This window comes from Streptomyces sp. NPDC007896 (assembly GCF_042959425.1).
Taxonomy (GTDB): Bacteria; Actinomycetota; Actinomycetes; order Streptomycetales; family Streptomycetaceae; genus Streptomyces.
This window is the reverse complement of the sequence record NZ_JBIBKX010000023.1, coordinates 57672-163393: the sequence shown is the minus strand read 5'-3', so window position 1 is coordinate 163393 and position 105722 is coordinate 57672. Positions and strand designations below refer to the sequence as shown.

94 protein-coding genes and 4 pseudogenes (1 of these 98 only partly in view) are annotated in these 105722 nt (G+C 71.5%); 57 read left to right on the top strand and 41 right to left on the bottom strand.

Features of this window, described 5'->3' with window-relative positions; all coding sequences use genetic code 11:
- The 6 genes and pseudogenes from ACFZDJ_RS47370 to ACFZDJ_RS47345 form a co-directional block, all read left to right on the top strand.
- A pseudogene (locus tag ACFZDJ_RS47370) lies at positions 1-324 on the top strand (sulfate adenylyltransferase small subunit); the annotation flags it as partial.
- 2 nt (positions 325-326) lie between these two features.
- Positions 327-1682 carry a GTP-binding protein gene (locus tag ACFZDJ_RS47365; RefSeq protein WP_391068744.1) on the top strand — a complete coding sequence of 452 codons (1356 nt, stop codon included), beginning with the start codon at positions 327-329 and terminating at the stop codon, positions 1680-1682.
- Positions 1683-1914: 232 nt separating this feature from the next.
- Positions 1915-3030 (top strand): aliphatic sulfonate ABC transporter substrate-binding protein, encoded by a 1116-nt coding sequence (locus ACFZDJ_RS47360; RefSeq protein ID WP_390938206.1) that lies wholly within the window; start codon positions 1915-1917, stop codon positions 3028-3030.
- Between the two features lie 36 nt (positions 3031-3066).
- Positions 3067-3855 carry an ABC transporter ATP-binding protein gene (locus ACFZDJ_RS47355; protein WP_099925332.1) on the top strand — a complete coding sequence of 263 codons (789 nt, stop codon included), beginning with the start codon at positions 3067-3069 and terminating at the stop codon, positions 3853-3855.
- A complete protein-coding gene (locus ACFZDJ_RS47350; RefSeq protein WP_391068741.1) occupies positions 3842-4762 on the top strand; it encodes an ABC transporter permease subunit in 921 nt (306 codons plus the stop codon). The genes ACFZDJ_RS47355 and ACFZDJ_RS47350 overlap by 14 nt, the downstream gene beginning before the upstream one ends.
- An 8-nt stretch (positions 4763-4770) precedes the next feature.
- Positions 4771-5511, top strand: a complete 741-nt coding sequence (locus ACFZDJ_RS47345; protein ID WP_390938210.1) for a CbiX/SirB N-terminal domain-containing protein — start codon at positions 4771-4773, stop codon at positions 5509-5511.
- A gap of 4 nt (positions 5512-5515) precedes the next feature.
- Here ACFZDJ_RS47345 and ACFZDJ_RS47340 read toward each other — a convergent pair whose 3' ends face one another.
- The 4 genes and pseudogenes from ACFZDJ_RS47340 to ACFZDJ_RS47325 all read right to left on the bottom strand — a co-directional run bounded on the left by ACFZDJ_RS47340 (position 5516) and on the right by ACFZDJ_RS47325 (position 10433).
- Entirely contained in the window at positions 5516-8116 is a 2601-nt protein-coding gene (locus ACFZDJ_RS47340) for a fibronectin type III domain-containing protein (RefSeq protein ID WP_391068738.1), read from the bottom strand.
- Positions 8117-8293: 177 nt separating this feature from the next.
- Entirely contained in the window at positions 8294-8923 is a 630-nt protein-coding gene (locus ACFZDJ_RS47335) for a DsbA family protein (RefSeq protein ID WP_391068735.1), read from the bottom strand.
- Between the two features lie 55 nt (positions 8924-8978).
- Positions 8979-9590 carry a TIGR03086 family metal-binding protein gene (locus ACFZDJ_RS47330; RefSeq protein WP_391068732.1) on the bottom strand — a complete coding sequence of 204 codons (612 nt, stop codon included), beginning with the start codon at positions 9588-9590 and terminating at the stop codon, positions 8979-8981.
- A 10-nt stretch (positions 9591-9600) separates the two neighbouring features.
- Positions 9601-10433 (bottom strand): annotated as a pseudogene (locus ACFZDJ_RS47325) (ketopantoate reductase family protein).
- Between ACFZDJ_RS47325 and ACFZDJ_RS47320 the strand changes: the two are divergent.
- A complete protein-coding gene (locus tag ACFZDJ_RS47320; protein ID WP_391068729.1) occupies positions 10377-11123 on the top strand; it encodes an aldo/keto reductase in 747 nt (248 codons plus the stop codon). The pseudogene ACFZDJ_RS47325 and the gene ACFZDJ_RS47320 overlap by 57 nt on opposite strands.
- A gap of 34 nt (positions 11124-11157) precedes the next feature.
- Positions 11158-12024 carry a transglutaminase domain-containing protein gene (locus ACFZDJ_RS47315; protein WP_391068726.1) on the top strand — a complete coding sequence of 289 codons (867 nt, stop codon included), beginning with the start codon at positions 11158-11160 and terminating at the stop codon, positions 12022-12024.
- Here ACFZDJ_RS47315 and ACFZDJ_RS47310 read toward each other — a convergent pair.
- Positions 12005-12382 (bottom strand): DUF4440 domain-containing protein, encoded by a 378-nt coding sequence (locus ACFZDJ_RS47310; RefSeq protein WP_168512232.1) that lies wholly within the window; start codon positions 12380-12382, stop codon positions 12005-12007. The genes ACFZDJ_RS47315 and ACFZDJ_RS47310 overlap by 20 nt on opposite strands.
- Positions 12375-12923: a DUF1697 domain-containing protein gene (locus ACFZDJ_RS47305; RefSeq protein WP_391068724.1), complete on the bottom strand. Its 549-nt coding sequence runs from the start codon at positions 12921-12923 to the stop codon at positions 12375-12377. Before ACFZDJ_RS47305 ends, ACFZDJ_RS47310 begins: the two co-directional genes overlap by 8 nt.
- Positions 12924-13199: 276 nt before the next feature.
- Between ACFZDJ_RS47305 and ACFZDJ_RS47300 the strand changes: the two genes are divergently transcribed.
- On the top strand, positions 13200-15467 hold the full coding sequence (locus tag ACFZDJ_RS47300) for an MMPL family transporter (protein WP_384909935.1): 2268 nt from the start codon (positions 13200-13202) through the stop codon (positions 15465-15467).
- A gap of 67 nt (positions 15468-15534) precedes the next feature.
- Here the strand turns inward: ACFZDJ_RS47300 and mgt are convergent.
- From mgt to ACFZDJ_RS47280, 4 genes and pseudogenes are all read right to left on the bottom strand, one after another.
- Positions 15535-16801: pseudogene (gene mgt, locus ACFZDJ_RS47295) on the bottom strand (macrolide-inactivating glycosyltransferase).
- 67 nt (positions 16802-16868) lie between these two features.
- Positions 16869-18188 carry an extracellular solute-binding protein gene (locus ACFZDJ_RS47290; protein ID WP_391068720.1) on the bottom strand — a complete coding sequence of 440 codons (1320 nt, stop codon included), beginning with the start codon at positions 18186-18188 and terminating at the stop codon, positions 16869-16871.
- A 29-nt stretch (positions 18189-18217) separates the two neighbouring features.
- The gene (locus ACFZDJ_RS47285) at positions 18218-19051 is read right to left on the bottom strand and encodes an ABC transporter permease subunit (protein WP_391068717.1); all 834 of its coding nucleotides are present in this window, start codon (positions 19049-19051) and stop codon (positions 18218-18220) included.
- Positions 19048-19983 carry an ABC transporter permease subunit gene (locus ACFZDJ_RS47280; RefSeq protein WP_391068714.1) on the bottom strand — a complete coding sequence of 312 codons (936 nt, stop codon included), beginning with the start codon at positions 19981-19983 and terminating at the stop codon, positions 19048-19050. The genes ACFZDJ_RS47285 and ACFZDJ_RS47280 overlap by 4 nt, the downstream gene beginning before the upstream one ends.
- A 215-nt stretch (positions 19984-20198) precedes the next feature.
- Here ACFZDJ_RS47280 and ACFZDJ_RS47275 point away from each other — a divergent pair, with 215 nt between their 5' ends.
- Positions 20199-21062: a phosphotransferase gene (locus ACFZDJ_RS47275; RefSeq protein WP_391068711.1), complete on the top strand. Its 864-nt coding sequence runs from the start codon at positions 20199-20201 to the stop codon at positions 21060-21062.
- A 27-nt stretch (positions 21063-21089) separates the two neighbouring features.
- On the opposite strand, the gene ACFZDJ_RS47270 is transcribed toward ACFZDJ_RS47275, so the two are convergent.
- The 4 genes from ACFZDJ_RS47270 to ACFZDJ_RS47255 form a co-directional block, all read right to left on the bottom strand.
- Positions 21090-21812 carry a 3'-5' exonuclease gene (locus tag ACFZDJ_RS47270; RefSeq protein ID WP_168512218.1) on the bottom strand — a complete coding sequence of 241 codons (723 nt, stop codon included), beginning with the start codon at positions 21810-21812 and terminating at the stop codon, positions 21090-21092.
- A gap of 130 nt (positions 21813-21942) precedes the next feature.
- Positions 21943-23181, bottom strand: coding sequence for an SAV2148 family HEPN domain-containing protein (locus ACFZDJ_RS47265; RefSeq protein ID WP_391068706.1), 1239 nt, complete (start codon positions 23179-23181; stop codon positions 21943-21945).
- A 114-nt stretch (positions 23182-23295) separates the two neighbouring features.
- Entirely contained in the window at positions 23296-24615 is a 1320-nt protein-coding gene (locus ACFZDJ_RS47260) for a copper amine oxidase (RefSeq protein WP_391068704.1), read from the bottom strand.
- A gap of 95 nt (positions 24616-24710) precedes the next feature.
- Positions 24711-25526, bottom strand: coding sequence for a Tat pathway signal sequence domain protein (locus tag ACFZDJ_RS47255; RefSeq protein ID WP_391068701.1), 816 nt, complete (start codon positions 25524-25526; stop codon positions 24711-24713).
- 178 nt (positions 25527-25704) lie between these two features.
- Between ACFZDJ_RS47255 and glgX the strand changes: the two genes are divergently transcribed.
- Positions 25705-27813 carry a glycogen debranching protein GlgX gene (glgX, locus tag ACFZDJ_RS47250; RefSeq protein WP_390938240.1) on the top strand — a complete coding sequence of 703 codons (2109 nt, stop codon included), beginning with the start codon at positions 25705-25707 and terminating at the stop codon, positions 27811-27813.
- A gap of 60 nt (positions 27814-27873) precedes the next feature.
- Complete coding sequence (gene treY / locus ACFZDJ_RS47245) at positions 27874-30279, top strand: malto-oligosyltrehalose synthase (RefSeq protein WP_391068698.1); 2406 nt, start codon at positions 27874-27876, stop codon at positions 30277-30279.
- Here treY and ACFZDJ_RS47240 read toward each other — a convergent pair.
- Positions 30239-31513, bottom strand: a complete 1275-nt coding sequence (locus tag ACFZDJ_RS47240; RefSeq protein WP_391068695.1) for a cytochrome P450 — start codon at positions 31511-31513, stop codon at positions 30239-30241. The genes treY and ACFZDJ_RS47240 overlap by 41 nt on opposite strands.
- A gap of 447 nt (positions 31514-31960) precedes the next feature.
- On the opposite strand from ACFZDJ_RS47240, the gene ACFZDJ_RS47235 reads away from it, so the two are divergent.
- On the top strand, positions 31961-33211 hold the full coding sequence (locus ACFZDJ_RS47235) for a M14 family zinc carboxypeptidase (protein ID WP_391068692.1): 1251 nt from the start codon (positions 31961-31963) through the stop codon (positions 33209-33211).
- A 164-nt stretch (positions 33212-33375) separates the two neighbouring features.
- Here ACFZDJ_RS47235 and ACFZDJ_RS47230 read toward each other — a convergent pair whose 3' ends face one another.
- The 3 genes from ACFZDJ_RS47230 to ACFZDJ_RS47220 form a co-directional block, all read right to left on the bottom strand.
- Entirely contained in the window at positions 33376-33792 is a 417-nt protein-coding gene (locus ACFZDJ_RS47230; protein ID WP_391068689.1) for an SSI family serine proteinase inhibitor, read from the bottom strand.
- A complete protein-coding gene (locus tag ACFZDJ_RS47225) occupies positions 33789-35156 on the bottom strand; it encodes a M14 family zinc carboxypeptidase (protein WP_391068686.1) in 1368 nt (455 codons plus the stop codon). Before ACFZDJ_RS47225 ends, ACFZDJ_RS47230 begins: the two co-directional genes overlap by 4 nt.
- A gap of 150 nt (positions 35157-35306) precedes the next feature.
- Positions 35307-35858, bottom strand: a complete 552-nt coding sequence (locus tag ACFZDJ_RS47220) for a DUF1707 and FHA domain-containing protein (RefSeq protein WP_168512202.1) — start codon at positions 35856-35858, stop codon at positions 35307-35309.
- A gap of 276 nt (positions 35859-36134) precedes the next feature.
- Between ACFZDJ_RS47220 and treZ the strand changes: the two genes are divergently transcribed.
- The gene (treZ, locus tag ACFZDJ_RS47215) at positions 36135-37880 is read left to right on the top strand and encodes a malto-oligosyltrehalose trehalohydrolase (protein ID WP_391068682.1); all 1746 of its coding nucleotides are present in this window, start codon (positions 36135-36137) and stop codon (positions 37878-37880) included.
- 27 nt (positions 37881-37907) lie between these two features.
- Here treZ and ACFZDJ_RS47210 read toward each other — a convergent pair whose 3' ends face one another.
- Both ACFZDJ_RS47210 and ACFZDJ_RS47205 read right to left on the bottom strand, forming a co-directional pair.
- A complete protein-coding gene (locus ACFZDJ_RS47210; RefSeq protein ID WP_385369383.1) occupies positions 37908-38837 on the bottom strand; it encodes an aminoglycoside phosphotransferase family protein in 930 nt (309 codons plus the stop codon).
- Positions 38838-38904: 67 nt separating this feature from the next.
- The gene (locus tag ACFZDJ_RS47205) at positions 38905-40020 is read right to left on the bottom strand and encodes a M24 family metallopeptidase (protein ID WP_385369381.1); all 1116 of its coding nucleotides are present in this window, start codon (positions 40018-40020) and stop codon (positions 38905-38907) included.
- Positions 40021-40222: 202 nt separating this feature from the next.
- Here ACFZDJ_RS47205 and ACFZDJ_RS47200 point away from each other — a divergent pair.
- A pseudogene (locus ACFZDJ_RS47200) lies at positions 40223-40770 on the top strand (metallophosphoesterase).
- Positions 40771-40784: 14 nt separating this feature from the next.
- On the opposite strand, the gene ACFZDJ_RS47195 reads toward ACFZDJ_RS47200, so the two are convergent.
- On the bottom strand, positions 40785-41423 hold the full coding sequence (locus ACFZDJ_RS47195; protein WP_390938255.1) for a PDZ domain-containing protein: 639 nt from the start codon (positions 41421-41423) through the stop codon (positions 40785-40787).
- 93 nt (positions 41424-41516) lie between these two features.
- Complete coding sequence (locus tag ACFZDJ_RS47190; RefSeq protein ID WP_391068679.1) at positions 41517-42383, bottom strand: LysR family transcriptional regulator; 867 nt, start codon at positions 42381-42383, stop codon at positions 41517-41519.
- A 117-nt stretch (positions 42384-42500) separates the two neighbouring features.
- Here ACFZDJ_RS47190 and ACFZDJ_RS47185 point away from each other — a divergent pair, with 117 nt between their 5' ends.
- Both ACFZDJ_RS47185 and ACFZDJ_RS47180 read left to right on the top strand, forming a co-directional pair.
- Positions 42501-43274: a gamma-glutamyl-gamma-aminobutyrate hydrolase family protein gene (locus tag ACFZDJ_RS47185; protein WP_391068676.1), complete on the top strand. Its 774-nt coding sequence runs from the start codon at positions 42501-42503 to the stop codon at positions 43272-43274.
- Between the two features lie 38 nt (positions 43275-43312).
- Entirely contained in the window at positions 43313-44965 is a 1653-nt protein-coding gene (locus tag ACFZDJ_RS47180; protein ID WP_391068674.1) for a hypothetical protein, read from the top strand.
- Here ACFZDJ_RS47180 and cyc2 read toward each other — a convergent pair.
- Positions 44925-47270, bottom strand: coding sequence for a germacradienol/geosmin synthase Cyc2 (gene cyc2 / locus ACFZDJ_RS47175; RefSeq protein WP_391068672.1), 2346 nt, complete (start codon positions 47268-47270; stop codon positions 44925-44927). The genes ACFZDJ_RS47180 and cyc2 overlap by 41 nt on opposite strands.
- Positions 47271-47428: 158 nt before the next feature.
- Between cyc2 and ACFZDJ_RS47170 the strand changes: the two genes are divergently transcribed.
- Together ACFZDJ_RS47170 and ACFZDJ_RS47165 are read left to right on the top strand one after the other, a co-directional pair.
- The gene (locus ACFZDJ_RS47170) at positions 47429-48331 is read left to right on the top strand and encodes an alpha/beta fold hydrolase (protein WP_391068669.1); all 903 of its coding nucleotides are present in this window, start codon (positions 47429-47431) and stop codon (positions 48329-48331) included.
- A complete protein-coding gene (locus ACFZDJ_RS47165; protein WP_391068666.1) occupies positions 48328-49593 on the top strand; it encodes a cytochrome P450 in 1266 nt (421 codons plus the stop codon). The genes ACFZDJ_RS47170 and ACFZDJ_RS47165 overlap by 4 nt, the downstream gene beginning before the upstream one ends.
- Positions 49594-49596: 3 nt before the next feature.
- On the opposite strand, the gene ACFZDJ_RS47160 is transcribed toward ACFZDJ_RS47165, so the two are convergent.
- Together ACFZDJ_RS47160 and ACFZDJ_RS47155 are read right to left on the bottom strand one after the other, a co-directional pair.
- Positions 49597-50763, bottom strand: a complete 1167-nt coding sequence (locus ACFZDJ_RS47160) for an ARMT1-like domain-containing protein (protein ID WP_391068663.1) — start codon at positions 50761-50763, stop codon at positions 49597-49599.
- 77 nt (positions 50764-50840) lie between these two features.
- Positions 50841-52658 (bottom strand): S8 family serine peptidase, encoded by a 1818-nt coding sequence (locus tag ACFZDJ_RS47155; protein WP_391068660.1) that lies wholly within the window; start codon positions 52656-52658, stop codon positions 50841-50843.
- Between the two features lie 389 nt (positions 52659-53047).
- On the opposite strand from ACFZDJ_RS47155, the gene ACFZDJ_RS47150 reads away from it, so the two are divergent.
- A complete protein-coding gene (locus ACFZDJ_RS47150) occupies positions 53048-53989 on the top strand; it encodes a lytic polysaccharide monooxygenase (protein ID WP_391068658.1) in 942 nt (313 codons plus the stop codon).
- Positions 53990-54007: 18 nt separating this feature from the next.
- Here the strand turns inward: ACFZDJ_RS47150 and ACFZDJ_RS47145 are convergent, their stop codons facing one another.
- Complete coding sequence (locus ACFZDJ_RS47145) at positions 54008-54658, bottom strand: Tat pathway signal sequence domain protein (RefSeq protein WP_390938277.1); 651 nt, start codon at positions 54656-54658, stop codon at positions 54008-54010.
- A 663-nt stretch (positions 54659-55321) separates the two neighbouring features.
- On the opposite strand from ACFZDJ_RS47145, the gene ACFZDJ_RS47140 reads away from it, so the two are divergent.
- The 3 genes from ACFZDJ_RS47140 (at position 55322) to ACFZDJ_RS47130 (ending at position 57887) form a co-directional block, all read left to right on the top strand.
- Complete coding sequence (locus tag ACFZDJ_RS47140; RefSeq protein WP_054236784.1) at positions 55322-55978, top strand: DUF6230 family protein; 657 nt, start codon at positions 55322-55324, stop codon at positions 55976-55978.
- Entirely contained in the window at positions 55978-56397 is a 420-nt protein-coding gene (locus tag ACFZDJ_RS47135; RefSeq protein WP_075030989.1) for a DUF6114 domain-containing protein, read from the top strand. Before ACFZDJ_RS47140 ends, ACFZDJ_RS47135 begins: the two co-directional genes overlap by 1 nt.
- Before the next feature lie 227 nt (positions 56398-56624).
- The gene (locus ACFZDJ_RS47130; protein WP_391068655.1) at positions 56625-57887 is read left to right on the top strand and encodes a cytochrome P450; all 1263 of its coding nucleotides are present in this window, start codon (positions 56625-56627) and stop codon (positions 57885-57887) included.
- Positions 57888-57897: 10 nt separating this feature from the next.
- Here the strand turns inward: ACFZDJ_RS47130 and ACFZDJ_RS47125 are convergent, their stop codons facing one another.
- Genes ACFZDJ_RS47125 through ACFZDJ_RS47105 form a run of 5 tightly spaced genes read right to left on the bottom strand, consistent with a single transcriptional unit; the run spans position 57898 to position 62311 of the window.
- Complete coding sequence (locus ACFZDJ_RS47125) at positions 57898-59244, bottom strand: cytochrome P450 (RefSeq protein WP_384910168.1); 1347 nt, start codon at positions 59242-59244, stop codon at positions 57898-57900.
- Positions 59245-59294: 50 nt separating this feature from the next.
- Positions 59295-59900 carry an ATP/GTP-binding protein gene (locus ACFZDJ_RS47120; protein ID WP_391068652.1) on the bottom strand — a complete coding sequence of 202 codons (606 nt, stop codon included), beginning with the start codon at positions 59898-59900 and terminating at the stop codon, positions 59295-59297.
- Positions 59878-60237 (bottom strand): DUF742 domain-containing protein, encoded by a 360-nt coding sequence (locus tag ACFZDJ_RS47115; RefSeq protein WP_101401548.1) that lies wholly within the window; start codon positions 60235-60237, stop codon positions 59878-59880. Before ACFZDJ_RS47115 ends, ACFZDJ_RS47120 begins: the two co-directional genes overlap by 23 nt.
- Complete coding sequence (locus ACFZDJ_RS47110; protein WP_389598939.1) at positions 60234-60647, bottom strand: roadblock/LC7 domain-containing protein; 414 nt, start codon at positions 60645-60647, stop codon at positions 60234-60236. The genes ACFZDJ_RS47115 and ACFZDJ_RS47110 overlap by 4 nt, the downstream gene beginning before the upstream one ends.
- On the bottom strand, positions 60644-62311 hold the full coding sequence (locus tag ACFZDJ_RS47105; protein ID WP_391068649.1) for an ATP-binding protein: 1668 nt from the start codon (positions 62309-62311) through the stop codon (positions 60644-60646). The genes ACFZDJ_RS47110 and ACFZDJ_RS47105 overlap by 4 nt, the downstream gene beginning before the upstream one ends.
- A gap of 188 nt (positions 62312-62499) precedes the next feature.
- Between ACFZDJ_RS47105 and ACFZDJ_RS47100 the strand changes: the two genes are divergently transcribed.
- The 3 genes from ACFZDJ_RS47100 (at position 62500) to ACFZDJ_RS47090 (ending at position 66514) form a co-directional block, all read left to right on the top strand.
- Positions 62500-63441 carry a helix-turn-helix domain-containing protein gene (locus ACFZDJ_RS47100; RefSeq protein ID WP_391068646.1) on the top strand — a complete coding sequence of 314 codons (942 nt, stop codon included), beginning with the start codon at positions 62500-62502 and terminating at the stop codon, positions 63439-63441.
- A gap of 40 nt (positions 63442-63481) precedes the next feature.
- Positions 63482-63883 (top strand): hypothetical protein, encoded by a 402-nt coding sequence (locus ACFZDJ_RS47095; protein ID WP_391068643.1) that lies wholly within the window; start codon positions 63482-63484, stop codon positions 63881-63883.
- A gap of 240 nt (positions 63884-64123) precedes the next feature.
- On the top strand, positions 64124-66514 hold the full coding sequence (locus ACFZDJ_RS47090; protein WP_390938289.1) for a SpoIIE family protein phosphatase: 2391 nt from the start codon (positions 64124-64126) through the stop codon (positions 66512-66514).
- 15 nt (positions 66515-66529) lie between these two features.
- Here ACFZDJ_RS47090 and ACFZDJ_RS47085 read toward each other — a convergent pair whose 3' ends face one another.
- Positions 66530-66994, bottom strand: a complete 465-nt coding sequence (locus tag ACFZDJ_RS47085) for a cupin domain-containing protein (protein ID WP_384910038.1) — start codon at positions 66992-66994, stop codon at positions 66530-66532.
- A gap of 312 nt (positions 66995-67306) precedes the next feature.
- Here ACFZDJ_RS47085 and ACFZDJ_RS47080 point away from each other — a divergent pair, with 312 nt between their 5' ends.
- The 8 genes from ACFZDJ_RS47080 (at position 67307) to ACFZDJ_RS47045 (ending at position 75655) form a co-directional block, all read left to right on the top strand.
- Positions 67307-68326 carry a substrate-binding domain-containing protein gene (locus ACFZDJ_RS47080; protein WP_384910041.1) on the top strand — a complete coding sequence of 340 codons (1020 nt, stop codon included), beginning with the start codon at positions 67307-67309 and terminating at the stop codon, positions 68324-68326.
- A 116-nt stretch (positions 68327-68442) separates the two neighbouring features.
- Positions 68443-70863 (top strand): nitrate- and nitrite sensing domain-containing protein, encoded by a 2421-nt coding sequence (locus ACFZDJ_RS47075; RefSeq protein ID WP_391068640.1) that lies wholly within the window; start codon positions 68443-68445, stop codon positions 70861-70863.
- An 11-nt stretch (positions 70864-70874) separates the two neighbouring features.
- A complete protein-coding gene (locus ACFZDJ_RS47070) occupies positions 70875-71306 on the top strand; it encodes a roadblock/LC7 domain-containing protein (protein WP_168512165.1) in 432 nt (143 codons plus the stop codon).
- A gap of 1 nt (position 71307) precedes the next feature.
- Positions 71308-71664 carry a DUF742 domain-containing protein gene (locus ACFZDJ_RS47065; RefSeq protein WP_391068636.1) on the top strand — a complete coding sequence of 119 codons (357 nt, stop codon included), beginning with the start codon at positions 71308-71310 and terminating at the stop codon, positions 71662-71664.
- Positions 71651-72253 carry an ATP/GTP-binding protein gene (locus ACFZDJ_RS47060; RefSeq protein WP_390938299.1) on the top strand — a complete coding sequence of 201 codons (603 nt, stop codon included), beginning with the start codon at positions 71651-71653 and terminating at the stop codon, positions 72251-72253. Before ACFZDJ_RS47065 ends, ACFZDJ_RS47060 begins: the two co-directional genes overlap by 14 nt.
- 140 nt (positions 72254-72393) lie before the next feature.
- The gene (locus ACFZDJ_RS47055; protein WP_391068633.1) at positions 72394-73284 is read left to right on the top strand and encodes a glycosyltransferase; all 891 of its coding nucleotides are present in this window, start codon (positions 72394-72396) and stop codon (positions 73282-73284) included.
- Positions 73281-73490, top strand: coding sequence for a hypothetical protein (locus ACFZDJ_RS47050; protein ID WP_391068630.1), 210 nt, complete (start codon positions 73281-73283; stop codon positions 73488-73490). Before ACFZDJ_RS47055 ends, ACFZDJ_RS47050 begins: the two co-directional genes overlap by 4 nt.
- Positions 73487-75655, top strand: coding sequence for a glycosyltransferase family 39 protein (locus ACFZDJ_RS47045; RefSeq protein ID WP_391068628.1), 2169 nt, complete (start codon positions 73487-73489; stop codon positions 75653-75655). Before ACFZDJ_RS47050 ends, ACFZDJ_RS47045 begins: the two co-directional genes overlap by 4 nt.
- A gap of 73 nt (positions 75656-75728) precedes the next feature.
- Here ACFZDJ_RS47045 and ACFZDJ_RS47040 read toward each other — a convergent pair whose 3' ends face one another.
- Positions 75729-75992 (bottom strand): hypothetical protein, encoded by a 264-nt coding sequence (locus tag ACFZDJ_RS47040; protein WP_391068625.1) that lies wholly within the window; start codon positions 75990-75992, stop codon positions 75729-75731.
- 30 nt (positions 75993-76022) lie between these two features.
- Between ACFZDJ_RS47040 and ACFZDJ_RS47035 the strand changes: the two genes are divergently transcribed.
- Positions 76023-76976 carry an amidase family protein gene (locus tag ACFZDJ_RS47035; RefSeq protein ID WP_391068622.1) on the top strand — a complete coding sequence of 318 codons (954 nt, stop codon included), beginning with the start codon at positions 76023-76025 and terminating at the stop codon, positions 76974-76976.
- Here the strand turns inward: ACFZDJ_RS47035 and ACFZDJ_RS47030 are convergent.
- Positions 76889-77455, bottom strand: a complete 567-nt coding sequence (locus ACFZDJ_RS47030; protein WP_391068619.1) for an isochorismatase family protein — start codon at positions 77453-77455, stop codon at positions 76889-76891. The two genes, ACFZDJ_RS47035 and ACFZDJ_RS47030, sit on opposite strands and share 88 nt — an antisense overlap.
- 287 nt (positions 77456-77742) lie before the next feature.
- Here ACFZDJ_RS47030 and ACFZDJ_RS47025 point away from each other — a divergent pair, with 287 nt between their 5' ends.
- Positions 77743-78756, top strand: coding sequence for a lysylphosphatidylglycerol synthase domain-containing protein (locus ACFZDJ_RS47025; protein WP_391068616.1), 1014 nt, complete (start codon positions 77743-77745; stop codon positions 78754-78756).
- 3 nt (positions 78757-78759) lie between these two features.
- Here the strand turns inward: ACFZDJ_RS47025 and msrB are convergent, their stop codons facing one another.
- The 4 genes from msrB to ACFZDJ_RS47005 form a co-directional block, all read right to left on the bottom strand.
- A complete protein-coding gene (gene msrB / locus ACFZDJ_RS47020; RefSeq protein WP_390938315.1) occupies positions 78760-79167 on the bottom strand; it encodes a peptide-methionine (R)-S-oxide reductase MsrB in 408 nt (135 codons plus the stop codon).
- 28 nt (positions 79168-79195) lie between these two features.
- Positions 79196-80581 carry a UDP-N-acetylmuramate--L-alanine ligase gene (murC, locus tag ACFZDJ_RS47015; RefSeq protein WP_168517937.1) on the bottom strand — a complete coding sequence of 462 codons (1386 nt, stop codon included), beginning with the start codon at positions 80579-80581 and terminating at the stop codon, positions 79196-79198.
- 212 nt (positions 80582-80793) lie between these two features.
- Positions 80794-81267, bottom strand: coding sequence for an indole-3-glycerol phosphate synthase (locus ACFZDJ_RS47010; RefSeq protein ID WP_101401533.1), 474 nt, complete (start codon positions 81265-81267; stop codon positions 80794-80796).
- A 195-nt stretch (positions 81268-81462) separates the two neighbouring features.
- The gene (locus tag ACFZDJ_RS47005) at positions 81463-82299 is read right to left on the bottom strand and encodes a pyrimidine reductase family protein (RefSeq protein WP_389605706.1); all 837 of its coding nucleotides are present in this window, start codon (positions 82297-82299) and stop codon (positions 81463-81465) included.
- Between ACFZDJ_RS47005 and zapE the strand changes: the two genes are divergently transcribed.
- The 18 genes from zapE to ACFZDJ_RS46915 all read left to right on the top strand — a co-directional run bounded on the left by zapE (position 82298) and on the right by ACFZDJ_RS46915 (position 99958).
- On the top strand, positions 82298-83440 hold the full coding sequence (gene zapE, locus ACFZDJ_RS47000) for a cell division protein ZapE (protein WP_384910098.1): 1143 nt from the start codon (positions 82298-82300) through the stop codon (positions 83438-83440). The genes ACFZDJ_RS47005 and zapE overlap by 2 nt on opposite strands.
- Positions 83441-83562: 122 nt before the next feature.
- A complete protein-coding gene (locus ACFZDJ_RS46995; RefSeq protein WP_168512139.1) occupies positions 83563-83901 on the top strand; it encodes a hypothetical protein in 339 nt (112 codons plus the stop codon).
- A 70-nt stretch (positions 83902-83971) separates the two neighbouring features.
- Positions 83972-84550 carry a carbonic anhydrase gene (locus ACFZDJ_RS46990; protein ID WP_390938321.1) on the top strand — a complete coding sequence of 193 codons (579 nt, stop codon included), beginning with the start codon at positions 83972-83974 and terminating at the stop codon, positions 84548-84550.
- A 26-nt stretch (positions 84551-84576) separates the two neighbouring features.
- Complete coding sequence (locus ACFZDJ_RS46985) at positions 84577-86031, top strand: SulP family inorganic anion transporter (RefSeq protein ID WP_391068612.1); 1455 nt, start codon at positions 84577-84579, stop codon at positions 86029-86031.
- Between the two features lie 110 nt (positions 86032-86141).
- Positions 86142-87095, top strand: coding sequence for an SPFH domain-containing protein (locus tag ACFZDJ_RS46980; RefSeq protein WP_390938325.1), 954 nt, complete (start codon positions 86142-86144; stop codon positions 87093-87095).
- A gap of 193 nt (positions 87096-87288) precedes the next feature.
- Positions 87289-88518 carry a threonine--tRNA ligase gene (thrS, locus tag ACFZDJ_RS46975; RefSeq protein ID WP_391068610.1) on the top strand — a complete coding sequence of 410 codons (1230 nt, stop codon included), beginning with the start codon at positions 87289-87291 and terminating at the stop codon, positions 88516-88518.
- A 207-nt stretch (positions 88519-88725) separates the two neighbouring features.
- Positions 88726-88992 (top strand): hypothetical protein, encoded by a 267-nt coding sequence (locus ACFZDJ_RS46970; protein ID WP_391068607.1) that lies wholly within the window; start codon positions 88726-88728, stop codon positions 88990-88992.
- 70 nt (positions 88993-89062) lie between these two features.
- Complete coding sequence (locus tag ACFZDJ_RS46965; protein ID WP_390938414.1) at positions 89063-89956, top strand: PPK2 family polyphosphate kinase; 894 nt, start codon at positions 89063-89065, stop codon at positions 89954-89956.
- Between the two features lie 473 nt (positions 89957-90429).
- Complete coding sequence (locus tag ACFZDJ_RS46960) at positions 90430-91311, top strand: polysaccharide deacetylase family protein (protein WP_384910117.1); 882 nt, start codon at positions 90430-90432, stop codon at positions 91309-91311.
- Positions 91312-91342: 31 nt separating this feature from the next.
- Positions 91343-91531, top strand: a complete 189-nt coding sequence (locus tag ACFZDJ_RS46955) for a hypothetical protein (RefSeq protein ID WP_391068605.1) — start codon at positions 91343-91345, stop codon at positions 91529-91531.
- A 50-nt stretch (positions 91532-91581) separates the two neighbouring features.
- Positions 91582-92337 (top strand): aminoacyl-tRNA hydrolase, encoded by a 756-nt coding sequence (locus tag ACFZDJ_RS46950; RefSeq protein WP_384910123.1) that lies wholly within the window; start codon positions 91582-91584, stop codon positions 92335-92337.
- 46 nt (positions 92338-92383) lie between these two features.
- A complete protein-coding gene (locus ACFZDJ_RS46945) occupies positions 92384-93028 on the top strand; it encodes a TetR family transcriptional regulator C-terminal domain-containing protein (protein ID WP_391068602.1) in 645 nt (214 codons plus the stop codon).
- Between the two features lie 98 nt (positions 93029-93126).
- Positions 93127-93765: a TIGR03086 family metal-binding protein gene (locus ACFZDJ_RS46940; protein ID WP_391068599.1), complete on the top strand. Its 639-nt coding sequence runs from the start codon at positions 93127-93129 to the stop codon at positions 93763-93765.
- A 119-nt stretch (positions 93766-93884) separates the two neighbouring features.
- Positions 93885-94673: a DUF4142 domain-containing protein gene (locus ACFZDJ_RS46935; protein WP_248297039.1), complete on the top strand. Its 789-nt coding sequence runs from the start codon at positions 93885-93887 to the stop codon at positions 94671-94673.
- 184 nt (positions 94674-94857) lie between these two features.
- A complete protein-coding gene (locus ACFZDJ_RS46930; RefSeq protein WP_391068596.1) occupies positions 94858-96219 on the top strand; it encodes a DUF692 family multinuclear iron-containing protein in 1362 nt (453 codons plus the stop codon).
- Positions 96220-96501: 282 nt separating this feature from the next.
- Complete coding sequence (locus ACFZDJ_RS46925) at positions 96502-97257, top strand: DUF4142 domain-containing protein (protein WP_168512122.1); 756 nt, start codon at positions 96502-96504, stop codon at positions 97255-97257.
- A 133-nt stretch (positions 97258-97390) separates the two neighbouring features.
- Entirely contained in the window at positions 97391-98179 is a 789-nt protein-coding gene (locus tag ACFZDJ_RS46920) for a TIGR04222 domain-containing membrane protein (RefSeq protein WP_384910137.1), read from the top strand.
- Positions 98180-98299: 120 nt separating this feature from the next.
- Positions 98300-99958 carry an alpha/beta fold hydrolase gene (locus tag ACFZDJ_RS46915; protein ID WP_390938342.1) on the top strand — a complete coding sequence of 553 codons (1659 nt, stop codon included), beginning with the start codon at positions 98300-98302 and terminating at the stop codon, positions 99956-99958.
- On the opposite strand, the gene hemQ is transcribed toward ACFZDJ_RS46915, so the two are convergent.
- Both hemQ and hemG read right to left on the bottom strand, forming a co-directional pair.
- A complete protein-coding gene (hemQ, locus tag ACFZDJ_RS46910) occupies positions 99959-100690 on the bottom strand; it encodes a hydrogen peroxide-dependent heme synthase (RefSeq protein ID WP_067375486.1) in 732 nt (243 codons plus the stop codon).
- A gap of 4 nt (positions 100691-100694) precedes the next feature.
- Positions 100695-102155 carry a protoporphyrinogen oxidase gene (gene hemG / locus ACFZDJ_RS46905; protein ID WP_391068593.1) on the bottom strand — a complete coding sequence of 487 codons (1461 nt, stop codon included), beginning with the start codon at positions 102153-102155 and terminating at the stop codon, positions 100695-100697.
- Between the two features lie 180 nt (positions 102156-102335).
- On the opposite strand from hemG, the gene ACFZDJ_RS46900 reads away from it, so the two are divergent.
- Both ACFZDJ_RS46900 and ACFZDJ_RS46895 read left to right on the top strand, forming a co-directional pair.
- Positions 102336-103334, top strand: a complete 999-nt coding sequence (locus ACFZDJ_RS46900) for a DUF4349 domain-containing protein (RefSeq protein ID WP_391068590.1) — start codon at positions 102336-102338, stop codon at positions 103332-103334.
- Between the two features lie 27 nt (positions 103335-103361).
- Positions 103362-104750, top strand: a complete 1389-nt coding sequence (locus tag ACFZDJ_RS46895) for an FAD-dependent oxidoreductase (RefSeq protein ID WP_168512110.1) — start codon at positions 103362-103364, stop codon at positions 104748-104750.
- A gap of 63 nt (positions 104751-104813) precedes the next feature.
- On the opposite strand, the gene ACFZDJ_RS46890 is transcribed toward ACFZDJ_RS46895, so the two are convergent.
- Positions 104814-105149 (bottom strand): hypothetical protein, encoded by a 336-nt coding sequence (locus tag ACFZDJ_RS46890; RefSeq protein WP_388116261.1) that lies wholly within the window; start codon positions 105147-105149, stop codon positions 104814-104816.
- A 124-nt stretch (positions 105150-105273) separates the two neighbouring features.
- Here ACFZDJ_RS46890 and ACFZDJ_RS46885 point away from each other — a divergent pair, with 124 nt between their 5' ends.
- A protein-coding gene (locus ACFZDJ_RS46885; protein ID WP_101401514.1) for a rhomboid family intramembrane serine protease crosses the window boundary here: on the top strand, positions 105274-105722 show its 5' portion. Its footprint extends 370 nt past the window's final position; 449 of the gene's 819 nt are visible here — the first part of the coding sequence; it begins with the start codon at positions 105274-105276; its stop codon lies beyond the right edge, outside the window.

Sequence of the window (105722 nt, the reverse complement as noted above, 5' to 3'; positions counted from 1 at the left end):
CAGTACATCGCCCGCGAAGACATCGAACTGCCCGACATCTACTTCGCGCACGAGCGTGAGGTCTTCCAGCGGTCGAACATGTGGCTGACCGCCGGTGAGTGGGGCGGCCCGAAGGACGGCGAGACGGTCGAGAAGCGGCTCGTCCGCTACCGGACCGTCGGCGACATGTCCTGCACCGGCGCCGTCGACTCCGACGCGACCACCCTGGACGCCGTGATCACCGAGATCGCCGCCTCCCGCCTCACCGAGCGAGGCGCCACCCGCGCCGACGACAAGATGTCCGAGGCCGCGATGGAAGACCGCAAGCGCGAGGGGTACTTCTAGACATGACCAGCACCACCGAACCCACCGAGCCGCTGTCGGTCGAGCAGTTGTCGGCCACCACGCTCCTGCGCTTCGCGACCGCCGGCTCCGTCGACGACGGCAAGTCCACGCTGGTCGGACGCCTGCTGCACGACTCCAAGTCGGTCCTGACGGACCAGCTGGAAGCCGTGGAGCGCGCCTCGGCGAGCCGTGGCCAGGACACCCCCGACCTCGCCCTCCTCACCGACGGCCTGCGCGCCGAGCGCGAACAGGGCATCACCATCGACGTCGCCTACCGCTACTTCGCCACAGCGCGCCGCCGGTTCATCCTCGCCGACACCCCCGGGCACGTGCAGTACACCCGGAACATGGTCACCGGCGCCTCGACCGCCGACCTGGCCGTCGTCCTCGTCGACGCCCGCAACGGCGTCATCGAACAGACCCGCCGGCACGCGGCCGTCGCCGCACTGCTGCGCGTCCCGCACGTGGTCCTCGCCGTCAACAAGATGGACCTCGTCGAGTACAAGGAGTCCGTCTTCGCGGCGATCGCCGAGGAGTTCACGGCGTACGCCTCCGAGCTGGGCGTTCCCGAGATCACCGCGATCCCGATCTCGGCGCTCGCCGGTGACAACGTGGTGGACGCCTCCGCGAACATGGACTGGTACGGCGGCCCGACGGTCCTGGAACACCTGGAGACGGTCCCGGTCAGCCACGACCTGGGGCACTGCCACGCCCGTCTGCCCGTGCAGTACGTGATCCGCCCGCAGACCGCCGAGCACCCCGACTTCCGGGGATACGCCGGTCAGATCGCCGCCGGTACCTTCCGGGTCGGCGAGAGCGTGACCGTGCTGCCCTCCGGGCGCACCACGAAGGTCGCCGGGATCGATCTGCTGGGCAAGCCGGTCGACGTGGCATGGACCCCGCAGTCGGTGACCCTCCTGCTGGAGGACGACATCGACGTCTCGCGCGGCGACCTGATCGTGCCGAGCAAGGACGCTCCCCCGACCACACAGGACGTCGAGGCGACCGTCTGCCACGTGGCCGACCAGCCGCTCACCGTTGGCCACCGGGTGCTGCTCAAGCACGGCACCCGCACGGTGAAGGCGATCGTCAAGGACATCCCGTCCCGGCTGACACTGGACGACCTGTCGCTGCACCCGCACCCGGGTCAGCTGGTCGCCAACGACATCGGCCGCGTCAAGATCCGTGCCGCCGAACCGCTTCCGCTCGACTCGTACGCCGACTCCCGGCGCACCGGCGCGTTCATCCTCATCGACCCGGCGGACGGCACCACGCTGACCGCGGGCATGGTCGGCGAGTCGTTCGCCGCACCGCAGCCGGTCAAGGACGAGGGCGACGACGACGGGTGGGACTTCTGACATGACACCCACCGACTTCTACTCCACGTTCGCCAAGGAGGGCGGCCGCGTCGGCAGCGGCGCCCTCGGCAGCGGGCAGGGCGGAGTGGCGCGATGTGCGCAATGACGTACGCGCACTGCCTGCGCGCCCCGTCCCCCCACCCGACGTCCCGGATGCGACGACGAAGACCTGCCGACCTCCCGGCCACGACCTGAAATCGTGACCGCCGGGCCAACGAGAGGAACCCCTCCCGTGCCTGCCATCCGCTCGAACCTCGTACGCCGCGGCATAGTCGCCGCCGTCGCACTCCCCCTGCTCGCGCTCGCCGCGTGCAGCTACGGCTCCGACTCCAAGGACTCCACCTCCTCGAAGGAGAAGGTCGCCGCCGGATCCTCGAAGATCGACGGTGTCGACACCGTGAAGATCGGCTACTTCGGCAACCTCACCCACGCGACCGCGCTGGTCGGCCGCCAGGAAGGCCTCTTCCAGAAGGCGCTGGGCGGCACGAAGGCGGAGTACTCCACCTTCAACGCGGGCCCCTCCGAGATCGAGGCCCTGAACTCGGGCTCGATCGACATCGGCTGGATCGGCCCCTCGCCGGCGATCAACGGCTTCACCAAGTCCCAGGGCAAGAGCCTGCGCATCATCGGTGGTTCGGCGTCCGGCGGCGTGAAGCTCGTGGTCAACCCGAAGAAGATCACGTCCTTGAAGGACGTCAAGGGCAAGAAGATCGCGACCCCGCAGCTCGGCAACACGCAGGACGTGGCGTTCCTCAACTGGATCGCGGACCAGGGCTGGAAGGTCGACGCGCAGAGCGGCAAGGGTGACGTCTCGGTCGTCCGTACGGACAACAAGATCACCCCGGACGCCTACAAGTCCGGCTCCATCGACGGCGCCTGGGTGCCGGAGCCGACCGCGTCCAAGCTGGTCGCCGAGGGCGGCAAGGTCCTGCTCGACGAGGCCTCGCTGTGGCCCGACAAGAAGTTCGTGATCACGAACATCATCGTGTCGCAGAAGTTCCTCAAGGAGCACCCGAAGGTCGTCGAGGCCGTGCTGAAGGGCTCGGTCGACACCAACAAGTGGATCAACGCCAACCCCGACCAGGCGAAGGCCGCGGCCAACGCCCAGCTGAAGGTCGACTCCGGCAAGGAGCTCCCGGCGAAGGTCCTCGACCCGGCCTGGAAGTCCATCCAGATCACCAATGACCCGCTGGCCTCCACCCTCAACACCGAGGCGGAGCACGCGGTCAAGGCGGGCCTGCTGGAGAAGCCGGACCTGAGCGGGATCTACGACCTCACGCTCCTGAACAAGGTCCTGGGGGCCGCGGGCGAGAGCACGGTCGCCGACGCCGGTCTCGGCGTCAAGTAAGGACCCACACCGATGAGTTCCCAGGAGGTGACGACCATGGCCACGACCCTCGCCAAGGCCGCCGACGGCGCCGAAGTGGTGGAGCACGCCGCCCGGATCGAGCATGTCTCGAAGTCCTTCGCCGGACCGGCAGGGCAGCAGCTCGTCCTCGACGACATCACCCTCGATGTCGCGCCGGGCGAGTTCGTCACCCTCCTGGGGGCCTCGGGGTGTGGGAAGTCGACGCTGCTCAACCTGGTCGCGGGCCTCGACGCCCCGACCGCGGGCAGCATCACGACCAACGGGCGCCCGGCCCTGATGTTCCAGGAGCACGCCCTCTTCCCGTGGCTGACCGCGGGCAAGAACATCGAACTCGCCCTGCGGCTGCGCGGTGTCGCGAAGTCCGAGCGCCGCGACCGGGCGGAGGAGCTGCTCGAACTCGTCCGTCTGAAGGGCGCGTACGGGAAGCGGGTGCACGAGCTGTCCGGCGGTATGCGCCAGCGCGTCGCGATGGCCCGCGCGCTCGCCCAGGACAGCCAGATCCTGCTGATGGACGAGCCCTTCGCGGCGCTGGACGCCATCACGCGGGACGTCCTGCACGACGAACTGACCCGGATCTGGCGCGAGACCCAGCTGTCCGTCCTCTTCGTCACCCACAACGTGCGTGAGGCGGTGCGGCTGGCCGAGCGGGTCGTCCTGCTGTCCTCCCGCCCCGGCCGGGTGGCCCACGAGTGGCGGGTCGACATCCCGCAGCCGCGTCGTATCGAGGACGCGGCCGTGGCGGAGCTGTCCGTCGAGATCACCGAACAACTGCGTGGGGAGATCCGCCGCCATGGCCAGCACTGAGACGAAGGCCGACGCGGCCGACCAGCCCGTCAAGGACAGCCCCGGCAGCGACATGGCGGGCCTGGAAGCGGGCCTCGACGCCCTGGAGACGACCGCGCATGCGGGCCGGCCGTCCTTCCGCCAGACCTTCGTCGAGAAGATACTGCCGCCGCTCGTCGCCGTCGCCCTGGTGCTGGTGGTGTGGCAGGCGCTGATCTCGTTCAAGGTCGTCACCGACCCGAGCAAGCTGCCCTCACCGTCCGACGTCTGGGGCGAGGTCAAGGACGCCTGGCTGCAGGGCACGCTGCTCGGCTACATCTGGACGAGTGTCTCGCGCGGTCTGCTCGGGTTCCTCTTCGCCCTGGTGATCGGCACCCCGCTGGGTCTGCTGGTGGCCCGCGTGAAGTTCGTCCGCGCCGCGATCGGCCCGATCCTCTCCGGCCTCCAGTCGCTGCCCTCCGTGGCCTGGGTGCCGCCGGCCGTCATCTGGCTGGGCCTGAACAACTCGATGATGTTCGCGGTGATCCTGCTCGGCGCCGTCCCGTCCATCGCCAACGGCCTGGTGTCGGGCGTGGACCAGGTGCCGCCGCTGTTCCTGCGGGCGGGCCGCACGATGGGCGCGACGGGACTGCGCGGGACCTGGCACATCGTCATGCCGGCCGCGCTGCCCGGCTATCTCGCCGGCCTGAAGCAGGGCTGGGCGTTCTCCTGGCGCTCCCTGATGGCGGCGGAGATCATCGCCTCCTCCCCCGACCTGGGCATCGGCCTCGGTCAGCTGCTGGAGAACGGCCGCACCGCCAGTTCCATGTCGATGGTCTTCCTCGCCATCTTCCTCATCCTGTTCGTCGGTATCGCCATCGACCTGCTGATCTTCAGCCCGCTGGAGCGGTGGGTGCTGCGCAGCCGCGGTCTTCTGGTGAAGAACTGAGCCAAGCCATGACGAGTCAGCCGGTCCTCCTGGTCATCGCCCACGGCAGCCGCGATCCGCGTCATGCCGCGACGGTGCACGCCCTCGTGCGGCGTGTGCGGGCCCGGCGTCCGGGCCTGCGCGTGGAGACCGGCTTCCTCGACTTCAACATCCCCTCGGTGCCGGGGGTGCTGGAGTCCCTGGCGGCGGAGGGCGTACGCGATGTGGTCGCCCTTCCCCTCCTGCTCACCCGTGCCTTCCATGCGAAGGCGGACATCCCGGCAGTCCTGCGGGAGGCCCCGGCGCGCCTGCGCATCCACCAGGCGGAGGTGCTCGGCCCCTCCCCCCTGCTGACGGCGGCGCTCGAACGCCGGCTGTACGAGGCGGGCCTGACCCCCGCCGACAAGTCCTCGACGGGGGTCGTGCTGGCCTCCGCGGGGTCCACCGACCCGGAGGCGATCGCGGTGATCGCAGAAATCGCGCGGGAGTGGCGGCACACCGGTTGGTGCGCCGTGCGGCCCGCGTTCGCCTCCGCATCCCTTCCACGCACCGAGGACGCGGTGCGCGAACTGCGCGCCCTCGGCTGCGAACGTGTCGCCGTCGCCCCCTACGTCCTCGCCCCCGGCTTCCTCCCGGACCGCATCGCCCGAGGCGCCGCCGAGGCGGACGTACTGGCCGACGTACTGGGCCCGGCACCGGAGGTGGCGCGGGTCCTGCTGGAGCGCTACGACGAGGCACGCGTCCCGGTGCCGGCGGCGCTCGGCGCCTGAACTCTCACGCCTTGGTGGTGGCCGTCACGGTGACCGCCGGTCCGGTGCCCGCCGCCGTCACCGTCGCGATCGTGACGGTGTACGACGTGCCCGGCCTGAGGCCTCCGATCACCCGGAACATGCCCTTCGCGGAGGGCTGGCCGACCAGGACGTCCCGGCCCGTGACGTCGATCGGGGCGCGGCCGTCGGAGACGGTGACCCGGTAGCCGACGACCTTGGCGTCGCCGGTGGCCGTCGGCGGGGTCCAGGCGACGGTGGCCGCGGTGGACGCCGTACGCAGCTTGGGGCCGGTCGGCGCGCCCGGCAGCGCGGTCACGGCCGTCGGGGTCAGCGGGAGCGAGGCGAGCGACGGGGCACTGGTGCCGTGGGCGTTGCTCGCGCTGACGGTGACCGTGAGCGGGCCGGCCGGCGCGGGCAGTCCGCCGATCCGTACGACCGCCGTGCGCTTGAACTCGGCCGCGCCGATGGCCTGTTCGCCCACCTGGCGACCGGACGCGTCGTACGCCCGCGCCGTGTAGCCCGTCACCGGTGAACCGCCGTCCACGAAGCTCGGGTTGAAGGTGACGTACAGGGCGTCGGCCCCCGCCGTGCTCGTACCGACGCGGGAGGGCGCCTCCGGGGTGGAGACGGCGCCGACGCTGCGGTTCAGCAGTCCTCGGTAGGCGGGTTCGAGTCCCGCGTTGCCGAGGATCTCCGGCGGTACGTCGGACGGGGCCGCCATGATCTTGTTGCCGGTCGTCACCAGTCCCTTGTTGTCGCCGTCGGCGGTTCCCTCCTCCCACCAGTTGTCCTTGACGAGGGTCGGGTCGTTGTTGCCGAGGGTGTCGCGGTAGTCGGTGTGACGGGAGGCGACGTTGGCGTACGAGGCGTTGTAGAGGACGTTGCCCTCGACCGTCTCGTAGGTGCAGCCGTTGTCGGTGTAGACGTTCTTTCCCAGGCCCCACTGGTCGTGGATGACGTTGCCGGTGACCTTCTCGCCGTCGGCCAGGGAGGTGCCCGTCAGTCCCTGGGTGTAGATGCCGCCGCCGTCGTCGAGCATCTGCATGTAGTCGAAGATCAGGTTGTCGCGGACGGCGTTGTCGTGGCTGGGGTTGGGGGTCGCCGGGTCGCCGATCTTGTCGGGCCAGCCGCCCCAGCCGAGGGAGACGGCGCTGTAGCCGACGTGGTCGATCTGGTTGTGGGCGATCGTGGTGCGCTGGGTCCAGCCGTTGAGGATCGCCACGCCGCCGTGGTACTCGCGGGGCAGTCCGTAGAGGTGATTGTTCGTCACCTGGATTCCGGAGGCCGGGGTCTGTCCGTCCACTGAGCCGATCTCCAGTCCGTTGCCGGAGATGTCGGTGAAGACGCTGGCGCCGACCGTGGAGTCCTTCGAGCCGGTGCCCAGGTCGAGGCCTGACGCGCCGAGATGGGCGAAGACGTCGTCGCTGAACGCGATGCGCTGCCCGTACGCGAAGGAGACGTTGCCCGGCATCCTGGTCCAGGACGCGAAGGGGCAGGTGCCGCCCTCGACGTACTGGCACAGGCCCTGCGTCGCCCAGCCCTTCTCTCCGGTGATGGTGTAGCCCGCCTGGATCTCGGAGAAGCCCTCGGGCCCCGAGGGGGTGAGCCAGGTGGCGTAGCTGAACTGCAGGCCGCGGAAGGCGAGGTCGTGGACGGGCGCGTCGGCGGTGCCCCGTCCGTCGATCAGCTTCTCGGCCTGTGCCGCCTCGACGTCGGCGCGCGCGAGGTTCTCGCCCTTGCGGGGCAGGTAGTAGACCCGGTGCGCGGTGCGGTCGAGATACCACTCGCCGGGCTGGTCAAGGAGCTCGTAGGCGTTCTCGACGTAGGTCGCCCTGCCGCCGTTGGTGAGGTGGCCGGGCCCGACCATGCTGACCGTGCGGCCGGGGATGTCCGGGAACTCGACCCGCTTGTTGGAGTTGTCCCAGCACGGCTGGACCATCGTGATCGTGGTGCCCTCGGCGGCGGCGATGCGGCAGCGCGGCTCGGTCCACTGGCCCAGGCCGTTGCGCTCGACGTTCCACAGGGACTCGCCGCTGGTGTAGACGAACTCGGCGTCGGAGGGGTGCTTCCAGTGCGCGAGGGTGTCGGAGGACGCCGTGTACCCGGTGGCGGTCTGGGTGAGGGTCACCGGCACGGCCCCGCGGGCCCGCTGGGCGCGCACCCCGTCGACGTACAACTGCCTTGTGTCGGTGAGGCCTTGGGGGGCGGGCGCGGACCACAGGCCCGGCCTCCCGGCGACCTGGCTCCAGCCCTGGACCTGTCGGCCACCGCTGATGACGGTGTTCCCGGTGCCCTGCCAGATCACCTGGTGGCCGCCGGTGCCCGAGTCCCGGCCGTCGAGGGTGAGGGGTGCGGTCTGCCGGTACGTACCCGACGCGAGGTGGACCGTCAGGTCGCCCTTCATCCCCGTGACGCGCTTGCGGACGAGGTCACGGGCGCGTTCCAGGGTGCGTACGGGCTGGCGGGCGCTGCCGTTCGCGTGGTCGTTCCCGCTCGGTGAGACGTAGAGGTCGGATGACGCGGGCTGGGCGGAGGACACGGCGCCCGGAATTCCGAGGGCCAGGACCGTGGAGATCAGGGTGACTAAGGCGGCTCTTCGGCGCATGGGGGCGGCTCTTCGGCGCATGGGCATGTTCCCCTCCCGTGGGATCAGCCTGTATCCAACGCCAAGAAAGGTAGGATCTATAAAGTGCCATCGTCAATGAATGCGACAGAGAACGGCCCAACTCCCTTCTAGTGGACACCCATTCATCCGAGCATCGTTCATATTCCAGACCGCTGTTCAGTCGAAGGACAGTCCTCCCGTCCTCGTCCGCTTGAGCTCGAAGAAGTCCGGGTGGGCGGCGAGGACACGGAAGCTGTCGAAGAGCTCCGCCGCGCGCTCGCCCCGCGGAACGGCCCGCAGGACGGGGCCGAACCACACCGTTCCGTCGACGTGGAGGGTGGGGGTCCCCACATAGCCGTCCGAGCCGGGCTCCCGGCCCGCCTCATGACTGCGGCGTACCGCCTCGTCGTACGCGCAGTCGTGGGCCGCGGCGGCCAACTCGGCCGGAAGCCCCAGTTCGGCGAGGGAGTCGGCGACCACGGCGTCGAAGTCCTCGACCCCCCGGTCGTGGATGCGGGTGCCGAAGGCGGTGTAGAGGTCGCGCAGCACCTTGTCGCCGTGTTGTTCGGCGGCGGCCACCGCGACCCGTACGGGACCGACGGACTTGTCGACCAACTCCTGGTACCAGTCGTGGAGTTCATTGCCCAGGTTGTGCAGGTGGAGGCTCATCACACGGAAGCGGAGGTCGAGCGGGCGGGCACGCTCGACCTCCAGCATCCAGCGTGAGGTGATCCAGGCGAAGGGGCAGGCCGGGTCGAAGTAGAAGTCGACGCGGGTGGGTGAGTCGTCCGTCCTCGGGTTCGTCATACCGTCGAGGCTAGCCAGTCAATGGCACAGCGACACGATCCAATTCTGCTCTGAATCACTGGTCCAATGCGGGGTGGGCCAGGTGCGGATTCCGGCCGCTGTGGGCGAGGGCGCGCTCGAAGACGGATGCGTCGTCGGACACCGGTACCGGGTCGGCGAAGCCGTCGTACTGACGGTAGAGCTCGGCGTGCGTGTCGACGACGTCCAGGACGAACCGGGCCGCGCCGTCCGAGATCCGGAACTCCTGGCCGGTGGCCGTCGCGACGTCCCAGCCGTGCACCGCCATCTCCTTGACGATCATCGAGGCGATGTCGGCGGCGGGCATCTTCGCCGTCCCGAGCTCGACCTCGCCCTCCCACACCTCGGGGTCGTCCCAGGCGGCCACGGCACGGTCGAGCTGCTCGGCGTACGCCCGCGCCCAGCCGGGATCCGCCGTGAAGTCACGGCCGGTCAGCTCCTCGGAGAGCTGCTTGCGCAGCGCACGGTGCTCCAGGCCGTGCGAGGTGTAGAGGACCCAGTGGTTCACCAAGGTGCGCAGGTCCCAGTCCGGGCAGTGCGTGGGACCGGGCGCAGCCAGCTGCGCCGGCGTGACACCGCCGGCCACGCGGGCGGCCTCGGCGGCGCATTCCACCATGTACGGGTGCACGTTCTTGTACGGATTGCTCATGCCCTCCACGCTAGGGACGCGGTGCGCGCTCCTCTTGAACAAACGCGACAGCCTCGTCGGCCAGGCGTACGAGCTCCGCGACCGACAAAGACCTCGCCGCCCTGCGCTCGCGCGCGAAGGTGTTCGCGAGCCGCTGGAGCAGTTCGTTGAGCGGGGTCGGTACGCCGTGCAGCCTGCCGAGAAGGGCGATCTCGCCGTTGAGGTAGTCGGCCTCGATGATGCCGGTGCCGCGGTCGAGGGACTGCCAGGAGGAGCCGCCGCCGCGTTCGGAGCCGTCGAAGGGGTCGAACCGGGTCTTGTTGTCGCGGGCCTTCTTCTGCTCCTCCTCGCCGGTGTACGCGATGCCGGCGGCGGTCAGCACCGCCTCGCCCTCCGCGCGCACCCGCGCGTAGAGCGCCAGGCCCTCCTCGCCGGTCAGCCAGACGCAGACGCCGTACACCCGCCGGAAGCGGCGCAGCGCGATCCGGGGGCTCTCCACCCCGTTCTGCGCGCAGACCAGCGGCAGCCTCCCCCAAGCTCTCGACTCCGCTCGACCAGGGGGTACCCCCATGGCGGCCGTGCCGCCGCCCTCCACGGGGGGGGCGGACCCCATGCCTCCAGGGCCGCCTCGCTGTCCCGCGTCTTCACCGCCAGAACCAGTACGTCGTCGGCGCGCAGCTCTCCGAGCGCCGCGGGCCCGTCGAACGTGGGCAGCCGGTGCGTACGCATGCCCTCCGAGGTCATGAGCCGCAGCCCGTGCGCGCGCAGCGCCTCGTAGTGCGCTCCCCGCGCGACCAGTGCCACCTCGTGGCCGGCCTCGGCCAGCCGGCCGCCGATGGCCCCGCCGACCGCTCCCGCTCCGATGACCGCGGGGTCACCCTCGTCGACACCGCCGACAACTACGGTCCCGCGATCGCCGAGGAGCTGGTCGCCGAGGCCCTGCACCCGTACACCGAGGGCCTGTTGATCGCGACCAAGGGCGGCGTCGTGCGCACCGGCGACCGTGCCTGGCACGTCGACGGGCGGCCCGAGCGGTTGCGGGCGATGTGCGAGGCGAGCCTGCGGCGGCTGCGGCTCGACACGATCGGCCTGTACCAGCTGCACCGGCTCGACCCGGCCGTACCGATGGCCGAACAGCTCGGCACGCTCGACGAGTTGCGCGCGGAGGGCAAGATCCGGCACATCGGGCTCGACACGGTCACCGCCGAACAGCTGGAAGAGGCACTGGAGTTGACCGACATCGCCTCGGTCCAGAACCGATTCAACCTGCTCGACCGCGACTCGCAGCCGCTGCTGAAACTGTGCGAGGCGCGCGGCATCGCCTTCCTGCCCTGGTTCCCGCTGGGCAACGGCTCCCTCACCGCCGACCCCGAGTGCGCCCGGATCGCCGCCGCGCACGGGGCGACACCGGGGCAGATCGCCCTGGCCTGGCTGCTGCACCGCTCCCCGGTGCTCTGCCCGACCCCGGGCACGGGATCCCTCGCCCATCTGGAGGAGAACCTCGACGCGAGCGCGGTGCGGCTCACCGCCGAGGACATGGCAGCGCTGGGTTGACCCTGCCCCTGGGGCAAGGACGAGGCTCCCGGGCATGGACCAGTACCTGAAGCAGACGCCGTACAGCGATCCGGGCGACGCCCTGGACATCGACGGACTGCCCCGTGATCCGGGTCAACTCGCCCGTGTCGTCAGAGATCTGATCATTCATCGGGGCGAGGGGTGGCGCTTCGACCACGCCATCCCCGAGAAGCGGCTGCACGAGGACGCGGAGTCGCGGTACGCGGCGCGGCTCCTGCGGATCCTGACAGAGCGCGGAGCCGCGCCGCTCACCGAACGGAGGGCGCCCGCGGAGCGGTTCGTGGGCACGTGCCGGGACTTCGCGCTGCTGCACTGCTCCCTCCTGCGGGCCACGGGGACGGCCGCCCGGCTCCGTTGCGGCTTCGCCCGGTACTTCGACGCGTACTACGCCGACCACTGGGTCACCGAGTACCGTCTGCCGGACGGCAGTTGGCGGCTGGCCGACCCCCAGGTCCACCACGAGTACGACATCGACTTCGACCCGATGGATGTGCCCCGCGACCAGTTCCTGGTGGCCGGGGACGCCTGGCGGGCGTGCCGTGAGGGAGGAGCCGACCCCGGGAGGTTCGGCGTGTTCGACCTCAACGGGATCGAGGGCCTGTCGTATCACGGCCTGTGGTTCGTCCGCGCCGACGTCCTGCGCGACCTGGCCGCCCTCAACGGTGTCGAGCTCCTGCCCTGGGACGCCTGGGGCCCTGAGATCCTCGACGACGCCGCGCTCGACGCGGACGAGCTCGCCCTGATCGACTCCGTCGCCGCGGCCGGCAGCGAGGACGAGGTGCGGCGCGTGTACCGGGACCCGAGGCTGACGGTCCCGGACGAGATCGTCTCGTACACCACCTACAAGGGCGTACGAAAGGTCACTCTGGGTCGGACCTGAACGGTGTGCCCTGGTGGAAGTACAGGCGCCAGCCGTCCTCCGTCCGCCGCCACAGCGAACTCCGGTGCACCCGGAGGCCATTGTCGTCCTCCGTGTCGAAGGTGAGGTGGACCAGGTCCGGGGCGAGCTGGACACCCTTCATCCGCGACGTGGTGATGGGCCGCGACCCCTGCTGCGCCAGCAAGGTCAGTTCGGTGAGGACCGAAGCGCGGTCCCACAGCCGCCCGGAGGAGCCGAACTCGTAGAAGTCGGGGTGGAGCAGCGCTCCCATCCGCTCCGGCGAGCGGCGGACCTCCGCGTCGAGCAGGCTCAGTTCGCCCACGATGGCGGCCTCCACGGCGGGGTTGTGCTCAGGCACCGGTCAGCTCCTCGAGTTTGACGACCGTGTTCCAGTTGCGGGTGGTGGCGGTGACGCCCTTGAGGAGCCGCGGCTTCGACAGGGCCTCGGCGAGCTTGGAGCGTCCCAGGCCGTCGGGGGCGTACAGATAGAGCGCCCGGTCGCCGAGGCGGAACTCCTCCGGCAGGAACACCGCCGGGTCGACCGAGGCGAAGCGCTCGGGGTCGACGGGGCCCGAGAAGTAGGTGACGTGCAACTGCTTGGCCTCCAGTTCGGCGGCCCGGAACGGGCACGCCTCCCGTACGGCCTTCAGATAGGCGTGGTCGCGGACCAGTACACCGACGCCGAAGCCGAAGTGCTTCTCCATGGCCTCGGCCAACTCGGCCGCCAGGGCGACCTCGTCCCCCCGGTCGGTGGAGAAGACGGCGTTGCCGCTCTGGAGATACGTCTGCACGTCGCCGTGGCCGAGTTCCTCGATCAGTGTGCGGAGCTCGGCCATCGGCACCTTCTTGTTGCCGCCCACGTTGATCCCGCGCAGCAGTGCCGCGTACGTCGTCGTCATCCGCACACCATAGGACGGCCGTCGGGCCCAGGCGGATCAACACCCGCACCCCGGTCCCGATCGGCGGCCGCACCCTGATCCGGATCCCCGAGAGGCCCGGATAGGTGTAAGGGGCCCCTGTCCTCCCCAGTGCGGAGGCGACGGGGTCCGCGGGGAGGAGCCGGGGGTCCCAGGGTTCACCGGGCAGCACGAGGAGACGTTCTTATCCGGCGCCTACCTTCATAAGCAGAGGTGACGGCAGGGGGCTGTCACCGTGCACAAGGGGGCTGGCCCGTCATGGGGAACGGAGACATACGGGTGCGGGGCATCGCCGCGCGGGCAGGCGGCTGGAGCGCCCGGCACCGATGGGCCGCCGTGGGAATCTGGGTGCTGTTCGTCGTCCTGGCGATGGGGCTCGGCTCGGCGGCGGGCCGCGTCGACGTCAAGGAGAGCGATCAGCTCAAGGGCGAGACGCACACCGCCGCGAAGATCATCGAGGACTCGGGGATCAAGGCCCCGGCCGGTGAGAGCGTCCTGATCCAGGGGAAGGACGCGAGCGTCAAGGCGACGGACGCCGACTTCCGCGCCGCCGTCACCGCCGTCGTCAAGGCCGTCGAGGGGACCGGCAAGGTCACGGACGTGACCTCCCCGTACGACACGAAGACGATCTCCAGGGACGGGCGCAGCGCGCTCGTGCAGTTCGACATGCGGGGCGACGCGGACACCGCGGGCGACCGCGTCGAGCCGGTGCTGAACGCCGTCAAGGGCGTCCAGAAGGACCACGCGGGGCTGCGGATCGAGGAGATCGGCGGCGCCAGCATGCAGAAGACCTTCGCCGACGCGTTCGGCGACGACTTCAAGAAGGCCGAGTACTCCGCGGTGCCGGTGGCCCTCGGCATTCTGCTGATCGCCTTCGGCGCCCTGGTGGCGGCGCTGCTCCCGGTGGCGCTCGCGCTCACCGCGATCATGGCGACGATGGGCCTGATGGGCATCGTCAGCCACCTCCAGCCGATGAGCGACACCGCCAACTCCGTGATGCTCCTGGTGGGTCTGGCCGTCGGCGTCGACTACTGCCTGTTCTATCTGCGACGTGAGCGCGAGGAGCGCGAGGCCGGCCGGGACGCCGGTGCCGCGCTGCGGATCGCCGCCGCCACCAGTGGCCGCGCCATCGTCGTCTCCGGTGTCACGGTGTGCGTGGCGATGGCCGGCATGCTCTTCACCGGGCTCGCCGAGTTCGAGGCGATGGGGCTCGCCTCGCTGATGGTCGTGGCGGTCGCCATGGTCGGCTCGGTCACCGTGCTGCCCGCGCTGCTCTCGCTGCTCGGCGAGCGGGTCGAGAAGGGCCGCCTGCCGTTCCTGCACCCGGACAAGCGGCGTGCCAGGGGCAAGCGTGTCCGGTCCGCCGAGGAGGGCAGCCGGTTCTGGAGCGCGGTGCTGCGGGTCGTGCTCGCCAAGCCCGCCGTCTCGCTGGTCGTCGCGGCCGGTGCGCTGCTGGCCATCGCCGCTCCCGCCCTCGGCATGAAGACGCAACAGCTGACGCTGGACAAGGAGTTCGGCAACTCGCTGCCGATCGTGGGGACGTACAACCGGGTCAACGACGCCTTCCCGGGCGGCTCCGAGCCGGCCGAGGTGGTCGTCAAGGCGCACGACATCAACGCCGCCGACGTGAAGTCCGCGCTCGCCGACTTCCGTACCCAGGCCATCAGTTCGGGCGCCTCGCGCGGCCCGGTCGACATCAAGGTGCACGCGGCGCAGAACGTCGCCTTCGTGTACGTGCCCCTCGTGGGCGGCTCCGACCAGGACAAGGCGGAGAAGAGCCTTCAGCTGCTGCGCGACAAGGTGCGGCCCGACACGCTCGGCAAGGTCGACGGCGTCCAGGCGCCGATCACCGGACAGGTCGCCGGATCGCACGACTTCAGCGACCAGTTGCTGGGCTCGGTGGCCCCGGTCTTCGCGTTCGTGGTCGTCTTCGCCTTCCTGCTGATGCTGCTCTCGTTCCGTTCGCTGACGATCGCGATCACCTCGATCGTGCTCAACCTCCTGTCGGTCGCGGCGGCCTACGGCATCCTGGTCGCCGTCTTCCAGCACGGCTGGGGCGCCTCGCTGGTCGGCGCGGAGGGCGTGGGCGCCATCATCACCTGGCTGCCGCTGTTCCTCTTCGTGATCCTCTTCGGGCTCTCGATGGACTACCACGTGTTCGTGGTCTCGCGGATCCGTGAGGCGCGGCTGCGGGGCCGGGACACCAAGGACGCGATCCGGCACGGGGTGGTCACGACGGCCGGTGTCGTCACCAGCGCCGCCGTCATCATGGTCGCCGTCTTCGCGATCTTCGGGACGCTGTCCATGCAGTCCATGAAGCAGATGGGTGTGGGCCTGGCGGCCGCGGTGCTCATCGACGCGACGATCATCCGAGGGGTGCTGCTGCCGGCCGTGATGGCGCTGCTCGGCGAGCGCAACTGGTATCTGCCGAAGTGGCTGAACCGGCTGCCGGACCTCACCCACGACGAGTCGCCGGAGGCCGCGTCCGGACCGCCGGCGGTCGAGGGCGAGAAGGTGGGCGTCTGATCTCCGCACGGTGAGGTCGTACGTGGCCGGGGCGCACATGCCTCGGCCACGTTGCCGTGCGTCGGGTCTACGCCTGGCGCAGGCGCAGTTCCGCCTCGATGAGGTCGGCCGCCCGCCCGGTGCCACCCTCTCCCGCCGAGCGTTCCTGGATCTCCCGTAGGCGACGCGCCACCTCTGGGTCCTCGACCAGGGCGAGGACCGCCTCCCGCAGGGTCTCGGCCGTGACCTCCGCCATCGGCAGGTGGCGGGCCACGCCCAGCGCCTGCAGCATGTCGGCGTTGCCGAACTGGTCGACTGCCTGCGGTACGGCGACCATCGGGGTGCCGGTGGCCAGCCCCTCCTGGCTGCCGCCCGCACCGGCGTGCGTGATGAACGCGTCGGCCTGGCGGAGGATCGCGAGCTGGGGCACCCACGGGTGGACCTCCACGTTGCCGGGCACCTCCTCCAGCTCCGCGGGGTCGACGAAGCTGCCGATCTGGAGCACGACGTGCCAGCCCGGCAGCCCGCCGAAGGCCTCGACGCACGTGCGGTAGAAGGCGGGCTGCTTGGTGAAGGTGGAGCCCAGCGACACGAGCAGCACCTTCTCGGCGTCCGCGGGCCGCCGCCAGTCCGCCTGCGCGGCGCGGTCGCCCTGACAGGCGCCGACGAAGGTGTACCGCTTCTCGTCGACGCGATCGGCGTTCGGCTGGAGCGTCTTGGGGATGAGGACGAGGCACCGGTCGGGGCGGCCCATGAAGTCCTCGACGCTCAGGTCCATGCCGTTCTCCGCGATCCAGCGCGCGAAGGTGTCGTAGAACGCCTTGCCGCGCGGGGTCCGCTTGAGCGGCTCGAACAGCGGCTTGCCGACCTCCTCGTCATACCCCTCCCAGGCGACGAGGTTCGGGGAGAGCTGCACGATCGGGACGCCCCAGCGGTGGGCGAGCACCCGGGCCGGGTACGCGGTGATGTCGTACAGGACGAGGTCCGGTTCGTCACCCTCGTAGGCCGCCGCGAGCTGCGGCTCGGCCTGCAGCGCGTCGGTCAGGAACGGTTCGATGTTGTCGATCAGCTCGGTCCCCCATGCCTCCGGGTCGTCGTCCGTGGGCAGGGTCGAGTGCCAGGGCCTCGGCTCGGCCCCCGTCTCGGCGACCTTCTCGGCGAAGGCGGGCGGAACCGCGTACGTCACGCGGTGACCGCGCGCCACGAGCTCGCGGATCACCTCGATGCTCGGGTTCACGTGCCCATGGGCGGCGATGGAGAACATGGCGATGTGGGCGGGGCGGATGGTCATGCGAACGACCTTAGGCGAGACGAGACGTCTCGTTCAACTTGTTTCCGTTCGCGACGGCGGCCACCGCCGCCTCGGTACCGGCCCTGACCACTCACCTCTGACCCCGACCAGTCACCTCTGACCCTGAGCACTCACCTCTGATAGCGGGCCAGCACCAGGTTCCCGTCCTTCACCAGCCGCTTTCTGAGCTCGGCGAGCCCGATCGCCCCGCTGTAGTACTCCTGGAACGCGGGGGTCGCCACCTTGTCCTTCCACTCGGGATAGCCGCGCACGGACTGGGCGGGGGCCGGGCGAAGGTGGGCGGCGAGGGCGGCGCCGGTCGCCCAGCCGTCCTTGGTGGTGTGCAGGGCGGGGTCCTTGAGCGCCTCGGTCGCCGTGGGCAGCATCCAGTCGCCGAGGGCGAGGCGGACCATGTTCCGCGGCCGGAGCAGGAAGTCGATGAACGCGGCGGCCTCCTTCTTGTGCGGGCTGTCGGCGGCGATGGACAGGGTCTGCGGGCTGACGCCCTGGGTGAGCCCGTCCGCGCCGGCCGGGGCGGGCAGCACCTGCCAGTCGAAGCCCTTCGGCGCCTGCTGCGCGATCTGCTGGCGGTAGGAGAACCCGAGCGGCACCATCGCGTACTTCCCGCCGAAGAAGCCGGGCAGTGTGTCGGAGCCGCCCATGCCGAGCGTGGCGCCGGCGGCGCTCCGGTCCGTGTTCACCTCGTCGTGCACGGTCCTCGGGACCACCGCGTCGGCCGCGTCGAAGCGGACGGTCACCTTGCCGTCGGCGCCCCGCTGGAACAGCTGTCCGCCGTTGGAGAGGGAGAGGTTGAGCGTCGCCGAGACGGGTTCCTTCAGCGGCCAGGCGACGCCGTACCTGCCCTTGCCGCTCAGCCGCTTCGCGATCGCCCGGAACTCGTCCCAGGTCCAGGGCCGTTCGGGCGTGGGAATGCGGACGCCGGACGCCTTCAGCCATCCGGCGTTGGCGATCAGGACGCGTGGCTCCTGGAGGAAGGGCACGCCATAGACCCCGTCGCCGAAAGTCGCGGTGTCCCACGTGTGCAGCGGGATCTCGGACTTGAGCCGCGCGGGCAGCAGGGTGCGCAGATCGGCGAGATAGCCGCCGTAGGCGAAGTCCGCGAGGTCGTCCGAGGCGTCGTGGATGATGTCCGGCGCCTCACCGCCCTCGAAGGAGGTGAGCAGCTGGTCGTGGACACTGTCCCAACTGCCCTGGACGTACTCGACCTTGACGCCCGGATGAGTGGTGTTCCACTCCTTCACCAGCGCCTTGTTCGCGGCGACGGACTCCTGCTGCCAGGCCAGGGACTGGAAGCGCAGGGTGATCCGGCCGTCCCGCGATCCGCTGCCGCCGCCGGAGCAGCCCACGCCCAGCAGGAGCAGCAGCCCCATGACCAGCGCGACGCATCCTCTCGCGCGCACCGGCTTCCCGCGCACGAGCCTCCCGTCCATCGGTTTCCCGCGCATCGGCTTCCCGCGCATCAGCTCTTCACCGCCCCGGCGAGCACGCCGCCCGTGATCCGTTTCTGGATGATCGCGAAGACGACCAGGGACGGCAGGGTCGCGAGGGTCGCCGCCGCGGCGAGCGGGCCGAGGTCCGCGACCCCCTCCGCCCCGATGAAGTGGGTGAGGACGACCGGGAGGGTCTGTTTCTCCGGGGTCTTGAGCAGCACGAGCGCGAAGAAGAACTCGTTCCACGCGCTGATGAACGCGAACAGCGCCGTCGCCACGATGCCGGGCGCGAGCAGCGGAGCGGTGACGGAGACGAGCGTGCGCACCCTTCCCGCCCCGTCGACCGCCGCCGCCTCCTCCAGCTCGGCGGGCACCGCCCGTACGTACCCCACCAGCATCCACAGCGCGAACGGCAGCGCCCACACCACGTACACCGTGATCAGCCCGGTCAGTGAGTCGATCAGCCTCAGGTTCTTCAGGACCAGGAACAGCGGGATGATCACGAGCACGAAGGGAAACGCCTGGCTGACCACGACCCATCCCGTGGCGGCCTTCGCGAGCAGGGTGCGGTGGCGCGCCATGACGTAGGCCATGGGGGTCGCGATCACTACGGCGACGACCGCCGCGCCGAGGGCCGCGAGCAGGGAGTTGAGCGCTGCGTGCAGCAGTGGCTGCTCGTCGAAGGCCTGGCGGAAGTTGGCGAGGGTGGGGCTCCGGGGGATCCAGGTGGGGTGGAGACTCGCCAGCTCGCGGGCCGGCTTGAACGCGGTGGAGATCAGCCACAGGAAGGGGAAGGCCAGGAAGACGAGATAGGCGAGCAGGGCGAGGTACTGGCCCGCGCGGGCCCCTTTGCGGGTCTTCACCCGTCCTCGTCTCCCTTCAGCCGGCCTGCCAGCCGGATCGCGAGCAACACCGAGATCACCGCGACCATCACGCACCCCATGGCCGCCGCGTAGCCGAACTGCCCGTAGCGGAAGGCCTCTTCATAGGCGAAGAGCATGGGGAGCCGGGTCCGGCCGCCGGGTCCGCCGTTGGTCAGCACATAGACCAGGGCGAAGGAATTGAAGTTCCAAATAAAGTTCAGCGCCGTGATGGCGAGGGCGACCGGTCTCAGGGCGGGCCAGGTGACGGTCAGGAAGCGGCGCCAGGCGCCCGCGCCGTCCATCGCGGCCGCCTCGTGGAGCTCGCGCGGGGTGTTCTGCAGTCCTGCCAGCAGTGTGACCGTGGTCTGCGGCATGCCCGCCCAGACGCCGACGACGATCACCGCGGGCAGGGCGGTGCCGAGACCGCTCAGCCAGTCGTGGCCGTCGCCGAGGCCGAGGTCGCGCAGGGTCTCGTTGAGGATGCCCGCGTCGGGGTTGTAGACGAGCCGCCACATGATGCCGACGACGACCTCGGGCATGGCCCAGGGAATGATCGCGAGGGCGCGGGCGAGCGGACGGAAGCGGAGGTCCTGGTCGAGAAGAAGAGCGAGGCCCAGGGCGAGGAGGAACTGCGGCACGGTCACCCCGACCGCCCACAGCAGTCCGATCCGGAACGAGTCCCAGAACAGGGTGTCGTGCAGCAGGTCCTGGAAGTTGAGCGCCCCGATCCACCGTGTGGGCGCGGTCCGGCCCGACTGCGCGTCGGTGAACGCCAGCCCGATCCCGTAGAGCAGCGGTCCGACGCTGAGCACCAGGATCGGGATCAGCGCGGGCAGCACCAGGAACCAGGCCCCGTGGTCGACGGGGCGCCGTCTCCCGCCCGCATCGGGCGTGCGCGTCGTCGGCCGCCTGGTCGCACTCGCCAATGTCATGGAATCGGCTCCTTCGCGCGACTCATGGCGGTCTGGCCACCCCGGCGGCCCCCGTCATGGTCCTGAGGGAGATGGAGGTCGTCAAGACACCTCGCACGCGGTCCGACCTGTGCGAATGCGACACTGGCCGACGGATGGCGGGAACGTGACGCCTTACCCGTAGGTCGTACACGAGGGTCGTACACGGGCTGTGCGCGAGGACACGGAGGCGAAGGATGGACGAGGCACGGGCGCGGGACGTACTGGCCGCGGCGGAGGTACTGCCCGGGCAGGCGCGGGACGCGACGCTCCTCGCCCTGGGCGAGAACGCGGTGTTGGCCGCCGGTGACCTGGTGGTCAAGGTGGGACGCGATGCCGAGCTCCTCGACCGTGCCCGGCGGGAACTGGACATCGCGGCCTGGCTCGCCGAGGCGGGCGTCCCCGCGGTGCGGGCGGCCGAGACAGAGGCTCGGCTGGTGGACGGTCACCCGGTGACGGTGTGGCACCGGCTGCCCGATCCCGTACGCCCCGCCGAGCCACGGGATTTGGCCGAACTGCTACGGGTGGTGCATGCGCTTCCCTCCCCCTCCTTCCCTCTTCCGCCCCGCGAGCTGCTGGGCGGGGTGGAGCGCTGGCTGCGGCTCGCGGGCGAGGCGATCGACCCGGCGGACGCGGCGTACCTGCGGGCGCGGCGCGACGGCTTCGCGGACGCCGCGGCCGCGCTCACCCCGCACCTGGCGCCGGGCCCGATCCACGGCGACGCGCTGCCCCGCAATGTGCACGTGGGTCCCGACGGCCCGGTCCTGATCGACCTGGAGACCTTCTCCGCCGATCTGCGCGAGCACGACCTGGTGGTCATGGCGCTCTCCCGCGACCGCTACGGGCTGCCCGCCGAGGCGTACGACTCCTTCACCGAGGTCTACGGCTGGGATGTGCGCGCGTGGGAGGGCTGCTCCGTGCTCCGGGGCGCCCGCGAGACCGCGAGCTGCGCCTGGGTCGCCCAGCACGCGCCGAGCAACCCGAAGGCCCTGGCCGAGTTCGAGCGACGGGTGGCGTCGCTGCGGGACGGGGACGAGACCGTGCGCTGGTACCCCTTCTGACCCGAGGGCCTGTCCGCCCGAGAGGCCCTAGACCTGCTGGTCCGCCAGGTCCCTCATCGGCCATGTCCCGTCGACCACCGCGTCCGTCTCTCCCTTGCGGCGCAGGAAGCTCTGGAAGTCGGCCGCCCACTCGGCGTACCACTCGATCTGGCGGCGGTGCAGCTCCGCCGGGCCGAGGGCCGCGACCTTCGGGTGGCGGTCGGCTATCGCACGGGCGAGCCGAGCCGCGGCGAGGGCGTCGGCCGAGGCGTCATGGGCGGAGTCCAGCGACACGCCGTACTCCGTGCAGACCGCTTCGAGGTTGCGCTTGCCGCGGCGGTAGCGGTCGACGGAGCGGTCGATCGCGTACGGGTCGACGACCGGTGCGGGGTCCGTCCCGCCGAGCCGCTCGCGCAGCGACGGCAGCCCGTACCTGCGCAGTTCTGCGGAGAGCAGGGTCAGGTCGAAGGCCGCGTTGTACGCCACGACCGGGACGCCGCTCTTCCAGTACCCCGTGAGGACGCCGGCGATCGCGTCGGCGACCTGGTCGGCGGGGCTGCCCTCCGCGGCCGCCCGCTCGTTGGAAATCCCGTGCACCGCCACCGCGTCCGCCGGAATCTCCACGCCCGGATCGGCCAGCCACTCACGGCGCCCTATCGGCTCTCCGTCCTTGACCTCGATCACGGCACCCGTGACGATGCGCGCCTCGCGCGGATCGGTCCCGGTCGTCTCCAGGTCGAAGCCGATCAGCAGCTCCCGGTGCCAGCCCATGGGCGGCCCCCCTTCTTCGTGGTGCTTTCCCCCAGTGGTCTCCACGATCGCACGAGCCACTGACAGTCCGAGGACCGCGTTCCGCTTCCCGCGCCGGACACCACGTCACGGCCCCGTTCGGGGCGACACTTCAGGACACCGGCCGCGAATCCGCCCAAGCCACCTCGAACTCCTCGCGATATATGGAGAAAAGACCCTCTTCATCGCTCTCGTCCGGTTTGACCACCCGGCCGCCGCCTCGCAGCACCAGCACCGGTGCCTCCATACCGCGGGCGCGGCGCAGATACGACTGCACGATCGCGATGCCGTCGGAGCCGTCCCCGTCGACGAGGTACGCCGTGAAGCGCGGCGTCTCGTCGTACACCTGGATCTCGAACGCGCCGGGGTCGCGCAGTCGGGCCCGCACCCGCCGCATGTGCAGAATGTTCATCTCCACGGCCCGGCTCAACTCGCCCCGTTTGAGGCCGAGTTCACGCTCGCGCCGCTTGACGGCGCTGGACGCCGGGTTCAGGAAGAGCAGCCGCACCCGGCAGCCCGACTCGGCGAGGCGTACGAGCCGCCGCCCGGAGAAGTTCTGCACCAGCAGGTTCAGACCGATACCGATGGCGTCGAGGCGGCGGGCGCCGCCGAAGAGGTCCTCGGCGGGGAACTGGCGCAGCAGCCGCACCCGGTCGGAGTGCACGCCGACCACGTCCGCGTAGCGGTCGCCGACCAGGTCCTCGACGGCGTCGACGGGCAGCCGGCGCGCGGAGGGCACCTCGCTGCCGGCGCCGAGGATCTCCAGGAGCTTCGCCGCGGCGCGCTCGGCCTGCCCGAGGACCGCCTCGGACAGGGCCCGGTTGCGGGAGACCACGTTCCGGGTGACTTCCAGTTCGTCCAGCGCGAGTTCGACGTCCCGGCGCTCGTCGAAGTAGGGCTCGAAGCACGGCCAGTGCTGCACCATGAGCTCGCGCAGCTGCGGCAGGGTGAGGAAGCTGAGCACGTTGTCGTCGGCCGGGTCGAGCAAGTAGCCCTTGCGGCGGCTGACTTCGCGTACGGCGACCGCGCGCTGCACCCACTCCTGCCCGGCGGGTCCGGCGGCGGCGACCACCCATTCGTCGCCGTGGACGGGTTCGTAGATGGGACGCAGAACAGCGGCCACGACCGCGCGCAGCCGCTGTTCGACCAGGTTCAGCCAGATATAGGCACGGCCGGCTCGCTGGGCGCGCGTACGCACCTCACGCCAGGCGTCGGCGCCCCAGTCCAGTTCCGGTCCAATGGATCCCATCTCCATCGGCCGCGCCAGGGACACCGCGCCGGGTGGGACATCTGTGGAGTTCCCCTCGTGACCCTCGTCACCAGGAGGCAACTCCAGCCCTCCCGAGCCCACCCGCGCACCGCCTTCCGCTCCCCCGAGCTCTTCCGTGGGGTCAGCCCCACTCAACGATCAAGGAAGGGTACTCCGGGAGCGGCGGGCGGTGCAGCCCGATGGACAGGTCGTTTCTCAACTACCGTTTTCCACATGCCCGTTCTGGTCGGCGAGCTCCGGCGGAGTGAGCGGATTCATAGCGGTGACGTCACGCGGAGCCAGGGAGAACCCCTGCCAGTGGACCGGCATGGGCTGCTGGTCCTCGTCACGCGCTATGTGGTGGAAGCCCACGTTGACCCACACGATGGGGTGGGTGAGCGTCTGTCCGTTGACGTACTTGTCGACGGACGTGCCCGCTCCGGCACCGCAGTTGAGCAGGTTGTTGGTGGCGAACTGCTCGCACTTCTTGTACTCGGTGAAGTACACGTCGTGCTTGGTGAAGGGGCGGCCGAGGTACTTGGTGGTGGCGCCCGGAACGATCTCGTAACTGCGGGCGTGGTCGTCCTTGTTCTTGCCGGTGTCGCTGACGACGCGCCACCAGCGCATGTTCTCGGCGTCGCCGGCGAGTTCCTTGGTGATCTTGGTGCGGGTGGTCTTGTTGGTCGGGCCCTCGTTGCCGTTGCGGGGCGGGCTGACCACGGAGTCGTACTGCTCGACCTTGTTCTTGGAGGAGCCGTCGAGGCCGAAGTCCAGCCGCCAGAAGACGTTGTGGCTGTGGCTGGTGGCGTAGGCCTTGGCGCCCTTGCCGATGGGCCAGCCGCGGCCGTCGCCCGCGTCGTAGTCGCCGGGCGAGAGGCTGCCGGTGGCGCCGATGTTCATGTTGATGGTGCCGTCGTCCTGGAAGCGCCACTCGGTGATGTACTCGTACCAGCCGACCTTGTTGACGGTGTAGATCAGCAGGTCCTTGCCCTGGGTCTGGTAGACCTTGTTGCCCGTGTCGGCCTCCATGCGGTAGGCGTGGCCGCGCGAACGGGTGGTGGTGCACAGGCCGTTGACGTTCGGGTGCTGCGGGTCCCAGGCGTTGGGGATCTTCACGGTCTTGATGGTGCCGCCGGGACACTCGCCGGGCGCCATCTGCATCAGGCCCTGGCCGAAGCCGGCGCCCGTGAGGTCGTCGTACTCGGCCTTCCCGTCGTCATAGGGGACGTGGATCTGGCCGAGCTTGGCACTGGTGAGGACCTTGATCGGCTGGGCCTCGCCCTTGGGCTGGTACGAGATGTCCTCCAGGACGAGCCCGGCCTCGCTCTCGTAGTGCCAGCACATGCGCCAGGTGGTGCCGGTGGAGAGCTTCTGCTCGATCTTGTACGCCGTGCTGCAGCCGGGGGCCGCCGCGGGCGCGGCCTTGGGCTGGGCGACGGCCGGACCCGCGGCCGTCGTCGCGCCGACGGCGAGTGCGGCCACCGAGAGGCCGACCGCCGTACGGCTGCGGGCACGGCTGATTCTGTTCACGCGCATGACGAAGAGACTCCTTGCGAAAGCATGCGGAAGAAGGAGGTGCGTTGGGAAGTGAACGGAGGCGGCTCAGCCGCCCGGAGCGCGTCGGCCGCGGCTCAGCCGAGCTTGCCGACCTTGCGGGCACTCAGGTCGATCACCAGTTGACGGGCATCGATCCAGGACCCGTTCTTGACCTTCGGGAACAGCCTCACGCAGCGGTGCTCGCCGCACTTCGCGAGGAGCGCGGGCTGGGCGCCCGAGGTCGCCCGGTAGACCATGCTGTTCAGCGTCAGCTGGTCGGGCGAGGTGAGTTCCTTGCCGGTGGCGTCCTTGTAGTCGGCTCGCAGGCCCGCGCCGAGCGGGTCCGCGATCAGCAGTTTCGCGGCTTCGACCATCTCGTCGCGGCTGATGGGCGGCTGGACACCGTGCTGGGTGTCCGTCCGCTCGACCTTCCCGCTGTCGAGGTTGACCGTCTTGGTGACGAGCGAGTCGTCCTTGTAGTCGTAGAACGTGACATCCGCGCGGCGCGGCGCGTTCGGGTCGTCGAGTTCGTTCTCCTCCGGATCGGCGAGGTCGACCCCGATACGCTGAGGGCCGCGCTGCCCCTCGACGTTCTCGCCGGAGGTCAGCAACTGCCGGTTCAGCGCGATCTGTTCGACCCGCTTGGTCTCGTCGTCGGTCAGCGGATCACGGCCGGTGCCCTTGTCGCCCTCGGCCCGGGCCCGCTCGACGACACCGGGCTCGACGGCCGCCTGTCCCTGGTCCTGTCCCCCCTGCTGCGCGGCCTGGTTGCCGCCGCGCAGACCCCCCGAGCTCTCATCGGCCCCCGCCGAGCCCGGAAGGGTGACCCCGACCATCACGGCCGTCCCGGCCACCGCGATGGCCGCACCCGCCACCACCTTTCCCAGATGGCGGTGCACTATCTTGCGCACATTTCCCCCTACTCCCTCTGTTTCTCCAGGAGTGATCTGAGCCCCACTGGTTCGGCATACGACGTATGCCTGGTCAGCGGGTAAGAGGGACATAAGTCATATGAGGTTCCCTCACTTTCGGGGAGACTCGACTCCGAGTTGCCCCCAGGGGCGCGGCACTACTGGAAGAGTCGTATCCATGCAGGTCTGGCCTGGAGAGGCGTATCCACTCGGTGCCACGTACGACGGCGCCGGTACCAATTTCGCGGTCTTCTCGGAGGCCGCCGACCGCATCGAGCTGTGTCTGCTGCAGGACGACGGCTCGGAGACGGCGGTGGAACTGCGCGAGAGCGACGCGTTCGTACGGCACGCGTATCTGCCGGGGATCATGCCCGGGCAGCGGTACGGGTTCCGGGTGCACGGGCGGTACGCGCCCGAGCGCGGACAGCGCGTCAACTCCGCGAAACTGCTGCTCGATCCGTACGCGCGTGCGATCAGCGGCTCGGTCAAGTGGGGCGAGGAGGTGTACAGCTATCCGTTCGGGGCGCCCGACAAGCGCAACGACCTGGACTCGGCGCCGCACACCATGACCTCGGTCGTGGTCAACCCGTACTTCGACTGGGGCGACGACCGGCGCCCGCGCACCGAGTACCACCACACGGTGATCTACGAGGCCCATGTGAAGGGCCTGACGATGCGGCATCCGGCGCTGCCCGAGGAACTGCGCGGCACCTACGCGGCGCTCGCCCACCCGGCGATCATCGAACACCTGACGGAGCTGGGTGTCACGACCCTGGAGCTGATGCCCGTACACCAGTTCGTGAACGACCACCGGCTGGTGGAGATGGGCCTCGACAACTACTGGGGCTACAACACGATCGGCTTCTTCGCCCCGCACAACACCTACGCGTCCTGGGGCGACCGAGGCCAGCAGGTCCTGGAGTTCAAGTCGGCGGTCCGGGCGCTGCACGAGGCCGGGATCGAGGTCATCCTGGACGTGGTCTACAACCACACCGCCGAGGGCAACCATCTGGGCCCGACGCTGTCCTTCAGGGGCCTCGACAACGCCTCGTACTACCGCCTCGCGGACGACCCCCGCTACTACATGGACACCACGGGGACCGGCAACTCGCTCCTCATGCGCTCCCCGCACGTGCTCCAGCTGATCATGGACTCGCTGCGCTACTGGGTCACCGAGATGCACGTCGACGGCTTCCGCTTCGACCTCGCGGCCACGCTGGCCCGCCAGTTCCACGAGGTGGACCGGCTGTCGTCGTTCTTCGACCTGGTGCAGCAGGATCCGGTCGTCTCCCAGGTGAAGCTGATCGCCGAGCCCTGGGACGTCGGCGAGGGCGGCTACCAGGTGGGCAACTTCCCACCGCTGTGGACCGAGTGGAACGGCAAGTACCGCGACACCGTAAGGGACCTGTGGCGCGGCGAGCCGCGCACGCTGGCGGAGTTCGCCTCCCGTCTGACCGGCTCCTCCGACCTCTACCAGGACGACGGCCGGCGTCCGCTCGCCTCCATCAACTTCGTCACCTGCCACGACGGGTTCACGCTGAACGACCTCGTCTCCTACAACAACAAGCACAACCAGGCCAACGGCGAGGACAACCGCGACGGCGAGAGCCACAACCGGTCCTGGAACTGCGGCGCCGAGGGCGACACCGACGACGAGGCCGTACTCGCGCTGCGGGCCCGTCAGAGGCGCAACTTCATCGCGACGCTGATGCTCTCCCAGGGCGTGCCGATGCTCAGCCACGGCGACGAGTTCGCGCGCACCCAGAACGGCAACAACAACGCCTACTGCCAGGACAGCGAGCTGGCCTGGGTGCCGTGGCCCGAGGACGGCGGCGAGCTGCTGGACTTCACGCGCGCGATGGTGTGGCTGCGCCGCGACCACCCGGTCTTCCGGCGGCGCCGGTTCTTCCACGGCCGTCCCGTCCAGGGCACCCACGACGAGCTGTCCGACATCGCCTGGTTCACCCCGGCGGGCACCGAGATGACCCAGCGCGACTGGGGGTCCACGCAGGCGCAGGCGCTGTCGGTCTTCCTCAACGGCAACGCGATCTCCGAACCCGGTCCGCGCGGTGAGCACATCGCCGACGACTCCTTCCTGCTGATGTTCAACGCCTCGCCCAAGCCCCTGGAGTTCGTGGTTCCGGTCAACCACGGGCGTCAGTGGCAGGTGGTCGTCGACACGGCCCTCCCGGACGGGGTGGCGGCGGGCACGGGTGCGAAGGTCCAGGCCGGTGACCGGCTGACCCTGCTCGACCGGAGCCTGACCGTGCTGCAACGGCCCGCGTAGCCGGTCATTCGGGCGTACGTCGATGACACGAAAGAGGGCGAGGCGGGTACGTAGGTTTCCATGACACCTGAGCGTCCCGAACGGGAGATCCCGGCCCCGGTGGTACCCGCCGCACCCACCGCCACCTACCGGCTGCAGCTGCAGCCGGAGTTCCCCTTCGGGGCCGCCGAGGCCGCCGTGCCGTACCTGGCCTCGCTCGGCGTCTCCCATCTGCACCTGTCCCCCGTCCTGGAGTCGGTCCCCGGCTCGACGCACGGCTACGACGTGGTGGACCACGCGCGTGTACGGGATGAACTGGGCGGCGAGGACGGGCTGCGCTCCCTCGCCCGCACGGCACGGGCGCATGGGCTCGGTCTGGTCGTGGACATCGTGCCGAACCACATGGCGATGGCCCCGCGCCACAACCACGCCCTGTGGGAGGTGCTGCGCGAGGGCCCCCAGTCGCCGTACGCGCGCTGGTTCGACATCGACTGGGACGCCGGGGACGGCCGGCTGCTGCTGCCGGTGCTCGGGGGCCGGCTCGGCGCGGAAATCGGCCGGCTGAAGGTGGACGGCGACGTGCTGCGCTACTACGACCACGTGTTTCCGCTGCGCCAGGGCACCGCGGGGCTGCCGCTGCCGGAGCTCCTCGACGCGCAGTGGTACCGCCCGGCCTGGTGGCGGCTGGCCCGCACCGACCTCAACTACCGCCGCTTCTTCAGCATTTCGGAACTCATCGGAGTGCGGGTCGAGGACCCGCAGGTGTTCACGGCGACCCACGCGAAGCTCCTGGAGCTGCTGGACGAGGGCGTGGTCGAGGGACTGCGCATCGACCATCCGGACGGCCTGGCGGACCCGGACGCCTATCTGCGCCGCCTCCACGAGGCGACCGGCGGGCGCTGGACGGTGGTCGAGAAGATCCTCGCGGACGGCGAGCCGCTGCCCGCCGCCTGGCCCGTCGCGGGCACCACGGGCTACGACGCCCTGCGGCACGTCGACGGCCTCTTCACGGACCCGGCGGGCGCCGGGGAACTCCTCGGCCAGTACCGGCGGTTCGCGGCCCCCCAGGCCGATCGAGGCGGCCGCTGGGAGGCAACGGTGCGCCGGGCGGCGTACAAGGTGATCACGCACGAGCTGGCCACGGAGTTCGACCGCCTCACGCGCGAGGCGAGCGGGCTGTGCGCCGCCTCCCCCGACCCGGAACCGCGCGACCACGCCCCGTGGGCCCTGGGCACCGCGCTGCGGGAACTCCTGGTGCGCGTCGAGGTGTACCGGCCGTATCCGTCCACGGACCCCTCCCTGGTCGTGACGGAGGAGGCCGCCGAAGAGGCCCGGGCGGTCTTCACGGTGCCGCAGGAGGCGCACGCCGTGGACGTCGTACGGGACCTGCTGTTCGGGCGGGCCGGTGACGGGCCCGAGCACGCGGGGTTCCGGGCCCGGTTCGCGCAGACCTCGTCCGCGCTGCGGGCGAAGTCCGTGGAGGACACCGCCTTCTACCGCTATGTGCCCCTGTTGTCGGCCAACGAGGTGGGCGGGAACCCGGGCGCTCCGGCCGTCTCCCCGGAGGACTTCCACGCCTACTGCGCGCGCGTGCAGCGCGACTGGCCCGCCACCGGCACCGCCCTGTCGACGCACGACACCAAACGCAGCGCCGACGTCCGCGCCGCCCTCTCGGTGCTCACCCAGTGCCCCGAGCGATGGGCGGACGTGCTGGCCGAGGTGACCCGCGAAGGGGCGACGGGCGTACCCGACCCCCAGCTCGCGTGGGCCGCGTGGCAGACGGTGTTCGGGTTGGGTCCGGCCGACGCGGAACGCGTCCAGGGGGCACTGCTCAAACACGTTCGGGAGGCCGGGTTGCACACCTCCTGGACCGAGCAGAACCCCGCGTACGAGGAGTCGGTGGCGTCCTTCGTCGCGGCGGGCCCCTGCGGGCCGCCCGGGCGGCACGTGACGGACTTCCGGGCCTCGCTCACCCCGCACGTCCGGGCGAACGTCCTGGGAGCCGCTCTGGTCCAGCTGACGATGCCCGGGGTACCCGACGTCTACCAGGGCACCGAGGGCGAGTACCTGGCGCTGGTGGACCCCGACAACCGCGAGCCGTTCACGCCGCTGGAGCAGACGTCGGCGAAGACCGCGCTCACCACGGCGGCTCTGCGGCTGCGCGGGCGGCGCCCCGAGGTCTTCGGTGACGCGGCGACGTACGTGCCGCTGGCGGCGCAGGGGCCGGGCGCCGCGCACTGCACGGCGTTCGTCCGCTCCGGGGAGGTGATTTCCGCCGTCACCCGGCTTTCGCTGCGCCTGGCGGAGGCGGGCGGCTGGCGCGACACCCGGCTCGCGCTCCCGGAGGGCCGGTGGACGGACGTGCTCGACCCGGAGCGGGAATTCACGGGGCACACACGTGTGGCGGAGCTTTTCGAGCCGTTGCCGGTGGTCCTTCTGGAGCGGGTCAGCGCAGGCGGACCAGCAGGCTCCGGGGAGAGCGGCTGATCAGGCCCTCCGCGACGGGGCGGAAGCCCGGGGACCTGCGCAGCTCCGGGAGGGCGGCGAGCAGGGCGTGCAGGCCGTGTTCCGCGGTGAGCCGGGCGAGCAGCGCGCCGGGGCAGAAGTGCCGTCCGGAGCCGTACGCGAGCTGCCCGGGGTCGGGCCGGAAGACGTCGTAGCGGTCCGGGTCGGCGAACCGGGCCGGGTCGCGGCCCGCGGCGCCCAGCAGACAGGCCACGGTGGCGCCCACGGGTACCGCGCCGACCGGCTCGACGGCCCGGCGCAGCACGATGTGCAGCGGGGGATCGCGGCGCAGCGACTCGGCCCAGGCCCCGGCCGTCAGCTCGGGCCGGGCGCGGACCAGCGCCAGTTGGCCGGGGTGGTCGAGGAGGTTGGCGAGGAACGACGCCAGCGCGTGCGCGGTCGCCTCGCCGCCCGCGCCGAGGAGCGTCCCGGCGATCCCCGCCACCGCCTCGTCGGACAGCGGGCGGCCGTCCGCCCGCGCCGTGCACAGCGCGGAGAGCAGATCGCCGCCCGGGTGGGCGCGTCGGCGGGCGATGTACGGGAGCAGGAAGGCGTCGAGCTCGGGGTGGTGGCCGCCGAGGTGGTCGAGGCCCGTGCGGCACCAGGAGTGCACGCGCGCGGTGTCCTCGTACGGCAGCCCGAGCGCGGCGACGGCCGCCGCGGTCGGCAGCCAGTGGCAGAACTCGGCGACGAGGTCGGCCTCCTGGCGGTCGGCGAGGCGGCGGGCGAGGACGTACGCCGTCCGTTCGACCCCGGCGGTCAACGCGGTCAGGGCGTGTCCGCGGAACGCCGGTGAGACGAGGGCCCGGTGCGCGCTGTGCGTGCCGCCCTCCAGGTGGGCCAGGGTGCGTCCGGGCGGCGGGGCGACGAGCCGTGGGTCGGCGAGGGCGGCGCGCACATCGGCGTACCGGCTGACCAGCCACGCGCCGAACGGCCGGTCGTACACGAGCGGGAACTTCCGACGCAGGATGCGGTACAGGGGGTACGGGTCGCGTTCGATGCCTGGGGTGAGCAGGCTCGGTGGGTCGGGCAGCCGTCGTACGACGGGCGGTCGTGTCGATGTCGCGAGCGGCGTGGTCGGAGCGACCTGAGCGAGCCGAGCGGCCTGAGCGGTGGCCGCGACCGGAGCAATGGGCTCGATCGAAGCGATGGGCTCGATCGAGGCGATGGGCTCGATCGAAGCGCCTTCGACGGGAAGGCCATGAGAACACAACACCGCGGGCCTCCCACCTCGGGTCTGCGCGCCGGGGAGCGGCACGTGGTTGTTCCCAGCGGACCACCGAGGCCCCCGGACCGCAGTCCTCGTACGCCCGAACGGGTGATGCCGGGGCTCGTCGGCTCGTCACAGGCCCGGGCGGCTTCACCGCGCGCCGGAGCTTCGTCCCGGGACCGGCTCGCGACCGCGCACGCTCCCAGGGCTCGCATCGGAGGGAGCGCGTGTGGGGCGGGCGACGACGCGCGGGCCGCGCCGGGACTCCTGAGGTCGGCCCCGGCCCTCGGGCGGGGACGAGCGGCGCCGCGTACGCCTCTTCCGGCGCTGCCCGCCCGTCCTGGCGGGGATCAACGACACCTGGAGCCGCGGGGCGCCGCCCCGCCTTCTCCTTGACAGTTCCCCCAGACCGTGGAGTACTGCGGAAAGCGACGCAGGGCGGACAAGTCGGGGGTGAGTCTCCTGCCGGAGTTGCGCTACCCCAGTGTGACCGAAATCGTCTCGTCCGCTCGGACGTTGGCGGCTCTCCGTCCCGGGCTGTGCGCCCTCAGACAGATCGGCGTCTCGCGCGCGGGCAGACCCCTCCATCTGCTGTCCGTCGGTCACGCCCAGCGCGCGGTCCTCGTCGTGGCGGGCGCCCACGCGAACGAGCCGACCGGCGGCTCGACGCTCCAGTCCCTGGCCGAACGTGTACTGCACGAGCGGGAGTTGCGGGCCGACACCTCCTGGCACTTCCTCCTCTGCGCGGACCCGGACGGCGCGAGCCTCCATGTGACACCGGCCCCGCGCACCCTGTTCGACTACCATCTCGGGTTCTTCCGTCCGGCCGGCCCCGAACAGCCCGAGTGGTCGCCCTCCGTCCTGCCGCCCGACCGGCTGCCCCCGGAGACCCGCGCCCTCACCCGGGTCATCGACGAGCTGCGGCCCTACCTCCAGGTGACCCTGCACGGCACCGATCTCGGCGGCAGCTGGGTGCAGCTGACCAAGGACATCCCGGGCCTCGCCGAACCCTTCGCCAAGTCCGCGGCGGAACTGCACATCCCCGTGGAGACGGGCGCCTCGGACGCCGCCGGCTGGCCCGCTTCCGGACCCGGGGTGCATGTGATGCCGGCGCCGGGCTCGGACGCGGCGTACCCGAGCATGCCCGACGACGCCCGGCACAGCACCTGGTACCACACCCACCGGTACGGCGGCCTGACCGCGGTCGTCGAGGTGCCGATGTGGGCCAGCGACCTCGTGGACGACCCAGCGCCGCATCCCGCACCGGACGCGGCGATGCGACGCCTGGCGCACCGACTGCTGCGCGACGCGCTCCAGGTGCAGGACGTACTCACGGAGGTCCTGCCGAGGCTCCCCGGCCCCGACGGGCCCCTCCTGCGCGCCGCGAAGTGGGCGCTGGAGTTGGTGCCGGGTCTGGCCCACGACTGGGTGCGGACGCCTCCCCCCGACTCGACGATGGCGTACGTCGGCAGTGTCGACGCGTTCGGGCGCCGACTCCCTTTGCGGGCCGCCGCGATGCTGCTGCGGGTCCTCCAGGAGGCCGACGACCGGGCGGCGCCACGCCTCGAACGCCTGGTCGCCGCCTGGAGCGACGCCTTCGCCGAACGGTTCCGCGCCCGCTGGGTCCCGCTGGAGCACCAGGTCGAGCACCAGTCCCGCACGGTGGTCGCGGCGGCGCGGCATGCGCGGGACGGCGCGGCTTGACGTCTGACAGACGGCAGATGACAGATGACAGACGGCAGATAGCAGATAGCAGATAGCGGATAGCAGATGACGTCTGACGGATGGCAGAGGTCAGAGAGCAGACGACGGATATCAGATGACAGATATCGGATGACAGATATCGTCATCTGTCATCTGACATCACCTCAATCCGACAACGCAAACACCGCCCCCGTCTCAGCCCCCATCACACACGAGTTCGAGAATGTGTGCGAGTACGTCACCTGCCGCCCCTCCCACTCCCCACGCGCCGATGCGGTGACCGGGCCGTAGATCATCGAGCAGATGCTGTCGGGCCTGGGCGGAATCCGGGAGATGTCGCCCCCGGCGGTGGCGAGTTCGGCGCAGGCCTCGGCCGCGCGGGTGTGACCCTGGGGCGGGTCGCAGAGCAGGAGCGTGCCGCGGGTGCTGCTGGAGTGGGCGTCGCCGGTGGTGAGCGTGAGGTAGAGCCAGTTGCCGGGGAGCGCCTCGTGGGGCGCCGCCTGGGCCGGGGTCGCGCCCAGGGTGAGCAGGGCGACGGTCGCGAGGAGAGCGTTGCCTACCGCGTGGATGTTTCTCGTCATTCCCGGTGCATCGGCAGCGCGGCCTGCGAACCCCACCCCGTCTCACCCGAATGGGAGCGCACGGGCGCGTACCGCCCGGCGAGTTCGAACGCGGCGATCACCACGCGTGCCTGGTACTCGACCTGGCGGGCGACCGGGATCCAGCGCGCCCCGCAGCCCTCGCGGTAGTCGGCGCACCATGCGTCGATCAGCCGGTCGAGCTCCGGCAGCGCCCCGCTCGGGTCGTGCCCGGAGCCGGTCACGAGCTGATGCAGCAGCCCGGCCGTGCGCAGGGCGACCCGGCGTCCGGCCAGGCGCAGGGCGGTCAGGCGGGCGGTGTCGAGCGGCGGCAGGGCACGCGCCCCGGCGTCGTGCACGTCGGGGTCCCAGGAGTCGGCGAGGCCGGGCCCGACGAGTAAATAGTCGTCGACGGGCGCGAGGAGGCGGGCCGCGTCCGGGGAGGTGTCGAGGTCGGGGCGGATCCGCCCGAGGATGCCTTCCAGGAGCCGTGTGTCGTGGCGCAGCGTGTGGCTGAGGAAGCGCAGCACGGCGTCGGCGTCGGCGGGCCGGGCGGGGTCCTCCACGGCCCCCACGCCCCACATGGGGGCCTCGACGACGGCGGTGACGGTGCCGTAGCGGTGCGGGTGGAACCAGGTGGACTCGACGGCGGCCTCGGTGATGGCGGCGGCCAGGTCGCCGGGGTGCGGCGGCGGGATGCGGTAGACGGCGGGGCCGAGCCTCGGCCAGTACAGGGTGTCGTAGGGCCCGAGTTCGCGCGGGATGCCGAGGCGGGCCGCGGTGTGGGCGACGCGCTGGGCGAGTCCGGGCAGCTCGCGGGTCAGTTCGACGAAGGCGCCGCCGACGTCGACGCCGTGCAGGGAGCACTGGAAGACCGGCCGCAGTTCGTCCTGGAGGTCGAGGAGGGCGCGGGTCTCGGGGAGGGTGGCACCGGCCGCGCCCTCGGGCAGCCACTCGGGCTGTTCGAGGAAGCCGGGACGGAAGAAGTTCCGGAAGTAGTGGCCGAGGGTGTACGGGCCGGACAGCCAGGCCTCGTTGCGGCGGGCGCCGTCGGGGTCGAGGCAGAGCAGCAGGTTCCAGGTGGCGTCGGCGCCCTCGCAGAGCCGGGGGTCGGCGAGTGCCCGTTCGGCCAGGCGCAGGGCCGTGGCGCCGCCCACGGGTTCGTTGGCGTGGGGTCCGGCGACGACGAGGGCCTGGCGGCCGCCGTGTCCGACGGACAGCAGCCACAGCGGGGTGCCCGCCCGTGACGTGCCCACTCGGCGCAGTCGGGCGTCGCGCGGCCGGCGGGCGACGAGCGCGGCCGCACGGGCGCCCAGTTCGTCCACGGTCGGGTAGCGGAGGAGTGGCGGCAGGGCACACCTCCACAATTATGGTGCCGTCGATTCACCTGATGTGCATGGTGTACGCACAGTCAGTCACGGCTGTGGAGGTACGTCAACACCGTCGAACGTAAGGGAATTCGAGGAAATCACTGAGTGAAACAGAGGCCAAGGCTCACACGGGTGCAGGTCGGTCGCTCAGGAGGACGAGAGGCGGAAGGACATGCGTCCGAAGCTGATCTGGTCGCCCTCCTTGACGACGGCGGCGCTGATCACCCGCCGTCCGTTGACGGTCGTCCCGTTGGTCGAGCCGAGGTCGCGCAGCACCCACACGCCGCCCTGGCGGCTCAGTTCGGCGTGGACGCGGGAGACCGTCTCGTGGTTGAGCCGCAGTCCGCTCGCGGGGTCGCGGCCGATCCGCAGGGGGTAGTTGTTGCCCGGGTGGGGCAGCAGCAGCTTGGGGAGACGCTCGGCCTGCCAGGCCCTGCGCAGCCGTACGGTGAAGCCGGAGACCGCCTCGACAGTGCCGAACACCAGTTTCGACCAGCGCCCCTCGGTGGGCAGGTCGGCGATGAGCACGGCGAGTTCGTCGGAGCGGCGGGCGGCGAGCGCCAGTTCCATCCGGCGGACGAACGTGTCGTGCGAGAGGCGCCCGAGGGCGACGCCGTCACTGAGCGCCTTCAGCGCCCGGTCGCGCTCCGCGTCGGACAGCCGCGCGGGGTACGTGTGGAACTCGAAAGACGACGTCACGGAGGTGATTGTCGGTCAGTAGGAGCGGGGTGTCCAGAAGACCCGGAAACGGCCGCCGCCGCCGACAGGTGGGTTCCACGCGTCCATCACGTGGCAAACACGCGGCAAAAGGGTGGATTCGAAAGCGAATTGATCTCGCGTGAAGCACCATGGACGTGCTACGTCACGACATGTTGTGCCACTCACGTCGCGCTCTGTCACGGAGAGCGGGCAACGGACAGCAGGCAACAGGCAACACGCAACACGCAACGGAGAGCGGACAAGGGGGAACCGTCTGTGCGGTTCGAGGTGTGGGCACCGGATGCCGACCGGATGACGCTCCACTGCGCGGGCGCCACGCGCGCTCTGGAGCGCGATCCGGAGCGCGCCGGATGGTGGACGGGCGACGCGGACGCGCAGGACGGCACGCGGTACGGGTTCGCGGTGGACGACGGCCCCGTGCTGCCCGATCCCCGTTCCCGGCGGCAGCCGGACGGCCCGGACGGACTGAGCGCGGTGGTCGACCAGGCCCGGTACGCGTGGCGCACCGAGTGGGCGGGGCGCCCGCTGCCGGGCGCGGTCCTCTACGAGCTGCACGTGGGGACGTACACCCCCGAGGGAACGCTCGACGCGGCGGCCGGGCGGCTCGAACACCTCGCGGAACTGGGCGTCACGCACGTCGAGTTGATGCCGCTGTGTCCGTTCCCCGGGCGGCACGGCTGGGGGTACGAGGGGGTCTCCCTGTGGGCCGTGCACGAGCCGTACGGCGGCCCGGAGGCGCTGAAGCGTTTTGTCGACCGGGCGCACGAACTCGGCCTGGGTGTGGTCCTCGACGTCGTGCACAACCACCTCGGCCCGTCCGGCAACCACCTCCCCGCGTTCGGGCCCTACTTCACGGACACCCATCAGACGCCCTGGGGCTCCGCGGTGAACCTGGACGCACCGGGTTCTGACGAAGTGCGCGCGTATCTTGTCGACAGCGCACTGGCCTGGCTGCGGGACTTCCGGCTGGACGGGCTGCGCCTGGACGCGGTGCACGCATTGCGGGACACGCGCGCGGTGCACTTCCTGGAGGAGTTGTCGACGGCCGTGGACGCCCTCGCCGACGACCTGGGCCGGCCGCTGTTCCTGATCGCGGAGTCGGATCTGAACGACCCGCGGCTCGTCACCGCGCGCGCGGAGGGCGGTCTCGGGCTGCACGCGCAGTGGAACGACGACTTCCACCACGCGCTGCACACCGCGCTGACCGGTGAGGGGCAGGCCTACTACGCGGACTTCGCGCGGTCCCCGTTCGCGGCGCTCGCGAAGACGCTGACGTCCGGCTTCTTCCACGACGGTACGTACTCGAGCTTCCGCGGCCGCCGCCACGGCCGCCCCCTGGAGCGTACGCGCGTCTCGGCGCACCGGCTGCTCGGCTACTCCCAGACCCACGACCAGATCGGCAACCGCGCCCAGGGGGACCGGCTGTCGGCGTCCCTCTCCCCCGGGCTGCTGGCCTGCGCGGCCGCGCTGACGCTCACCGGGCCCTTCACCCCGATGCTGTTCATGGGCGAGGAGTGGGCGGCCGGCACCCCGTGGCAGTTCTTCACCGACCACACCGATCCCGAGCTCGCTCAGGCCGTACGGCGGGGCAGGCGGCGGGAGTTCGCGGCGCACGGCTGGGCCGAGGAGGACGTCCCCGACCCTCAGGACCCGGCGACCCGCGACCACTCCTGCCTCGACTGGTCGGAGCCCGAAAAGGCACTCCACGCGCGTGTGCTGGCCTGGTACCGCGACCTGATCGCCCTGCGCCACCGTCAGCCCGACCTCGCGGACCCCGATCTCGCCGCCGTCAAGATCGCCTACGACGACGAGGCCTGCTGGCTGGCCCTGCGGCGCGGGGACGTACGGGTGGCGGTGAACCTCGGCAAGGAGGCCGCCGCGATCCCGCTGGGGCTGCGCCACGCGCGCGTGCTGGCCGCGTGGGAACCGGTCGAGGCGCCGGACGCGGACGGGTTGTTGAGCGTGCCCGGCGAGTCGTGTGTGGTGCTGACGCAGGCATGAGCGCCGGGCGGCTTCGCGCGGCCGGGCTCAGCCGTCGCCCGGCAGGTCCGTGACCCGTTCGAGGAGGATCGGCTCCCAGGCGCGGCCCAGTTGGGTCCGCAGCAGCGGGAGCGGGTCTTCGCCGCGGCCCCGCAGGCGCTCGGCGAGGCGGATCACCGTGTCGCAGCGGGACAGCCACAGGCCGCGCAGACAGGGGCGGGCTCCGTAGTCGGCGAGGGTGGCGGCGCGTACGGCGGCGGGGGCGCCGACGGCGATCGCAAGCCCGGCGATGTCCTCGGCGGGATCCCCGAGGACCGCGTCGGTCCAGTCGAGGACGCCGCGCACCCGTCCGTCGGCGCTCACCACCAGGTGTTCGCCCTTGAGGCCGTGGTGGACGAGGACGGCGGCCGCGGTCTGCGCGGCCAGTTGGCCGGCGGCGGGCCGAGTGAGCTGGGCGAGGCGTCCGGGGTCGAACTCGTCGGCGGCGGCGAGTCGCTCGGCGGCCCGCTCCGCGGCCGTGCTCAGCTCCTCCAGGGAGCGGGGCGCGGCCCGTGGCACCCCGAGCGCCTCGGCCTGCCGTACGGGCACCTCGCGCAGCCCCGTCAGCAGTCCTGCGAGGTCCGCCTCACCGACCGCGGAGACGTCCTGCGCCTCACCGGAGCGGCCGGGCAGCCGGGTGTCCAGGGTGTAGGCCAGCCCGCCCGCCCAGTCGCCGTGCGCGACGCTGGTCGGTACCGCGACCCCGACGAGCGGGCGGACCAGGTCGCGCAGCCGCAGCTCGCGGCGTCGGCGCACGGCGGTCTCGCGGTCCTGGGCGAGCCGCAGCACATAACGGGTGCCGACCCACCAAGTGGTGTGCTCACCGCCCTCGGTGACGGGCCGGACGTCGGGGCCCGCGCCCGCGGCCTCGCTGCCGGCGAGCAGCGAACGGGCCAGTCGGCGGACGGTGTCCGCGGTCGGTGTCGGTGCCTGGGTCATGGTCGCGCCGTTGCCGTCGGGGGCCTTGGGCTGCCGGGAGGCCCTGGGGAGTACTCCTGGTGGCCGGTCAGTCGACGATCGCCATCTCGCGGGACGTGGTGTTGAGGCGCCATCCGCCCTCCTCGGTCACCGTCACGATGTCCTCGATGCGCACCCCGAAGCGGCCGGGCAGATAGATGCCGGGCTCCACGGAGAAGCACATCCCGGGCACGAGGGGCAGTTCCTCGCCCTCGATCATGTACGGCGGTTCGTGGGTGGTGACGCCGATGCCGTGCCCGGTGCGGTGGATGAAGTACTCGCCGTATCCCGCCTCGGTGATGACGGCGCGGGCCGCCCGGTCGACGTCCTGGCAGGCGGCTCCCGGCCGGACCGCAGCGACGCCCGCCTCCTGGGCCGCGCGCACGACGTCGTGCACCCGGCGCTCCTCGAGGTCCGGCTCGCCGACGTGGACCGTGCGGGAGGTGTCGGAGCCGTAGCCGTGCTTGAGGCCGCCGAAGTCGAGGACCACCATGTCACCGCGCTCGATGACGCGCTCGCCCGCCTCGTGGTGCGGGTTGGCGCCGTTCGGGCCCGAGGCGACGATGGTGAAGTCGACCTGGGAGTGGCCGAAGTGCCGCAGCAGCTCGGCGAGGTCGGCGGCGACTTCGGCCTCCCTGCGCCCCGCGAAGGGCACCTTGCGGATCTCCTCGTACGCGGCGTCCGCGGCCGCTCCGGCCTCCGCCAACCGCGCCACCTCCGCCGCGTCCTTGACCGCCCGCAGCATCGGCAGGGCTTCGGTGAGGGCCGCGTACCGCGTGTCCGGCAGCCGCCGCTGGAGGCCGAGCAGATGCAGGGCCCAGGTGTTGTCGCTGACGCCGAAGCGGCCGTCGCTCCCGACCAGGGACGCGGCCGCCTCGTACGGGTCCTTGCCGTCGGTCCAGTCGCGCAGGGTCAGCATGGGGGCCGCCGCTGCCGCGTCCGGGGCCTCCAGGGTCGGCACGACCAGCACGGGATCCTGCCCGGCCCTGAGCACCAGCAGGGTGAGGCGTTCGGTCTCCACGGGCCGGTAGCCGGTCAGCCACACCAGATCGGGTCCGGGGGCGATCAGGACGCCGTCGAGTCCCGCGTCCGCGGCGGCCTCGGCCGCGCGCCGCATACGGGCCTCGTAGTCACCGGCGGTGAAGGGCGCGGGCGTGCCGGTCATCCATGCCTCCGTCTGTCCGGAGTTTCCCCAGGGGCTACGGGCAGCATCCTGCCCGTTCGCCGATGCGGACGCGAGCCGGTTGCGGCCATGGCGTCGGTCCGGGAGCTCAAGTAACGGCTGAGCGTTGCCAATCCATTAGCGCTAATGGTTGCATGCGTATTTTCCATTAACTTCCAAGAACGTCAAAGGGAGGCCCCAGGCCATGCTCGTACGGGCACACATCAGCGATCTGCATCTCGACGGCACCCGGCGGGCGACGGAGCGGGCCGAGCGGGTGCGGGACCGGCTGTGGGAACTGCCGGGGCGGGTGGACGCCCTGCTGGTGACCGGCGACATCGCGGACCACGGCACGGAGGCGGAGTACGAGGAGGCGGCGCGTCTGCTCGGGCTGCGTGACGGGGAGCCTCCTTTCCCCGTACCCACCTGCCCGGGCAACCACGACAGCCGCGCGCCCTACCGCGAGGCCCTGCTCGGGCAGCCCGCGTCCGAGAAGCCGGGCGCCGGCCGGATTCCCTGGCCGCGCTGTTGGAGCGCAGGCCCGAGGTCGTCGGGCTGATCACCGGGCATGCGCACACGCCCGCCGCGACCGCCTTCGCCGGGCGGCCGCTCGTCGTCGGTCCCGGGGTGACCTGGACGCTGCGGCTGCCCTGGGAGGGCGAGGGGGCCGCCGACCGGGACGCGCCCCCTGGGTGCGCGTTTCATGTACTGGCCGACGACGGGCGGCTGACCAGCCACTTCAGGACCGACTGACCGTTTCGTCGGCGTCAGGTCACGATGCCCGGGACCGTGGACAGTTGTTGATGGTTGCCGTTCGCGTGGCGCACGCCGAGCGTGACCTTGGTCCCGGGGTCCGCGGCCGAGACCGCCCGCGCGAGGTCGGCGGCCGAGCCGAGCCGTGCCCCGCCGAAGGCGGTGAGGGTGTCACCGCGGACCAGGCCCGCGGTGTGGCCCGGGCCGGGGATGTGCACACCGACGACGAGCGCGCCCCCGCCGCCGGGGGCGTCGACGGCCTCGATGCCGAGCGTGGCCTTCCCGGGCGCGGGCTCCGGTGCCGTCGAAGCGACCGGACTCCCGCCGCCGGACGCCGACTTGGTGCCACCGGCCTGCGGCGCACCGGAGGCCTGTCCGGGCCGGGACGCCCGGCCGGACGGTCCCTGCGCCGCCCCCGCCCGCTTCTGGAAGTCCGCCAGCCTGCTCATACCGATCACCGTGGCGCCGACGGTCCCGATGCCGACGCCCGACAGGACCAGCACGGTCCCGACGAAGAGACCGAGGAGCAGGGACATCAGCCGCCTGCCACGCCGTCGCGCGGCGTGCGGACGCTTGGTGGTGCCGGTCGGACGCCCGTCACCGCCCGGCTCCTGACCGGGCATCGGCTTGGGACGCGGTGCGCCCTGTTCCATGGATCGCCTCCGGCAGATGCTCTACGGACCGCCCCCCGGCTCTTGCTCTACCCTGCGCTCCGGCGCACGACGATTCACGAACGAGTGAGACTGTCAAACACGTTCGAGAAGTTTGTCCACCATGGCCGCGGCGGCTCCGCGCGGCGACCCGCCGTGCACCAGTTCCGTCCGGTGCACCAGGCGCGGCGCCACGAGCGGGACGGCCACCGCCCCGGGGACGCCGGTGGCCACGGCCCGCGGCAGCAGGGCGAGGCCGTGCCCGGCGGCGGCCAGGGCGGTGAGGGTGCGCACGTCGGTGCCCTCGTAACGCAGGGCCGGGCGGAAGCCCCCGCTGCCGTTCGCCCGGCGGAGGTGAGCCAGGGGCAGTCCCGCGCCGGGGGCGTCCAGCCAGCGGGCGTCGACGAGATCGGCGAGGCGCAGCCCGTCGCGCCGGGCGAGCGGATGGCTCTCGGGCAGCAGCACGCTGACGGGTTCCTCGCCGACGCCGTACGTGGTCAGCGGGGCCACGTCGGGGTGCCGCAAGGGGTCGTTGGGCGCCGTCAGTCCGTCCACCAGGCCCAGGTCCGCCCCGCCCTCCGCGACGGCGGCGGGGATCTCCTCGCGGGCCAGCACCCGCAGGGTCACGCCGGCGGCGGGCAGCGCCGCGAGCGCGCGCGAACCGAGCGCCGTCGGTGTCGCCGCGAGCGTCAGCCCGTGCTCGGGCGCCCCCACCATCCGTACGACGTCCGCGCGAGCCGCGTCCAGGCGCAGCAGCAGCGGCCCGGCGTGTTCGAGGAGCCGTTCGCCCGCCGCCGTCGGTGCCACGGGGCGCCGGGTCAGCAGGGGCGCGCCGAGGTCCTGCTCCAGCGCGGCGATGTGCTGGGACACCGCGGACTGGGTGTAGCCGAGTTCCCGTGCGGCCTCCGAGAAGGAGGCGAGGCGGGCCACGGTGACGTATGTGCGCAGGAGATGCGGATCCATGCGCCCCAGGATCTCGTATGGAACCTGCAGCTCATCAGCCCCCTCATCAGGGTTGCTTATCGAGGGTGCAGTAATCATCGTTGGACGTGAACGAGCGCGCCCGCCGAGGATGAGGGCATGACGACCAACGCGGCGCAGACCGCTCGCCTCGCCCTCGTGGGCGACCGCTCCCCGAACGTCCTCGCCCACACCCGCGTCCCCCTCCTCCTGGACGCTCTGGCCACCCGCGACCGCCTCGTCCTCGACGCCTACTGGGTCCCGTCCGAGGACGCCGAGGACCCGGCCGCGGTACGCGGGTTCGACGCGGTGTGGGTGCTGCCCGGCAGCCCGTACCGCAGCGAGGCGGGGACCCTCACCGCGATCCGCACCGCGCGCGAGGAGGGCATCCCGTTCCTGGGCACATGCGGCGGATTCCAGCACGCGCTCCTGGAGTTCGCGCGCGACGTCTGCGGACTCACCCGTGTCGCGCACGCCGAGCAGGACCCCGACGCCGATGACCTCCTCATCGAACCGCTCGCCTGTTCCCTCCTGGGCCACGAGGCCGCCGTCACCATCGAACCTGGTTCGCTCGCCCAGTCCGTGATGGGCGCCGAGCGAACGGTCGAGCGCTATTTCTGCGCCTACGGCCCCACCCGCCACCTCGACACCCTGCGCGCCCACGGCCTGCGCTTCAGCGGCCACGACGAGGACGGCAACGTACGGATCGTCGAACTCCCTGGCCACCCCTTCTTCCTGGGCACCCTCTTCCAGCCGGAGCAGTACGGGGACGGCTCGCGCCCGCACCCGATCGTGCGGGCACTGGCACGAGCCGCCGTGGCGCACGCGTCCGTCAGGGAACCCGGCGAGGTCGGCGAGGTCGGCGAGGTCGGCGGACGGCGTCAGCCGGTGTGACGGAGCCGTTGTCAGTGCCCGCTGTTACGTTCGGCGGTATGAGCGATCACGCCCTGCGGCTGCTCCGGGAGCAGTCTCACCTGGCCGAACTGGCCGCGTTCCCCTTCAACTTCGACCTGGCCCGTGCCGACCACATCGAGGACGTCCGGCTCGCCTCGGGCCGTCCGCTGGAGGCGGTGGCGGGGGACGACACGGGCGGCACGTATTTCGTGTGCGAGGACGGTTCCGTGCTGTACGCGGACTCGGAGGGCTCCGCCGGAATCATCGGCAACAGCGTCGACGAGGCGCTGGAGGTGCTGGTCGGGCTGCCCGGCTGGCACGACCACCTGGGGCTCGCGCCGGCCGACGGAGAGGAGAAGATCCGCGCCGCGGTCGCCGAGACGGAGGACGAGATCCGGGAGTACCACGGGATCGACGACGAGCGGACCGAACTGCGGGCCGGTCTCGGCCTGCCCGAGCGCTCGCCCGTCGAGCTCATCGGTCTGCTGCACGCGGCCCTGTTGCGCACCGAGCCCGACTTCCTTCTTCTGAACGCGGAGGAGGGCGGCGCACACGGCCTCCTGGACCGCCACCCCCGTCCCCCGTTGTGGGAGTCGGTCCTCGCGCGGGGACGCGCCGACCTGGCGCTGTTGCGCGAGCACTCGGCGTGGGACGAGGTGGCCGGGGACCGGGCGCGCCGGGCGCTCGCGCTGCGCGCCGCCCAGTACGACCGACGCGAGGGCGATCTTCCGCTGCTGCGGCATCTGCTGAGGCATGAGGCCGAGGCGTCGATGACCGACGAACTGCGGCTCGCCGCCGTCCTGGTGGGCCTGCGCGGTCTGGCGGAGGATCTGCCGCTGCTGTGCGAGGTCCGTGAGACGGACTTCGACACCTGGTGCGGGCTCGGCGGGATGCCCGAGCCGGGCGCTGATCCGGCCGAGCTGCGGAGGTGGGCGAGCGACCTGGACGACTCGCTCTTCGGCACCGACCCCGCCGACGAGCCGCTGTTCACCTGGACCGGACTCGCCCGCGAACAGGGTCTGGTCGAGCTCGCCCGCACCGCGCTGATCCGGCGATTGGACGACATCGACTTCCGGGCGTACCGCGACGCGCGGGACGGCAAGGCCATGGAGCGCCGTCACGCATGCCAACTGAGCCCACTCGTACACGAGTTCCAGCAGTTGGGCGACACCTTTCAGGCGCTGCGCGCCCAGCGGCTGTACGTGCCGCTGCAGACCAAAGCCTGGGACCGCGTCTCGGCCCTCCTCAAGCTCGCGCGGCTGGAGCGGGAGGAGGGCCGGTTCGGCGCGGCGATACGCACGTTGACCTCGCTGCGGGACGCCCTCGCCGAGCCGGACGGCAACGACGGCGGCAGTGACCGTGACGGCAACGGCAACGGCAACGGCAACGGCAACAGCGACGGCTCGCTGGAGCACTGGTGGCGGACCAACCTGGGCGCGTACATCGTCGAGGAGCACTACGCGATCGCCCGGGCCGCGGCCTCCGACACGGCGCTCACCGACGAGGTCCGCACCGTCACCGTGGCCGCCGGGGAGCTTCTGACGAGACTCTCCGGGACGGCCAGGGCGAACGTGGAGCGGAGCCTCGCCGGGACGACCGACATCCATACGGACACCGGTGCCAACGCCGATGCGAACGCCGATGCCGACGTCAGTGCGGAGCGGACGTCGCCTCGGCCTTCGGCAGGCTGAACTCCGCGGCGGCTCCCACTCCCTTCGGCAGGGTGAACGACGGGGTGGCGCCTGCTGCGATCCGGGGAGTGAGGTCCGGCGGGGCTTCCGCCTCCGCCATGTCGTGCGGACCGAGCACCGGCTCCGGTACCGGTACGGTCCCGACCCCCGTCCCGGGGCCCGGCACCGTGGGAGCCCGGTCCGGCAGAAAGCCGTGGGCCCGGCGGGCCAGGTCCTCGGCGCCGTAACGGTGGCAGTCCTGGTGCCATTTCAGGATTCCGGAGAGCCAGTTCTCGAGTTGCACGACATAGCCGTCCATGATCCCGCGCACCTCCTGCGAGAGCTTGAAGTCCTCGTACAAGAGCGGTAGTTCATAGGCGACGACGTGCTGGAACTGCTGCATGCGCTGGGTCATCAGGTCATGGATGATGCCGAGGCCGGTCGGGTAGTCACAGCCGAAGAAGTTCTGCACGACGAGGATGGCGTTGTGGACCTCGCCCTCGTACTCGATCTCCTTCTGGTACGAGAAGACGTCGTTGATGAGCATCGCGTAGTCGCTGGCGGCGTTCTCCAACGACCGGACGGGACCGCTCCGGTAGACCTCCGGCGGGACCTTGGGGCCGTGGCCCAGGCGGCACAGGTTCAGGGTGAGGTCGGAGCCGAAGGTGGCGCGGCGCATCTCCAGGTAGTCGATCGGATCGGGGATGCGGTGCTGGAACTGGTTCGACAGCTCCCACACCCAGCTCTCCGTCATCTTGTCCACGTCGCCGCGCAGCTTGCGCCGCTCGTCCGGCGTCATCTTCGGCGTCGTGCGCTCCCACAGGTCGAGGAGGCCGTGCTCCATGGCGTTGGCCGGGACCAAGGTCGGCTCGCCCTCGATGGGCATGCAGGCCGAGAGGCGTTCGGTGGTCGTCTTCGCCGCCGCCAGGTCGCGGCGGTGTCCGAAGACCAGCGGGTAGTAGTCGTCGCCGTACGTCCCCCAGGCCAGCCACTGGGAGCCGAGGTCGAGGGCTTCCTCGGTCGCGTCCGGGTGGATGCCCGCGGCGCACAGCGGAAGGTCGTACGCCACCAGCTTGTCCTCGTCCCAGACGCCCTCCTGGAGCATGCCCTTCTCGTACATCCAGCCGGTGAGGCGGTCGCGGGCGCCGTCCAGGTGGGGGCTGAGGGCGAGCTCGAAGGGCATGGAGAAGTCGGGGAGCAGGGACGGGCCGACCTTCTGGTACGGGACATGGGTGTACCTGCGCAGCCGCTCCGCCCCGGCCGCGGAGAGCAGTGCGCCGATGTCGACGGCCGAGGTGCCGAGCTCCGCGAGGCCGAACGGCCGACTGCCTTTCACCGCCCCCTCGTTCATGTAGCGGCTGGAGCGCAGGTGCCACTCGTGGCCGCCCGACTGCCAGTCCTGGAGCCCCTGGGTGTACGCGGCGACGGCGGCGACCTGGTCCGGGGTGAGTCCCTTCTCCGCGGCGAGTGCGGGCACTTCGGTGAGGGCCGTGTGCTCGAACTGGTGCAGGCGTGAGGTGAGGATGTCGTTGACGGTCTCGGCGGCCTCCTGCGTGGTGCAGCCGAAGAAGGTCTCCAGGACGAGGATGCCGTTGCTGAGCTCGCCCTCGACCTCGACCTCGCGCTGGTAGGAGAACAGGTCGTTGCGCAGATGGACCCCGTCCGAGAACGTCTCCATCAGCACCCGCAGCGGGCGCGTCCGGGCGACGGAGGCGGGCACCTCGGCCGTCGCGTACTCCACGAGCCCCGCCGACCAGGGGGCGCCGCCCACCTTGCGGCGCATCTCGATGTACTCGACGGGGTTGGCGATCCGCCCCTCGTTGATGTTGGAGAGCTCCCACATCGACTCGTTGAGCAGGTGCTCCGTGGACACCGCGAACCGCCCCCGCCAGTCCACCGACATCGCGGGCACCGTGCGCGCCCAGAGGTCGGCGAGCCCCGCCTCGACCGGATTCTCCGGCTCCGGTACGGGGGTCGAGAGGTCCAGCGGCATGAAGAGGGGCAGCCGGTCCAGATAGGCCTTGCCGCCGTCGCGGTCCTGGGTGCGTTTGAAGGTCTCCAGGAAGTGGTCGTCGAAGAAGAAGACCCACACGTACCAGTCGGTGATGAGCGAGAGTGCCGGGCCGTCGCAGTCGGGGTGGGTGTACGCACAGAGCAGCCCGTAGTCGTGCGCGTCGAGGTCGGACTGTTCCCAGATGCCGGAGCCCTCCAACATGCCCATCCCACGGGCCCATTCGACCGTGTGGGCGCGCGCCTCGTCGAGGTGCGGGTTCAACCGCGCGGAATACGGCATGTAGAAGTGCGGGAGTTCGAACGGCTGCGTCATGGCCGGGCCCTACCCAGGGCCCTCCGGGGGCATCCTCCGGGTGGGACATGATCACACCATCGCGTGAATTTACCCCTTTTCCGGTCCATGGCCGGGGCCCCGCGGGCGGGTCGGCGCGGGGTCTTGCCGACCCGCACCCGCCGGGCCACCGTGGTCGCATGACCTCCTTCGTACTTCCCCATGAAGTGCACGGCGACGGCGCCCACAAGGTGATCGCCGTGCACGGCTGGTTCGCCGACCGGTCCGCCTACGCGGCGGTGGTCCCGGATCTCGACCGTGCCGCGTTCCAGTACGCGCTGGTCGACCTGCGCGGCTACGGGCAGGCGAAGGACGCGCTCGGCGCGTACACCACCGCGGAGGCCGCCGCCGATGTGGTCGAGCTGGCGGACCGGCTCGACTGGGAGCGGTTCTCGGTGGTCGGCCACTCGATGGGCGCCGCCGTCGCCCAGCGCCTGCTGGCCCTCGCCCCGGACCGGCTGCGTCGGCTCGTCGGGGTCTCGCCGGTGCCCGCGTCCGGGCTGCCGCTGCCGGCGGACCAGTGGGAGCTGTTCGCGGACGCGGCGCACAAGCCGGAGAACCGGCGCGCCATCATCGACTTCACGACCGGCGGCCGGCTGCCCGCCGCGTGGCTCGACCGGATGGTGGCGCGCTCACTGGAACTCAGCGACACCAAGGCGTTCCGCGCCTATCTGGACTCCTGGGCCGGCGAGGACTTCCACACGGAGGTCGAGGGCGCGACGGTACCCGCGCTGGCGGTGACCGGGGCGCTGGATCCCGCGCTGTCCGCCGGTCTGATGCGGGAGACCTGGATGTGCTGGTACCCGGACGCGGAGCTGTTCGAGCTGCCGTGGGCGGGCCATTACGCGATGGACGAGAGCCCGCTGGACCTGATCCGCGTCGTGGAGGCCTTCCTGCGCTCACGGGACGCGGGCTGGGGCAGCGGCGAGGACGCGGACAACACGGGAGACGAAGGGGGCGAGGTCGCGAGCGGCGACCAGGGCGAGATCGCGAGCGGCGGCTCGGGTGTGGTCGCGGGCGAGGATGGGGGCGAGCCGGCGTGAGCGTACGCGAGAGTGCCCCGCCCGTCCCCGACGTCTTCGACCCCCGGCGGTACGCCGACGGGGTCCCGCACGCCGCCTACCGCACCCTGCGCGACCATCACCCCGTGGCCTGGCAGCACGAGCCCGAGGTGTTGGGCTGGCCGGCCGGGCCCGGCTTCTGGGCGGTGACCCGGCACGCGGACGTGGTCCGGGTGCTGAAGGACTCGGCGACGTACTCCTCGTGTCTCGGGGCGACCCAGATCCGCGATCCCGACCCGGACGACCTGCCGTTCATCCGGCGCATGATGCTCAATCAGGATCCGCCGGACCACGGCAGGTTGCGGCGTCTGGTCAGCCGCGCCTTCACGCCTCGCCGGGTCGAGCACTTCGCGTCGGTCGTCCGCACCCGGGCCCGGGACCTGCTCGAAAAGGCGGTGGCCGAGGCCCGTGCGGGCGACGGCGTCTTCGATCTCGTCGCCACCGTCACCGACGAGTACGCCCTGCTCAACCTCGCCGACCTGCTGGGCGTTCCGGAGCGCGACCGCGGCCTGCTGCTGCGCTGGACACAGCGCGTCATCGGCTACCAGGACCCCGACGAGGCGGGCGAGCCCGTGCTCGACGCGCGCGGCCGCCCGGTCAATCCGCGCTCCCCGGCGATGCTGCGGGACATGTTCGCGTACGCGCACCAACTGGCCCTCTACAAGAAGAGCCATCCGAGCGACGACGTCATGACCACTCTCGCCGCCGACCCCGAACTCACCCCCGGCGAGCTGGAGATGTTCTTCTTCCTCCTCACCGTCGCGGGCAACGACACCGTGCGCAGCGCGGCTCCCGGCGGTCTTCTGGCACTCGCTCACCACCCGGTCTCGTACGCCGCCCTGCGCGCCGGGGCCATCGAACTCGACCCGGCTGTCGACGAGTTGCTGCGCCTGCATCCGCCGGTGCTCAGCTTCCGCCGTACGGCGGCCCTGGACACCGAGCTGGCCGGGCAGCGCATCCGCGCGGGCGACAAGGTGGTTGTCTTCCACGCCTCGGCCAACCACGACGAACGTGTCTTCACCGATCCCGAGCGGCTCGACCTGTCGCGCTCCCCCAACCCCCATGTCTCCTTCGGCGACGGCCCGCACGTCTGCCTCGGCGCGCACTTCGCCCGTCTGCAACTGCGCGTGCTCCATGAGGAGACGTTGCGGGCCCTGCCCGTGCTGCGAGCCGCCGGACCTCCCCGACGTCTGGTCTCGAACTTCATCAACGGGATCAAGTCGCTGCCGCTGGAGGCTGCTTGACCCTCAGGTCCGCACCTGGATCAGGGCGTGTGTGCCGCTCGTGCGCCAGCGCCCGCCCTCGGCCGCGTCGAGGGCGGCCTCCGTGCGGGCGTCCAGGCCCACGATCACATCGGACTTGAGGGTGCGCAGGGCGGCGACCGGGCCCGGGAAGTACGCGGTGGGCTCCGCGAAGGGGGTGGTGGCGGGGTAGCGTCGGTCGCCGACCAGGCGGCGGTAGTTCAGGTCGCCCTTCACGAGGGTCACGTCGGCCTCGGCGAACTCACGGCGCAGGTCGTCGGGCATGTCGGCGTACGGCAGCGGGGCGCAGGAGAAGGGGTGGGCCCGGACGGTGAGGCGACCGTCGGTCATCGCCGCCCACAGCCGGTGGCCGGACTCGCCCGCGGCCCCCTTCGCCCCGGTGAGGTGGCGCAGTGCGTCGATCACGTCGGCAGTCGTGGCGTCGGAGACGTAGTACGGGTATGGCTTCACGTGCAGGAGCGCCCGCCCGACGCGGCGGTGGTGGAGCAGGTGGTCGATCAGGAGCAGATCGGGGATGAGTTCCCGGCCGGAGTTGTCCGCGACCAGGCAGAGGGTGCCGCCCGCGAACAGGGACCGCAGCGACTCGCCGTCATTGGCGACCAGTTGGGCATCGACGTCCGATTCCCCGTCCGCGGCGGCGAGGCGGAAGCCGAGGTCCGCGCGGTTGCCCCAGAGCGAACCGTGCAGCAGCGCCTCCTCCCGCTCCTCGACCGGCCGCTCGGCGAGCGGGTCGAGCGCGGCGAGTTCCTCGTCCGCCTCCGGGGTGTCCAGCTCCGCGAGTTTGAAGGGGCGGAAGGGGTCGATGCCCTTCCAGGGGCCGGGGGCGAAGTAGCCGACGGCTTCGAGGAGTCGGCGGTAGAAGTAGCTCTCGGACCAGAGGAAGGGCACGTCGAACCAGGAGCGGCCGGTGTACTCCTCGCCGCCCCACCGCTCCCACTGCCCGCGGTCCGCCGCCCGCTCGCCGAGCGGTTCGATGACGCCCTCGGTGGCGTTCTTCAGCAGGGCGTCGAGCGCGCGGTGCTGCTCGGGGCCGTAGGGGAAGGCGTCCCGGACCTTCCGGATGAGTGCCGGATGCCGCTGGGCGAGCACGCTCCAGGGGAACGAGCCCGGCTCGTTGCTGAGGATCACGGGCGCGTCGGCGGGTTCAGACATGTGGCTCACGGTACCGGCCGAGCCGAAAGGGGCGGCCCACGCCGCGCGTGGGCCGCCCCTCCCCCCGTGGGCCGCGCTCAGAAGGTCAGTTTCCAGCTGTTGAGCTTGCCGGTGTCCGAGGCGGCCACGTCCTGGACGCGGAGTTTCCATGTGCCGTTGGCGGTCTCGCCGGACGCGTCGACCGTGTAGGTGGTGTTGACGTTGTCCGCGGAGTCCGAGGTGCTGGAGGACTTCAGGCGGTACGTCGAGCCGTCCGGGGCGACCAGGTCGATCACCAGGTCACCGCGGTAGGTGTGGGTGATGTCGACGCCGACCTGGAGGGCGGAGGGCGCGTTGCCGGTGCGGCCGCCGACGGCGATCGAGGACTCGACGGCCGACCCGTTGTCCGGGATCGAGAGGGCGGTGGTGTTGGAGAAGGTCGTGCCGGTGGTCGCACCGCTCACGGCCTGCACGGTCTTCGTCGCGTCCGCGAGGCCCGCGCCGCAGCCGCCGGAGCAGGTGCCGGGCAGGGCACGGGCGTTGTTCTTGATGGCCGTCTCGATCTGGGCCGGGGTGAGCGAGGGGTTCGCCGACTTCATGAGCGCGACCAGGCCCACGATGTGCGGGGTGGCCATGCTCGTGCCCTGGTAGTACGCGTACGACTCCGAGGAGGGGGTCTTCGTACCGGAGTTCAGCGTGGAGTAGATGCCGTTGGCGGTGGCGGTGCTCATGTCGCCGCCGGGGGCCGAGATGTCGACGATCGAGCCGTAGTTGGAGTAGGAGGCCCGGGAGCCGCTGCGGCCGGTCGCGGCGACGGTGATGACGTTGTTGCAGCTCGCCGGGGAGTAGCCCGCGGCGTTGTCGTTGTCGTTGCCCGCCGCGACGACGACCGTGGTGCCGCGGTTCACGGCGGCGGTGATGGCGCTCTGGGTGGCCGTGGTGCAGGCGCCGCTGCCGCCGAGGCTCATGTTGATGACCTTGGCGACGTTGGCGTTGGCCGGGACGCCGGAGACGGTGCCGCCCGAGGCCCAGGTGATGGCGTCGATGATGTCGGAGTCGTAGCCGCCGCACTTGCCGAGGACGCGCAGCGGGGAGATCTTCGCGCCGTAGGCGATGCCCGCGATGCCCTTGCTGTTGTTGGCGACCGCGGCGATGGTGCCCGCCACGTGCGTGCCGTGCCAGGAGGAGTCGCTCGCCGGGATGCCGGAACCGCACTCGTTCGCCGCGTAGTGGTCGCCCGGGTCGGCCGGGTTGCTGTCGCGTCCGTCGCCGTCGACGGAGACCGCCGTGTCGGAGATGAAGTCGTATCCGGCGACGATGTTCGCGGCGACGTCGGAGTGCGCCACGTAACCGGTGTCGATGACGGCGACCGTCACCCCGCTGCCGGTAGAAGTGGGCCAGGCACCGGGGATGTTCATGCCCGCCTTGGCCTCGTACAGGTCCCACTGCTTGCTGTACTCGGTGTCGTTCGGGTCGGCCTGGGGCGTGTTCAGGCGGTCCGGTACGGCGTACGCGACCTGCGGGTCGGACCGGTACCGGGCGATGACGTCGGCGACGTCCTTCGTGCCGAGGCTGTCGCCGAGGTCGACGAGGGCCGCGCCGGTGCCGAGGCGACGGGTGAAGTCGAGGTTCTCGCCCGCCTCCTTGCCCTTGGTCTCGGCGTCGGCGGAGGCGGCGGAGTTGGAGGTGGCCTCGGCGGCGCCGGACTTGTAGCCGACGATGAGGCGCTCGGCGGGAGCGGCGACGGCCTGTGCGGTGGCCTGCGCCGCCGGGGTGACCGCCACCTGGCCGGTGGAGGTCCCGGTGGACGGCTGGGCGGCGGCGACCGTGGTGGTCGTTCCGGCCAGCAGAGCCGCGGAGACCGCGGCGACGGATATCAGCTTCCGTCGGACTTCTCGTGAGGGGGCGGGACGCAAGGGCTTGCCTTTCGTGGCCGGGGCTCCGGGCGGTGGAAGGCGCGGCGGAGCAGCGGTCGAATCGCTTCGTCGTCGAAGCGGCGGGGGGTGCAGTCCAGAAGCGGCGCGGTGGCCGGCCGTACGTCGCGAGCGACCCGTCAGGGGTTGCCTGTGGGGCGGCTGTGCCCGAACGATAGGCAAAGCCCAGGTAATACGGATACAGGGGAAACCCTCGATCTGGCTGGTAACCGCCCCTCAAGGGCTCCCAGTTGGCCGGGAGTGCCCGGTTTCACCTGGCTCGCGCATCTGAACGCACGGCCCCGTGCCCCCGTACTTCACGGTGCGGCCACGCCTGCGCGCGATGCGTACGGCCGCACCCGCCGCTCCCACCCCGCAAGGAGACCCACCGGATGACCGCACACCGCACCGCCACCGCGGCCGCTGTCGCCGTGGCGGCCCCGCTGCTTCTCCTGACGTGGGCCGTGGGTCCGGCCCAGGCGCACGGCGCGCCGACGGATCCGGTCAGCCGGGTGGTGGCCTGTTCGCCGGAAGGCGGCAGCAACACAGCTACGGCGGCCTGCAAGGCGGCGATCGCGGCGAACGGCGCGCCCTTCACCGCCTGGGACAACCTCCGGGTCGCCGGTGTGGGCGGCAGGGACCGTCAGGTGATCCCGGACGGGCAGCTGTGCAGCGGGGGTCTGCCCGCCTACAAGGGACTGGACCTGGCCCGCGCCGACTGGCCCTCGACGCGGATGACGCCGGGCGCGACCTTCACGCTCTCCTACAGTTCGACGATTCCGCACACGGGGACCTTCAAGCTGTATCTGTCCAAGCCCGGCTACGACCCGGCCAAGCCCCTCAAGTGGTCCGATCTGCCGACGAAACCGTTCGCCACGGCCACCGATCCGGCACTGGTGAACGGCGCCTACCGGATCAAGGCCACGCTGCCCGCCGACCGGACCGGCCGGCAGATGCTGTACACGATCTGGCAGAACACGAGCACGACCGACACGTACTACTCGTGCTCGGACGTGGTCTTCCCGAGCGAGGGCGGCGGGGCCGCCGCGCCGACGACCTCGTCCCCCGCGCGTACGACACCCACGGCCGGCCGGAAGGCTCAGCAGAGCCAGGAGCCGACCACGACCACGGCCACCCCCACCGACCAGTCGCCGTCGCCCGCCCCCAAGACCACCGCGGCGACGACGGAGGTGACCGCACCCGACCATCTCGCGCCGGCCGCGGACAGCTCGTCCGGCGGCAGCAACACGCTCCCCCTCGTCGCCGGGGCGGGGGGAGCGGCCGCGTTCCTGCTCACCGCGGGCGTCGCCATCACGCTGCGACGCCGCCGGTGACCGGTCGTCCGGGCTCGGTCAGTTGACGGTGACCGCCGGGCTGCCCGACTGGGTGGTGTCGGAGACGGGCGCGTACTTCGCGGTGAAGTAGCCGCTGCTGAAGCAGAGCGACGAACCCGAGGACTTCGCGAACGCCTGGTTGGTGAAGGTGATGCTGTTGTCGGTGTTGCTCGCCGTGCCGGTCAGGCTGGGCGCCTGGTAGACGCAGTTGATGCTGCCCAGCAGGGTGCGCAGCACGACCGTGGTCTGGATGGTGGAGCCCGCGGCCGGGGTCACGGTGACCGTGCCGGCCGAGGCGACCGTGGTGGTGTACGGGAGGTTGTTGACCGTGACGCTGGTGACGCCGAGCACGCCAATGACATTGCTGGTGCAACTGCCGAAGGTGTGGGCGCTGAGCGACTCGGTGGCCGCGCCGGGGGCCGTCGGGTTGTCGGTGACGGAGGCGGTGAAGGCCGACGCGGCACAGGAGACACCGCTCGTGCCGGTCGCGCTGGAGTAGAGCGTGGCGGCGGTGCCGCTCGCCAGTGAGGCGGTGAGGACGTCGCCGGTGGCGACGGCGGCTCCGCCGGCGGTGAGCACGGGGGTGTCGTCCGCGGAGGCGGGGGCGATCGCGGAGACCGAGAGCGCGGCGGCGGTACCGAGGAGGGCGAGCAGGGATCGAGTGCGCATGGGGGTGCCTCTTTCTCAGACGGGCGTGCGGGTGGGTACGGGGCCGGCGCGGACAGCCGTCACGGCGGACCGCTGCCGGTCCGTGACGCCTTCTCCTTACGTCACGGACCGGCAGCGGAAGCCGGGCGACCGGACACGGCTCAGGGGGGAAAGTGCCGTGCCGGTGCCGCGGGGGGAGGTGGATTCAGCGTTGGAGCGCACCGCACGTTCAGACGTGCCACGGCCGCCCCGCGAGGAGCGGGGGGTCCAGGAGGTGGCGTACGTGCCGCGCATCGGATCCGGCGCCACGGATCCAAGGGAAACAATGCAGAGTTCTAGACCTGATGAATGGTCAACGTCAAGGCACAGTAAGGAAGTTGAAGGTCAACACGGTCTCAGGTGGGAGCCGTTCACAGACCCGGCCACGAGGTCGTCGCGGGCCCAAGTGCGAGGTCAGCGCGGCCGGGCCTACACAGTTGGCACACAATCAACATCCCTTTGCCACAAGTCTCTTGACCCAAGAATGTAACCCCCGGTAACTTCCACGTCGGCTACTGCTGCGTAACGAGAAAGCCCTTGCGACCGCCGGGAGTTGTGAGGAGGCGTGCGCGGCAGCCGCTGTCCGCGCCAGGACAACGTGCCCGTTGAAGCCCCACCTGCATGACTATGTCCAGGGAGCAGAACATGGCCTCGTCCTCGGACGCCACGGCGTCCACCGATTCGACCCCCGAGAACGAAAGCGGTTCCGGCAGACGTGGGCGGGTCCGCCTGCGCCGCGCCGCGGTGATGGCGGTGCCTGCCACCGCGGTCGCCGCGGGACTGATGATCCTCACCGCCCAGGGCGCTCTGGGGGTGCAATTCGCCATCTCCGGCATGCCGTTCACGGTCACGGCCACCGAACTCAACGGCACCGGCTTCGAGCAGTTCGGCAACCTCGACAACATGGCCGACGGCAGCCCGAACGCCGGCGACACCGGCGGCCAGGTCCTCGTCATCACCTCCGCGATCAAGAACGCGACACTCACCAAGCTGTGCCAGAGCGTCGACCTGGGCGGTACGAACCTGGTCATCACCGCGGGCGGCGGCACGGACAAGGTGCAGGCGACCAATCTGACGACCGACTCGACCGAGCTGTCGGGCGACGCGGCCTTCAACAACATCGAGATCGGCAACGACGCGAGCACGCTCGACAAGGCCGGGGTCCAGGGGAACAAGGGCGTCTTCAGCCAGCAGGCCGACACCGTCCACATCGGGAACCTGCGGCAGACGAACTACGCCACCACGGCGGCGGTGTTCAAGCTCCCCGGTCTCAAGCTCCGCTTCAGCGACTCGGGCTGCTGATGTCGGCCGTCCGGGATCTGCGGTCCGGCTTCCGGCGGTGGCGTGCGGACCGCCCCTTCTGGGGAGGGCTGCTGCTCACCCTGGGCGGGGCGGAGATCCTCCTCACCGAGAAGGCGTCCCTGAAGGTCGTCATGCACATCGGGATGCAGGGCATGGCGGGCTATCTGCTGCCGACGGTCATGATCCTGTGCGGTCTGCTGATCCTCTTCAACCCGACGCAGCGCCTCTTCTACTCCCTGCTCGGCATCCTCCTCTCCCTCGGCACCTGGCTCACCTCCAACCTCGGCGGCTTCTTCATCGGCCTCCTTCTCGGAGCGACCGGCAGTTGCCTGGCCTTCGGCTGGCTTCCGCACCAGGAGCCGCGCAAGCGACGTCTGCTGCGCAGGCGCCGCCGGCAGCAGATGGCGACCGAGGCGTAGAGAGAGGGCAGGGAAGGGGTCCCGCCCCGGCCGAGCTCAGGGCAATGGGCGACCGGGGCGGGAGCTGTGACGGGACGGCTCCAGGAGGCGGGCAAGCCTCCGACTTGCTTGTACGCGAAGGGAATTTGCCCTCGCACGCAGTGGTTACCGGACGGTCGCATCGGGGCACGCCACCCTCGCGTAGCGTGACGCGCCGTACTGATGTCCGAGCGCCAGGGAGGCTCCCGATGGGAACCCCACGTCCCTTGACGGGAAATCCGAGCCCGTTGGTGGTGGACGCGACGGGCCGTGACATCCACGCGGAAGCCGCCCGCATCCGGGCGCGCGGACCGGCGACCCGTGTCGCCCTCCCCGGTGGCGTCGAGGCCTGGGCGGTCAGCAGCCCCGAGCTGCTCAAACGGCTGCTCCTGGACCCACGGGTGTCCAAGGACCCGCGACGGCACTGGCCGGCCTGGATCAACGGGGAGATCTCCCCCGAGTGGCCGCTGTTCACCTGGGTCGCGGTGCAGAACATGTTCACCGCGTACGGCGGCGACCACAGGCGGCTGCGGACCCTCGTCTCCACGGCGTTCACGGCCCGCCGCACGGCCGCGCTGCAACCCCGGATCGAGGAGATCACCTCCGGCCTCCTCGACCGCATCGCCAAGGCCGGCGAGCACGGCGAAGTCGTCGATCTGCGCGAGGAGTTCTGCTATCCGATACCCATCCAGGTGATCAGCGAACTCTTCGGCCTGCCCGAGGACAAGCGGGCTGACCTCAGGGACCTGGTGGACAGCATCTTCCACACCTCCGCGCAGCCCGAGGAGGTGACGGGCAACTACGCCAGGCTGTACACCGTACTGGGTGAACTGGTCGCCGAGAAGCGGGAGTCACCCGGCGACGACCTGACCTCCGGCCTCATCGCGTCCCGCGACGAGGGTGACGGCCGGCTGAGCGAGCAGGAGCTGCTCGACACGCTGGTCCTGATGGTCAGCGCCGGTCACGAGACCACCGTCAACCTCATCGACAACGCCGTGCACGCCCTGCTGACCCACCCCGAGCAGCTCGCGCACCTTCGCGCCGGACGCGCCACCTGGGACGACCTGATCGAGGAGACCCTGCGGGTCGAGGCGCCCGTCGCGAGCCTCCCGCTGCGCTACGCCGTAGAGGACCTCGACCTCGCCGAACTGGGCGGCCCGGACGGCACGGTGATCGGCCGGGGCGAGGCGATCCTCGCCGCGTACGCCGCCGCCGGACGCGATCCCGAGCGCTACGGCAAGGACGCCGACCTCTTCGACGTCACCCGGGCGGACAAGGAGCACCTCGCCTTCGGACACGGCGTACACCGCTGCCTCGGCGCCCCACTGGGCCGCCTGGAGGCCCGCATCGCCCTCCCCGCCCTCTTCGACCGTTTCCCCGACCTCCAACTCGCCGTATCCGCTTCGGAGTTGGAGCCGGTGGACTCCTTCATCTCCAACGGCCACCGCACCCTGCCCGCCCGGATCCACTGACGGCCGACGCTCACTCCCCTCGCCACCAGGACAGAAGCCGGGTCCAGGCGCTTCGCGGGCGGTCGGGTTCCGGGGCGGGGGGCTCGGGCACGAGTGCCGGGAGGGGTCTCGCGTACGACTGCCGCTCACCTTCGGGCCGTTGGACCGTCGTGATGGGCGGGAAGCGTACGGGCAGCGCCGCCAGCGCGCGGTGGAACGGGCCGGGCCGCCAAGTCAACTCGCCCACCGGCAACCCCAGTTCCACATCGGGGAGGCGGTCGAGGAGCTTCTCCACCGCGGCCGTCGCGATCAGCCGGGCCGGGCTCTGCGCCGGACAGTTGTGCGGGCCCGCGCTCCACGCCAAGTGGGCCCGGTTGCCAGCCCGCTGATCGGCCGTCAGCGCGGGATCGGCGTTGGCCGCGGCGAGACTGACGACCAGCGGATCGCCCGCGCGCAGCACCGCTCCCTCGTACAGGACGTCGTGCAGCGGATAGTGCACGGCGTAGTTGGCGATCGGCGGATCGGTCCACAGCACCTCGTCGAGGGCGTCCTCCACCGGGAGGCTGCCGCCGGACAGATCGCCCGCGAACCGGTCGTCGGACAGCAGCAGCCGCAGGCTGTTCGCGATCAGGTTCTGCTGGGGCTCGGTGCCGGCGCCCATCAGTACCACGAGGGTGTGGATCATCTCCTCGTCGGTCAGGCCCGCAGGGTGCGCCATCAGCCAGGACGTCATGTCCTGACCGGGGTTGCCCCGCTTCAGCGCGACCAGGTCGAGCAGGGTGCTGGTCAGCAGCTCGTCGGCCTTCTCCGCGTCCACCCCGTCGAAGATCCCGGACATGCCCTCGACCAGCCGGACCCCGTACTCGGCCGGGCAGCCGAAGAGGTGGTTGAAGACCAGCAGCGGCAGGACCTGCGCGTACTCACCGAGCAGATCCGCCGTGCCGAGCGGCGCGAAGCGGTCGATGAGGGTGTCGGCGCTGCGCTCGACATAGCCGCGCAGGGTGTTCGGATCGACGAGCGCGAGGCTGTCGGTGATCGCGCCGCGCAGCCTCTCGTGCTGCTCGCCGTCGGTGAACAGCGCGTTGGGCCGGTACATCATCATCGGCACGACCGGGCTGTCCGGCGGGACGGTCCCGTCGGCGAGGTCGCGCCAGCGGCGGGGGTCCTTGGAGAAGGTCTCCGGGCTGCGCAGGACGTGCAGGGCGGCGTCGTAGGAGGTGACGAGGGTGGCTCTGACCCCGGGTGCGAGCTCGACCGGTGCGGTCGGTCCTGCCGTACGCAGCCGCCGGTAGACGGCGGCGGGGTCGGCCGCGAACGCGGGCCCGTACAGGGGCTCGTGCGCGGGGCAGCCAGGCGGTGGCCCGGTCGGTGGTGACAGGGACGGTGGCGGTACGGGCGGTGGTGGTACGGGCGGTGGTGGTTCGGGGGTCACACGGGCTCCAGTTCGCCGCTGCGGGTCATGAGGTACTCGACGAGGGCGATCAGCGCCTCGGTGGACGAGACCCGGTCGCGGGCGTCGCAGCGCACCAGCGGGGTCGAGGGCAGCAGGTCGAGGGCCTCGCGCACCTCGTCCAGATCGTGCGACGCGCAGGCGTCGTCGAAGTCGTTGAGGGCGACGGCGTACGGCAGGCCCAGCTCCTCCAGTACGCCCATGACGTCGAACGACTCGGACAGTCGCCGGGTGTCGGCCAGCACCAGCGCGCCGAGCGCTCCGCTGGTCATGTCCTTCCAGAGTTCGGTGAAGCGGTGCTGCCCGGGCGTGCCGAAGAGGTAGAGCACCAGGGCGTCGCTGAGGGTGAGGCGGCCGAAGTCGAGGGCGACGGTGGTGGTCGTCTTCCCCCTCGAACCGGCGAGGTCGTCGACGCGTGCGCCCGCCTCGGTCATCACCTCCTCGGTACGCAGCGGCCGGATCTCGGAGAGCGCGCCGACGAACGTGGTCTTGCCGACCGCGAAGTGGCCCACGATCAGCAATTTGACCGCGGTCTGCACACCCGGGCCGAGGTGGACGTCGTCAGAGGCGGGCGCGGAGCCCATCCAGTACCTCCTGGAGGATGCGGGCGTCGGAGAGGCGGGCGGCCGGTACCGGCGCCCGGGTGACGAGGTGACCGCTGTCCATCAGGTCGGCGATCAGTATTTTGGTGACGCTGACCGGGAGTTCCAGATGACCGGCCACCTCGGCGACCGACAGCGCTCCGGGCCGGCACAGCTCCATCAGCCGGCGCTTCTCCGGGTTCAGCCCCGTCAGCGGCAGGTCGTCGGCGGCGATCAGCAAGGTGACGAGGTCGAGGGTGTTGCGGGAGGGGTGGGCACGGCCGTCCGTGACGACGTACGACCGCACCAGCCTCCCTCCCGGTCGGCGCCCGGGCGTCATGCCGGGCTGCCGGTGTCCTGCCGGGCCGGGCTGGTCAGCTCCTTGCCGAGCCGGTCGACCAGCTTGTGCATGCGGTAGGTGACCGCCTCCATGTCCACGTCCTCGCCGGTGGACACCGCGAGGTGGGCGCCCTCACCGGCGGCGACGAGGAAGACGTACCCGTGCGCGAACTCGATCAGGGTCTGCCGCCACGGCGCGGTCGCGCTGCCGACGAACTCGGCGGTGCTGCGGCTGATCGACTGCACCCCGGACAGACCCGCGGCCAGCCGCTCGGCGTCGTCGCGGCCGATGTCCGCCGAGTGGGCCCGGAGCATGCCGTCGGCGGACAGCAGGATGGCGTGCCGGGCCTCCGGCACCTTCAGAACCTCGTCGAGCATCCACCCCAGCTCGTTGGTCATGGGCGCGATCATCCCTGTGTGTTCCCTTCGGATTCGTGGGGGGCTTCGGCTTCCTCGGCTGTTTCGGCCGCGGTGCGTGTGGGGGGTGCGGTGTCCTGCTCGGCCCGCGCGGAGCGGGTGCCGCGCGCGAAGGCGCCCATGCGCCGGGCGTACTCCTCCGCGGACCGGCCCACGCTCTCCTCGACCGGTGCGGCCGGGGCAGCCGGGGCAGCCGGGGCAGCCGGGGCAGCCGGGGCAGCCGGTTCGCCCGGTGCCGCCGGGGGCTGTTCGGCGGCGGGCGGGGGTACGGGTGCGCGGCGGCGCCGCTTGGGCAGTCCGCCGGCCGTGGTCGCCTCCGCGGGCCCGCTCGTCCGGGCCGTACGCCGGGGCGTGCGCGCCGGTTCCCGCGGCGGTGGGGGCTCCTGGACCGGGTCGGCGTGGGTGAGCAGCGCGGCCGGTAGGAAGACCACGGCACGGACGCCGCCGTACGGGGAGCGGGTGTCCACGGAGACGTTGAACCCGTAGCGGGTGGCGAGGACGCCGATGACGGCGAAGCCGAACTGGGGCGGATCGTCGAGGCGGGTGACGTCCACCGCGCGGCGGCCGGTCAGCAGCGCGGCGGCGTGCTCGGACCCGCGGCTGTCCATGCCGACGCCCGCGTCGTCGATGACCACGACGGCGCCGTTGTGCACCGCCTGGACGCTGACCTCGACGGTGGTGTTGGGCTGCGAGTGGCGCGCGGCGTTGTCCAGGAGTTCGGCGACGGCGAGGACGACCGGTTCGACGGCCCGGCTCTCGACGGCGATGTCGGCCTGTCCGTTGATGCGGATGCGCCGGTAGTCGCGGATGCGGGAGGTCGCGCCGCGGACCACCTCGATGAGCGGGGAGGTGGCCCGCTGGCGTCCGGGCCAGGAGCCGCACAGTACGGCGATGGCCTGCGCGCGACGGCCGAACTGGGCGTTGGTGTGGTCGATCTCGAGCAGGTCGCGCAACACGTCGGGGTGGTCGTGGCGGTCCTGCATCTCCGAGATGGACACCTGCTGCTCGTTGGCGAGGGCCTGGATCGAGCGCATCGACGCCTTGAGGGCGGCCTTCGCGGACTGGTCGGCGCGGGTCTGTGCGTGCCGCACGGCGTCGGAGAACCGCTCCAGGAGACCGTCGAGACACTTCGCGAAGTCGGTGTCGGCCAGCCGCGCGTCGAGGAGGCCCCCGGCGGGGAGGGCCGTCGCGTGGAGAAACTCGCCGGCCGCGGGAAGGGGCCGGCCTGTTGTGGCGAAGGGGTGACCCGGCGCGGAGGAGGGGTGACCCGGCGCGGAGAGGGGCTGACCCGCCGCGGAATGCGGCCGGCCCGTCGCGGGGATGGACTGCCCCGCCGAGGAATGCGGCTGACCCGTCGCGGGAATGGACTGCCCCGCCGCAGGCAGGGGCTGACCTGTCGCGGAGGAGGGGTGATCCGGCGCGGAGAGGGGCTGACCCGTCGGAGAGGCGGGCTGGTGCGGGGCGCATTCGAGCGCGGGCAGGCGGACCGCGACCAGGTGGCGCAGCTCCTCGTCCCGGGCCCGCAGCGCGTCCGCGAGCTCGGCGCTCCGGCCGCGCTGCCGTCCGGTGATCCCGCGCTGGCGCACCAGCAGCACGGTGACGGCGAGCAGGCCGACGGCCAGGCACCAGAACGCCGCCTCCGGTATCCGTTCGGTCATGAAGTCCTCAATGGCATATGCAAGTTGACGGGTCGCACGACCGTAGCCGCCCGTCGGCACAGACGCTTGTCCTCGCGCGCAAGGAAGTTGCCGTGGGACGCACGGACTGTATGCACTAGGCTGACGTGGAGTAACTACCGCTCGCTGCACTGGAGTTGAGGGTGTCGTTGCCCGCGGAGAGCTACATCGTGGAAACACGGACGACCGCGGAGGTGGATCCGCGCGAGCGGGCCGACTTCTGGAGCGAGTACGTCGGGTCCTGCCAGTCCACCATGGGCTACCGGTACGCGCGCACCGACGACTTCCGCGGCGCGACGGTCCGCCAGCGCACCGAGCGCTATCAGCTCGTCAAGTTCTGGTCGGACGAGGTCGCGTACAGCAGGACCGCCCGCCAGGTCCGCCAGGACCCCGACGAGGACTACCGATTACTGCTGCCGCTCAGCGGGGAGATCGTGCTGCGGCAGGACGGCCAGGAGGCCCGGCTCACACCGGGCACCGGCACCCTCGTCAGCTTCGGGGCGCCCTTCGAGTGCCTCCAGGACGCCTCGACGCACGCGTTCGTCCTCACCATCCCCGCGCGCGAGATGGACGGCCCGCTGAACCGCAAGTCGCCGCTGGCCACCGGGCTCGATCTGAGCAGGGGGCTCGGCCGGGTGGTGAGCTCCATGATCAGCGACCTGCACGCGGAGCGGGACCACCTCACCGACCCGCACTTCAACGCCGTCTCCGACCGCGTCGTCGAGCTGCTGTGCATGCTCACCCTCGGCGACGACCGCCCCGACGGGGCGGGCCAACTCGGCGACGTGGAGACGATGGTCCGCCGCTACGTCCGTGAACACGCCGCCGACCCGGGTCTCACCGGTACGTCCATGGCGCACGCGCTCGGCTGGTCCCTGCGTCAGATCCAGCTGGCCCTGCAGCGTGCCGGCACCACTCCGCGCGACCTCATCCGCGAGGAGCGGCTGCGGCTGGTTCGTGAGCGCCTCCAGTGTGCCGACTGCGAGCACCTGACCATCACCGATCTGGCCTTCGCCTCAGGGTTCTCCTCGGCGAGCGGGCTGAGTACGGCGTTTCGGCAGCGGTACGGGGTGAGTCCGCGGGAGATGCGGACCGGGGGGCGACGGCCGTAACGCCGTAATCCAGATCCCTTCCGCAGGGGTCCACCACTCGGTGGACCCGAAGTTCAACCCGTCGAGGGTCACCGCGAAGCCCGGGTCCGGCCGCCTGGACCCGACCGCCGCCGACGCCGCCGACGCCGCCGACGCCGCCGCGAAGGACGTGGCCGACCGGATGCGCGGGCTTGACGAGGTCCGCTCGGTGGCCGACCCCGTGCACGCGGCGAACGGCACCGCCGTCCGCGTCGACATCACCATGAACGGCCCCGAGCTGGACGGGAAGAAGCACGTCGACCCGCGGCTCGCGCTCTCCTCGATCACCGCGGCCATCGGCCTGGCCGTCGGCGTCGACTACACGCTCTTCTACCTCAAGCGCGAACGGGAGGAGCGGGCCCGGGCCGGCGCCGGCTCAGCGCCGCTGATCATCGCAGCCCTGCTGCTCGGCGAGGCCGACTGATGGCCCCTCTCGTACGCCCGGGCCGGGAGAAGCCCTGAGGGGCGGCCCTCCCGTCCGCGACAGCCGGATCACCGGCCACACCGGCCCCACCCTGCCGCCGGAGGCCGTGCGCGCCGCCGCGGCCGACGCGTCCGCGCCCCCACAGTCCCGCGGAGCGCCCACACGGACGACCCTTCCTGGACCGGATTCCGGCCCACTCCCGGGTTGATGTGGCTGCCGGATCACACCATCCTTGTACATATGGTGAAAATCCCGGGCGATGCGGGGCGGGTAACCACGGCCGGTGACGCCATGGTGGTGATCGACGCGCACGGTGTCGTGACCGGCTGGAACGAGGGCGCGCAGCTGCTGACCGGGTACGCCGCGGCGGAGGTCACCGGCCGACCGGTGTCGGACCTGCTGGACGGGGACCCTGACGAGGCCTGGCGGGCGCTGCGGGCGAACGGCGGCCACGGTGTGGTGGCCGTACGGCGCGAGGACGGGCGGCGGACCGAGCTGGCCCTGCGGGCGTACCCGCTCCAGGGCGAGGAGGGGAAGCCTGCCGGATACGTGATCACCGCGGCGCCGGACGGGCGGGGCCGTGACCTGGGAGAGCTCGCCTTCAAGCAGGCGTCGGTGTCGATGTCGGTCTTCGACACCGAACAGCGCTATCTGCGGATGAACGACACCGCCTGCCGGATCATGGGCGTCCAGGAGGCGGAGGTCCTGCACCGCTACTTCCCGGACACCGTCGAGAACGCGGAGCACAGCCGCGGCTTCTTCAACCATCTGCGCCAGGTGGTCGAGACCGGCCGCCCCGTCCACTACGAGAGCTGGACCCGGGCCCCCTCCGGAACGCGTATGCACGCCTGGAACATCGAGATGTGGCCGCTGCGGGCCCCCTCCGGACAGTTGCTCGGCGTCTCGCTGGCCGGTTACGACAGCACCGAGCAGTACCGGGCCCGGCAGCGGCTCGCCCTGCTGAGCAAGTCCGCCGCCGCCATCGGTACGACACTGGACGTGATCCACACCGCCCGTGAGCTGGCCCGGCTGGCGGTGCCCGAGCTGGCCGACTTCGTGAGCGTGGACCTGCTGGACTCGGTGGTCGAGGGTGAGGAGCCCACCGGCGGCCCGGTGGATGCCGATGTGGAGCTGCGCCGGGTCGCGCACCACTCCCGTACCGCCGGGGTGCAGGAAGCGGCGATCGACCTGGGCGCGGCGGACGTCTACCCGTCCTCCTCCCCACCGGTCCGCGCCCTGGTCACCGGACACGCGGTGCTCACCAGGACCGGCGACCCGGACGTCGACGGATGGCTCAGCCGGCACGGCGCCCAGGCCGCCAAGCCGTACCAGGCGGACCGCCGGGACTTCTCACTGATGGCGGTACCGCTGGTGGCGCGCGGTACGACGCTGGGGGTGGCGGTCTTCGTGAGGCTGCTCACCGCCGAGAGTCCGGACCCCTTCGACCAGGACGACGTGTCGCTGGCGCAGGAGCTGGCCAGCCGCACGGCCGTCTGCGTGGACAACGCCCGCCGGTACGCCAAGGAGCGCACGACAGCGGTGGCCCTTCAGCGCAGTCTGCTGCCCCAGGCGATGGCGGGACAGGCGGCGGTCGAGTTCGCCTCCCGCTACCTTCCGGCGCTGTCGCGGGCGGGCGTCGGCGGCGACTGGTTCGATGTGATCCCGCTGTCCGGGACCCGGGTGGCGCTCGTCGTCGGCGATGTCGTCGGGCACGGCATCCACGCCTCCGTCACGATGGGCCGGCTCCGTACGGCGGTATGGACGCTGGCCGACGTCGACCTGCCCCCGGACGAGCTGCTCACCCACCTCGACGACCTGGTCGGGCATCTGGCGGCCGACGAGAGCCCGACGGGCGCGGAGATCGGCGCCACCTGTCTGTACGCGGTGTACGACCCGGTCTCCGGGCACTGCGCGGTCGCCACGGCCGGGCACCCGCCGCCCGCCGTGCTGTTTCCGGACGGCACCGTGAAGGTCGTCGAGGTGAGCGCGGGACCGATGCTCGGGGTGGGCGGGCTCCCCTTCGAGGCCACCGAGCTGCACCTGCCGGAAGGCTCCGTCCTCGCCCTCTACACCGACGGTCTCTTCGAGGCCCGCCACCTCGACGCCGACGCGGGAACGGCTGTGCTGTGCAACGCGCTGACGGTCCCCGCCGCGAATCTGGACGACGCCTGCGACAACGTGCTCCAGGTGCTGCTGCCGAAGCATCCCAAGGACGACGTGGCCCTGCTGCTGGCCCGCACCCGCACCCTGGACAGCGACGAGGTGGCGGTGTGGGACCTGCCCGCCGATCCGGCGGAGGTCGCCACCGCCCGGCAGTACGCGACCGAGCAGCTGACCCGCTGGGGGCTCGACGAGGTCGCGTTCGTCACCGAACTCGTCGTCAGCGAACTGGTCACGAACGCCATCCGCTACGGCGGCGCCCCCATCCAGCTCCGGCTCATCCGCGACCGCACCCTCATCTGCGAGGTCTCCGACGCCAGCAGCACCTCTCCCCATCTGCGCCGGGCCCGCACCTTCGACGAGGGCGGCCGCGGGCTGCTCCTCGTCGCCCAGCTCACCGACCGCTGGGGCACCCGCACCACCGGCACCGGAAAGACGATCTGGGCCGAACAGGCGCTGCCGTTCGAGTGATCGCGCCCTGGGGCACTACTGGAAGTCGCAGCCGGGGTTGGGCGCGTCCTCCGAGAACGGCGAGCCGTGGGGCAGGACGTACAGCACGTCCAGGACGACGGGGACCGAGCCCTCGTTGCGGCCGATGTGCACATGGCCGGGGCCCGGGGGCTCGGTGATCGTACGGCCGGCCGGGTAGGTGCCGTCCTGCGCGCAGGTGGCGTCGAAGTGGCTCAGGGTGCCCTTCTTCACGAGGCCGTACAGAGGACCGTCGTGGTAGTGCCAGCCGGTGCTCTGGCCGGGCGGGATGGTGATCTCCCGGAGCGTGTAGTCCGTGTTCCCCACGGTGGTCCGATAGAGCACCGTCGCGGTGACACCGGGGCCGGCGGGAGTCGCGTACGCGGTCCCGGCGACCAGCGACATCGCGGACAGGCCGACGACCGCGGCGCCCGTCACTCCCGTACGCAGCACGGCACGGACAGCGGAAATCTCACGCGTCATCTCGTCCTCCCCCGGATGAACACAACAGCCCCCCAACGTCAGGCCCGCGCACCATCATTGAACATCCACGCCCCATGCGGAAGGTGCGATACCACCCAACTCACGCATCCCGCGTCCAACTAGTGACGATGCGGCGACGGCACCCTCACGCCGGTCATCTCCGGCATAGGCCCGCTCACTTGACGGCCGAGTGTGACACACGATTGGCTCCGGCCCAACGAAAGTACGACAGTCGGTACACAACATCCCGACATCGCACCGATCTCACTCTCCCCGACCCGCCGCCGGGCCGCACAGCGAGGTGCCGCACCCATGAACATGTCCCCCACACCTCACCACTCCCCCGGAACTCCGCCCCGCGCCGCCCTCGTCGCCGTCATCGCCGTGGGCTGTCTGCTCGCCGCCGGATGCTCCGGCTCCGGCGGATCGGACGACACGAGCGACGCCTCGGCGGGGAAGGCGGGCACCGGCCGGATCAAGGTCGCCCTGATCACCCACGGCGCCCGCGGAGACGCGTTCTGGGAGCTGGTGCGCAAGGGCGCACAGGCGGCGGCCACCAAGGACAACATCGACCTGACGTACGCGAGCAACTCCGAGGCCGCCGCCCAGGCGAGCCTGGTGCGGGACGCGATCCGCGACCGGGTGGACGGCATCGCGCTGACACTGGCCAAGCCGGAGGCGATGCAGAGCGCGGTCAGCGCGGCCAAGGCGGCGGGGATACCCGTGGTCGGTCTCAACTCCGGGATCGACGCCTGGAAGTCCGAGGGCCTGCTGGAGTACTTCGGCCAGGACGAGAGCGTCGCGGGCCGGGCCACCGGCGACAAACTGGACGAGCTCAAGGCCAAGCACGCCCTCTGCGTCATCCACGAACAGGGCAACATCGCCCTGGAAGCCCGCTGCGCCGGGGTGAAGAAGACCTTCGGCGGCGAGACCGACCTGCTCTATGTGAACGGCACCGACATGGACGCGGTGGGCGCCGCCGTCACGGCCAGACTGCGCCAGGACCCGAGTGTCGACGAAGTCGTCATGCTGGGCGCGCAGTTCGCGCTCGCCGCGGTGAAGTCGGTGAAGGCGGCGGGCAGCAAGGCCCAGGTCGCCACCTTCGACCTCAACAGCGGTCTGGTGAAGTCCGTGCAGAGCGGGGACGTACAGTTCGCGGTGGATCAACAGCCCTATCTCCAGGGCTATCTGGCCGTGGACTCGCTCTGGCTCTACCACTCCAACGGCAACTTCAGCGGCGGCGGAACCGCTCCCGTGCTCACCGGACCCGCGTTCGTCACCAAGGAGAACGTCTCCTCGGTCGCGAAGTTCGCAGGCAACGGAACCCGCTGAACCGCTGCCGCCCACACAGGCGGCACCAAGGTTTTCCGTCCCCTCACGGTGCGTACGGTCACTTGTACGGATAGCATCCTGCGCACCCTCTCATCGCTGATCGCTCTAGGACGACGATGTCTCCACGGACCGGTGCCCGGCGCCGTCTCGGCTCCATACGTCTCTCCCTGATCCTGCTGGCGCTGGTCCCCAGCGTCACCCTCGCCGCCATGTGGGGTGTGACGACGACGCAGATCTTCTCGGAGGGGCTGCGACTGCGCGAACAGACGGGGCTGAGCCGGTCGACGGGTGCCATGGGTACCGAGGCGACGCTCGCGCTGCAACAGGAGCGCAGCCTGTCGGCCGCCTGGCTGGCCTCGCCGCACGGTTCCCGGGCCGCCCTGGACCGGCAGCGCGGGCGCACGGACGTCGCGGTCGCGAAACTGGTCCGCCGGTCCGAGGACTTCAGACACGCGCCCGCCCGGATCGGCGACCGGATGTACTCGGTCATCGCCTCGGTGGGAAGCCTGGAGTACTACCGGGGGCAGGTGGACCATCCCACCGACATCACCGCCCAGCAGGCCCTGGACCAGTACACCTCGATCATCGGCGACCAGATCCACGCCTTCCAGGAACTCTCCCAGGTCGACGACGGCGACCTCACCTCGCAGGCAGGGCCGCTGATCACGCTGGGGAACGCGGCGGAGCTGGTCGCCCAGGAGGACGCCCAGCTCGCGCTGGCCTGGCCCTCGGGAAAGCTCGACCAGCAGTCGTGGCAGCAGTTCGACCAGCAGGTCGACGTACGCCGCTGGGTCTTCCAGGGCCAGGTCCTCAACTCGCTGCACGGCACCGTGAAGGACCAGGTCGAACGGGTCCTCCAGAGCCAGGACTGGAAGACCCTGGAGACCGTCGAGGACCAGATCATCGCGGCCCGGACGGCACACGGCCAGGTGGCGAAGACGGTCGAACTGCCTGACGCGCACGCCCGCTGGAAGACCGCGCTCGGCAGGATCTCCGACCAGTACACGAACCTGATCCAGCAGCAGACCACGCAACTGCTCGACCGCAGCGCCGACAAGGCGCACAGCCTGCTGATCAAGGCGGCCGCGCTGAGCGCCGGCGGACTCGTCGCCCTGCTGGTGTGCGTCGTGATGTCCTGGCGCATCACCCGCTCCCTCTCCCGGCGGCTGCGCGGTCTCAGGATGGCCACGCTCAGCCTCGCCGAGGAACGGCTGCCCGACGTGGTCGCCCGGCTGAACCGGGGCGAGAAGGTCGACGTGGAGTCCGCCACCCCGCCCCTGGACTACGGCGAGGACGAACTCGGCCAGGTGGCCAAGGCGTTCAACACCGCGCAGCGCACGGCCGTGCACACCGCGGTGGAACTCGCCGACACCAGACGCGGTTTCCAGAAGGTGATCCTGGGCATCGCCCGGCAGAGCCAGAACCTGGTCAACCTTCAGCTCAGCAAGCTCGACGCGCTGGAACGCGAACACCAGGACCCGGGAATCCTCAAGGGCCTGTACGAACTCGACTCCACCGCCAGCCAGCTCCGCCGCTACGAGGAGAACCTCGTCATCATCAGCGGCGAGCAGCCCCGGCGCAGCTGGACCGAACCGGTCGCGCTGATCGACATCCTGCGCAGCGCCGTCGGTGAGGTAGCCCAGTACCAGCGGGTGGAGGTGCACACCGACGACGAGGTGTACCTGAGCCCGCCCGCGGTGGCCGACGTCATCCATCTGCTGGCCGAGCTCATCGACAACGCGACCTCCTACTCCCCCGCGCCCAGCCCGGTGGGGGTGCGGGCCGCGATGGTGGCCAAGGGCCTGGCCGTCGAGATCGAGGACCGGGGGCTGGGTCTGTCCGAGGAGGACTACACCGCGTTCAACGCCCAGTTGGCGGTGGCCCCGCAGTTCGACGTGGTGGCACTCGCCGACGACCTGCGGCTCGGCATGTTCGTGATCGCGCGGCTCGCCACCCGGCACGGCATCGCCGTCACCCTGCGCTCCTCGCCGTACGGCGGCACCACCGCGATCGTGCTGATCCCGCACGACATCGTGGTCCGCGAGATCCCCGATTCCCCCGCCACGGACGGGGACACCGCGATACCGGCGGCGGTCGTGGCGGCGAAGGGCTCCGACGACGCCGCGGTCCCGGAGCGCCGGCCCCATGAACGTACGGAGGAGGCACACCCCGCCGCCCGGGCCCACACGGCCGACTCCGCCGCGCCCCGCTCCGCCCCCGCTCCGGGCACCGCCCGCCGCGACGGACTCACTCCGCTGCCACGCCGGGTGCCGCAGACCAGTCTGGCCACGGAGCTGCGGGAGGAGGCGGCGCCCTCCGAGGCCGACGACAAGGACGCCGCCGACCTCGCCGACTTCACCGCGGAACGCGCCGCCTCCTCACTCGCGGGCTTCCAGCGCGGAACGCTCCGGGCCCGCGACGACGAGGAGATGCCGTACGACCTCGAGGGCCAGGAACCGTCGTACGACCACGGGGAGGACCCGGCCCCCACCCAGCCCGCAGACCGCTCGTGGACTCCGCCCGCCGACCGCTCGTGAAGGACAGAGAAATGACACGCCCCAGCACCGCCACACACAGCCAGCTCGACCAGCTGCTCACCGGACTGGTGGAACGGGTCGCCGATGTGAACCACGCCGTCGTGCTCTCCGAGGACGGACTGGTCGTCAGCAAGTCCACGGCGTTCGTCCGCGACGACGCCGAACGGCTGGCGGCCACCGCGTCCGGGCTGATGAGCCTCAGCAAGGGCGTCAGCATGGACTTCCGCGGCGGCCCGGTGCGCCAGGCGCTGATCGAGATGCGCGACAGCTATCTGATCCTCACCGCCGCGGGCCCCGGCGCTCATCTCGCCGTGCTCACCAACCAGGGCGCGGACGTCGGCGTGGTGGCGTACCAGATGAACATGCTGGTGAAGAAGATCGGCGAGCACCTCAGGGCAGCACCTCGTGCGGGCGTCGCCGCCACGGCCGACAACGGCGAGTGAGGTGAGAGAAGGCGACGCGGCCGGCCGGCTGGTACGGCCGTTCACGCTGACCGGAGGACGCACCCGGCCCAGCCGCGCCGACTTCACCCTCATCACGTCGGTGACCGCGGTGGATCCGCCGCCCGAGGGCGCCACCCGGCCGCAGCCCGAGTACACCCGGATCCTGCGGTTGTGCGCGAAGACGATCGTGGTGGCGGAACTCGCCGCCGAACTCGACCTGCCGGTGAGCGTGGTCGTGATCCTGCTCTGCGATCTGCTGGAGGCGGGCCGGATCACCGTCCGGGCTCCGCGTCTCGTCTCCCGTACCCCGGACCTGGACCTGCTGCAGAAAGTGAGGGACGGCCTTGGCCGGCTCTGACCCCGCCGCGCACGCGACTTCGGCACCCGACGCACCCTCCGCTCCCGACGCGGTCAAGATCCTCATCGCCGGAGGGTTCGGCGTCGGCAAGACGACCATGGTCGGGGCGGTCAGCGAGATCGTCCCGCTGCGCACCGAGGAACCCCTCACCTCCGCCGGTCTGAACGTCGACGACCTCGACGGCATCGAGGAGAAGCGGGCCACCACCGTGGCCCTGGACTTCGGGCGGATCACCCTCAGTCCCGAACTGGTCCTGTACCTCTTCGGCACCCCGGGCCAGCAGCGGTTCTGGTTCATGTGGAACGACCTCGCCATCGGCGCCCTGGGCGCCGTGGTCCTCATCGACGTCCGCAGGCCGGAGTCCAGCTTCGCCGCCATCGACTTCTTCGAGCGGCGCGGCATCCCCTTCGTCGTCGGCGTCAACGGCTTCCACGGACAGCACCCGTACACCCCGGAGGAGATCCGCGACGCCCTGGCCCTGCCGGAGCGGACCCCCGTGCTGCTCTGCGACGCCCGGGAGCGCGGGTCGTGCCGGGACGTACTGATCACTCTGATCGACGAGTTGATCGCTTCGTCCAGCCGCAACTGACGTACGGGAAGGCGCTGTTCGCCGGTCTTCCTGTGACCTGCCAGGGCCCGGCTGTGCGGAAGCTGTGAGTTCCCTGATTCTCATCCTTCCCTCAGCGCGGGCTCAGCGACGGCCCAGATCCGGCCCGGATCGTCGGGGCCATGAACGAAACGAACGCGGGAGGCGTCCGGCAGCGGTCGGTCGAGATCGTGGTGCCGGTCCACAACGAGGCACACGTCCTCGGCGACAGCATCGGCCGCCTCCACGCCTACCTCGAAGCCTCTTTCCCGTTCCCGTTCCGGATCACCGTCGCGGACAACGCGAGCACGGACGCCACCTGGCAGGCGGCGACCGAGCTGACGGCCCGCCTTCCGCACGTCCACGCCGTCCACCTGGAGGCCAAGGGCCGGGGCCGCGCGCTGAAGTACGTGTGGAGCCGGTCCGAGGCGGATGTGGTCGCGTACATGGACGTAGACCTGTCGACCGGACTCGACGGATTCCTCCCGCTGGTCGCGCCCCTGCTGTCCGGTCACAGTGACCTGGCCATCGGCAGCCGGCTGCACCCCCAGGCGGCGGTGGTGCGCGGACCGAAGCGCGAGTTCATCTCCCGCTCCTACAACCTGCTGCTGAAGCTGGGGCTCGCGGCCCGCTTCACGGACGCGCAGTGCGGCTTCAAGGCGGTGCGCACCGAGGTCTTCAGGGCGCTCGCCGCGCACATCGAGGACAACACCTGGTTCTTCGACACCGAGTTGCTGGTGCTGGCCGAGCGCAACCGGCTGCGTATCCACGAGGTGCCGGTGGACTGGGTCGACGACCCCGACAGCCGGGTCGACATCGTCGCCACCGCCGTCGACGACCTCAAGGGCATGGGCCGGATGCAACGCCGGATCCTGACCGGCCGCACCCGCGTCGCGCTGCCGCCCCGGGCCGGTACGGCGCACGTGACGGCCGCCGCCGCTGCCACAGGTGGGGTCGGCTCTCCCGCGAGCGCCGACCGTACGCCGTCCCCCGCGGGACTCGCCGCCCCGCCCGCCGGGGCGAGGGCGGCGTGAGCGGGCCGCGAGGCCGCGGCGCGCGACGGCTGCCGCGCCTCCCCGTCACCGTGGCCGCGGTGGGCAGCCCCCTCGTCGGCCTCGCGCCCCTGATCACCACGGTCGGCGTCGCCCTCGCCGCCACCGCACCCCGCTTCGCCCTGATGCGGCTCCGGGCCTTCCGCCCGCGTCGCACTCCCTCTCCCCGCTTGGAGCCCGCGTCATGACGACTCTCGCCCCACCGCCCACGTCCTCACCGAGCAGCGGGCACCGGGCGGCCCCGCCCGCCGACGGCGGCTTCGTCGCCCGTGGCCGAAGGCTCTTCACCAGCCCTGCCGAGGACCCCCGCTGGACGCGCCCCGCCCTGTGGGCGATCCTGCTCGCGGCGACGGCCCTGTACGCCTGGAACATCACCTCCATCAGCGGCAACAGCTTCTACAACGCGGCCGTCTACAGCGGCACCAGGAGCTGGAAGGCGTTCTTCTTCGGCGCGCTGGACTCCGGCAGCTTCATCACGGTCGACAAACCGCCGTTCGCCCTGTGGGTGATGGGGCTGTCCGCCCGCGCCTTCGGCTTCGGCACCTGGCAGTTGGCGCTGCCGATGGTCGCGGTGGGCACAGGCTCCGTGGCCCTGCTCCACCGCATGGTCAAGCGCGATTTCGGCCCGGTGGCGGCGACCGTCGCCGCGCTGGTACTGGCGCTGACCCCGATCACCGTGGCCATCAACCGGGACACCAACCCGGACCCGATCCTGGTCTTCCTGATGCTGCTCGGCGCCGCCGCGCTGATGAAGGCCGTGCGCACCGGCCGGCTGATGCCGCTTGTCTGGTCGGCGGTCGCGATCGGCTTCGCTTTCCACACCAAGATGATGCAGGCGTACGTCGTCCTGCCGGCCTTCTTCCTCGTCCATCTGTGGGCCGCGCACGGCTCCCTGGGCCGCCGGATCCGCCACCTCGCCGTCGCCACGGTGGCCCTGGTCGTCTCCAGCGCCTGGTGGATGGTGGTCGTCGACCTGATCCCCGCCTCCTCCCGGCCCTACATCGGCGGTTCGACCGACAACACGGTCTGGGACCTGGTCATCGGCTACAACGGTTTCGGCCGTATCTTCGGCGCCAGTTCCTCGGTCGGCTCGGCGGGCAACGGTGCGAGTTTCGGCGGCAGCGCGGGCGTCTACCGGCTGTTCAACGAGATCATGGGCGGCCAGATCTCCTGGCTCATCCCCTTCGCGGCCATCGCCCTGATCGCGGGTCTGATCCTGCGCGGCCGGGCCCCGCGCACCGACGCCAAGCGTGCGGCGCTCATGCTGTGGGGCGGCTGGTTCGTCCTGCACTACCTGACCTTCGCCCTCGCGGAGGGCACGTTCCATCCGTACTACGTCACCGCCATGGCACCCGGCATCGCGGCCCTGGCTGGTGCGGGCGGCGTGACCCTGTACCGGGCGTTCCGTGAGGACTCGGCGGCCAGGTGGAGCTGGGTCCTGCCGGCCGCCGTCGCGGCGAGCGCGGCGTGGGCGATCGTGCTGCTCCAGCGGGTCTCGGGCTCCGGCACGCTGTACACCGTCGCGGAGATCGTGGTCGGCGTCGCGGGCACGGTCGCGGTGCTCGGCCTGCTCGCCGGACGCTTCATGCGACGGGGCAGGCTCATCGGCTTCGCCGCGCTGGCCGCGGTCGTCGCCCTGCTGGCCGGCCCCGCCGCGTACTCGGTCTCGGCGGCCACCTCCGCCACGAACGGCACCAACCCGACGGCCGGTCCCAACACCGGTGGCGGCATGGGTGGCATGGGCGGAGGTCCGGGCGGCACGAGCGGTTCGAGTCGTACGAGTGGTACCGGCGGCCGGTCCATGGGTGAGCCCCCGTCGGGCGGCGGCTCCGCGCCCTCGGGCTCCGGCACCCGGCCGAGCGGCAGCGGGACAGGCAGCAGCGAGACAGGCGGCAGCGAGACCGACGGTGGCCGGACGGACGGTGGCCAGACAGGCAGTGGGCAGACAGGCGGTGGTCAGATGGGCGGAGGCGGCACCCAGGTGTCGTCCGAGATGATCACGTACCTGAAGAAGCACCAGGACGGGGCCACCTGGCTGCTGGCCGTGGCCACCGACCAGACCGCGTCCTCGGTCATCCTGGAGTCCGGGCAGCCCGTCATCTCCATGGGCGGCTGGTCCGGCAGCGACAACGCCATGACCCTCGCCAAGCTCAAGAGCCTGGTGAAGTCCGGCAAGCTGCACTACATCATCGTCAGCAGCGACGGCGGACAGGGCACGAACTCCGAGATCGCCGCCTGGGTCAAGGCGCACGGCACGGCCGTCAAGTCCTCGGCGTACAGCTCCGGTTCCTCGTCCGCCACGTCCACAAGCACCAGCGGCCTGTACCGCCTGGACGCCTCCGACGTCGGCTGATCCAGCCATCCACCCCGGCAGGGGCGGGCCACCGGACATCCCCCACCGGTGGCCCGCCCCTCTTTTCCGTGACTCAGTCCCGGGCGAGGGTGGCCCGGGCTTCGCCCGCCGGGCGCCGTACGGCCGCGTCGGTCAGCTCCTTGACCCGGTCGGCGGGCACCGGAACACCCGGGGTCTCGAAGAACCAGCGCTGCGCCTCCTCCTGGCTCAGCCCCTCGGGCCGTGCCGCGAGGTAGGGCTCGACGTAAACCGGGGTGCCCGGCTCGCTGCGCCAGCTGTCGGCGAGCGTGCCGATGTCCACCGCGTCGTACCCGAGGACGTCCAGCAGCTCCGCCACCCGCGCCTTCGCGGCCGCGTCGTCACCGGCGTGGTCCCGCTGGCTCTCGGCAGCCAGACCGCGGGCTCGCTCACCCGCCCCGCGTCGTACTGCGGGGTCGCGGGCTTCGTGGTGCCGGCCGGGGGTTCCCTGGACACGACGGGGTTCGTGGGCCTGTCGCACAGCCTCGACGCGGTCGGGCTGTTGACTCCGACCGTGGCCGATCTCCGGCTCGTGTACGGAGCGTTGACCGGATCGGACCGGCTCACCCACCCTCCCGAAGCGCGGACGCGCCCGAGGCCGGCTGTGTGGTCGGGTGGCGAACCGGCCGAGATCTCACGGGACATGCGGGCGGCTCTGGTCCGGAGCGTCGAGGACGCCGTCGCGAACGGCGCCGTGCTCGTGGACGTCGACTGGCCCGCCCTCACCCCCCGCCTCGTCGAGGCACACGTCACGGTGACGGCCTACGAGGCCGCGCGGATGCCGGCCGAGGAGAGCACCCACCCGGACCGGTTGAGCGCACCGCTCGACGAACTCCTGGCGCACGGCCGCTCCATCACCACCGGGGACTACGAGCACGCCCGGTCCGTCGCGCGGCGGGAGCGCTCCACGGTGCCGGCACTGCTCGGCGACGTGGACGCCGTGCTCGGCTCGGCCGCCCCGGGTGCCGCCCCGAAGGGCCTGACGGCCACCGGGTCTCCCGTCCTGAGCCGCCCCTGGCAGCTCCTTGGCCTCCCGGCCCTGACCGTGCCGGGCCACCGGGACGCCCAGGGCATGCCCCTGGGCCTCCAACTCGTGGGCCACCCGGACCGCCTGGAAGGCCTGTTCTCCCTCGGTCACGCCGTCGAACGGGCCGCGCGGGCGAAGGGCCAGGCCCTGTCGCGCGGCGACCGCCGACGGCCGCCGATCAGAACGGCTCAGTCCTCGACGACCGCCGCGAAGGACACGTCCGCCGTGCCGACGGTGCCCCCGCGCCGCCCGGGTGCGCTCTCCCACTTCCAGTAGAGGTTGGTGTGCGCGATCACCTGCTCCGGCGGCGGCGCGCCGTACGCGCTGAGGTCCTCCGTCGTGTGCGCGTCACCGACCAACGTCACGTCGTACCCGCGTACGAAGGCCCCGTGCAGGGTGGCGCGGATGCACGCGTCGGTCTGGGCGCCCGTGACGACGAGCCGGCCCACCCCGCGCTCGGCGAGCAGCGCCTCGAGGTCGGTGTCCTCGAACGAGTCGCCGTAGTTCTTGTGGACGAGGGGCTCGGCGTCGCGGCGGACCAGTTCCGGCACGTACTGCCAGCGCTCGCTGTCCCGCTCCAGCCGCTCGTCCGAGTGCTGCACCCACACCACCGGCACGTCCTGCGCGCGAGCCTTGCCGACCAGGGTGTCGATGTTCGCGACCACCTCGTCGCGCCGGTGCGCGCCCGCCACCACCCCGTTCTGGACGTCGATGACGAGCAGCGCGGTGTTCGGCCGATCGGGCAGAGTCGTCATGAGGGGCCTCCGTTGTCTCGTCCGTCTCGTCCGTCCCATCCATCGCACTCGGCAGGTGCGTTCCGAGTGCGCCCCCTCTTTCTACCGTTCGACGACGGGAGCGCCAACTGCCCTGCCCCACAGGACGACGCGTCCGGCCGTGTCGCCCAGCCGCTGGTGCCCCTTCCCCTCCCGGACACCGCGCCGTCACACCGAGCGGGAACGTTCTCCCCGTCCCCCTCCGCTCTGCCTCTCCTTGTGTCCGTCCGCCGGTACCGCGGGCGTGACGTGGAAGGACGATGTGCGCCGTGTCCCCGCTCCCGCTCGACGATCTCCCCGTAGCGCGCCCCGCCCGGGTCCGGTCCCCCTCCGCCGCACGCCTGACCCGTCTCACCCGTCTCACCCGTCTGACGCTGACCCTGCTGCCGCTCCTGGCGATCGGAGCGTGGGCGGCGGTCGACTGGCGCGCGGTGAGAGAGGGCGCCGCCCGGCTGGCCGCCGCCGATCCCCGATGGCTGCTGGCCGGGGTCTTCTTCACCTGCCTGGGCTGGGTGGCCGCCGCGTGCGTCCGGCAAGGTGCCCTGCCGGAACGGCTGCCGCCCGGGCCGCTGCTCGCCTCGCAGTTCGCCGCGGGCGCCGCGAACCACATCCTTCCGGCGAGCATCGGCGCCCACGCCGTCACCCTGCGCTTCCTCCAGCGCCGCGGCATACCCCTGGCCCGAGCCACCGCCTCGCTCGCCCTGTACTCACTGGTCAAGCCGCTGGCGAAGACAGTGGTGCTCGTCGTCTTCCTCGTGGCCTTCCCGGACGCACTACGGCTCGGCGACCTCGCCCCGGACACCTGGACGTTGCTCATGGCCGCCGGGGCCGCGGTGCTCGGTCTCGCCACCGCCGCCCTGCTCCTGACGGTCGTACGCCCGCTGCGCCGCCCGGCGCTCGGCTTCGTACGCACCGCGCTGACCGAGGCGCGGACCCTGCACACCCGGCCCAGCCGCGTCCTCGCCCTGTGGGGTGGGTCGGCCGCCGCCCCGGTGCTCCAGGGGAGCGTGATCGCCTCGGTCGGGTTCTCGCTCGGGCTGACGCTGTCCTGGGTTCAGGTGGTCCTCGCGCTGCTGCTCGCCAGTACCGCCGTCGGCGCGGTGCCCGCCCCGGGCGGCATCGGCCCGGTCGACGCGGCCATGGTCTTCACCATGGCCGCGTTCGGCGCCCCCGTGTCCCTGGCCACGGCGACCGTCATCGGCTACCGCGTCCTGACCGTCTGGATCCCCCTGCTTCCCGGCGCCCTCGTCCTCTCGGCGCTCGTCCATCGCAAGGTGCTGTGAGCCTCAGCCCTCGTCCGGAGCCAGCCGCAGCGAGATGCTGTTGATGCAGTACCGCTGGTCGGTCGGCGTCGAGTAGCCCTCGCCCTCGAAGACATGGCCGAGGTGCGACCCACAGCGAGCGCACCGCACCTCCGTGCGGACCATCCCGTGGGAGCGGTCCGCGATCAGCTCGACCGCGTCGGAGTCCTTCGGGTCGTAGAAGGACGGCCAGCCGCAGTGGGACTCGAACTTCTCGTTCGAGGTGAAAAGCTCGGCGCCGCAGGCGCGGCAGGAGTAGACACCCTTGGTCTTGCTGTCGGTGTACTCGCCCGTGAAGGCGGGCTCGGTGCCCGCCTTCCGCAGGACGGTGTACTCGGCCGGGGTCAGCTCCGCGCGCCACTGCTCGTCCGGCTTTTCGATGTCGTACGACATGAAGCTCAACCCCTCACAAACGTCACGGCTACTTCGACAGGCGGGTCAGGATCTCGGGACCGAGGTCCGTCACGTCTCCCGCGCCCATGGTGAGAACGAGATCACCGGGCTTCGCCATTCCCGCGACGACCGAGGGCGCCTGCGCCTTGTCGTGGACCGGTGTCACGTCCGCGCCCGCCGCTCGCGCCGCCTCGATGATCAGCTCGCTGGTGACGCCCGGGATCGGGTCCTCGCGGGCCGGGTAGATGTCCAGCACGATCGAGGCGTCGGCCAGGGCCAGGGACTCGCCCATCTCCTTGGCCAGCTCCTGGGTGCGGGAGAACAGGTGAGGCTGGAAGACCACCAGGATGCGGCCGTCGGCACCCGCGCGCATGGCCTCCAGGTCGGCCGTCATCTCGGTCGGGTGGTGCGCGTACGAGTCGACGACCTGGACGCCCGCCTCCTCGCCCTTCAGCTGCAGACGCCGCTTCACGCCCGTGTAGGAGGCGATCGCGGGGGCCAGCTCCGCGGCCGGAATGCCCAGCGCCGCGCCCGCCGCGAGCGCGGCCACCGCGTTGTGCGCGTAGTGGCGGCCGGGGACGGAGACGGCGAAGGTCAGCTCCGTGCCGTCGAGGAGCACCGTCACCTCGCTCTTCAGGCCCTGGGGGATCACGGACAGGACCCGTACGTCCGCGTCCGGCGCGTCGCCGTACGTCACCACCCGTACGTCCGCCGGCAGACGCCGGGTCAGTTCGCGCGCGCCCTCGTGGTCCGCGGAGATCACCAGCGTGCCGCCCGGCACGATCTTGCCGGCGAAGGTCTCGAAGGACTCGTAGATCTCGTCGATGGAGGCGTAGTTGGCGTGGTGGTCGAGCTCGACGTTGAGGACGATCGCGACCTCGGGGGCGTACTTGTGGAAGCTGCGGTCCGATTCGTCCGCCTCGGCGACGAAGATCTCGCCGTCGCCGTGCAGGGCGTTCGAGCCGGGGGCGTCCAGGTCGCCGCCGATCGCGTACGAGGGATTCAGTCCCAGCGCGGAGAGGGACACGGCGAGCATCGACGTGGTCGTGGTCTTGCCGTGCGTGCCCGCGACCGCGATCGGGCGCAGGCCGTCCATCAGCCGGGCGAGCGCGTCCGAGCGGTGCACCACCGGGATGCCGAGCTCGGCCGCGCGGGCCAGCTCGGGGTTGTCCGCGCGGATCGCGGAGGACACCACCACACAGGTGGCGTCGGACGCCAGGTGGTCCGCCGCGTGGCCGATGTGCACGGTCGCGCCCAGCGCCCGCAGGGCCTCGGCGGTGGCGGACTCCTTCGCGTCACTGCCCGCCACCTTCGCCCCACGCTGCGCCAGGATCTTGGCGATGCCCGACATCCCGGCGCCGCCGATGCCGATGAAGTGCGGTCGGTCCATGGCGGTAGGAAGGCCGGGTGCCATGTGCATTTCTCCCAAGATCCGGTACGACGATGAGCGCGCCCAAGCGAAAGGACGCGCCCCCAGCCTATTGCGTGCGGCGACAGGCACCCCGTAAGGGGCGCGGGACCGCGACATGTGCGGCTCCGCTGCGTGGGCGCGACCAGCCACCACCTGCCCGCATCCCGAAAACCACCGCACCCTCACGGCGCCTCACGGCCGAGCCCGGCGGGGACCTACACCTTGCTGTGCGAGAACAGCTTCAGCACCGGCACGCCGACCTTGTGGCGGGCCCGCGAGGCCCAGTCGCGGTGGAAGAACTCCTCCACGTAGTGCGGGTCGGTCAGCACGATGACCTCGTCCGCGTCGATCTCGTCGACCAGCGCCTTGAGCGCGTCCAGCGGGTGGTCCTCGATGAGCCGCCCCTCGGCCTCGCTGCCGGCCGAGCGCAGCGCCACCAGCGACACGTCGAGGGCCTGCTGCCCCTGACCGGCCGCGTCCGCGCCCTCCGGCGTCTCACGCTCGTGGGCCGCCTCGTCCAGCTCCCCGAGCGCGACGTCGTCGATGGCCCGCAGCAGCCGGTCCGCCTGGTCGCCCCGCGGCTGGAGCAGCACATGGAAGGCGACCACCTCGTCACCGTGCAAAGTGGTGACGAACTCCACGTCGGCGGACGTCAGGGCCTTCTCGATCATCAATACGCTTGTGAACACGACAGGCGCCCTTCTCCTCCGTGGGCCTCCCTGGCCCCCTGCGGAAACCATCCTGCCCCGTGATCGCACGGGGACTGCGAGTTTTAGTGTGCCCAGCGGAAGATAATCGGAACGATCTACTCCGCTACCTTGCCCGGATCGACGCCAGGACCGACGGCCAGGACCGTCGCCCCTGACCGACACCAGGGCCGCCGGTCAGGGGCGACGGTATCGGGCGAAGAGGAATCCGGCCTCCTCCAGGAGGGACGCCAGTTCGAGCCGCTTGGGAACCGCCATCGCGGGCCCCCCGGCGATCCGCTGCGCGTCTCCCGCGGTGAGCGTCGGGGAAAGAGTCAGACACAGTTCGTCGAGGACGCCCGCCGCGACCATCTGGCCCAGCAGCCGCGGGCCGCCCTCCGTCAGCAGCCGGGTCATGCCGCGCTCGGCGAGGGCACGTACGGCCCGTACCGGGTCCACGCCCGTCCCGTCCCCGGCGATCACCACCTCGGCGCCCGCCTTCTCGGCCGCCGCCACCCGGTCGGGGGCCGCCGCGGCGCCCGTCAGGACGAGCGTGGGCACCAGGGGCGAAGTGAACAAGGGCAGCGAGAAGTCCAGGTCGAGGCTCGCGGTGACGACGGCGATCACGGGCGCCGGGCCCTGTCCGGCCGCCTCCCGGAGCGCCGCGAACTCCGCACGCGCGCGTGCCGGACGGTAACCCTCCTGGCGTACCGTTTCCGCGCCGACGACCACGACGTCCGCGAGAGCCCGCAGCACCCCGAAGATCCGCATGTCGGCGGCGCTGGAGATGCCCTGGGACTTCCCGTCGTGCTGGGCGGCTCCGTCGAGCGTGGAGACCATGTTGGCCCGCAGCCAGGGCTCCCGGACACCGGCGGAGCGGAGTTCGGGGTAGGCGTACGCCTCCGCCAGCTCCAGCAGTTCCCACTCACGGTCCGTCGCATCCGTCACATCCGCCACAGCCGCACCAGGGGCATCGGGGGCCCCGGCGGTGGCCTGGGCGGCTGTTTCGTAGGTCACAGGGAACAGGCGTCGCATGTCGTGCAGTGTGGCACGGCGCTTAGAGTGGGGAACCGTGTCGTCCTCCACCGCCGCTTCCTGGATCGAACCGATACCCGAAGCAGCCCCCACGTCCCTGTGCGCCCGCGAGCCGCACGTCCCCGCGGACCGGCTGGTCGCCGAGATGGTGCCGCCGCCGCGCTTCGACTCCGTGCGCTTCGAAACGTACATTCCGGACCCGAACCAGCCGAGCCAGACCGAGGCCGTACAGGTCCTCGCCGGCTTCGCGGCCGGTCTCGGCGGGGCGCACGCGCTCGGCAGCGGCAAGCGGGGCTTCTTCGGCTTCGGCAAGGCCAAGGCGCCGAAGACCCCGGCCGGCCCCCGGGGCGTCTACCTGGACGGCGGTTACGGCGTCGGCAAGACCCACCTGCTCGCCTCCCTGTGGCACGCCACCCCGGCCGAGCCCGCGCTCAAGGCCTTCGGCACCTTCGTGGAGCTGACGAACCTGGTCGGCGCGCTCGGCTTCCAGAAGACCGTGCAGACGCTCTCCGGGCACCGTCTCCTGTGCATCGACGAGTTCGAACTCGACGACCCGGGCGACACCGTCCTCGTCTCCACCCTGCTCGGCAAGCTGGTCGACGCGGGGGTCGCGCTCGCGGCCACCTCGAACACCCTGCCGGGCAAGCTCGGCGAGGGCCGGTTCGCGGCCGCCGACTTCCTGCGCGAGATCCAGGGGCTGTCGGCGCACTTCCGGCCGCTGCGCATCGACGGCGAGGACTACCGCCACCGCGGGCTGCCCGAAGCCCCGGCGCCGTTCACCGACGAGCAGGTCACGAAGGCCGCGTACGCCACGGACGGGGCCTCCCTCGACGACTTCCCGCATCTGCTCGACCACCTCGCGCGCGTGCACCCCAGCCGCTACGGCGCCCTGACCGACGACCTGAAGGCCGTCTGCCTCACCGACGTCCAGCCGGTGCCGGACCAGTCGACGGCGCTGCGGCTCGTGGTGCTCGCCGACCGGCTGTACGACCGCGAGGTGCCCGTCCTCGCCTCGGGGATGCCCTTCGACCAGCTCTTCAGCGAGGAGATGCTGAACGGCGGCTACCGGAAGAAGTACTTCCGCGCGATCTCCCGGCTCACCGCGCTGGCCCGCGACGCCAAGGGGCTCGTCGAGGCGTAGTTTTCGGCCCCTCCACAGCGTTTTCGGCCCTCTTCACTGTGAAACGTCGAGTTAACCCTGCAAACAACTTGCCGCGTTAACCTATGTATTGACATGGAGGACGAGACGCCGGGAGGGGGCGCATGTTACGAGGTACGACGGCCCGACCCCTCTACGTGGTACTCGCCGCCGTCCTGATCAGCCTGCAGCTCTTCGCCCCCACCGAGGCGTTCGCGTCCGCGCACAGGGGCGAAGTCGTCTCCTGCGCCGAAGCGGAGCATCCGCAGAAGGTGGCACCCCCTCTGGGTGCCCGTCAGCGGACCCGCGACGAGGATCTCGTCCTCGACACACCCCCGCGCGCCCTGCTCGCGAGCGACCCCGCGGCCTCGTACCCGCCTCTCGCGCTCGCCCCGGCGCACCCGCGCACGTCGAGATCCTCGACCGCCCACTCCCCCGCCCTGCTTCAGGTCTTCCGCTGCTGAGCGGAGCGCGTCCCCCCACGCTCCGTCTTGTAAGCCGACGCGTCCTCAGGGCGCGCCAGGAGGAACTGACATGCAGCCCCTCATCGACCATGCCCGCTCCTTCGGCCGACGGCCCGAGGAATTCGCCTCGCTCGCCGACGGCCAGTCCCCGCAGGTCCTGTTCATCACCTGCTCCGACTCCCGGGTCGTTCCGGCCCTGATCACCGGCGCCCGCCCGGGCGAGCTCTTCGAGCTGCGCACCGCGGGCAACATCGTCCCGCCGTACGTCCCCGGCCGGCCGACCTCCGAGGCGGCCACCGTCGAGTACGCGGTGGACGTGCTCGGCGTGTCCGAGATCGTGGTCTGCGGCCATTCTCACTGCGGCGCCGTCGGCGCGCTGGTGCGCGGCGATGATTTGACGGCCGTACCCGCCGTGCGCGACTGGCTCGCGCAGGCGCAGCGCCCGTCCGACGCACCGGGCGACGACCCCACCGTCGCCGAGGCGGTGCAGAACCACGTCCTCGCGCAACTGCTCAGGCTCCGCGGATACCCCTGTGTGGAAAGGGCCCTGACGACGGGCCGGCTGCGTCTGCACGGCTGGTACTACGAGGTCCACACCGGAGCCGTGCGCGAACACCGTGCGCACACCGACACCTTCGAGGCGCTGTGAGCCGCGCCGTGAGCACTTCGGGCCTCATGAGCAAACTCCCCCACCTGCGGCAGGACTTCGCCGCCTCGATCGTCGTGTTCCTGGTCGCCCTGCCGCTGTGCGTGGGCGTCGCCGTCGCCTCCGGCGTCCCGGCGGAACTCGGCCTGGTCACCGGCATCGTGGGCGGTCTCGTCACCGGCCTGATGCGCGGCAGCAGCCTTCAGGTGTCGGGGCCGGCGGCCGGACTGACCGTGCTGGTCTTCGAGGCCGTGAGGGAGTACGGGCTCGCCGTCCTCGGAGTCGTCGTGCTCGCCACGGGTGTGCTCCAACTCCTCATGGGCGCCCTGAAGCTGGGGCGCTACTTCCGGGCCATCTCGGTGGCCGTCGTCGAGGGCATGCTCGCCGGGATCGGCCTCGTGCTGATCGCGGGCCAGCTCTACTCGATGGCCGGGCTCAAGGCCCCCGCCTCCGGACTCGACAAGCTCGCCGGGCTGCCGGAGGCCGTCGTCGACGCGGCCCGCAGCACCGAGGCGCTGGCCTCGGTCGGACTCGGGGTGGGCACGATCGCCGTGCTCGTCCTGTGGCGGCGGCTGCCGCGGCGCGTGCGTACGGTGCCGGGGGCGCTCGGCGCGGTCGTGCTGGCCACGCTGGTGGCCTCGGCGTCCGGGCTGCCGGTGGCCAAGGTCGAGGTACGGGGGCTGGTCGGCTCGATCCAACTGCCGAGCCTCGACGCCTTCGGGGAGCTCGCGAGCGTGGGCGTGCTCGGCACGGTGCTCGCCTTCACGCTGATCGCCTCCGCCGAGTCGCTGTTCAGCGCGGCGGCCGTGGACCGGCTGCACGACGGCCCCCGGACCGAGTACGACCGGGAACTGATGGCGCAGGGCGCGGGCAACACGGTCTGCGGACTGCTCGGCGCGCTGCCGATGACCGCGGTGATCGTGCGCAGCGCGGCGAATGTCCAGGCGGGCGCGCGGACGAAGGCGTCCCGCGTGCTGCACGGCGTCTGGCTGCTGCTGTTCGCGGCGCTGCTGCCCGCCGCGCTCGGCGTCATCCCGCTGCCCGCTCTCGCCGGCATCCTGGTGCACGCAGGCTGGAAGCTGATCCCGCTGCGCGAGATCGTCTCGCTGTGGCACGAGCACCGGGGTGAGGCGCTGATCCTCGTCGTCACAGCGGTGTCGATCGTCGCCGTCAGCATGTTCGAAGGGGTGCTCGTCGGGCTCGCCCTGGCGATCGTCAAGACGGCGTGGGAGGCCTCGCACGTCCGCCTGGAGGTCATAGACAAGGGCGTGGGCCCGGTCCAGGCGTACTTGTCGGGCAACGCGACCTTCCTGAGGCTGCCGAAGATCCTCGACAGCCTCGAGGCACTGCCCCAGGACCGCCCGGTCGAGCTGGACCTCTCCGGCCTGCACCACCTCGATCACGCCTGCCGCACCGCGCTGGAGAACTGGTCGGCGCGGCACAGCGAGGCGGGGACGGAACCGGTGAAGGTGACCACCGGCTGACCACCGGCTGACCCACGGGGCTCGCGGTCGGGGGGATCCTCGACCGTGGGCCCGCGTGAGGCATATCGTGGGATTAGTGGTGGTATGCGGCGGCTCGAAAGGGGGTCGTCATGCTCGATGAGCTCTTGGCCACGGCCGCGGTGGTCGGTACCGCGGGGGTGGTGTACGTCGTTGCGGCGGCCCGGGTCGTCAAGCAGTACGAGCGGGGCGTGGTGCTCCGGCTCGGGCGGCTCCGGGGTGGCATCAGGCCGCCCGGGTTCACCATGATCATCCCCGGTGTGGACCGGCTGCGTAAGGTCAACATGCAGATCGTGACGATGCCCGTCCCCGCGCAGGACGGCATCACGCGGGACAACGTCACGGTCCGGGTCGACGCGGTCATCTACTTCAAGGTGGTCGACGCGGCCGACGCGGTCATCCAGGTCGAGGACTATCGCTTCGCCGTCTCGCAGATGGCGCAGACCTCGCTGCGCTCGATCATCGGCAAGAGCGACCTGGACGATCTGCTCTCCAACCGGGAGAAGCTCAACCAGGGCCTGGAGTTGATGATCGACAGTCCGGCCATGGGCTGGGGTGTGCAGATCGACCGGGTCGAGATCAAGGACGTGTCACTGCCGGAGACGATGAAGCGGTCGATGGCCCGGCAGGCCGAGGCCGACCGTGAACGGCGGGCCCGCATCATCAACGCGGACGCGGAGCTCCAGGCGTCGAAGAAGCTGGCGGAGGCCGCCGGGGTGATGTCCGAACAGCCCGCCGCGCTCCAACTGCGGCTGCTGCAGACCGTGGTGGCGGTCGCCGCCGAGAAGAACTCCACCCTCGTCCTCCCCTTCCCGGTGGAACTGCTGCGGTTCCTGGAACGGGCGCAGGCCCAGCCGGGGGCGCCGACGGTGGAGCAGATACCGACGCGCCCGCGGCCCGACGAGCACAAGGACGACGAGTTCGTGCTCGATGAACCCAAGGGTGACAAGTTCAGGCGCGACGAGGCCGAGGACCGCGACGAGACCGAGGACGACGAGTTCCCGCTCGACAACCCCGGCGCGAGCCCTCTCCCCGGCCCCGGCTGATCGCCCCGCCCGAATTGCCGCGACCGCCCGCCGACTCCCTGCTACGGTCCCTCCCATGAAGCGTGCCGCTGTGAAGACGACGACGCCGGAGAGTGTCCCGGCGCGCTGACTGCTGACGAGTCCGAAGCCCCGGGGCGAGTGCCCCGGGGCTTCGCCGTGTGGTCACTCGCCCTCGACAAGCGAGGAGACCACCATGACCGCCCTCCCCGACCACCGCCGCCTCGGCCGTGAACTGGACCTGTTCGACACCGATCCCCTGATGGGCGCGGGCCTGCCCTACTGGCTGCCCGACGGCGCGGCCGTGCGCCATGCCCTGGAGGAGTACGTCCGCGACGCAGAGCGACGCGCGGGCTACCAGCACGTGTACTCACCGGTGCTGGGCAAACGGGAGCTGTACGAGATCTCCGGGCACTGGTCGCACTACAGCGAGGACATGTTCCCGCCGATGGAACTCGGCGGCGAGCAGGTGGTGCTGCGCCCGAGCCTGTGTCCCCACCACGCGCTCATCTACCGCTCCCGCTCCCACAGCTACCGCGAACTCCCGCTCCGCATGGCCGAGTTGGGCGGCATGTACCGCTCCGAGCCGTCCGGTGTCCTCGGTGGCCTCACCCGCGTGCGCGCCATCCAGCTCAACGACGCGCACCTCTTCTGCACCCTGGAGCAGGTCGCCGAAGAGGCGTCGGCGGCACTGGAGTTGATCCACCGGGCGTACCAGGCGATGGGCATCCGCGCGGCTCGCCACCGGCTCTCCCTGCCGGGCCCCGGCGGCAAGTACGTCGCCGACCCCGAGCTGTGGCGGCGCTCGGCGGCGCTGCTGCGCGAGGTGCTCGACCGCTCCGGGGTGGCCTACGAGGCCGTCGAGGGCGAGGCCGCGTTCTACGGCCCCAAGATCGACGTCCAGATCGCCGATGCGGCGGGCCGGGAGTCCACCCTCTCCACCGTCCAGATCGACTTCCACCAGCCCGAACGCTTCGACCTGCACTACATCGGCGCCGACGGGGCGAAACACCGGCCGGTCATGGTCCACCGCAGTGTCATCGGCAGCCTGGAGCGGGCTGTCGCCCACCTCATCGAGGCGCACGGCGGCGCCTTCCCGCCCTGGCTCGCCCCGACCCAGCTGGTGGCGCTGCCCGTCTCCGACGCGCGGGCCAAGGTCGAACAGGCGGCCGATCTCGTACGCCGCTGCCTGGACCGGGGCCTACGAGCCCGGCTCATCACCCCGGACCAGGGCACCCTGGGCGCCCGGGTCCGCGCCGCCCGTCTGGTCCCGTACCAGGCGGTGATCGGCCCCCGGGAGAGCGCGGCCGACGAGATCGCCCTGCGCCTGCGCGACGGCCGCCGCCTCGACCCGCAGCCGGCCACCGAGGCGCTGGACCGCATCACCCGTCTCGTCCGCGCCCACAGCACCGAACTGATCGACTAGATTTCCGCGCCGTGGACCAACTGCAGGTACACCAGGGGTGGTTGAGAATGCGGTGGCGGTCGCTGGCCGTGCCGGGAGCGGTCTTCGCGCCGGCCGGGAGCGGGGCGCTGTACGCCGCACTCCGCCCGGTGTTCCCGCAGACGGACGCGCGGGCCTGCTCCGACAGCACCGTGCCGCTGACGGAGCAGGCCGACGCGGCCGCGCCGGATGGAGTTCCGCGACCCGTCCGTCGCTATCCAAAGGTGGCTGACCGCCAACCGCCCGCCGAAACCGGCCGACTTCGAGACCTGGGGCGGTCCGGAGGCACTCGGCGCGACCTGCGGGGGCCTGGAGGACGGCTTCTCCGACTGGCAGACCGCGAGCGGGCGGCTCGCGCCGACCGTGACGACCCCGTACGGGCTGCGCCTCATCGTGAACATCGGCCCCGACAGCCGTCCGGAACCGGCTGTCCTGGTCACCCTCCAGGAGGCCTGAGCACGACTCGCGGCCACCGGGCTCCCGTCGCACCATCGAGGGACACGGCCGGAAGGGGTACGCGGTGGCCATGAAGGACGGCAAGGGCACGAAGGACGGCGAACGGCGCAAGGACAGGGACCCGGCCCCGCTGCGCCGACTGCTGCGCGTTCCCGGCGGCAAGGATGTCGACCTCTCCTCGTACGACGCCAGGGCCACGCCCGCCGGTCCGCGTGACAAGGCCGCCGGGCTTGCCGCCCTCGCCCAGATGGTCGAACGCCTCGCCGACCTGCAAGAACGCCTCTGGGCCGCGAGCACGGCGGGTGACCGCCGCCGGGTCCTGCTGGTCCTTCAGGGCATGGACACCAGCGGCAAGGGCGGCACGGTCAAGCACGTCATCGGGCATTTCAACCCCGCGGGCTGCCGCATCCGGGGTTTCAAGGCGCCGACCGCCGAGGAGCGCAGGCACTCCTTCCTCTGGCGGATCGGACGGGCCCTGCCCGAACCCGGCGAGATCGGCATCTTCGACCGCTCGCACTACGAGGACGTCCTGATCGCCCGCGTCCGCGAACTGGCGCCCCGCAAGGAGATCGCCCACCGCTACGGCGAGATCAACCGCTTCGAGAAGTCCCTCGCCGACGACGGCGTCACCGTGGTGAAGTGCTTTCTGCACATCTCGTACGACCAGCAGCGCCGCCGACTGCTGCAACGGCTGGACAATCCCGACAAGCACTGGAAGTTCAGCTCCGACGACATCGACGACCGTGAGTTGTGGCCCGCGTACCAGAAGGCGTACGAGATCGCCCTGGAGCGCTGTTCCACACCGGAGGCGCCCTGGTTCCTCGTCCCCGCCGACCGCAAGTGGTACCGGAACTGGGCGATCAGCACACTGCTCCTGGAACACCTCGAGGCACTGGACCCGCAGTACCCGAAGGCCGACTTCGACGTGGCGGAGGCCAGACAGCGGCTGCTGGAGGACAGCTGACCTGCGCGACCCGCTCAGGTGACCGTGATGGCAGTCGAGCCGGGCGTCGATCTGGGCGGCGGTCTTCGGGCCGTCGTCGGTCCAGTACTGCCCGGGCTTCAGTTTCGCGGCGGCGACCGTACGCGGGGCGAAGACGTAGTCGCGCCCCTCACCCGAGGGGTCCAGGTACGCCACATCGAGGGTGCGCGGCACCGGAACGGGCTTGGCCACGTGACGCTCGAACCCCTCGGCGGACCAGAGCCTGACGACGCCCCTCTTCGCCGATGCCGTCCTCGGACCGGAGGCCCACCAGACGATCGGCGGGTTCGTGTCCTCGGCCTTGTCCCGGTCCGTGACCTCCACCCGCCGCAGTGCGTCGGAGGGACAACCGGCGTGTGTTCCGCCGGGTCCAGCCGGGTGACTTCCGTGCCCCCGTCGCCGGGCACGTGTGGACAATGGGCGAATAGTCTGGATTACCCACATATCTTCATCGGGTGATCATTCCAGTACGACGATTCGCCGCGACCTGCGCCCTCGGCGCACTCGGGGTCGCGCTCGCCGCCTGCGGGACCCCAGGAACCCCGCACGCCGCCCGCCCAGGGCACCCCGCGTCGGCCTCGGGCAGCGCAAACGCCCAGCCCTCGCAACCGCCCACACTCGCCCCCGGCTCCAGCGGTATCACCCCCGTCTTCACCAACGGTCCACGGACGCAGGACAAGACCGTCGCGCTGACCTTCGACGCGGACATGACCGCGAACGAGGGGCCACGCGCCGCGGCCGGGGAGCACTTCGACAACCCCGAACTGATCGCCACGCTGCGCGCGTTCAAGGTGCCGGCGACCCTGTTCATGACCGGACGCTGGGCCGACGAGTACCCGAAGGAGGCCAAGGACATCGGGCAGGACCCGCTCTTCGAGGTCGCCAACCACTCGTACAGCCACTACGCCTTCACCGACAACTGCTACGGCCTGCCCACCGTGCCCCAGGAGCGGATGCGGGCCGAGGTGGAGGAGGCCTACGCCGCCTTCAAGAGGGCGGGCGTGCCGCACGCGATGCCCTACTTCCGGTTCCCCGGCGGGTGCTACGACCAGCAGGCCCTGCGCACGCTGAGCGCCGTGGGCGTGACCGCCGTGCAGTGGGACGTCGTCAGCGGGGACGCCTTCGCCACCGACGCCGACGCCGTGGCCCGTCAGGTGCTGGAGGGTGTGAAGCCCGGGTCCGTCGTCGTCATGCACTGCACGCGCAGCGCGGCTCCGGTGACCGAACAGGCCCTGCGGACGATCGTCCCCGAGCTTCGGAAGAAGGGTTTCCGCTTTGTGAAGGTCTCCGAGATGATCGGCTCGGCGACGCAAGGCGAGCGGAACGGCACCACGTAGGCGCGCTCCGGTCCCGGCCTACGCTGGGACCATGAGCGACGAGTACTGCGCCACCCCGGCGGCCCCCGCCCCGACACCGGACCCGACCGACGCCGGGCCGCCGTTCGCCGAATGCGTGCTGTGCCGGAAGCCGACCGAGTACCCGGAGTCGTACAAGGGGATCACGCTGTGCCCCGTCTGCGAGTGGCAGGAGGCACAGCGGACCGCCTGCTCCGGGTGACGCCGACCGCTCGCCGAAGAACCGATCTTCCGCCTGGCACACTGGAGGGCGTGAGCAGCGACCCGACCGTAGCCGACGCACCCGGCCGACCCGACGTACCCGGCTCCGCCGAGGACAGCCCCTTCCGATCCGAGCGCACCGCGCGCGACGAGGCCCCGCAGTTCGTGCTGCCGCTGGTCGTGCACATCGAGAAGGCCGCTCCCCCGGCACGCACGGACGCGCTGGAATCCGCGGCCCGCGCCGTGCTGACGATCCTCAGCGATGAGCGGGCCCTCGGGGACGGCGAGTGGGCGCAGGCGGTGCGGGACTGGCAGGACGCCCGGATCCGCAAGGTCGTACGACGGGCGCGCGGCGCCGAGTGGCGGCGGGCCGAGGCGCTGCCCGGCATCACGGTGACCGGGAAGTCCGCCGAGGTGCGCGTCTTCCCGCCGGTCCCCCTGGACGGCTGGCCCAAGGACCTGGCCAAGCTCCAGGTCTCGGGCACCGATCTCGACGACCCGGAGCCCCCGGTGGACGCCGACCCGACGGCGCCCGTGCTGTGGCTCAACCCCGATCTCGACATGTCGGCCGGCAAGACGATGGCGCAGGCCGGGCACGGCGCGCAGCTGGCCTGGTGGGAGCTGTCGGACGAGGAGCGGGCGGCCTGGCGCGACGCCGGTTTCCCCCTCGCCGTCCGCACCGCCGACCCGGCCCGCTGGGGTGAACTCACCACCTTGGGGCTGCCGTTGGTGCGCGACGCGGGCTTCACGGAGATCGCGCCGGGGTCGTGCACAGTGGTGGCCGACCATCCGGCGCTGCGCTCCTGACCGATCCCGACCGACCCTGAGTGACCTACGGACCCGAGGAGGCGCGATGGCCGGGACCCGGCTGGACGGCAGGGTCGAACGTGGCAACCGCACGCGGCAGTTGGTGCTCCGCCGCACGGTCGACATCGCCTCGGTCGAAGGACTGGAAGCACTGTCCGTGGGCCGTCTCGCCAGCGACCTCCGGCTCAGCAAGAGCGGGGTCTTCGCGCTTTTCGGCTCCAAGCAGGAACTGCAGCTGGCCACCGTGCGGGAGGCGGCGCGCATCTACGTCGAGCAGGTGATCCGGCCCGCGTCCGAGACCCCCGCCGGTGTCGCCCGGACCTGGCGGCTGTGCGAACTCTGGCTGGACTACTCCGAGGGCCGGGTCTTCCCCGGCGGCTGTTTCTTCTACGAGGTCATCGCCGAGTTCGACGCCCGGTCGGGGCCCGTGCACGACGCCGTCGCACAGGCCCAGCGGGACTGGGCGGCCCATGTGGAGCACACCATCACCGAGGCCAGCGACCTGGGTGAGCTGCGCTCCGACACGGATGCCGCGCAACTCGCCTTCGAGCTCATCGCGTTGATGGAGACGGCGAACGCGGTGTCGGTGCTGCGCGACGAGACGGACGTCTATCGCAGGGCACGCGTCGCCATCCTTTCCCGGCTGCGCGCGGCGGCGACCGACCCGTCCCTCCTGGTCGAGCTCTCCTGACCTGCCGAGCTCTCCCGGCCTGCCGAGCCTTTGACGCGGGAACCGTCACGGCCGAAAACAAGTAGCACGATCGTTCGCTCAATTTTATGCTCGGACGTATGACATCGACCGGAGTGGACATCGTCGAGCTCGACCGGATCGCCGTGTACGAGTCGCTGCGGCTCGTCGGGCTGGCGCGGGGCACGGACTGGGAGCGGGACACACCGTGTGCGGGGTGGACGCTGCGGCGACTGGTGGCGCACATGGCCGCGCAGCACCACGGGTTCGCGGCCGCCGCCCGGGGAGCGGGGCACGAGACGGCGTACTGGCGGGAGCCTCAGGACATGAGCGACCCGGAGCGGACCTACCGGGGAGCGGCGACGGCGGTGCTGGCCGCGTTCGCCGAACCGGGCGTGACGGAGGGGGAGTTCGTACTGCCGGAGATCAGGGACGGAGGCGGGTTCCCCGGCGGGATGGCCCTCGGCTTCCACTTCGTCGACTACGTGGTGCACGCGTGGGACGTCGCCGCCACGCTCGGCGTCGGGCTCGAACTGCCGGACCACGTCCCCGGGGCGGCCCTGGCCGTCGCCCGCCTCGTACCGACGGATCCGGCCGGTCGCGGTCCGGGGTTCGCGTTCGCGCCGCCGGTCGACGTGCCCGTGGGCACGGACCCACTGGACGAGGCGCTGCGGCTGCTCGGACGTACACCGGAGAAGTGGCCGCTGTCGGGTGATGGCACGGATTCACAGCGGATTTGACCTGAACCGAGGGTTCGCTTTAGCCGTGCTTGAACATTCCGGGTGCTCCGCACGTATCTCACGTCGCTGGCCAAGTACAGGTTTCCAACGACCAGTTGGTTTCCCCCGGGAGGCTCATTTTGCGGCGTATCAATGGTTCTGCCTTCGTCATCGCGGCGCTCGCCGCCACCGTCGGCGCGCTCGCGTTCCCTGTGTGGTCGTACGCCGACCGCTCCGGCACGGGGCAGGCGAATCTGGCGGCGGGGACGGTGAACACACAGTGGGGGCCCCTGTCCGCCTCCGACCGCGACCTGATCGTGCGCGTGCGGCTGGCCGGACTCTGGGAACTGCCGGCGGGACAGCAGGCCATCGAGCGGGCCCCCAACAAGGCGATCAAGGAGGCGGGCGACCACCTGATCGTCGGCCACACCGACCTCGACAAGCGGGTGCGGGTCATCGCGGCCCAGCTCAATGTCGAGCTGCCGAACCAGCCGAACGCGCAGCAGCAGGGCTGGCTGCAGGAGATGACCGCGGCGACGGGCGCGGAGTACGAACGGAAGTTCGTGAACCTGCTTCGGGCCGCGCACGGCAAGATCTTCCCGGCGATCGGCGCGGTCCGTAACTCCACCCGCAACTCGCTGGTCCGGCAGCTGGCCTCGGACGCCAACCAGACCGTGCTCGACCACATCACCATCCTGGAGAAGACCGGGGCCGTCGACTTCGACGCCATCGCCAACGACACGGCCGCCCTGTCGACCGCGAGCCCTACCGGTCCCCCGGCGCCGGTCGCCGGCGTCACGGCGCCCTCCGCCCCGCCGGTGCAGCCGGGCAACGGCGTCGTCGCCACGTCGAGTCCCTCGCCCGCGCCGCCGGGCCAGGTCAACACCGCCCGGCCGGAGCCCTCGGATCCGGACAACGTGCTGCGGTAGCCGGAGCGGCCGCCTGCGCCTCGGGGCGTCGGCGGAACCTCAAATGTTGCTCTGAACGTCCGGCGACATGGGTTCGGCCCCGCATACCGGGGCCATGACTCCGTCACGCCGGAACACGGGTCCGTCGTAAGGAGACAGCGGCCGGGGTCGCAGCCGGGGTTCGAGCGGTGACGGAGGAGGCGACATGACACAGCCGAGGCGGCTGGGGACGGGAATCGGGTGGCGGCCGGAGATCGCCGAGGCCGTGGAGCGCATGCCCGGCATCGACTGGGTCGAGGCCGTGGCGGAGAACCTGTGTCCCGGACATCTTCCCGAGTCGCTGCTGCGGCTGCGCGAGCGGGGCGTCACGGTGGTGCCGCACGGGGTCTCGCTCGGCCTCGGCGGCGCGGACCGGCCCGAGGAGTCCCGTCTCATCGCCCTCGCGGAGCGGGCCGAGGCGCTGGGCTCGCCGCTCGTCACGGAGCACATCGCGTTCGTACGGGCCGGGGGCGCGCTCACCGCGTCGCCGTCGCTGGAAGCCGGGCACCTGCTGCCGGTCCCCCGCACCCGGGACGCCCTCGACGTGCTGTGCGAGAACGTCCGCATCGCGCAGGAGGCCCTTCCCGTCCCGCTCGCGGTCGAGAACATCGCCGCGCTGATCTCCTGGCCCGGGGAGGAGATGACCGAGGGGCAGTTCCTGTACGACCTGGTGGACCGCACCGGCGTACGCCTCCTCATCGACGTGGCCAACCTCCACACGAACCACGTCAACCGGGCCGAGGATCCTTCGAAGGCCCTCGACGAGCTCCCCGTCGAGGCCATCGCCTACGTCCACGTCGCCGGCGGCTTCGAACGGGACGGCGTCTGGCACGACAGCCACGCCCACCCCGTCCCCCGGCAGGTCCTCGACATCCTGGCCGACCTCGCCTCCCGTGTGACCCCACCGGGGGTCCTCCTGGAGCGCGACGACAACTTCCCGGCCCCGGACGAACTGGAGAGGGAGCTCGGGGCGATCAGAGTCACCCTGACGAAGGCGCGGGCGCGGGTCGTGACGCCGTCCCAAACCCCGGCGAGCCCGCACTCCGGTGAGGCCGCCGCCACTGCGAGCGGCACCCCCGGGGCAGCCGGGAGCCACGCGGAGGGCGTGGCCGTGGGTGCTCGGCAGCGGCTCGCGCTCGGGCAGGCCGCCCTGCTGTCCGCGCTCGTCGCGGGTACCCCCGTGCCCGAGGGGTTCGACCGGGGACGGCTGGGTGTGCAGGCGCGGGCGCTCGCGGCCAAGCGGGCGGACGTCGTCGCGAAGGTGGCGGCGGAGCTGCCGGAGATCCTCGGGGACGCGTACCGGCCGGCGTTCCTCGCGTACGCGCAGGGGCATCCGATGAGCGGTGGGTACCGGCGCGACGCGTTGGACTTCGCCGCATACACGCTGCTCGCGGGAGACCCCGAGGACGCTCAGACGCGGCGGCGGCTGCGTGCGTGGTGGCTGGAGCGGTCCGGCCCGACCCCGCCGTCGCAGCGGTCCACGGCCCGGCTGGCCCGTGCGACCCGACGGGTACTGCTGCGCCGCTGACCCCACCCGCGCCACCGGCGCCGACGCGCCCTACTACGCACGCCGTAGTGCCTCGCCCCGGCAGAGTGTGCCGGGGTTAACACCGGGCCCCGCCCGGCCGGATTCCATGTCTGGTTTCCTGGGTTTCCTGACGGTATGGAGTCCGGTCGAACTACCCCATTAGGCGCCTTCCTCCCACCCGGCAACCCTTTCTCCTCGTACGGCAGTTGGCGTAGTGCCCGAAGTAATATGCCAACCCGCACCCGTAGCGCACTAGCGTGCGGTGCCGCAACAGGAGGCACCATGCGATCCATCAACCGCACCGGATTGGTCAGTGGGACAGGACTCATCATCGCGGCCCTCACCGCGACCCTCGTCGCGCTGATCTTTCCGATCTGGTCGTACGCGGACCGTGCCGGCACCGGCCTGGACACCCTGAACGCCCAGTCCGTGTCGACGCAGTTCGGTCCGCTGTCCGCACTGGACCGGGAGTTCGTCACCAAGGTCCGGCTCGCCGGACTGTGGGAGCTGCCCGCCGGCCAGCAGGCCGAGGAGCGCGGCACCACCCAGGCCGTGAAGACGGCGGGCGAGCACCTCGTCGAGGGCCACACGTTCCTGGACGCGCGCGTCCGGAATGTCGCCGCACGGCTCGGACTCGAACTCCCGAACCAGCCCAATGCCCAGCAGCGCGGCTGGCTGGCCACGCTCGACGCCGCGCACGGCACGGACTACGACCGGAAGTTCGCGAACATTCTGCGCCGGGCACACGGCAAGGTCTTCTCCGTCGTCGCCCAGGTCCGCGCGAACACCCGCAACTCCCTCGTACGGGACCTCGCCGACGACGCGAACACCACCGTGCTCGACCACATCAAGGTCCTCGAAGCCACCGGGTACGTGGACTTCGACGCCCTCGCCCAGGACGCCGCGACCGCGAGCCCGCCCCCGCTGACGGCTTCCCCGGCCCCGCCGGGTCCCACCCGGTCCCCGGACAGCCCCGTCCCCGTCACCCCGTCCGGAACCTATCCGCTGCCCCCGGCCGCGTCCCGTCCCAAGAGCTAGGACCTGTCCGGCGGACCCTGCCGAAAGCGCGGCGCCTCTTCGCGAACACCGGAACGTCACAGAGCCACAACGCTCCGTCCATATCGTGGGCATACCGTGGCGCGGGCCTTCACTCTTCGCGTAGAAACGCGCCATGTTCTGGGTCCTTCTCCTGCTCCTGGCCTGGGCCGCGGCCGGTATCTCCTGCACTCGGCTGTGCCTGGCCGCCGTGCGCGCGGCGGCGGTCGACGCCGACGCGGCGCGCGGACACCACCTCACGCTGTACGAGGCGGCGTTCCTGTCCGGCGGCCCCGCCCGGGTCGCCGATCTGACCCTGGTGTCGATGGCCCGTCAGCGGCGGCTGCTGCTCGCGCACACGGGCTGGGCGACCGTTGTGGACCCGTGCGGGCGCGACGAGATGGAGCGCTCGGTGATAGGGGCGATAGGCCCGCAGGGGCAGTCCCGGATAGCGCCCGTACGGGCGAGCACGGCCACCGCGGACTCCGTACGCCGCCTCGCCGACCGTCTCGTCGCCGCGGGCCTCGCCGTGCCCGACGGCGCCCGCACCACCGTCGCGAGCGCCATCCGCCAGGTCCAGGCCGCCGCCGCGGCCGTCCTCGCGCTGGGCGCCGTCGCCGTGCTGATGCCCTCTCAGGCCCGCGCGAGCGAGAACGACGTACCGATCGCCGTGTGGTTCTCGCTGCCGCTCATCCTCACCCTGAGCTGCCTGGCCATCGCCCGCATCGAGGTCCACCCGTACACGCGCTGGGCCTCCCCGGCGGGACAGCGGCTGCTCGGCACCCTCGCCCGGCACCCCGACGCCACCGGCGACGACCGTACGTACCTCACCTCGGTCGCCGTACGCGGCGTGCGCGCGGTCGGCGAGCCGGAGCTGCGCGCGGCCTTCGCGCACCGCGACCGAAGCCCCGAGGGGCAGCGCTGACGGCGCCCGAGGGGGCGCATAGGGGTCATTGGGGCCGACACCGGCACCAGGTGCTTTACTTCATCAACTGACGAACCAAACATCCCTTTTGTCGCTGCCGTGCGCCGAAGGGGATACGCGATGAGAGCTGCCGTCCTGTACGGAACCACCGGGTCCTTGCTTCTGAGCGGCCTCATCGCCGCCCCCGCGGGCGGTGCGGCGGCCTGGCCGGCCCCCGCGGCCTCCCCCGAGGCGCGCGGCACCACCGTCGCCGCCGCCCGCGCCGCGACGGCCGGCATCCACTGGGGCGCGTGCCCCAAGGGAGACGACCTCCCGGTCAAGATGCGCTGCGGCACGGTCACCGTGCCACTGGACTACGCGCAACCCGACGGCAAGAAGATCAAACTGACCGTCAGCCGCGCCGCCGCCACCGGCAAGGACCTGCGCAACTCCAAGCACAAGGTGCCGCGTCAGGGCTCACTCGTCTACAACCCGGGCGGCCCGGGCGCGTCCGGCATGTACTTCCCTCTGATCGGCTTCCTCCCCGAGTGGAAGCGCATCGCGGCCGCGTACGACCTCGTGGGCTACGCCCCACGCGGGGTGGACCGCTCGGCCCCGCTGTCCTGCGAGGACCCGAAGCACTTCCTGAAGGGGCCCGCGCAGTCGCCGACGTACCCCTCGGAGACGTACAAGAAGAAGCGCATCGCCGAGGCACAGGCGTACGCCCGCGGCTGCCTCAAGCGCTCCGGGCAGAGCATCCGGCACTACACCTCGCTCAACAACGCCCGCGACCTCGATGTGCTGCGCGCCGCGCTGGGCGAGCGGAAGCTGACGTTCATGGGGGCGTCGTACGGCACGTACTTCGGCGCCCTGTACGCGACGCTCTTCCCCTCGCACGTACGCCGGATGGTGTTCGACTCGGCGGTGAACCCCGCCCCCCGGCAGATCTGGTACCGGAACAACCTCGACCAGTCGGCCGCGTTCGAGGCCCGGTGGGCGGACTTCCGCGCGTGGATCGCCAAGCACGACAAGGAGTACGCGCTCGGCACCACGCCCCAAGCGGTGCTGAACAACTACGAGAAGGCGCGGGCGCGGCTCGCCGCGGCGCCCGCGGGCGGCAAGGTGGGGCCGCGTCAGTTGCAGGGCGCGTTCCTGGAGGCGGGGTACTTCGACGACTACTGGCCGCAGCGCGCCCTGGCGCTGTCCGCCTATCTGAAGGGCGACCCGAAGCCCCTGATCCAGCAGGCCGGGCCGCATCCGGAGGCGTCGGCCGAGGCGGAGAACAGCAGCGCGGTGTACACGGCCGTGGAGTGCAACGACGCGGCCTGGCCGACCGACTGGCGTACCTGGGACCGTGACAACACGCGGCTCGCGCGTGTGGCGCCGTTCGAGACCTGGGACAACGTGTGGATGAACCTGCCGTGCGCGTACTGGCCGGTGCCGCGGCAGAAGCCCCTGGCTGTGCGGGCGCTGCCCGGAGCACTGGCGCCGGTCCTGATCCTGGCGGCCGAGCGGGACGCGGCGACGCCCTACGAGGGAGCGGTGGAGCTCCAGCGGCGGCTGTCCGGCTCGGTTCTGGTGACCGAGAACGGGGCCGGGACGCACGGGATCGCGGGCGGCCCCAACAAGTGCGTCAACGGCTACCTGGACGCGTACCTCCTGGAGGGCCGCCTCCCGCAGCGGCGCGCGGCGTGCGCCCCGCACGCGGAGCCGGAGCCGGTGGCGCCGGGCGGTGACAAGACCACCCGGCACGACGCACAGGCCCGTGAGGACGCGAAGACGACCCGCCAGGCTCCCTGATCAGGCGAGACCGGCGACCAGCTCGGCCACGGACTTACGGCGGCCGGTGTAGAACGGGACCTCCTCGCGGACGTGCATGCGGGCCTCGGAGGCGCGCAGGTGGCGCATGAGGTCGACGATGCGGTACAGCTCGTCGGCCTCGAACGCGAGCATCCACTCGTAGTCGCCGAGGGAGAACGAGGCGACCGTGTTGGCGCGCACGTCCGGGTAGCCACGGGCCATCTTGCCGTGGTCGGCGAGCATGCGGCGGCGGTCCTCGTCGGGCAGCAGGTACCAGTCGTAGGAGCGCACGAAGGGGTAGACGCTCACATAGTTGCGCGGCGTCTCGTCGGCGAGGAACGCCGGGATGTGCGAGCGGTTGAACTCGGCGGGGCGGTGCAGCGCCATGTTCGACCAGACCGGTTCCAGGGCGCGGCCCAGCTTGGTGCGGCGGAAGAGGTTGTAGGCCTCCTGGAGCTGGTCGCTGGTCTCGGCGTGCCACCAGATCATCAGGTCGGCGTCGGCGCGCAGACCCGACACGTCGTACGTGCCGCGGACGGTGACGTCCTTCGCGGCGAGCTGGTCGAACAGCTCCTGGACCTCGTCGGCGAAGCCGGCGCGGTCCTCGGGGAGTACGTCCTTCAGCTTGAAGACGGACCACAGGGTGTAGCGGATGACCTCGTTGAGGTCCTTGGCCAGCTTGCCCTTGTTCGGGACCCTGCCGGACTCGGTGGTGGGGGCGTCGTCACTCATGAGGCTATTCTCCCGCTCCGCCGTGCAGGCTCTGCACCGGGTTCGCCCTCAGCGCCTCCAGTGCGGCGCGGTCGCCGCCGAGCTGGTCCACGGCGGCGTACGCGCTCGCGACGCACGCGGGGATGCCGACCCCGTCGTACGCCGCGCCGCAGACGGCGAGCCCCGGGAGCTTGGCCACGTGCTCGCGGACGCGGGCCACGCGTGTGTGATGCCCGACCGGGTACTGCGGCAGGCCGTCGTCCCACCGGGTCACCCGGGTCGCCACGGGCTCGGCGGCCAGGCCGGTGGCCTCGCTCAGGTCGTGCCGGGAGACGTCCACGAGGTCGGCGTCGTCGCGGCCCAGCACCTCCGTCTCGCCGTACCGCCCGACGGAGGTGCGCAGGACGAGCAGGCCGGGGTTCTCCTCGGCGATCCAGCCCCACTTCTGGGAGGCGAAGGTGGATGCCTTGATGGTGTGGCCGTCCACCGGCGGCACCAGGAAACCGCTCCCTTCGGGGAGGGAGACGTCCGCGCGCCGGTAGGCGAGCGTCACCAGCGCCATGGAGGCGTACTCCACACCGGCCAGCTCGGTGGCCGCCGCGGGCGCCTCGGCCCTCAGCAGGGCGGCGGCCGCGCCGGCGGGCACCGCGACGACGACCCCGTCCGCGTGCAGGACGCGGCCCCCGGCCACCACCCGCCAGCCGCCGTCCTCGGCGCGGCGCAGCTCCGTCACCGTGGCACCGGTGACGATCTCGCCGCCCCGCGCGCGCACCGACCGCGCGACCGCGAGTGGCAGTTGGCCCACTCCGCCCTCGATGCCCATGAACACCGGCCCGGTCTGCTGGGCCGCGGCCGCCTTCGCCTGGATCTCGCGGACGGCCTCGGTCAGGGAGTCATGGGTGCGGACGGCGGCGAACAGCTGGGGGACGGCCAGCCGCATCGAGATGCGGTACGCGTCGCCCGCGTAGACGCCGCCCAGGAGGGGCTCGACCAGGCGATCGACGACCTCGCGGCCGAGGCGTGCCGCCACGTACTCCCCCACCGCCACATCGTCGCCGACTTCCGTGCGGGGCAGCTCGGCGTCGCGCTCGATGCGGGCCAGGCCCTCGTCGGAGAGGACTCCGGAGAGGGCGGCGGCCGTGCCGGGCACGCCCATGACGTGGCCCTTGGGCATGGGGCGCAGCGTGCCGCGCGTCCACAGGGAGGCGGTCGCGGTGGCGGGCGGCTGGAGGCAGTCGGCGAGGCCCACCTCGCGGGCGAGCGCGACCGCTTCCGGGCGGCGGGCGAGCATCGACTCGGCGCCGAGGTCGACCCGCGCGCCCGCGATCTCGCCGGGCAGCAGCTTGCCGCCGACGCGGTCCGACGCCTCCAGGACGGTCACCCGCGCGCCGCGGTCCAGCAGGCGGTGGGCGGCGGCCAGACCGGCGATCCCGCCCCCGATGACGACGACCTGTCCCGTACCCGTACGACTGTCCTGTGCGCGCATGACTCCACCCTCTCAGACCCCGCTGAGGGGCCCGCCGGGACCCGGTGCCGTCGTTCCGGTACGGCGGTGTCCTGCGCGAGTCCCGACCGTGACCGCATCGCGATCGAATCCGGCCAACGTCGCGCCCGGCCCCGGCGTCGAAGGAAGGTCAGCAGTCGCCACCCACGGGGGTACGCCCACATGCGCACACGACGTTCCGCACGAACCGGCCCGGTCCTGGCCGGGATACTCCTCGCCGCCGCCCTCGCGGTGACGGGCTGCGGCGCCGCCGGCGGTGGCTCCGACTCCAGCGCCGACAAGGCGGCCACGTCGGGCGCCGAAAAGGCCCGCTCGGGCGCCGCGGACAGCGCCGCCTCGGGCGCGGGCGGCGCCAGGTCCACGACCCCGTCCAAGGCCACCGGCACGTCCGTGCCGGTCGGCAGCCACATCATCCGCACCGCCTCGCTGACCCTGCGGGTCAAGGATGTGCCCGAGGCGCTGGACGCCGCCCGCACCGCGGCCGTCGACGCGGGCGGCTACGTCGGCAACGAGACGACCACCCGGGACGGCGGGGGCCGCGAGCGCACCCGAGCCGTGCTGCGTGTGCCCACCGACCGGTACGACGCGGTGCTCTCCTCCCTGGAGGGCACCGGGAAGGTGGTCGAGCGGACGGCGAAGGCGGAGGACGTCACCGACCAGGTCGTCGACGTGGAGAGCCGCGTCAAGTCGCAGCGCGTCAGCGTGGCCCGGGTCCGTGAGCTGATGGACCAGGCCACCAAGCTGAGCGATGTGGTCGCCCTGGAAGGGGAGTTGAGCACCCGTGAGTCGGACCTCGACGCCCTGCTCGCCCGGCAGGCGTCCCTCAAGGACCGCACCAGCCTGGCCACCATCACGCTCTCCCTCTCCGAGGCCCCGCTGAAGGAGGCCGGGAAGAAGTCCGACGCGCCGGGCTTCGTGGACGCGCTCACGGGCGGCTGGGACGCGTTCGTCACGATGCTGCGCTGGATCGCGCTGGTGTTCGGCGCGGTGCTCCCGTTCCTGCTGAGCGCCGGACTCCTCCTGGCGCTGTGGCTGCGCCTCGCCCGCACGGGGCAGCCGCGCCGGCCCGGGGCCGAAGCGGCTCCCGCGAACGCGGGTTCGCTGCCGGTGGCACCGCCGGTGCGCGAGGAGGGTGGCAAGGAGGGTGGCGAGGAGGACTGAAATGCCGGGCCCCCGTAGCGTGTTCGCATGAGCATGAGCCGTACGGAGCGACTGGTCGTGATCGGGGGTGACGCGGCGGGCATGTCCGCCGCGTCACAGGCACGCCGGATGCGCGGGCCCGACGAGCTGGAGATCGTGGCGTTCGAACGCGGCCACTTCACCTCCTACTCGGCCTGCGGCATCCCGTACTGGGTGGGCGGCGACGTCCCCGAGCGGGACCGGCTGATCGCGCGGAGCCCGGCGGAACACCGGGAGCGCGCGATCGACCTGCGGATGCGCACGGAGGTCACGGAGATCGATGTCGGCGGGGGCCGCGTCCGCTCGCGCGACCTCGAGACCGGGGCCGAGGAGTGGACCTCGTACGACAAACTCGTGATCGCGACCGGCGCCCGCCCGATCCGCCCCGACCTGCCGGGCGCCGACGCTCCGGGCGTGCACGGCGTGCAGACCCTGGACGACGGCCAGGCCCTCCTGGACACACTGGCGGCGACCGAGGGCCGTCGCGCGGTGGTCGTCGGCGCGGGCTACATCGGCGTGGAGATGGCCGAGGCGCTCATCAATCGCGGGTACGAGGTGACGGTCGTCAACCGCGGCAAGGAGCCGATGTCCACCCTCGACCCCGACATGGGCCGCCTGGTGCACACGGCCATGGAGGGCCTGGGCATCACCATGGTCAACGACGCCGAGATCACCAAGCTCCTCAGGGGGCAGGACGGGCGGGTGCGCGCGGTGGCCACCGAGGACGCCGAGTACCCGGCGGACGTGGTCGTGCTCGGCATCGGCGTACGCCCCGAGACCACGCTCGCGCGGGCCGCGGGACTCCCCCTCGGCGACCACGGCGGGCTGCTCACCGACCTGGCGATGCGGGTGCGCGGGCACGAGAACATCTGGGCCGGCGGCGACTGCGTCGAGGTGCTCGACCTGATCTCGGGACGCGAACGGCACATCGCGCTGGGCACGCACGCCAACAAGCACGGGCAGGTCATCGGCTCCAACGTGGGCGGCGGGTACGCGACCTTCCCCGGTGTCGTCGGTACGGCCGTGAGCAAGGTCTGCGATCTGGAGATCGCCCGTACCGGGCTGCGCGAGAAGGACGCGCACCGGGCGGGTCTGCAGTTCGAGACGGTCACCATCGAGTCGACCAGCCGCGCGGGCTACTACCCGGACGCGGACCTCATGACGGTGAAGATGCTCGCCGAGCGCCGCACGGGGCGGCTGCTCGGCGTGCAGATCGTCGGCGGGGAAGGCGCGGCGAAGCGGGTCGACATCGCCGCGGTGGCGCTGACCGCGGGCATGACGGTGGAACAGATGACCGCCCTGGACCTGGGCTACGCGCCCCCGTTCTCACCGGTGTGGGACCCCATCCTGGTGGCGGCACGCAAGGCGGTGACGGCGGTACGGCGAAGCGCCCCGTAGGGGCGCGAGGAACTGCGCGACCAGCCACACACGACCCGCAGTCAACACTCAACCGCTGCGCGCCTACGCCGATTCGTGCCCCGCGTTCCCGTTGATGCGGTCTATCGCCTGCCGCGCCTGCTCGGCCGGCGGCCGCGCCGGCAACGAGGACACCGACGCCGAGGCGGTGACGGCCGCGGGCTGCGTGGTGGGCGGCTTGGCGTGGGCGGCCGACCGCGCGGAGCGCAACCGGTGGCTGACGGCCTCGTCAAGGGTCACCGGCCGCTGCATCCTCGCCGCGAGCCGTCCGGCCTCCTGGCCGAGCGCGGCGACGTCCTCCCAGGGGAGGTGCAGCACCAGGGCGATTTCCGCCTCGCCGTCGGGCAGGGCATGCATCGGAGGAATAACTCGGTCGTTCATCGCCTGTGTCCTCACGTCTCTCGTGTCGCGTCTTCGTCGCGGCGCGGGCGGTTGAGGAGACATACGGACGCGGGGGCGGGGGCGTTCACGGATTCACCCGGCGTATCCCGGGCACTAATTCCTCGTGGTCATCCCCGTCCATGACGTGAACCCGGTGCGCCGCACGCCCTATGTGACGTACGCGCTGATCGCCGCCAATGTTCTGGTCTTCCTCTACACGCCCGGCCTCGCGGGATCGGTGGCGGGTGACAGCGGGCTCTCCCAGCTGTGCCATCTGCACGCGTTCCTGGAGCACTACGCCGCGGTGCCGCAGGAGTTGGTCCACCATCAATTGCCCCGCCTGGTCCCGACCGGCGACGTCGGCGTCGGGGCAGGGGGCCCCGGGTGTCTGGTGGGGCCGCCGACGTACGACAAGTCGCCGCCGCTCTCGGTCCTCACCGCGATGTTCCTGCACGGCAGCTGGCTGCATCTGCTCGGCAACATGCTCTTCCTGCTGATCTTCGGCAACAACATCGAGGACCGCCTCGGACATGTGCGGTTCGCGGTGTTCTACGTGGCGTGCGGTTACGCGGC

Excerpts from the sequence above, each read along its gene's own strand:
- ACFZDJ_RS47365 (WP_391068744.1), top strand. The coding sequence starts at position 327 with ATGACCAGCACCACCGAACCCACCGAGCCGCTGTCGGTCGAGCAGTTG.
- ACFZDJ_RS47355 (WP_099925332.1), top strand. The coding sequence starts at position 3,067 with ATGGCCACGACCCTCGCCAAGGCCGCCGACGGCGCCGAAGTGGTGGAG.
- ACFZDJ_RS47350 (WP_391068741.1), top strand. The coding sequence starts at position 3,842 with ATGGCCAGCACTGAGACGAAGGCCGACGCGGCCGACCAGCCCGTCAAG.
- ACFZDJ_RS47345 (WP_390938210.1), top strand. The coding sequence starts at position 4,771 with ATGACGAGTCAGCCGGTCCTCCTGGTCATCGCCCACGGCAGCCGCGAT.
- ACFZDJ_RS47340 (WP_391068738.1), bottom strand. The coding sequence starts at position 8,116 with ATGCGCCGAAGAGCCGCCTTAGTCACCCTGATCTCCACGGTCCTGGCC.
- ACFZDJ_RS47335 (WP_391068735.1), bottom strand. The coding sequence starts at position 8,923 with ATGACGAACCCGAGGACGGACGACTCACCCACCCGCGTCGACTTCTAC.
- ACFZDJ_RS47330 (WP_391068732.1), bottom strand. The coding sequence starts at position 9,590 with ATGAGCAATCCGTACAAGAACGTGCACCCGTACATGGTGGAATGCGCC.
- ACFZDJ_RS47315 (WP_391068726.1), top strand. The coding sequence starts at position 11,158 with ATGGACCAGTACCTGAAGCAGACGCCGTACAGCGATCCGGGCGACGCC.
- ACFZDJ_RS47305 (WP_391068724.1), bottom strand. The coding sequence starts at position 12,923 with ATGACGACGACGTACGCGGCACTGCTGCGCGGGATCAACGTGGGCGGC.
- ACFZDJ_RS47300 (WP_384909935.1), top strand. The coding sequence starts at position 13,200 with ATGGGGAACGGAGACATACGGGTGCGGGGCATCGCCGCGCGGGCAGGC.
- ACFZDJ_RS47290 (WP_391068720.1), bottom strand. The coding sequence starts at position 18,188 with ATGGACGGGAGGCTCGTGCGCGGGAAGCCGGTGCGCGCGAGAGGATGC.
- ACFZDJ_RS47280 (WP_391068714.1), bottom strand. The coding sequence starts at position 19,983 with ATGACATTGGCGAGTGCGACCAGGCGGCCGACGACGCGCACGCCCGAT.
- ACFZDJ_RS47275 (WP_391068711.1), top strand. The coding sequence starts at position 20,199 with ATGGACGAGGCACGGGCGCGGGACGTACTGGCCGCGGCGGAGGTACTG.
- ACFZDJ_RS47270 (WP_168512218.1), bottom strand. The coding sequence starts at position 21,812 with ATGGGCTGGCACCGGGAGCTGCTGATCGGCTTCGACCTGGAGACGACC.
- ACFZDJ_RS47260 (WP_391068704.1), bottom strand. The coding sequence starts at position 24,615 with ATGCGCGTGAACAGAATCAGCCGTGCCCGCAGCCGTACGGCGGTCGGC.
- glgX (WP_390938240.1), top strand. The coding sequence starts at position 25,705 with ATGCAGGTCTGGCCTGGAGAGGCGTATCCACTCGGTGCCACGTACGAC.
- treY (WP_391068698.1), top strand. The coding sequence starts at position 27,874 with ATGACACCTGAGCGTCCCGAACGGGAGATCCCGGCCCCGGTGGTACCC.
- ACFZDJ_RS47230 (WP_391068689.1), bottom strand. The coding sequence starts at position 33,792 with ATGACGAGAAACATCCACGCGGTAGGCAACGCTCTCCTCGCGACCGTC.
- ACFZDJ_RS47210 (WP_385369383.1), bottom strand. The coding sequence starts at position 38,837 with ATGACCCAGGCACCGACACCGACCGCGGACACCGTCCGCCGACTGGCC.
- ACFZDJ_RS47205 (WP_385369381.1), bottom strand. The coding sequence starts at position 40,020 with ATGACCGGCACGCCCGCGCCCTTCACCGCCGGTGACTACGAGGCCCGT.
- ACFZDJ_RS47195 (WP_390938255.1), bottom strand. The coding sequence starts at position 41,423 with ATGGAACAGGGCGCACCGCGTCCCAAGCCGATGCCCGGTCAGGAGCCG.
- ACFZDJ_RS47190 (WP_391068679.1), bottom strand. The coding sequence starts at position 42,383 with ATGGATCCGCATCTCCTGCGCACATACGTCACCGTGGCCCGCCTCGCC.
- ACFZDJ_RS47185 (WP_391068676.1), top strand. The coding sequence starts at position 42,501 with ATGACGACCAACGCGGCGCAGACCGCTCGCCTCGCCCTCGTGGGCGAC.
- ACFZDJ_RS47180 (WP_391068674.1), top strand. The coding sequence starts at position 43,313 with ATGAGCGATCACGCCCTGCGGCTGCTCCGGGAGCAGTCTCACCTGGCC.
- cyc2 (WP_391068672.1), bottom strand. The coding sequence starts at position 47,270 with ATGACGCAGCCGTTCGAACTCCCGCACTTCTACATGCCGTATTCCGCG.
- ACFZDJ_RS47170 (WP_391068669.1), top strand. The coding sequence starts at position 47,429 with ATGACCTCCTTCGTACTTCCCCATGAAGTGCACGGCGACGGCGCCCAC.
- ACFZDJ_RS47160 (WP_391068663.1), bottom strand. The coding sequence starts at position 50,763 with ATGTCTGAACCCGCCGACGCGCCCGTGATCCTCAGCAACGAGCCGGGC.
- ACFZDJ_RS47150 (WP_391068658.1), top strand. The coding sequence starts at position 53,048 with ATGACCGCACACCGCACCGCCACCGCGGCCGCTGTCGCCGTGGCGGCC.
- ACFZDJ_RS47145 (WP_390938277.1), bottom strand. The coding sequence starts at position 54,658 with ATGCGCACTCGATCCCTGCTCGCCCTCCTCGGTACCGCCGCCGCGCTC.
- ACFZDJ_RS47140 (WP_054236784.1), top strand. The coding sequence starts at position 55,322 with ATGGCCTCGTCCTCGGACGCCACGGCGTCCACCGATTCGACCCCCGAG.
- ACFZDJ_RS47135 (WP_075030989.1), top strand. The coding sequence starts at position 55,978 with ATGTCGGCCGTCCGGGATCTGCGGTCCGGCTTCCGGCGGTGGCGTGCG.
- ACFZDJ_RS47130 (WP_391068655.1), top strand. The coding sequence starts at position 56,625 with ATGGGAACCCCACGTCCCTTGACGGGAAATCCGAGCCCGTTGGTGGTG.
- ACFZDJ_RS47120 (WP_391068652.1), bottom strand. The coding sequence starts at position 59,900 with ATGGGCTCCGCGCCCGCCTCTGACGACGTCCACCTCGGCCCGGGTGTG.
- ACFZDJ_RS47115 (WP_101401548.1), bottom strand. The coding sequence starts at position 60,237 with ATGACGCCCGGGCGCCGACCGGGAGGGAGGCTGGTGCGGTCGTACGTC.
- ACFZDJ_RS47110 (WP_389598939.1), bottom strand. The coding sequence starts at position 60,647 with ATGATCGCGCCCATGACCAACGAGCTGGGGTGGATGCTCGACGAGGTT.
- ACFZDJ_RS47105 (WP_391068649.1), bottom strand. The coding sequence starts at position 62,311 with ATGACCGAACGGATACCGGAGGCGGCGTTCTGGTGCCTGGCCGTCGGC.
- ACFZDJ_RS47090 (WP_390938289.1), top strand. The coding sequence starts at position 64,124 with ATGGTGAAAATCCCGGGCGATGCGGGGCGGGTAACCACGGCCGGTGAC.
- ACFZDJ_RS47085 (WP_384910038.1), bottom strand. The coding sequence starts at position 66,994 with ATGACGCGTGAGATTTCCGCTGTCCGTGCCGTGCTGCGTACGGGAGTG.
- ACFZDJ_RS47080 (WP_384910041.1), top strand. The coding sequence starts at position 67,307 with ATGAACATGTCCCCCACACCTCACCACTCCCCCGGAACTCCGCCCCGC.
- ACFZDJ_RS47075 (WP_391068640.1), top strand. The coding sequence starts at position 68,443 with ATGTCTCCACGGACCGGTGCCCGGCGCCGTCTCGGCTCCATACGTCTC.
- ACFZDJ_RS47070 (WP_168512165.1), top strand. The coding sequence starts at position 70,875 with ATGACACGCCCCAGCACCGCCACACACAGCCAGCTCGACCAGCTGCTC.
- ACFZDJ_RS47055 (WP_391068633.1), top strand. The coding sequence starts at position 72,394 with ATGAACGAAACGAACGCGGGAGGCGTCCGGCAGCGGTCGGTCGAGATC.
- ACFZDJ_RS47045 (WP_391068628.1), top strand. The coding sequence starts at position 73,487 with ATGACGACTCTCGCCCCACCGCCCACGTCCTCACCGAGCAGCGGGCAC.
- ACFZDJ_RS47030 (WP_391068619.1), bottom strand. The coding sequence starts at position 77,455 with ATGACGACTCTGCCCGATCGGCCGAACACCGCGCTGCTCGTCATCGAC.
- msrB (WP_390938315.1), bottom strand. The coding sequence starts at position 79,167 with ATGTCGTACGACATCGAAAAGCCGGACGAGCAGTGGCGCGCGGAGCTG.
- murC (WP_168517937.1), bottom strand. The coding sequence starts at position 80,581 with ATGGCACCCGGCCTTCCTACCGCCATGGACCGACCGCACTTCATCGGC.
- zapE (WP_384910098.1), top strand. The coding sequence starts at position 82,298 with ATGTCGTGCAGTGTGGCACGGCGCTTAGAGTGGGGAACCGTGTCGTCC.
- ACFZDJ_RS47005 (WP_389605706.1), bottom strand. The coding sequence starts at position 82,299 with ATGCGACGCCTGTTCCCTGTGACCTACGAAACAGCCGCCCAGGCCACC.
- ACFZDJ_RS46995 (WP_168512139.1), top strand. The coding sequence starts at position 83,563 with ATGTTACGAGGTACGACGGCCCGACCCCTCTACGTGGTACTCGCCGCC.
- ACFZDJ_RS46990 (WP_390938321.1), top strand. The coding sequence starts at position 83,972 with ATGCAGCCCCTCATCGACCATGCCCGCTCCTTCGGCCGACGGCCCGAG.
- ACFZDJ_RS46985 (WP_391068612.1), top strand. The coding sequence starts at position 84,577 with ATGAGCAAACTCCCCCACCTGCGGCAGGACTTCGCCGCCTCGATCGTC.
- ACFZDJ_RS46980 (WP_390938325.1), top strand. The coding sequence starts at position 86,142 with ATGCTCGATGAGCTCTTGGCCACGGCCGCGGTGGTCGGTACCGCGGGG.
- thrS (WP_391068610.1), top strand. The coding sequence starts at position 87,289 with ATGACCGCCCTCCCCGACCACCGCCGCCTCGGCCGTGAACTGGACCTG.
- ACFZDJ_RS46970 (WP_391068607.1), top strand. The coding sequence starts at position 88,726 with ATGGAGTTCCGCGACCCGTCCGTCGCTATCCAAAGGTGGCTGACCGCC.
- ACFZDJ_RS46965 (WP_390938414.1), top strand. The coding sequence starts at position 89,063 with ATGAAGGACGGCAAGGGCACGAAGGACGGCGAACGGCGCAAGGACAGG.
- ACFZDJ_RS46955 (WP_391068605.1), top strand. The coding sequence starts at position 91,343 with ATGAGCGACGAGTACTGCGCCACCCCGGCGGCCCCCGCCCCGACACCG.
- ACFZDJ_RS46945 (WP_391068602.1), top strand. The coding sequence starts at position 92,384 with ATGGCCGGGACCCGGCTGGACGGCAGGGTCGAACGTGGCAACCGCACG.
- ACFZDJ_RS46940 (WP_391068599.1), top strand. The coding sequence starts at position 93,127 with ATGACATCGACCGGAGTGGACATCGTCGAGCTCGACCGGATCGCCGTG.
- ACFZDJ_RS46930 (WP_391068596.1), top strand. The coding sequence starts at position 94,858 with ATGACACAGCCGAGGCGGCTGGGGACGGGAATCGGGTGGCGGCCGGAG.
- ACFZDJ_RS46925 (WP_168512122.1), top strand. The coding sequence starts at position 96,502 with ATGCGATCCATCAACCGCACCGGATTGGTCAGTGGGACAGGACTCATC.
- ACFZDJ_RS46920 (WP_384910137.1), top strand. The coding sequence starts at position 97,391 with ATGTTCTGGGTCCTTCTCCTGCTCCTGGCCTGGGCCGCGGCCGGTATC.
- ACFZDJ_RS46915 (WP_390938342.1), top strand. The coding sequence starts at position 98,300 with ATGAGAGCTGCCGTCCTGTACGGAACCACCGGGTCCTTGCTTCTGAGC.
- hemQ (WP_067375486.1), bottom strand. The coding sequence starts at position 100,690 with ATGAGTGACGACGCCCCCACCACCGAGTCCGGCAGGGTCCCGAACAAG.
- hemG (WP_391068593.1), bottom strand. The coding sequence starts at position 102,155 with ATGCGCGCACAGGACAGTCGTACGGGTACGGGACAGGTCGTCGTCATC.
- ACFZDJ_RS46900 (WP_391068590.1), top strand. The coding sequence starts at position 102,336 with ATGCGCACACGACGTTCCGCACGAACCGGCCCGGTCCTGGCCGGGATA.
- ACFZDJ_RS46895 (WP_168512110.1), top strand. The coding sequence starts at position 103,362 with ATGAGCATGAGCCGTACGGAGCGACTGGTCGTGATCGGGGGTGACGCG.
- ACFZDJ_RS46890 (WP_388116261.1), bottom strand. The coding sequence starts at position 105,149 with ATGAACGACCGAGTTATTCCTCCGATGCATGCCCTGCCCGACGGCGAG.